The following is a 115,343-nucleotide window of genomic DNA, read 5'->3' on the forward strand; positions in this document are numbered from 1 at the left end:
GTGAACCGCGGCATCCATGCGCCCACCGGCTTCGTCCAACACCAAATCGGTCAGCTCATCGCCGGTCGTCATGGTTCCGGCCTGTCTGGACAACCTCGGCTAGAACGCCAAAACGATCGCCAGACCATCCATCTTCTTGATGCCTTGGGGCATCCCTCATGACACCAGAGTACCGATCAGTTGGCCGTCGAGTATGGCGCTTACGTTTCCCGGTTTCATGAGGTCGAAAACGACGATGGGCAATTTGTTGTCCATGCACAAAGAAACCGCGGTGCTGTCCATGGCCCTCAATCCCTGGGACAGCACGTCCAAGTACTGCACCTCATCGAGTCTCTCAGCATTCGGATCGGTCCGGGGGTCGGCAGTATAAATCCCGTCGGTTCCGCTGTGGGTGCCCTTCAGCAGAACTCCGGCCTCGACCTCCACTGCCCGAAGTGCGGCCGCAGTGTCGGTGGTGAAGAACGGGTTGCCGGTTCCGGCGGCAAAAATAACCACCCGGCCCTTCTCGAGGTGCCGGATCGCCCTTCGCCGGATATACGGCTCAGCCACCTGGGCCATACCGATTGCCGTCTGCACCCGGGTGGGCTGATTGAGCCGTTCCAAGGTGTCTTGGAGCGCGAGAGCGTTGATCACCGTGGCCAGCATCCCCATGTAGTCGGCTTGGGCTCGGTCCATCCCTGCGCCGGCTCCGGTCATCCCCCGCCAGATGTTTCCACCGCCCACCACGACGGCTACATCCACGTCGAACTCGGCCCGGACCTTGACGATCTCGGTGGCAATTTGAGCGGCAATCTCGCCGTCGATGCCGTATCCGGCCTCTCCGGCAAAGGCCTCGCCGGAGAGCTTCAGCACGATCCGGTCCCACCGGCCTGATCGCTTGATGCCGTCGGTGGTCATCGATCAGCTGCCGATGGCCGCCAGCTCGAACCGGACGATCTCACCGTCGCCCAACCGGGACTGCACGGTTTCCTTCTCCCCGAACATGCCTTGTTCCAGCAACACCCGCTCGGCATACCACGCCCTCAGTCGGCCGGTGACGATCTTGTCCCAGGCCTGTTCGGGCTTGCCCTCGGCCTTGGTCATCTCCGTCAGCGCAATGCGCTCCCGCTCTACCTCTTCGGGGTCGACCTCGTCTCGGTGCAGAACCGACGGCTTGGCGAAGGCAATGTGGAGGGCGACCTCATGGGCCATCTCCTGGCTCAGGCCGCGGACCTCAACCACCACTGCGCTTGTCCCCCGGCCATCTTGGGAGTGGAGGTAGGTATCCAGGATGTTGCCATCGCCAGCCTGAATCTTGACGACCTTTCCCAACCGGATGTTCTCCTTCTTGGCCAGGCTGAGATCCTCAATGGCTGCTTTGCGGGACTCCACCGAGTCTTCGCCCTCAGCCAGCACGAGCTGGGCCAGCTCGTCAGCCAAAGCGGTGAAGTCGTCAGCCTTGGCGGAGAAGTCGGTCTCGCAGCGAAGTTCCACGATGGCGGCGGAATGGCTGTCCACCGCCAGGGCCACCGCTCCCTGATCACTGGCCCGATCGGCCCGAGCAGCCGCTTTGGCCATGCCCTTCTCGCGCAGCCACTGGGTGGCCGCCTCCATGTCCCCGTCGTTCTCGGTAAGGGCGCGCTTGCAGTCCATCATTCCGGCGCCAGTGGCGTCGCGCAGAGCCTTGACATCTTGGGCTGAAAATGAACTCACGCTTGCTCCTGGGAATCGATTTGCTCAGTCTCAACAGCTGGCTCCGCGGCATCAGCGACCGATGCACCATCCTCAGACGGCGCCTCCACAACAGCCGGCGCACCATCCTCAGACGGCGCCTCCACAACGGCTTGGGGCTTGTCGGCGGCATTTCCCCGTGACATGTAGCGGCCCTCGAGAACAGCATCGCTGATAATCCGGCACATCAGCTCCCCGGAGCGGATCGCATCGTCATTGCCAGGGATGACGTATTGGATGACATCGGGATCGCAATTGGTGTCCACCACTGCAATGACCGGCAGTTTCAACTTGTTGGCCTCGGCCACTGCGATGTGCTCTTTTTTGGTGTCGAGCACGAACACCGCGTCGGGGGGCCGAGTCAGATCGCGAATGCCGTTGAGGTTGCGCTCCAGCTTCGCCAGCTCCCGGGAGATGAGGAGAGCCTCTTTCTTGGGCATGACGTCTAGCTCGCCCGAGCTGCGCATCCGCTGGAATTCCTTCATTTTGCCCATGCGCTTGGAGATGGTCTCGAAATTGGTGAGGAGACCACCCAGCCATCGCTCGTTCACGTATGGCATGCCCACGCGCTCCGCGTAGCTCTGCACGCTGTCTTGGGCCTGCTTCTTGGTGCCCACGAACAGCACCTGACCGCCTCTGGCCACCAGATCGCGGACGAAGGTGTAGGCCATCTCAATATGGGCAAGCGTCTGGGTCAGATCGATGATGTAAATGCCGTTGCGCTCTCCGAAGATGAAGCGCTGCATCTTCGGATTCCAACGCCGGGTCTGGTGTCCGAAGTGGACTCCGGCATCAAGCAGCTGACGCATCGTGACGACTGGCGCCATGGTGTTTCTCCTCTCCCAGCGGTTCAGCGAAACCCGGGGTCAGCACCAAATGGCGACCGTGGGATGCCCCGGGCGGTGATTGTCTCGGCCGGGAAGTGCTTCCAGGCCGGGTTCAACGATAGCCGGACGAGCGGTCCGAGCCATAGGCAGGAAGCCGACTTCGGCCGTGCGGCTCAAGGTGGGGTACCAGCCGCACATGTCCTGCGGCCAATACCAAGGTGGGGTCGAGGTAGTGGTCTCCGTCGCGGACGCTGAAAAAGAACCGTGCAGAGGTGGTGCCCAGCAACTGGCCGGGCGCGACCCATTCGCCCTCTTCCACAGCGGTCCAGCCCAGGTACCCGTAGGCGGTGCGCAGCCCATCGCGGTGGAGCACGGTCACAAACCGGTTGTGGGCCACCGACCCGGCGAACACCACCTCGCCCGCTGCCGATGCCCGCACCGGCAACCCGGGCTCGGGGTTGTATTCCAGGCCTCTGTTGCCGGGAGCCCCCACATGCGCCGGCGCCCGGAATGAATCGATCACCTCTGCATCCACCGGAGGCTGGTACACCAAGGGGGACTCGGCCGACTCCTCCTTCGGCGCAGTCTGCGGCGAGGTTTCTGGTGGTAGTTGAGCAGGGTGCAGCGCCAGCCAAGCAGACACCGCGGCGGCAGCCAACCCGCCGATGCGCATTCCCAGCACCATGAGATCCCCTCGGCATCTTGAAGTCGGGGGGAAGCCAACTCAGGTTACCGGCTTCTGGCGGCTGTCATGCCCGAGGATGGTTGTCCTCCACCACTTTTTGAAGCCTGTCCCGGCTGACGTGAGTGTAGATCTGCGTGGATCCCAGATCGGAATGGCCCAATAGCTCCTGTACTTGTCTGAGGTCGGCCCCCCCATCGAGGAGATGAGTGGCAAAGGTATGGCGCAGGGCGTGGGGGTTGGTCTGCGTGCTGGCCGCTCGATTGACAAGCCGACGGACTGCTTGAGTGTTCAGCGGTCGGCCGTACAGATTCACAAACAGGGCATCACCGGCTGCGGACGGATCGGCCATCTCCTCCCGACCATCGGCCAGCCACTCTGCCAGGGCCGTGGCCGCGGGCTCGCTCAGTGGCGCGATTCGCTGTTTCGAACCCTTGCCTCTCACGATCATGCGCCGACGCTCCCAATCGATGTCGCCGACTCGGATGGCGCAGACCTCGCTGACCCGAAGGCCGCTGCCGTAGAGCAGCTCCAGTACCGCGACATCGCGTTGGCGTCGAGCGTTGTTGTCGTCGGCTATTGCTGCGCGCGGCTTGTCCAACAGGGTTTCCAGTTCCTCAGAGCGCAGCACACGCGGCAGATGTCGCTCTCGAGTCGGAGTAATCGCGCCTATCGTGGGGTCGGCGGCGACCCGGCCCGTGCGCTCTGCCCAGCGGAAGTAGCGGCGCAAGGAAGTGGCTTTCCGAGCCACCGTCTGGCGGGCGTAACCCTGCGTGCTCAGGTAGGCCAGATATCGCCGGATGACGCGAAGGTCGACGTCTTCAGGGCCGGTATCCCGGGAAACCGTCGAAGAGGGGTCCGCTTGGGACGTCTCCAGCCATTCCGAGAACGCTTTTATCTCGCGGCGGTACATCGCCGCGGTGTTGTCGCTAACCGAAGCGGCTGACGCGGCAAAAGAGTCCAGATCCCAGCCCATCAACCCTCAAGATTACGGGTTCTCCGCCAACTCACCGGGTGATGCCCACCCGCTCGATCCAGCGGCCCGACACGGCCACCCAGCCCGCAGCCCGCAGCTCTTCCACCGCTCCGGCTACCTCGGCCATGGTCAAATCGGTGCGGCCCTTGATCTGCTCGGCATCAGCGGGCTGCCAACCCAGTGCATCCAGAACCTGTTGGCCGACGCGGTCCGGATCCGGGCGGGAGTCCAGAGGGACGGCCTCCGCACCGGACATGCCCAGGGCGAGCAGCACATCATCAACGTCGCGGCAAGGCGCGCAGCCGTCGGCCAGCAGCTCATGACAGCCGTCTGATGCGGAGCTGCGAACCGGTCCGGGAACGGCCATGACTGCCCGGTCCCGGGCCGCGGCCTCGGCCACCGTGTGCATGGACCCTCCAGAGGCATGGGACTCCACCACCACGACCACATCGGCGAGGGCTGCGATGATGCGATTGCGAGCCGGAAACCGCCACTGTTCAGGAGGCGCTCCCAGAGGAGCTTCTCCCAACAGCACTCCCTGATCGGCCACCGCCCGCCACAGGGCTCGGTTGCGCTCGGGATAGGCCCTGTCCATGCCGTTGCCCACTACTCCAATGGGCGGGGCGGTCCGGGCATCCAGGGCTCCGGCATGGACAGCGGCATCGATGCCCAGGGCCAGCCCGGAGACCACCCCCACGCCCGCCGAGGCCAAATCCCGGCCTAGTTCGAATGCCACATCGCTGCCATAGCGTGTGCATCGACGGGTGCCGACGATGGCCACGCGGGGACCGGCAACCACCTGGGGATCTCCCATGTGGAACACGACTGCGGGCGGATCCATGTCATGAGACAGGGCTGATGGGTATCCCGGGGTACCCAGCGCAGCCACTCCCACACCGTGCTCACGGTGCCGAGCCCACAACCGGTCCACATCGAGGCTGACGGCAGTGCGGCGCCACTGCTCATACAGGTCGTGTTTGCCGGCCACCTGCATCAGCTCAGGAGATGGCGGTCCCTGAAGACGGGTCCACACGGCGGCTGGGCTGCCGGTAGCGAGGAGCGCCCGCAACCGGGCCGGCCCCACTGCGGGCAGCGAGGCCAGCGCGACGAGCCACGCCTCCATCGGCAGCTTTCCCATATCTTCGGCCAGGACCTCTGCTACCGGGATGTCATCGGCGGCCATTGGCAAGACTCCAGGGATCGTGGGCCACGGTGACCGGCTCTGTGCGCATGAACAGCGCCTGCGCGACGATGCCCCCGGTCAGCGGGGGCGCATGTCCGCCCAGATCAGCCAGCGTGAGAGCGACCCTTCGAACCCGCTGGAAGCCACGAGCGGTGAGACGTCCCTCCGCGATGGCGTGGCGAAACAGGTTCTTGGCCTCTGGGTCCAGCGGGGCGAACTCCTCCAAGGCATCGTCGGACAACTCGCTGTTGGACCCTGCGCCGCGTTCGAGAGCGGCAGCCCGCGCCCGGTCCACTCGGGCTCTCACCTCGGTGGAGGACTCTCCCGGCGGTGCGTCGAACAAGTCGCTGACTTCCGGTCGGCCGACATGAATTCTCAGATCGAATCGGTCCAGCAGCGGCCCGCTCAACCGTCGGGCATAACGCAGTCGGGCCATGGGGGTGCATCGGCACATGCCCGGCTGCCCCAACTCCCCGCACGGACACGGGTTCATAGCCCCCACTAGTAGAAATCGAGCGGGAAACGATGCTGCCGCCGTGGCGCGGTTGACTCGGATTACCCCTTCTTCGAGGGGCTGGCGCAGCGCGTCCAAGGCTTGGGGCGCGAACTCTCCCATCTCGTCCAGGAACAGCACGCCGCCATGGGCACAGCTGATTGCTCCCGGCCTCAGCGCCCGGCTCCCTCCGCCCACCAGTGCGATCATCGAAGCGGAGTGGTGGGGTGCCTGCCATGGGGCTTGTTTGATCAATCCCGAGGACGGCAAGTCCAAGCCGGCGGCCGAGTGCACCATGGTTGCCTCGATGGCAGTGGACTCGTCCAATGAGGGCAGGAGTCCGGGAAGCCGCCGGGCCAACATGGTTTTGCCCGCGCCCGGCGGTCCGATCATCAAAAGGTGATGTCCGCCCGCCGCGGCCACTTCCAACCCCAACCGAGCCATGTGCTGTCCTCTCACGTCAGCCAGGTCTACGGTCTCGCGCCGCGGGCTCATCGACCCCGGCGACGGCAAGTCAGGCCAGGCCTCCTCTCCTCGAAGCGCAGAGATGAGTTCACCGAGGGTATCCGGTGCCCTGACCACCGGACCGTTCGCCAACGCGGCTTCTGCGGCGCTGCTCGGAGCGACCACCACTTCGGCCGCGTCCAGGCAGCGCACTTGAGGCAGCACTCCAGGCACCGGCCGGAGCCGGCCATCAAGGCCCAGTTCGGCCAAGAAGGCCATATCGTCCAAGACATCGGCAGACAACTGGTCGTCGGCCACCAGGATTCCCATGGCTATGGCCAAGTCAAGGCCGGGGCCTTCCTTGCGGATTCCCGATGGGGCCAGATTGACGGTGACTCTCCCCGGAGGCCATTTCGCGTCGCTGGAGAGAAGAGCGGCTCGAACCCGATCACGGGCCTCTCGGCAAGCGGCGTCGGGCAGGCCTACCACGGTGAAGGTGGGTAGGCCCAAGGAGACATGGACCTCCACCGAGACCGGATGTCCGGTGATTCCGGCGAGAACGGAGGCAGGGATGGTGGCGAGCACGGTTTGTGCTTTCTCGAGGATGGTTCCTCGTGCCGACAGAGTGACCCTTAGCGCTGATCACGAGCGTTCCCAAGACCATACCCGTGGACGGTGACAACTCCTCCAGTGTCGCAGCCCTCAGAGAACCTCGTTGATGTAGCGGAGCACTGCGTCGACCTCACCGGCAGTCAGCAGCCCGCCAAAGGCGGGCATGCGGTTTCTTCCCTCAGACACAACAACTGCCGCGTCGCCCGGTTCGGGGTATACCTCCAACACGCGACCTCGATTCAACCGCGGGCCGTCACCGGTCCCGCTGCCATCGGCGTCGTGGCAGGACGAGCACCGGTCGACGAAAATGGCCCGACCGGCCACCAACACGGGATCGGGGGTGCCGTCGGGCCCCTCCTCCACCTCAGGAGATGAGCCCGCACCGCATCCGGCCGCCAGCACCAAGCAGAGAGAGATGAGTGCCGATCGCACAGCGACCCCGGCTTCCCGAGCAGCCACCGCGGGGACGATAATCGTGCATGGGCTTCGATCCCACACGCAAGCACCGGCGCACTCGGTTTGACTATTGGTTTGTGGCCTTCGGCCTATTGGTCTGCGTCGGGCTGATTCTGTGGGCGGTGCTGGGCTAGAAAGCCGCTTCGATCACTCGCACTTCACGACCCACCACTTCGGCAACGTCGAATCGAATCTGGACCGGTCCTGAACGCGTTTGCTCGGCCAACCACTGGGCAGCCAGCCGGCGTATCCGCCGCTGCTTCTGCCAGCCGACAGCCTCGGCGGGCGAGCCATATGCCAGCGACGACCGGGTCTTGACTTCGCAGACCGCGACGACGGGGCCCCGCCGCACGATTACATCCAACTCCCCGTGCCGACACCGCCAGTTGCGCTCGAGAACCTCGAACCCATGGCGGCGATACCACCGCACCACTCGGTCTTCTCCCCAACGGCCCAACGCCTGCCGGTATGCCATGTCTCCACCCTAAGCACGGGGAGTGACAATTTGGCTGTCGGCTAGAAGCGCTTTTCCTTGACCCGGGCGGCCCGACCGATGCGGTCGCGCAGGTAGTAGAGCTTGGCCCGGCGCACGTCGCCGCGGGCACCGACGTCGATCTTGGCGATGATGGGCGAATGCGCAGGAAAAGTGCGCTCCACTCCTACTCCAAAGCTCACCTTGCGAACGGTGAAAGTCTCTCGGATCCCGCTGCCCTGTCGGCGGATGACCACTCCTTCGAAAACCTGGACCCGCTCTCGGTTGCCTTCCACAACGCGGACGTGCACCTTGATCGTGTCGCCGGGGCCAAATTCAGGAATGTCGGATCGTCTGGTATCGCGATCAACGATGTCGGTGGGATTCATAGCACGCCTCTTGTGGGTACAGAGCGCCCAATTCAGCCTTTGGGGCGCGACAGAACATCATACCCGTCCTCATCAGGCGAGGCCGAACTCTTCCAAGAGCGCCTGCTCCTCATCGGATAAACCACCGCGGGCGTCAATGAGGTCCGGTCGCAGTGCTGCTGTTCGGGCCAGTGATTGGGCCTTCCGCCAGCGATCCACGCGACCGTGATCTCCCGACCGAAGCACATCGGGAACCGGCCAGCCCCGGAATTCGGCAGGCCGGGTGTAGTGGGGATACTCCAACAGCCCATCGCTGAACGATTCATCGGCGGCCGAAAGCTCGTTGCCCAGCACGCCGGGAACAAGCCGGCCCACTGCCTCGATGATCGCCATCGCCCCGACTTCACCGCCGGCCAGCACGAAGTCGCCGAGCGACAGTTCTCCGTCCACCAGATGATCTCGAACTCGCTGATCCACCCCTTCATAGCGACCGCACAGCAGCGAGAATCCGCGGCCCGAGGCCAACTCTCGGGCGATGGCCTGGTCGAACCGGCGTCCAGCGGGTCCCAGAAGCAGCAAGGGCCTCGGCGGATCGGCCTGCTCCACGGAATTGAACAGGGGCTCTGGCATCATGACCATCCCCGCACCGCCGCCGAACGGTGCATCGTCAACTGAGCGATGGGGGTCGCCCGCCCCGGCTCGGAGGTCGTGAACTCGCACCTCGACCCGGCCTTGCTCCACCGCCCTCCCGATCACACCGAAGTCCAAGAACACCTCGAACATCGAGGGAAAGATGGTGAAGACGTCGACTCTCATGCCTCGCTGAACAACCCGTCTGGCCCATCCACGATCAGCCGATCGGCTGATCGCTCGACAAGAAAGGTGAGCGGCACCAGCGTCCCAGACTCAAGCACAAGAAGATCGCTGGCCGGGTTCCCCTGCACGGCTTCGACCCTCCCGCGCTCGGTGCCGTCGGCTTCGCACACCATCATGCCGATCAGCTCGTGGACCCACAGCTCTTCGGGATCAGAGATGGGCTCGGCTCTCAGCGCTTGTCCCCTCACCGATTCAGCCGTGTCTCGGTCGCTGATCTCGGCGAACCGCACGATCCAGCGCTGCTGGAAGGCCCGAGCATCGGCCACGGTGAGGTCGCCAAAATCGGAGGCGAGCACTGCGCCTGCCTCAAGCCGCTCGGTGCGGTTGGTCCACAGCGTGACCACTACCTCTCCCCGGACCCCGTGAGCCCGGTCGATGCGGCCGACCTCGAGCAGAAGAGACGCCCTTGATTGATCAGTCGACGAACTCGACGTCGATGGGGCTGCCATCTTTGCTGGCCGCGGCCCGCACAAGGGTGCGGATGGAGTTGGCCACTCGACCCCGACGACCGATGACTCGGCCCATGTCGCCTTCGGCCACTGTGACCTCGAGCGTGACCGAACCCTGTCGCTCGACTATTTCCACCTCAACGTCGTCGGGATTCTCCACCACCGACTTGACCAGGTATTCCAGAACGTTTCGAGCAGTGGGGACTTCGATGGTGTTGATGTCACCGTCCTCGTCGAAATCGTCGTCTTCAAAGTCGTCGTCCTCGTAATCGTCGTCCACGGTCTCGAAGTCGGTGTCGCTCACGATTCCCCATCCTCGACTTTCTCGGCATCCTCCTCTGGGCCCTCGTCGCCCTCTGTCGATGCCGCTTCGGGTTCCTCGGCGATTTCCGCCGATGCCGCTTCGGGTTCCTCGGCGATTTCCGCCGATGCCGCTTCGGGTTCCTCGGCGATTTCCGCCGATGCCGCTTCGGGTTCCTCGGCGGTCTCTATCGGCTCGCCTTCGGGTGCGGTATCAGCAGCCTCAGCAGATGCGGCTGTCGTGACCATGGCCGGAGGAGCTGCCGCGGGCCCGGCTTCACCGGTGAACTCCGCCCACGCGCCAGAGATGACCAACAGCTTCTGCACCCGCTCGCTGGGCTGGGCGCCATGGCGAAGCCAGTGCAACGCCCGCTCGTTGTCGATCTCGATCAGAGACGGCTCCTGGCGGGGATTGTAGGTACCTACGATTTCGATGAATCGCCCATTGCGGGCTTTACGGGAATCAGCGGCCACTACGCGGTAAGAGGGCTGCTTCTTCTTTCCCATCCGCATCAGCCGAAGTTTTACTGCCACTAGCCGGTCAGCCCTTCTGTCTTCTGAGGCACATTGGGCGTCCTGAACCCGATTAGCCCGTCATCAGTGCCGGTGCAGGCACGAACCGGCGCCGACCGCCGGAATGGCAAAACTCTACCCGCCCAAAATGCCCGTGGGCTACCTCAGGGAAGAGAGATCGAATTCCCCGTCCTCCAAGCCCGGCAAAGCCAACTTGGGCTTGCCCGCCTTCTTCTGGCTACCCGGTGGGGTAACCCGACTGCCTCCCGACTTCTGTTGGCCACCTGGCGGGGTCACCCGACTCCCCTTTCGACCCTTCTTGGACTTCTTGCGGGCCGAACCCGGGCCTTTGTTTCCCATTCGCTTCATCATCCGCTGCACTTCGCTGAACTGCCGCAGGAGCTGTGACACCTCCGAGGGACGGGTTCCCGAACCAGCGGCGATCCTCTGTCGCCGAGAGCCGTCGACCATGCGGGGGGCGGCCCGCTCCTCAGGGGTCATCGAGCAGATAATGGCTTCGGCTTGGGCGATTCGATCATCCTCGATCTCGGCTTTGCGCAATTCAGGGGGCACACCGGGAAGCATCCCAACCATGTTCTGGAGCGAGCCCATCTTCTTGAGCTGGCGCATCTGCTCCAAGAAGTCCTCCAGCGTGAACTCTCCCTCCAGCAATTTGGCCGCAGCCGCCTCGGCTTCGGCTTCCTCGTATACCTGCTCGGCCTTCTCGACCAAGGTGAGCACATCGCCCATACCGAGAATCCGGCCGGCAACCCGGTCGGGGTGGAACAGCTCGAACTCATCGACTTTCTCGCCGGTGGAGGAGAAGGCGATGGGCCGTCCCACCACCTCCTTCACCGACAGGGCAGCGCCGCCTCGGGCATCGCCGTCCACCTTGGTGAGGATGACCCCGTCGAGCTCGAGGACTGCATGAAACGACTCAGCGGTGGTGACCGCGTCCTGGCCGGTCATGGCGTCCACCACCAAGAAGGTGTAGTGGGGTTCGATGGCGTCAGATATCTGCCCGACCTGATCCATCATCTCGTCATCGATGGCCAGCCGTCCGGCGGTGTCGCAGATCACCACGTCCCGGCTGGATGCCACTGCCTCGGCCACGCCCTTTCTGGCCACTGCAATCGGATCGGAGGGCTCGCTGAACACCGGAACTCCGATGGAGGCTCCCAAGGTGCGGAGCTGCTCGACAGCGGCAGGGCGCTGCAAATCAGCGCCCACCAGCATGGGGTTTCGCCCCTGCTGCTTGAACCAAGAGGCCAGTTTGGCCGCGTTGGTTGTCTTGCCCGAGCCTTGAAGGCCAGCCAGCAGCACCACCGTGGGGGTCTTGGCCGGATGGGTGATCTCCAAGGTCTCGCCGCCCAGAGTGGCAATCAGCTCCTCATGGACGAACTTGATCACCTGCTGAACCGGATTCAGCGCCTTGTGAACCTCGGCCCCCACACACCGCTGGCGGACCCTGTCCTGGAAACCGCGGACTACATGGAGGTTGACATCGGCATCCAAGAGGGCCAGGCGGATCTCGCGCAGCACCTCGTCGACATCGCTCTCCCGCAGGGTCCCCAATCCCCTCATGCGCTTGAAGATGCCCTCGAACCGGTTGCTCAGCGTGTCGAACATGGGCTGCCCAGACTAAGCGAACAGGGCGTCGACAAACTCGTCGGCGTCGAATTCAACCAAGTCCTCGATACCTTCCCCCAGACCCACCAACTTCACCGGTATCCCCAATTCGTCTTGGACGGCCATGACGATGCCGCCCTTGGCCGACCCGTCGAGCTTGGTGAGGGCCACGCCAGTCAGCTCGGCCGACTCAGTGAATCGGCGGGCCTGGGCAAGCCCGTTCTGTCCGGTGCTTGCGTCGATCACCAACAGAACTTCGGTGACCGTTCCCGGCCCTTTGCCGGCCACCCGGTGGATCTTGGCCAACTCCTCCATCAAGTTGGCGCGGTTGTGCAGGCGACCGGCGGTATCCGCCATGACCAGTGGCACTCCCGCGGCCGAAGCGTGTTCGATGGCGTCGAAGATAACTGAGCTGGGGTCAGCGCCCTCGGCACCGCGTACCAGCTCGGCCCCCGACCGGTCGGCCCACTGGCCCAGCTGCTCGACGGCCGCCGCACGAAACGTGTCCCCCGCGGCCAGCACCACCCTGCGACCGTTCTGCACCTCCCGGGAAGCCAGCTTGCCGATGGTGGTGGTCTTGCCCACCCCGTTCACCCCCACAAACAACCACACCGCAGGGCTGCCGTCGGTAACCAGCTCCAAGTCATGACCGCCCAGATCTTCGGCCATCTGGGCCTTGAGCAGAGCCACCAGGGCTTCCGCATCGTTGACTCTGCCTGCCTTGGCCTGCTCCTTGAGCCGATCCAGCAGCGCGGTGGTGGTGCTGACACCGGCATCGGCCAGGATCAACGCCTCCTCCAACTCCTCCCAAGTGGCGTCGTCCACTCCTCGGGAGACTACGGAGGCCAAGAAGCCAGTAAACGTCCCTCGGGCAGTGGAGAGCCGATCTCGAAGCGGCACCCTTATCCCTTACTCGTCATCGGGGTCTTCAACGGGTGGCCGAGAGCCGATGACCACTGACAGCGTGATCTGGTCGTCGTCGCGTACCACTTCCAGCTCCACCTCCGTTCCGGGCACCCGGAACTGGACCTTGGCCGCCAATTCGGTGAACGTGGAAACCACCTCGTTGTCCATGAGGACGATCAGATCCCCTTCCATCAACCCGGCCTCGTCGGCGGGAGTGCCCGGCTCCACCTCCACAACCAGGGCGCCCGGATGGCCAATCTCCGGATCGGTCCCCCAGATGCCCAGGTAACCGAGCTCGGTGCTCTCGCCGTTCAAAATGCGCTGGGCGATGTTCAGCGCGATGTCGGAGGGGATGGCGAACCCCAATCCGATGTTCCCCAGCGAGCCGTCGGTCTGGATGAGCGTGTTCATGCCGATGACCTGTCCGAAGCGATTGGCCAGGGCGCCGCCCGAGTTGCCGGGATTGATGGGGGCATCGGTCTGGATCATCTCGACAAACGCGCTGTCGCCCGTTCCCTCTCTGATAGCCCGGCCCACCGCGCTGACAATCCCCGAGGTGACCGACTGCTGCAACCCGAACGGACTGCCCACCGCCACGGCCAATTGCCCCACCTCGACAGTCGAGCGATCAGCAAAAACTGCCGGTGTCAGCGCCATGTCCGTGTCGACCCTTACTAGACCGACATCGATTGCTGGAGCGGTTCCCACTACGACGCCCTCGGCCCTGGTGCCGTCGGCAAACTGCACCGTTACCGCCTCGGCGTCGCCCAGAACGTGGGCGTTAGTCAGTATGAGACCGGACGCGTCATAGATGATCCCCGAACCCTGCCCACCTCCTGGCTCCTGTTCAGGCAGCTCGAATTCCTCGGGGACCTCGTTCTCAGACTCCTGGTCTTCGGGAGGGAACCCGGGCGTTGTCTCCGGATCTTCCAGTTCAGGCCCGTCCACCTGAATGAGCACTACTGAGGGTATGACCGCCCGGGCGACCGCCACCACTGGGTCATCAGGTATCGGTGGGCTCGGCGGTTGGTCTGAGCTGGGGGATTCGCCTGACGGCGATTGACCCGAGGGCGGCACGACCGGCGGAGCCGGGAGAATCTGCGACCCGCTCGCAGGGGCGCTCACCACCTGAGGCCCGGAGACCACGACAACTTCAGGAGGGGGAGTGTCCTGATTGAAGAAGATGCTGCCCACGCCGATTCCGATGCCGACCAGCCCCAAGACGGCCAACAGAACCGACGCTACAAACATGACCATGACGGGATTGCGGGATTGCGGGGGCAGGTCGTCTTGGGAGGCCCAGGCAACCACCTCCACCGCGCGGGGCTTCGGCAAGTTGCTGGGCTGCTCGTCGGGGCCCTCCAGTTCCCACCCCAAGGGATCCCACTCCGACCGGGGATCTTCGGGCTCGTTGCTCATCGTGTGTGGTGAGTTTCCAGCGACTCGTTGCTCATCGTGTGTGGTGAGTCCTCAGCCTTGTTCGAGAAGTACCTTCGGTTCTGAGGCTACCACCACTCTTTCGGAAAGCACCTTGGAGCTTCCCCCCGGTTTCATGGACACGCCATAGAGACAGTCAGCTGCTTCCATCGTGCGCTTCTGGTGGCTCACGATGAGCAGCTGGGCGTCAGCCCGGAACTCGTCGATGAGCTGGAGGAAGCGGTGAAGATTGACGTCGTCAAGGGCCGCCTCCACTTCGTCCATCACGTAGAACGGCGATGGCCGGCTGCGGAACACCGCGAATAGGAACGCCAGCGCGGTGAGCGAGCGCTCGCCTCCCGAGAGCAGGCTCAGACGCCGGATGTTCTTGCCCGAGGGGCGGGCCTCGATCTCCACCCCGGTGTCCAACAACGCGTCAGGCTGGGTGAGCCGCAGCTTGCCCCCGCCGCCGGGGAACAGGGTCTGGAACAGATCGGCAAAATTGCGGGCCACGTCGGCATAGGCCGACGAGAACACGCTGACGATCTCCTCATCGATCTTGCGGATCACCTTGCGAAGCTCCCGGCGGCTTTGGCGAATGTCGTCAATCTGGCCCTGGGTGAACTCGTAGCGCTCCGACAGCGCCTCGAATTCCTCCAGCGCCAACGGATTCACCGGTCCCATGATGCGCAGTTCTTGCTCAAGGACCCTGATCCGATCAGCGGGCACGACACCCGCCTCCAGGGGAGGACATTCAGCGGCCACTGCTTCACCGGGCTCGCAGTCCAGCTCCCGGCGGCACCGGTCGACCGCAGCCTCAAGGCGGATATTCGCCTCAGCCAGTTCGATCTCGGCGCTGCGGTCCCGCTCTCGGCACTGCCCCAATCTGGCCTCCGTCTGAGACCGCTGGCTGCGCACATCCTCCAGCCGCTGGGCGGCTGCACGAGCTGCCTCCGATTCTTGAGCCCTCCGACGGCGGAGATCCTCAAGCTGAACGCCCGCCTCGCGAGCCCTCTGGGCCACAAGATCCATCAGCTGATCAACGATGGACAGTCGCAGGTCAACCGCCTCCCGACGAGAGGCAGCCTCGGAACGGGCCTGGGTCATCTGGCTCAACCGCCGCTCAATCTCGTCTCGCTGGGTGGTCAGCAGTCGGCGCCGTTCCTCAATCCCCGCGGCCCTCACCTGATAATCGGAGCGGAGGCTGCTTGCCGCCTGAGACTTCTCGGACAGCTCTTCTCGGGCTCGACTCATGCCCTCGGCGCGAGCCCGCTGCTCAACTTCTTTGGCCTCGTGCTGGGGCAACTCCTGGTGAAGCTCACCAGCCCGGCGTCGGTCCTCGCTGATCCTGTCATCCAACTCTCGCCGACGAGGTCCGAGTGCGGCGATCCCCACCTCCGCGTCACGAAGCTCTCGCTCCACCGCAGCCGCCCGATCCCGAGCGTTGTTCAGCGCCTCAGACCGGCTCAGGGCTTCCTCACGAGCCCGAGCCTCGCGTTGCTCGGCCTCCTCTCGATGGCGGTCGACCACGGCCAGCCGTTGCTCGGCGGCGCTGACCGCTTCGGCCGCCCGAACCGATGCCTGCTCTGCCTCTTCCAACAATCCCCTAGTGGCCCCAGAGCGCCGAACACCTACCCGCCATCCAGAAGGCGAGAACCGGTCGCCCCGGCGGGTCACCACCACAGAGGTGGGATCGGCGACCGCCGCCGCCACCGCCTGCTCACTGCTGTCCACCACCCCGACCGTGCCGACGAGGGCGTCGAGGAGCTGGTCCATGCCCGTCACCGACGAGCGAACATGGGGGCGCAACGGGGCACCCACACTCGGGTTTGCCGCCACCGCACCCGACCCGCCCAGAGCCAAGACCGCACCGCTCACATTGTCTGCTTCCAACGTGGCGATGGCTCTCATGGCGACCTCGGTGTCGGTGGCCACCACGGCGGCAACCGCCTCACCGGCGGCGGCCTCAAAAGCCGCCTCCCATCCCCGGTCGATGTCGACAATATCGAGCAGGGTGCCGACCACACCTTCGATGCCGACCAAGCGCTGAGCTCCAGATGCATCACGCGCCTCGTCCAAGGCCAGAGACAGCGCATCCCGCCGAGCCTCCCAGGCCTGAACATCTCCGACCGCCTCGGCAAGAGCCGCCCTCTCGCGCTCGCACGCGGCCCGGGCCTCCTCCGCCGAACGCTCGGCTTGTCGGTGCTCCTTCCACTGGGACAGTTGAGCGGTCTCGGATTCCTGGGCCTCGGCCCAGCTTCGGTCCAGCTCCTTGATCAGCGTCTGTCGACGCTCTTCCAACTCCTCCAGATTCCGACCCAGACGATCCAACTCCTCTTGATCTCGGTGAATCGACGCCTCGAGGATCCTCATCTCGCCCTTGATTCGCGGCGCCTCCGATCCGGAAACCGACAAACCCCCATCACCCCACCGCTCGTCGAACGACAGGCGGAGCTGCTCCAGCTCCTGCTCGGCATCGGCGACAGCAGCCGCATCAGGAGCCAGGGCTGCCGCCAAACCCTCCACCGCCCGCAGCTCTTTGCCCAAGCGATCAGATTCGGCCTCCAACGTGGCCACTACATCCTCGTCAACTCCGGCATCGCGGTCGCGCTGCAAGCGCAGCCGGCGCTCCGACAACAGCGCCTCCAGACCCCGCAGGCGCTCGGTTGTCCCCTCGAAGCGCATCAAGGCGTTGCCGATGTCTCGCCCGTCGGCCCCCGAGAGCTGTGCCTCAGCGGCAGCCAAGTCTCGGTCCAAGGCCTCGACTTGCCCGGTGAGTTGCTGCATCTCGCGGCGGTCGGCGGCCTGGTCTTGCGTCAACTGACGAACCCGCCGGCGCAACTGGTCGATCTCCTGCCCGGCCAGGAAGCGGCGAAGACCGCTCAACTCAGCCACCAGGTCGCCATGCCGCCGGGCGGCCTCGGCTTGTCGCTCCAGCGGTCGCAGCTGGCGGCGGATCTCCCGCACGACGTCGGACAACCGGTTGAGATTGGCCTCCGAAGCAGCCAGCCGCCGCTCAGACTTCTCCTTGCGGCGGCGGTACTTCAACACCCCGGCCGCCTCCTCGATAACCGCCCGACGATCCTCGGGGCGGGCGCTCAGGACCCCCTCAATCTGGCGCTGGGAGACGATCACATGCTGCTGGCGGCCAACGCCGGAATCGCTCAGCAACTCCTGAATGTCGAGCAGCCGACAGGGCACCCCGTTGATGGCATACGTGCTGTCACCGCTGCGGAACAGCGTGCGGGTGATGGTGACTTCTTCGAATTCGATGGGCAGGAGACGAGAGGTGTTGTCGATGCTCAGCGACACTTCGGCCCGGCCCAATCCCGCCCGGGAAGCAGTTCCGGCAAAGATGACATCGTCCATCTTGGCCGAGCGCACTGACGTCGGGGCCTGTGCGCCCAGAGCCCAGGCCACCGCGTCGACCACGTTGGATTTGCCGCTGCCATTCGGACCCACGATCACCGTCACACCGGGCTCGAAAACCAGCGTGGTGGAATCAGCGAAGGATTTGAACCCCTTGAGCGTCAACGCCTTCAAGAACACCTATTCGACCCTACCCATCGGAGGGTCGCGATTTGTGGAACTACTTGCCCAAATGCTCGTCGGAGGTCAGATCTGGCACTGCTCGCAGTAGTACGTCCAGCGCCGGCGGAAGCGGTATTTCTGGATGGGACGGTGGCAACGGGGACAGGGTCGCCCCTTCTGCCCCGACTGCTTGAACACGTTGAGATACTCCTCATAGCCGCCTGGCTGACCGTGAACATCAACGTAGAAGCCATCCTCCAGCGTGGCTCCCCGATGCTTGGCTGCATCATGAAGGGTCTCCACCATCGCCCGGTGCAACCGCCTGACCTCCTGGGGTCCCAGCGAGTTCGGCAGCCGATCGAACCGCAAGCCAGCCGCAAACAGAATCTCGTCGGAGTACAACTCCCCCAGCCCGACTACCACGCGGTCATCGGTCAGGACTGCCTTCAGCTTGGCGTCTTGAGCCAGGAGAATCTCGCCGAACATCCGCCAGGGAACCGGCTGATCCAGAGGATCAATGCCCAGTCCATCGAGCTCGGGGACTTCTTCAACCAGCTTCTCGGCATTGACCAAGAACATCTCGGCATCACCGGCGCCATCCACCAGCCGAAGCTGCCCGCTCTTTGTGAACGTGATTGACACCATGGTGTTGGGTTCGACCTCGTCCCGGTTGGCGTGACGGCGCAGCTGGCCGCCAGAGCCCAGGTGGGCCACCACCACGTCCTCGCTGTCCAGCCCCACGATCAAGAACAGCCCCCGACGGCGCACGTTGGTGATCTTCATCTTCTCCAGCCGATTCACGAACTTCTTCACGCCCCCCGACCGCTTGGCATACCCCGTATCCATGACCTCCACTGACTTGATGCGCAGACCGGACAGTTCCCTGTCCAGATCCCGGCGGATGGTCTCGATTTCCGGCAATGCGATCATCTGATGGCTCCTACTCGTGCTTCTGAAATCATGGGGCTGCTCCGACGGTATAGGCCATCGCCTCTGAGTCCAGGGTCTGCCATGCGGAGGCGGCCGCGGCCTGCTCAGCCTGCTTCTTGGACCGACCCTCGCCCCGACCTCGCTCCTCGCCGTCCAAATGCACAATCGCCAGGAATTGCTTGGCGTGATCGGGGCCCCTCTCAGACAGGCGGTACTCTGGCGCTTTGAAACCACTGCGAGCGCAGTACTCCTGCAATCTGGTCTTGAAATCTCGGATACCCGGACCTTGAGAAGCCATGGCAATGCGATCAGCCAGCCATCTCCGGACCAGTTCGATGAGAATCTCCCAGGGAGCATCCAGATAGACCGCCCCGATCACCGCCTCCATGGCATCGGAGAGGATCGATTGCTTTTCCCGTCCCCCCGACGCCTCTTCACCGCGTCCCAGGCGAAGGGCCTTGCCCAGCTGAAGCTCGGCAGCCAGGTCAGCCAGCGTCTCCGCTCGCACCACTTCAGCCCGCAGGGGGGCCAATTGGCCCTCGGCCATCTCCGGATAGGCGGCGTAGATGTGATCGGTCACTACGAGGGCCAAAACGGCATCGCCCAAGAACTCCAGCCGCTCGTTGGAGGAAGCCCCGAGGTGGTCGGCACACCAGGATCGATGGGTAAGCGCCTCGACCAGCAGGCTGGGCTGGGTGAACTGGTAGCCGAGGCGATCGGCTAGAGCAACGAGGTCGGGGTCGGCAGTCAGGAGCTTCGGCTCAGACGGCCGTGTACATAGTCGACGGCATCTCGAACCGTCTTGAGATCCTCCAAGTCTTCGTCGTCGATGCTGAAGCCGACAGTCCGTTCGCTCAATTCCTCTTCCAAGGTCTCCACCAGCTCGATGAGGGCAAGAGAATCAGCGTCGAGATCGTCGGCAAAGGCCTGCCCCTCGGTGATCCGGTCGGGAGAGATCTCCAAGATGTCCGCCAAACACTCAGTGACGAGGGTCAAGACCCCGTCGCGATCCAGCGGACTCTGCTCGACATGAGTTTCGGATGGCACGTCATCTCCGGGGCAGCTCAGCAACACGGCGCCTGGAAAGTATACGCCAGCTTGTTGCCCTTCCTACCCACCGAGGACAAAGGGAATCCCTATTCAGAGGACAGAACCCGGCGCAATGAGCCCACGGTGTCGCGTTCAGCCAGTTCATGAGCCACTTGTATGGCGTTGGCCAGCGCTCTCGGCGACGAAGCCCCATGACTGATGATGCTGACGCCGCCCACCCCGAGCAGGATGGCGCCACCGACCGAATCGGGGTTGAACTCCTCATAAAGGGGCGCCAGCGCCGGGGCCAGCAGGTGGGCGCCCTGTCGGGCCTCCTCCGAGGAATCGAACGCTTCCAACAGCGCGCCGATCAGCTGTTTAGCCACCCCTTCGGCAGTCTTGAGGGCCACATTCCCGGTGAAGCCGTCAGTGACGATCACGTCCACCAGGTCTTCCAGCAGGTCTCGCCCTTCGACATTGCCTGCGAATACCGCACCTGTCCTGGCTTGCCAAGCCCCGTCCCCCAACAGATCGAATGCCTCCTTGACCAGGGGCGATCCCTTGCCTGCCTCCTCCCCGTTGGACAAAAGACCGACTCGGGGCTCTTCGACCCCCCAGCGATCGCGGCAGTACACCGCACCCATCTGGGCGAACTGCACCAACCACTCGGCTTGGCACTCGGTGTTGGCCCCCGAGTCCAGCAGCACATTGGGCCAGGCCCGGCCGGGAACAATGATAGGGGTGGCGATGGCCGGCCGAGAGACTCCTCGGATTCGGCCCATCCTGAGCAAGGATGCCGCCATGGCCGCTCCGGTATTTCCGGCGCTGACCATGGCAGCGGCCCGGCCGTCTCGGACGGCTTCGGCCGCCCGAACAACAGAGGAATCCTTCATCTTCCGAACGCTGGAAGCCGCCTCAGCTCCCATGGCGATCACCTGCGATGCCGGAATCACCTCGAAGTCGCCAGCCTCGGACAACCCCTCGGGCTGCCCCACCAACAACACGGGAATGCCCTGCTCGGCGGCGATTCGGACACCAGCCACCACCGACTGGGGAGCATCGTCACCCCCCATTGCATCGACGGCAACGGGAAGCGATGTCAATTCACGCCCTTCAAATGGCGGTGAGTGGCGGCTCAGGCCACTTCAACCGCTTCACGCCCGGCGTACCAGCCGCACACGCTGCACACTCGGTGCGGACGTTTGAACGATCCGCAGCGGGGGCATGTGCTCAGTGCCGGCGCGGACACTCGCCAGGCCGCGGCGCGGCGGCTGCGGCCCTTGGCTTTGGATGTCTTCTTCTTCGGTACAGCCATCGAACGCTGCCTAACTCTGGAGGGAAAGTCGAGTGCCCGCTGCCAACGAAAACGGCGTTGACGCGGCGGTTAAATCTACTGCCCGGTGCGCAGCGCGTCTAACGCAGCCCATCGGGGATCTTTGGGGCGGTCTTCAGCAGATGGCTCAGGCTGGTTCATGGGATAGGCATCAGGAGCCGGCCCCACGCAGTCCTCCGAGCACAGCGGTGCGATGGGCAGGGCCAATACGAGGCAGTCGCGGACCATGGGAGTCAGGTCTGCTTCGCCGTCTTGAATCGGATAGGTCTCTTCATCGGAGGGGGCCCCGCTGAACATCTCCCGAAGATCCTGCTGTACCGACTGCTCAATGGGCTCCAAACAACGGCGGCACGAACCGCGCCATCCTGCCGACAGCGAGCCGGTTACCTCCAGTCCGCTGACCACCGATTCCAGATGGAGTTGGAGATCGACCGGCCCGTGAACCGCGGCATCAGAAGTGGACAGACCCTCGACATCGACCTGGATCGAAAGCTCGCGTTGCGAGCCGGGGCGACGCAGCAATTCCGCTACCGGCACGAGCAGTTCGCTCGACATGGCGCCTCCTCCTGCGGCTCAGCCCACGGTGTCTTGATCGAAGAAACCGTCGTCGGGCTCAGGCTCAGGCTCGGGACCATACGCCCGGACTAGATCGGCCAGCGGGTCGCCCTGCAACCGGGTCCTAGCCTCTTTGACGGTGTTCAGAATTCGCTCGAGGGCGTTCTCGAAGCTGCCCAGCTTGGTGTCGCAATAGTCCTCGGTCTCCAGGCGCAGCCGGCGAGCGGTGGCTTCGGCCTCCTCCACCATTCGCCGGGCCCGCTGCTCGGCCGCTTTGACCACCTCCGTGCGCTGCACCATAGCCTCGGCCTGGGATCGGGCGGCCACCAAGATCTCGTCGCCCTCCCGATGGACCCTCTTCAGGAAGTCCTCGCGCTCTTTGAGGAGCCAGCGGGCGGCCCGCATCTCTTCGGGAAGGCGGTTCAGGCAGTTCTGAAGAAGCTCGAGGACTTCCTCTTTGTTGATCATGGACGAAGCCGACAGCGGCATGGGCCGGGCTGCGTCGACCATTTCGATGGCTCGGCGCAACAGCAGATCGAACTCCGGGTCCACAAACGTCCCCGCGGCGGTTTGGTGGGTTGCAGTTGTGTTGGGGTCGATGTCAGTCATCTCGATACCTCTTGATGAGTCGTTTGTCAGCCATCTCGATACCTCTCCAAGAGTCGTTTGGCCACCGGTGGTGGGACCATGGAGTCGATCTGTTGGCCGAAGCGGGCGAGCTCGCGAATCAGCTTGGAAGCCAGAAACGAGTGCTTGCTGGCGGAGGGGATGAACAGCGTGTGGACCCCGGAGACGGCCTGGTTCATCTGGGCCATCTGAAGCTCGTTCTCGAAATCGGATACCGCCCTGAGGCCCTTCACGATGAAGTCGACGCCCTCCCCGGTGGCCAGATCCACCACCAGACTGGCGAACATGGTGGTCCGCACATTGGGCAGGTGGGCGAAGCACTCCTCCAACATCGCCTCGCGCTCATCCAGATCGAACAGGGGGGTCTTCTGCGGGTTGGCGACCGCAGCCACGATCACCTCTTCGAATAATCGCGACGCGGTCTCCACAATCTCCATATGCCCGTTGTGGATGGGATCGAATGATCCGGGGAACAGGACACGCGTCACGAAGAAGTCTCCTGGGGTCTCTCGTTGCTATCGCCGGCTGGCGATCACCACAACGGTACCCGCGTAGCGCCGCTGTTTGATGACATCCCAGCCGGGTCCGGGTTCCACGGCCTGATCGGACTCGGCCATCACCACGTTGGCGGGGAGCCGGGAGAGCAGTTCCGGCCAATCGTCGAACCCATAGGGAGGATCGCACAGCGCCACGTCATAGTCACCGTCCAGTCGGGGCAGCTCCTCCATGACATCGCCGGGCACCACCCGACAGCGGTCGTTGAACCCGATGGCGTCGATGTTGGCCCTCAGCGCGGCCAGCGCCGGCAAAGCCGACTCCACGAAGGTGGCCGAGGCCGCTCCGCGCGACACGGCTTCCAGCCCCAGCGCCCCCGAACCGGCGAACAGGTCCAGCACATCGGCGCCTGCCAGACGGCCCTGGCTGTGCAGCGAGTTGAACACCGCTTCTCGAACCCTGCTGGTGGTGGGCCGCACCTCCATGCCCTCCGGGGTGCTCAACCGCCGGCCCCGGGCCTCCCCGGCGATAATCCGAAGCGTCATCGTTGTTGTGGAGGGCGTGGTTCTCGAGCCATGGGAGTGATCAGCACCCCGTCACCCAGCACGAACTCGCCGACCGGCTCAAAGCCATGACGGCGATAGAAGCCCACGTTGGCCGGGTTGCTGGATTCCAGATACGCCAACTGGCCCGTCCGGTCGCAGCGATCCAGCATCGGGGCCAGAACCCTGCCTCCGTGTCCCCGGCTCTGCTGGTCGGGAGACGTGCCCAGCACCGCCAAGTACCAGTGGGGCTCAGGGAGACGGGCCTGGTGCATCTGGCCCAAAGCCTCCATCCGAGACGGAGCCAGATCCCCCAAGAGGTCGGTCATCATGGCGACGAACGCCTTTCGGCCTTCTGATTCCCCTCGATCAACCTCTTCGGACCCCGTCGACGAGTCTTTCTGGTCTTGAGGGGGCTGCCAGTAGGCCACACAACCATCGATCCGGGTGCCATGCAGCTCTGAGCCGGGCGGCTGATGGTCGAGGGAGAACCCCCACCAGCGCGCCAGGGAATTCAAACGGACAGCATCATCGGGAAACACCCACCTCATCAACGGGTCCTGTTCAAAGGCGCCTGCCCAGATCTCTGCGATCCGATCTCGCCGCTCCAATCCCATTCGCACGATTTCCAGCACAGTGCCCCCGAGGATGTCAGCTCTTCATCAGGTAGTCGGCATCGTCGTCCACCAGCAACATCTCCACTTCGGCGCGCAGCTCCGAGTGCAGTTGCAGATCGGGGTCGTCATCAAGCATCTCCCCGGCGGCCTGGCGGGCCCATGCCACCCAATCCTTGTCCCGGCGAAGGGAGGCCAGCTGCAAGTCGTTCCTGCCTTTCTGGCGCTCGCCCAAGATGGTGCCCTCTCCCCGCAGCTCCAAATCGGCCTCGGCCAGCTCAAACCCATCAGTAGTGTCCACCAAGGCCCGAAGCCGCTCTGCGGCGACCCCCACTGCATCGACAGCCAGCAGACAGCAAAAGGATTCCTGGTCGCCCCGCCCCACTCGGCCTCTGAGCTGGTGAAGCTGCGCTATTCCAAACCGATCGGCGTCCACAATCACCATGATGGTGGCGTTGGGCACATCCACCCCCACTTCGATCACGGTGGTGGCGACCAGCACATCTATGACCCCGCTTCGGAACAGGTCCATTACCGACTCCTTCTCCGCTGGGGTGAGCCGGCCGTGGAGCAAACCGACTCGCAGACCGGCCAGCTCATCGGCTTGCAGGCGCTCGTACGTCTCGGTGACGGAGCGGGCCTCGATGCTGTCTGACTCCTCGATCAGCGGGCATACCACATACGCCTGGCGGCCCTTTCCCACCTCGGCTCTGACCTGCTCCCAGACCTCGGCCTCTTCATCCTCGGTCCGAGCCCAACGGGTGGCAATCGGGGTTCGCCCGGGGGGCATCTCGTCGAGTGTGGACACGTCCAGGTCGCCGTACACCGTCATGGCCGCGGTTCGGGGGATGGGCGTGGCCGTCATGACCAGCACGTCGGGAGAGGCTGCTTGCGAGCCCTTGGCCCGCAAGGCGGCCCGCTGCTCCACGCCGAAGCGGTGCTGCTCGTCCACCACAACCACTCCCAGCGAGGAGAATTCCACCCCCTCCTGGATGAGGGCATGGGTGCCGATCACGATGTCGATGGCCCCAGAGGCCAAGGACTCCTGGATGCGGGTTCGCTCGGCGCCCGGCGTTTGATTGGTGAGCAGGGCAACCTTCAGGGGCCGCTCGGCCAAGAGCGTTCCAGATGCGGGCACTGCCAGATCTTCCAGCAGGGAGCGAATTCCCAAGAAGTGCTGGGTGGCCAGCACCTCGGTGGGGGCCATCAGCGCGCCCTGGTGCTGGCCTTGGACCGCAGTGAGCATCGCGGCCACCGCGACCACGGTCTTGCCCGCCCCCACATCGCCCTGCAAGAGACGGTGCATGGGCACCGGACGGGCCATGTCGGCCACCACTTCGGCGATCACCCGGCGCTGGGCACCGGTGAGGGGAAACCCAAGCGAAGTGGTGAACCGGTGCACGAGCTCTCCGCTGGTGTCGTGGCAGATTCCGAATGCGGCCCGCTCCACGGCCCGCTTGCGCATGATGAGCTTGAGTTGAAGGCGGAGCAGTTCGTCGAACACCAGCCGATCGCGGGCGGTGTACTGGGCATCCATGGAGTCGGGGCGATGGATGCCCTCGATGGCCTGATGGCGGCCGATCAATCCGTGACGCTGCCGCAGCGACTCGGGAACCGGATCGCTGATCCCCCGCTGCTCGGATCGCCGCAAGGCCTCGTCCACCCACCGCCTGAGCTCCCGGGTTTGGAGCCCGGCCTTGCCCGACTGGGGGTACACCGGCACGATGCGCCCGGTCTCGTCTCCCACCAGGTCGACGATGGGATTGGTCATCTGGTTCTGGCCCCGATACCGGTCCAGCTTCCCGAACACCACCACCTCTTGGTCCTGGGACAACTGGCGATCCCGCCAAGGCTGGTTGAAGAAGATCAGGCCCAAACGGCCCGTGTCATCGCTGACCGTCACCCTGACCATCGTTCGGCTGCCTCGGAGCCTCTTGGAGAACACGCTGTCCACCCGGGCCATCACCATGGCCTCCACGCCGTCTTCCAGGTCTGAGATGGCTGCCCGGTTCGTCCGGTCGATGTAACGGCGGGGGTAGTAGGTCAGCAGATCCAGTACCGATTCCACCTCGACTGAGGCCAGCGCCTTGGCCTTGGCCGGTCCCACTCCGCTCAGCACTTCCACGTTCATCTTGTGGAAGTCGGCCATGGTGAGCGCAGGCCGGTGGATGTCGGTCATTCCACCCCGAAATAGAACGGATAGAGCGGTTGGTTGCCCTCGTGGACCTCCACCTCGACTTCGGGATGCTGCTCCGCGAGCCAAGCCAGCACTTCGTCGACATCCGCGGCCGTGGCGTCGGCGCCGGAGATAACCGTGATCAGCTCATGGCTGTCGTCGATGATCTCGTCCAGGAGCCCGGTGGCCGCCTGAGCCGCGCTCGGGGCCACCACCCGCAGCCCCTGGCGATCCAGTCCCAGCCACTGGCCGGCAACAATGGATCCCAACTCGCTCTCGGTGTCGCGCACCGCTTGGGTGACCTCGCCGGTTGCGACGTCTTCGGCGGCCTCAGCCATGGCCGAGAGGTTCTGATCAGCACTGGCCGAAGGGTCGTAGGCCATCAGGGCGGCCAGCCCTTCGGCGATCCCCCGGGTGGGCACGACCCGCACAGCGGCATCAGTGCAGCCGTCCACTCGCTCGGCAACCGGCACAATGTTCTTGTTGTTGGGCAACAGCACGATTTCGGTGGCATCGAGCTGCTCGACCGCCTGCACGAAATGCTCAGTGGAGGGATTCATGGTCTGCCCTCCGGCGATGACGGCACGGACCCCGAGCGACTCGAAGATGCGGCGCACTCCGGCCCCCACCGACACGGCCACCACCGCGGTGCGAACCGGCTCACCGGCCACCGTGGTGACCGTCCCGCCGATCTCGGCCTCGACCAGCGACTCCACGTGTTCCACCTGCTCGAACAAGTCGGTCACCCGTATGTCGAACGGGCGGCCGACGCCGATGCCCGCCTCGATGCTGCCGCCGATGTCGTTGCTGTGGATATGGCAGTTCCACAGGCCATCGCCGCCCACCACCACGATGGAGTCGCCCAGGGCCTCCCAAGCGGAGCGGAATTCGCCGATTCGGCTGTCCTCGGCCTCCAAGAAGAACATCACCTCATAGCGCGTGCCGTCGACGTCGTCTACGGCGCCATGGGGGTCATCGGCCCCGGCCACCGCCGCGCCCACCCCCGCGGTTGGGTCCACCGGCGGCGGGTCGGGCAGCGGCCGGCCGTCCATCGCGGTGGCCAGCGCATCCAAGAACAGCAGAAACCCCGCTCCCCCGGCGTCCACCACATTGGCCCGGGCCAACTGGGGCAGCAGCTCAGGCGTGCGATCCAACGAGGCCCGCCCAGCCCGCTGGCATCCCTCCACCATTTGGATGAGGCCGTCGACGCCCACCTCAACCGCCTCAGAGGCGGCGATGGCCACATCCCGCACCACCGTCAGAATGGTGCCCTCCACCGGGGCGGACACCGCCTCGTCGGCCGCGGCCGAAGCCTTTTGCAGCGCCCCGGCCAACACCGGCGGGTCGACATGGCCGGCGGTGGCCACCGTCTCGGCCAGCCCCCGCAAAATCTGTGAAAGGATCACACCGGAGTTGCCCCGCGCCCCCATCAGCGAACCATGGCTGATGGCGCGGCAAACCTCGCTCATCCCCTCCCCAGCCGCAGACACCTCGGTGACCACCGTTTCCAGAGTGAGCGCCATATTGGTACCGGTGTCCCCATCGGGAACCGGGTACACGTTGAGCTGGTTGATGACGTCTCGGTGCATGCCGAGGACGTCTCGGTACCGCTCCATCGCAGCCCGCAACCCCTCAGCCCCCAGTCGGTCTGCCGTCATGACTCGCGATGGTAGTGAGTTCAAGCTTCCCGACTCGCGAACCGTTATGACCAGCCGTTACCCTGCCACTACTCCCGGTCACTGTCAGAAAGAGTCCCCGTGCAGGGTGTGATCAAGGCATACGATCCCGCAACCGGTCTGGGCGTTGTTGTGCGCGACACCGACTTGGCTGAGTTCGACTTGGCCTCCGATGCGCTGGAGGGATCGGTGTTCCGGATGCTGCGCCAAGGGCAGCGGGTGCTGTTCGACCTCGCAGAAGGGCAGGCCACCCGCCTGCGATTGGGCTCAGAGGTGGACATGGGCACCCCATCGTTCCTCACCGCGGCTGGCGACGCGGAGCCCGCGTGAGCGGCTCGGTCGCCGAGCAGCTCCGCGTCCGCTTCGGCTTGGACTCGGTGGATGTTCGGGCCGGGCTAACCCAGGATGAGCTGTTCGCCGCGGCCGTCGCCGGAGACCGGGGCCGCACCCAGATCAATGGGGACGAGCACGCCCAGAAGGCGTTCGCCACTGCGCTAGGGGCCGACGGACCGCTGATCTTCTACTCCGACCCGTCGTGTACCGGACGTCCCGTGCAGGACACCTTTGCGGTGGCCTGGCCCGAAGTGGTGGACGACGTGTGGTGGAAGTCGGACTTCAACAAGTTCGACGCCGACCGCTTCCCGGCCCTGCTCGAGCGGGTTCTTGACCACCTCAACAAGAAGCAGGCCACGCTGTACACCGCCGATGTGTTTTGCGGTTGGGATCCGGAGTTCGCCATCCCCTACCGGCTGGTCAGCGAGTACGCCACCCACGCCTACTTCGCCAACATCATGTTCCCCAAGGAAGTGCGCGACGACGCCGACCGCGAGTCGGTCGGCTGGACCATGATCAACGTGCCCAGCTTCAGGTGCGATCCCGACCGCGACGGCACCCGCACCGATCGGGCCGTCATCATGGATCTGCGCAATCGGCTGGGGCTGGTGCTCGGGCGGGCCGACTACTGCGGCGTGGTCAAAAAGACCATGTTCACGGTGATGAACTTCGTGCTGCCCGACGCCAAGCAGCTCACCATGCACTGCTCGGCCAACGTGGGCCACGACGGCAACAGCGCCATCTTGTTCGGACTTTCCGGCACTGGGAAGACCACTCTGTCGGCCGATCCCGACCGCAGCCTGATCGGCGATGACGAGCATGTGTGGACCGAGTCGGGCATCGCCAACTTCGAAGACGGCTGCTACGCCAAACTCATCGACCTGAACAAGCAAGCCGAACCGGTGATCGCCGCCGCCCTGTCGATGGGGGGCACCCTGATCGAGAACGTGCCTCCCCTGCCCGGCAGGGAACTGGCCGATACCGACCCCCAAGAGCTCGACCTCACCGACAACTCCATCACTGAGAACACCCGATTCGCGTATCCGCTGGACTGCAATCCCGACGTGGCCCCGGGAGCCCAGGGGCCCCACCCCCGCACCATTGTGCTGTTGACCGCCGACGCCTTCGGCGTGCTGCCCCCGGTGTCGATCCTCGACCGCGACGAAGTGATGTACCACTTCGTGATGGGCTTCACCGCCAAGCTGGCCGGCACCGAGGTGGGCGTGGTGGAGCCTCAAGCCACTTTCAGCGCCTGTTTCGGCGCGCCGTTCATGTCGCACAAGCCGTCGGTGTACGCCGAACTGCTGGCCCACCGCATGGATGCCCATTCCGCCCGCTGCATCCTGTTGAACACCGGCTGGTCGGGTGGGCCCTATGGGGTGGGAGATCGCATGTCCATCGCCCATACCCGGACGCTGCTCGACGCCGCCCTCGACGGCGATCTGGACACTGTGGAAACCGTCAGGCTCCCCATTCTGGGGCTGCGAATCCCGATCTCGTGCCCCGGAGTCCCCGACGAGGTGCTGAATCCCCGCAACACATGGAGTGACCCCGAGGCCTACGACGAGGCCGCCGTTAGGCTGCGCGACCTGTTCCGCCAGAACTACGAGGAGCAGGGGTACGCCTCGCTGGGCATACAGGCGATGCTCTAGCCGCTCCGAAAACCCTGCGGATTGGTCGACTGCCAGGCCCAGCCGTCTCGACACATGTCCGCCAGAGTTCTCGTGGCTGACCAGCCCAATTCGCGGCGGGCCTTACCGGGGTCGGCCTGCAACTCGGGAACATCGCCGGGGCGTCGGTCGAGCTCCTCATAGGGCAAGGGGTGGCCGGTGGCTTCCCGCATCGCGGCGATGACCTCAAGAACCGAGGCCGCCCGGCCGGTGCCCAGGTTGTAGGCCTGCACTTGGCCGACAGGGGACCCCAAGCGCTCTAGAGCAGCCAGGTGGCCGGCGGCCAAATCCATGACGTGGATATAGTCGCGCCGCGCCGTGCCGTCGGGGGTGGGATAGTCGGTCCCGTACAGCGGCAGATTGGGGCGCCGGCCTACCGCCACCTGAAGCAGATAGGGCATCAGGTTGCCGGGAACGCCCTCGGGATCCTCCCCGATCAGGCCGCTGGGATGGGCGCCCACTGGGTTGAAGTAGCGCAACAAGGCCGCCGACCAACGGGCGTCAGCTTGAACGATATCGGCGATCATCTGCTCGATGATCAGCTTGGTCCAGCCGTAGGGGTTGGCCGGACGGGTTGTCGCCATCTCCGACAACGGCAACTCGTCCGGCGTGCCATAAACCATGGCCGAAGACGAGAACACGATCCGGCGCACACCGCTCTGGTCCATCACCCTCAGCAGCACGGCGGCTGACTCCAGGTTGTGGCGGTAGTACCGAAGCGGATCGGCCACCGAATCAGGCACCGATTTGAGCCCCGCGAAGTGCAGCACCGCGTCGGGGCGCACCTCGGCCATCACTTTTTCCAGCGCGGACTCGTCTCGGCAGTCAGCGATTTCGAGGCGTGGGTGGCGTCCAGTGATTTCGGCGACCGCGTCGATGGCGGCAGCCGAAGAGTTGGCCAAGTTGTCCAGCACCGCCACCTCGTAGCCAGCCTCTAGCAGGGCGACGCAGGTGTGGCTGCCGATGTAGCCCGCGCCCCCGGTCACCAGCACCGTCGCCATGTTCGGCACGCTAGCGGAGTGTTCTCAGCCCGGACCTCGCAGGACGCGGGTCTTGCCGTACATCGAGCCGAACAACAGCCGGCCGTCGTCGTCCACGGTCACCCCCGCGCCGATGGTGTTGAACTTGGAGCCCCCCAGCAGGTAGTGGAACCGCGACTCCCCGGTGGCCCAGTCGGCAGCCTCGATTGTCCAGCGGCCGTCGCGGACCCCGCAGGTGTAGACCAGCCCGCTCTCCTCGGCCACAAAGGGAACCGAGTTCGGGGACGATATGTCGAGGTTGACCCACGCCTCCTTCAGCTCTCGGGCCACCGGGTCCCATTCGTACTTGTGGAGACCGTGGGGCTGGTATTCCGGCTTGTGACCGAGCATGAAGCACAGCATCCGAGCAGCCTGGGCGGGAAAGCCATCGGGGATCGAGGCCGGCTCGTTGTTCACCGTCATGGCACCGTAGCCCGCCACAGTAATGGACTGTTCGGTCTTGATCTCAGCCAGGTCAGGGTCGCCCATGTTGGCCGGCCCGATGCCGGCGATGCGGCGGTCCGGCGCATTGGGCAGCTGCTCCCAGCTATCGGGAATCTCGTCCCGCCACAACAGCGTGATGTTGACAACGTCGTCGCCGTCGCCGATCACCACGAACTTGTCCTCGTCGGGGCCGAAGCCCATCAGCGAGGGCGTTGTTCCCGAACCGCAGCCGCCACCGTTGCGGTAGGGCACGGTCCAGCAGCCGTAAGCGGGATCATCGGTGAGCTCGGCTCCCGTCCAGCGCAGCTTGTGGTGGTGGTCGTTGGACGACACGTAGATGCCGTTGTCGCTGTCCACACAAATGCTGGTGCGGACCCAGCCGTAACCCGTATTGCCCCGCTCCGCTGCTCGCCGGGCACAGTACTCCGCAGCGACCTCAGCCCCGCCGGAGAGCTGGAGCGCGTGGTAGGCGCTGAAGTCGCGCTCGAGGACGACGACCCATCCATGGTCGGTGGACATCACCAGCTTGCCGTCGAAGGTCATGTTCATCCCCACGAAGAAACCCTCGATGTGGTCGGGCTTGTTCCACCGGTCCCGCTCCACAATGGGCGACGCCGGATCAGACGGATCGGTCTCCACATAGGCCACCGCGTGGTCCTTGCGGCCAAGGAACAGGGTGTGGTCGCAGTCGAGCAGCGCATAGACCCCGTCGATGCCGGTCATGAACTTCATGGACATCTCGATGGCGTGTTCGACGGCTTCCCAGCCGTCCTTCTCGTCAAAACCCCGGAGATATTCCTCCAACTCGACTACGGGGGTGCGCCCCTCTCCGCCGACGATCTCATGGTCGGCCAGCAGCTCAAGCGTCTCGTAGTCGAGCTTGGCGATGTTCTGGCGGCCGTTGCTCCACACCACCCGGCGGCCGTCGGGATAGTGCCCCGAGGTCAGGTGGCCGAAGTGGCCCGGGCCGAGCCAGGCGTACTGGAGGTCGGTGGCCTCGTCGAGAGCCTCGGTGGGGCCCTCTGGCCCTCGCCAGGGCACGTTGTCCTGCTGGTCGCACCGTCCGTGGGCGATGCCGTAGGAGGAACGGGCCAGATACGGGTTGTCCGGGGCGCGGTTCATAGGCCTACATCATTGCGCCGGGTCAAGCCCGCTATCCCACCGGAGCCGATCTTTGGTTACGATGCGGGATAACCAACCGGAGGTGTAGTCACGTGGGTGTCAGCTCTTATGTTCTGATCCAAACCGAAATGGACAAGGCCCGTCAGGTAGCCGAGGCCATCCGCGAGATCGATGGTGTGGTGATCTCTGAGATCATGACCGGCCCGTACGATGTAATCGCCAAGGCCGAGGCTGAATCCATGGATCAGCTGGGTCGCCTGGTGGTGAGCCAGATCCAGATGGTGGACGGCATCACGAGGACCCTCACCTGCCCCGTCGTAAACCTCTAACTCTGCTCATGGTCCCCGGCTAGCTGAGGATCATGGCCCGGATGGCCAGACCGGCCAGAAAGAAGCTGCCACCGGCATAGAGAAGCTCGCGTCGGTGGGCGAGCTGCATTCGGTAGGCGTAGACAATGGCCACCGCGGCGATGGCCGCGAAGCCATATAGGCGGTGCAGGTCTCCGGGATCGGCCCCCGAGCGGTTTTCCAGTACCACGCCCACGATCACCTGGGCAAAGATGGTCCCTTGGGCCGCGGCGATGAACGCCCACAACGGCCAGCCCCGCAACCGCGGCCGAAAGTGGGCGCCCAGAGCCCACCCCCCGGCGGCGGCGTTGGCCAACATCACCACCCAGGAGAACCAGTCGTGGAAGCCAGCCAGCGACGCGGCCAACAGGCCCGAACCTGCGCTCACCTGAACAAGTCGGTGGCGAAGTCGCCGGTGCGCGGAGGACCGGGGGCCACAAACCACTCGGTGCCGAAGGCGTCGGCGAACTGCTCGTCGGTCATGCTGCCGAAAAAGGAGTCAGCGGTGATCTGACTGGTGTGGGCCAACATGGCCGCCCGCTTGCGCTCCAGGTAGGCACCTACGTCCACCGCGTGGGTGATGTCGGCCTCATCGGTGCCGAACTCCTCCTCCCTCATCCGCTCGGCACGTTCGATATCGATGTCCTCCATCGCCTCGGCGAACGACTCCACCTCAGCCATCTGCCGCAGTATCTGGGTTCGGTTCATGGTGGCGTGGAACACCTTCTCGATTCCGGCATGGCGGGCCGCCTCCACCCCCACCCGGTGTACCTGGATGTGGTCGGGATGGCCATAGCCGCCGTGATCGTCGTACACGGTGAGCACGTCGGCGGACTCCTCCTCCAAGATGCGCCTCAGTCGCTCCACGGCCTCGTCGAAGTCGGCCTGCCAGAAGCTGGCGGGATTGTTGTTGGCCTCGTCGCCGGCCATCCCCGAGTCTTCGTAGCCCAGGAACTCCACCCGGTGGGCGCCGATGATCCGGGCCGCCTCCAGAGTCTCGGCCTCCCGACGCTCCCCCAGTGATTCGCCCGGGCTCAGCGTCCCGGGCACCGGTTCGCCCTGCTCACCCTTGGTGGCCACCACCAGCACCACCCGGTGGCCGTCGTCGGCCGCCTTCATCATGGTGCCCGAGGTGGCAATGGCCTCGTCATCGGGATGGGCATGGAAGTTCACCATGGTGGCCATTATCTGACGGCACCCGATTCCCTCAGCGCCGCCACCTCAGCGGGGGCGAATCCCCAGTCGCCCAGCACCTCGGCGGTGTGCTGGCCGGGATTGGGGGCGGGGCGGGCGATCTGGGCGGGGGTGCGGCTGAAGCGGGGCGCCGGACCGGGCTGCACAGCGCCGCCCACCTCTACAAACGTGCCTCGAGCAATGTTGTGGGGATGCTTCGGGGCCTCGGCCAGGCTGAGAACCGGCGCGAAGCAAGCGTCGGAGCCGTCGAGGATCTCGCACCACTCGTCACGGGTCTTGGCTTTGATCGCCGCGGTCAGGCGGGTTCGCATCTCCGGCCATGTTGAGCGGTCGTTCTGGTCGATCCCGTCGCGGTCGATGCCCACCTTGTCCACCATCTCGGCGAAGAACTGCGGCTCCAGCGAGCCCAGCGAGATGTACTCGCCGTCGGCGCACTCGTAGACGTCGTAGAACCAGGCGCCGGTGTCCAGCAGGTTGGTGCCCCTCGGCCCCCATGCCCCCATGGCCTGCATGCCATAGATCATGGTGATCAGCAGGGCAGAACCCTCCACCATGGAGGCGTCAACCACTTGGCCCTGGCCCGAGGTGCGGGCCTCCAGCATTCCGGCCAGCATCCCGAGGGCCAACAGCATCCCTCCCCCGCCGAAGTCGCCGGCCAGATTCACCGGGGGCACCGGCGCCTCACCCTCCCGGCCGATCGCCCCCAGCACGCCCGACAGCGCGATGTAGTTGATGTCGTGGCCGGCCATGGACGCGTACGGGCCGTCTTGGCCCCATCCGGTCATGCGCCCGTACACCAGCTTCGGGTTGCGGGCGAGGCAGGCGTCGGGGCCGATGCCCAGGCGCTCGGCCACCCCGGGACGGAAACCCTCGATCAGCCCGTCGGCGCCCTCCACCAGCTTGAGCACGGCTTCGGCCCCGTCGGGGTTCTTGAGGTCGATGCCCAAGCTGCGCCGGCCCCGGTTCAACAAATCGGGATGGGGGGTTGCGGGAACCTCGTCGCGGACCCGGTCGGCCCGGTCCACCCGAACCACGTCGGCCCCCAAGTCGGCCAGCATCATGGCGGCGAACGGCCCGGGCCCGATCCCGGCGATCTCCACTACGCGAATGCCTTTGAGCGGTCCCATGCTGCCTCCCGATCTCTCCACCGCTGGGACAGTACCCGCGTTTTCCCTGACTACCTTGGTCAAGACCAGCCGAGCTCATCGAGGCGGTCGTCTTCGATACCGAAGTGGTGAGCCACCTCGTGGATAACGGTGATTCCCACCTGCTCCACCACCTCGGCCTCGGTGTCGCACCCCTCGCAGATCGGCAGCCGGTAGATGTAGATGCGGTCGGGCAGCACCATCTCTCCCCCGCCATAGTCGACCCGATCCGTGAGCGGCACCCCGTCATACAGTCCCCATATGTCGGGGTCGTCGCCCTCATCCTCCACCAGCACCGCCACGTTCTCCATCAGCTCGGCCAGATCATCGGGTATCTCATCCAGCGCCTGCGCCACCAAAGCCTCAAACCGCTCCCGCGACACCGCAACCATCCCCGCCATCCTCCCACAAGAATGAAGCCCCTTGACCTGGCCGAATGCAATTGTCACATCCGCCGGTAGTTTGGTGTGGTGACCGTGCTGGAAGGGCTCATGGACGGGCTGAACGAGCGGCAGAGGGCTGCGGTGAGCGCACCAGGCACTCCGCTGTGCATCCGGGCTGGGGCGGGCACGGGCAAGACCAGGGTGCTCACCCGCCGAATTGCCCACCAGGCTGACGTCGGCGCCATCGACCCCAAGCGCACGCTGGCGCTCACATTTACCCGCAAGGCGGCAAACGAACTGCGAGACCGCCTGGCCGGGCTGGGGCTGAGGGATTCGGTGAGCGCGGGCACCTTCCACAGCGCGGCGTTCGCCCAGTTGCGCACCCGCTGGGCCGAGAAGGGGATCCGGCCCCCGGATCTTGTGCAGGACAAGCGAGGCATTGTGGCCCGAGTGGCAAAGCAAGTCGGGATGCGGCTGGCCAAAGCCGAAGTTCAGGATGCGATGACCGAGATCGAGTGGGCCAAGGCCCGGCGCATCACCCCCGACGGCTACCCCGAGGCGGCTGCCAGTCTCCGCCGGTGGCCAGCCTTGGGCCACGCCGCGATTGTCGACCTCTATCAGCGATACGAGGCCGAGAAGACCAAGCGGAGGGTGGTGGACTTCGACGATCTGCTCATATTGGCTCTGCGGGACCTCACCGACGACGCCGACTACGCCGAGGCCCGCCGATGGAGCTACCGGCACCTGTTCATCGACGAATTCCAGGATGTGAACCGGCTCCAGTTCGACTTGCTCCGGGCCTGGCTGGGGGATCCCAATGACCTGTGCGCGGTGGGCGACCCCAACCAGGCGATCTACAGTTGGAACGGAGCGGATTCCGACTACATCGAGCGGTTCGCCCACTGGTTCCCCGGCGCCGAGGTGCTCGATCTGGTGGACAACTACCGCTCCACTCCCCAGATTCTGGCCGCGGGCCGGGCAGTCTTGCCGGCGGGGGCGGCCATATTGACGTCCCACAACCTGAACGGTCCCCGACCGACGGTGAGCACCCATGCCGACGATTTCGACGAGGCAACCACCATCGCCCGAGCACTGCGCGACGCCAAGAGCCCCGAGACGGCGTGGTCGTCGATGGCCGTGCTAGCCCGCACCAACGCCCAAACCGCCAAGCTGGCCAATGCTCTGGGCAGAGCACAGATCCCCTGTCGAGTTCGCATCGACTCCCACCGCACCGAAGGCGGCACCGGATCAGCCCCGGCCAGCGGCGCCGACGCAGTAGACGTGGCCACGTTCCATGCGGCCAAGGGTCTGGAGTGGCCCATCGTCCACCTGGCCGGAATGGAGCAGGGCCTGGTGCCCATCAGCCGAGCCCAGACGCCAGCCGAGATCGCTGAAGAGCGGCGGCTGCTCTACGTAGCCATCACAAGGGCCGAGCGCGAGTTGCACTGCCACTGGGCCTCCGAGCGGGCCTTCGGAGACCGGACATCAGCCCGCTCCCCCTCGCCCTATCTGAACGACATCCTCAGCGCCCTCTGAGCTGAACCCTCCGCGGGCTAGAGGTCGAACGGAATGAGCACCACCACCACGGTGGCGTCGCAATCCCGGAGCACCTGCTCCACCCGATGGCCCAAGAACGGGCGGTCGCCGACACGGCGGAGGTTGGCGCCCATTACCACCAGATCGGCCTCTATATCCCGGGCCAGGCTCAAAATCTCATCGGCCGGCGAGGTGCCGTCCATGACCACCGTCTGGGTTGTCGCCCCCAGTTCAACGGCGAGCGACTCGGCTTGGGCCACCACCTGCACACCGACGACGGAGCCGCTGCGGGCAGTCATCCGGCGGCTGAACAGAGACGGCAGCCCTGCGGGCTCGCTCCGAACGGTGTTGACGTGGGTGAGGTGCAGCTCGGTGCCGAGTTGGGCGCTGAGGTTGAAGGCCACCTCTTGGGCGGCCCGCGACACCGGGCTGCCGGTGACCGGCACCACCGCCCGGCTGTACGCCCCCGGCAAAGGCCGGTCCAGGTTTCTCGCCCGGCGCACCACCACCACCGGAATGGGGCTCTCTGACAAGACCCCGTCTACCAGGGGCGAGATCACCTGCATGGTGTCGGCGTAGTCCTGAGCACCCAGCCCGATAACGCCGAACCCCAGCCGACTCTCGTCGATTATGGCTCGCACCGGATCTTCTCCGCGCACCCGCCGGTGCTCTAGGGCCCGGTCGTGCAGCACGTTGCGCAGTGGCGTGATGTCCACTTCGGCATCACGGTGGGCGACCGTGAGCACGGTGGCCCCGGCTTCAATCGGCCAGGCGAAGTGCAGAACCTGGGCGGCGGCGATGGACTCCGGGCCGCCCCGGCTGGGCAGCAGGAGCCGGGAGGTTCGCACCACCAGATTGCGGCTCAGCGCCTGCTCCCGGCCCAACCGCTCTTGCTCATCGGGAGTGCCCTGCCAGTTGTTCACCACCCCTCGCAACGTGGCCGAGGCGAACAGCGAAGTGAGCACCGGCACCAGCACGATTACCGAGAAGGCAGTGGGGCTGAACACCCCGACGCTCAAACCCACCGTGGCGATGACGATCTCCAGCGTCCCCCGGGCGTTCAGTCCGGCACCCAAGGCCAGTCCCGCCCGGTGAGTGCGGCCAGCGAGGCGGGCACCGCCGTAAGCCCCGGCAAACTTGAAGACGATAGCCACCGCGAGCACGATCAAGGCCCACCAAAGGGCCTCGGCGTTGTTCAACAAGCGGAGATCTACCTGCAAGCCGGCGGTGGCGAAGAAAACCGGCGCGAACAGAGCGTTGGTCAGACCCTCCAGGTGGTGAATAACGTCCTCGTGCTGGAACCGGGACCGGTGCAGCACCACCCCGGCAACAAACGCCCCCAACACCGCTTCCACCTTCAGCCACTCAGTGGCCACTCCGAATCCCAGCATGGTCACTATGGCCACGGCCAGTGCTGCGGCCAGGCTGCCCCCGGTGCGCCGCACCTGCCGCAGCAGCAGATCCACCAGCCGCTGGCCCACAGTCAGTGCCAACACCCCGAAGGCCGCAATCCCCCCCAGCGTGGCCAACACCTGTCCAGCCGACACTCCGCCTGAGGTGGCCAAGCCGGTGAACACGCCCAACAAGATCCAGCCAACCACATCGTTGGCCATACCCGCGGCCACGGTGATCTGGCCGAAGTCCCGGCGCATCAGGCCCAGTTCGCTGAGGATCTTGGCTACAACCGCCAAAGACGACACGGCGAGCGCCAGGGCCACGAACAGCGTGAACGTGAGCCGTTCGGCATCCTCGCCCAAGAAGAGCGAGGGCAGCAACAGGCCGACCACGATGCCCCCGATCAACGGCACCACCAGGCTTCCGGTGGTGACCAGAAGGGCTGGCCGCCCTAATTTGGAAATGAGCCCCAAGTCGGTCTCGAACCCGGTCACCACCAACAGCAGAGCCACCCCTACCCAACTGACCGCGGCCAGCAGGGTCCATTGCGCGCCTTGGCCGATCTCCGGCAAGAACCACTCGAAGCCCGACTTCCACACCACCCCGAACACCGACGGCCCCAACACCAGACCGGCCAGAAGCGCTCCCACCACCGAGGGCATCCCCACCCTTCTCATCACCAGACCGAAGAGATGGGAAACAGCCACCAGCACCAAGATGTTCACCCAAAAGACCAGGAGGTCGAACCCTCCCGTTTCGGCGGCAAAGACCATCGCGGTTTCAGCCGTCCCTGGCGGCTTCGCCCCAGTCGAAGTCCACCACCACCGGGGCGTGGTCCGACGGCTTCTCCCCCTTGCGGGCGTTGCGGTCCATGAGCGCAGTGGTCACCCGATGGGCCAGCGGCTCGCTGGCCATCACCATGTCGATGCGCATGCCCTGGCGCTTGTGAAACCGCCCCGCCTGGTAGTCCCAGAAGGTGTACAGGCCGTCTTGGGGCCACCGCTGGCGGAACACATCGACCAAGCCCCACTCTGCCACCGCGCCGAACGCATCGCGTTCGGGATCGCTCACGTGGGTAAGCCCCTCGAAGGCGGCGATGTCCCATACGTCGTTGTCGGCCGGGGCGACGTTGAAATCCCCGGCCACCACCACCGGTCCCCCGGCATCGGCATTGGCCTCCAGATGGGCTCGAAGCCGGCCCAGCCAATCGATCTTGTAGTGATAGTGGTCGTGGCCCAACTCCCGCCCGTTGGGGATATAGGCGCTGGCCACCCGCACTCCCCCACACGTGGCCCACACGATGCGGGCGTCGGGGTCGTCCTCGCGGCCGTCGGCGAACCCGTTGCCGGGGTCGGCCAGCCCCACCCGGCTCAAAATAGCCACCCCGTTCCACCTTCCCTGGCCGTGATGGGCCCACTCATAACCCATGGCCTCGAAGGCCAGGCCGGGAAAGGCCTCGTCGGCCATCTTGGTCTCCTGCATACACAGCACATCGGGGTCGGCCAGCTCCAGCCATTCCTGTACTCGGGGCATGCGGGCGTTCAGGGAGTTCACATTCCAAGTGGCCAGCCGCACCCGCAGAACCTTAGTGGTCCCGAAGTTCATAGACTCTCCCCATGGCCCCGGACCCAGAGTCGATGGTCGGCCAGAACGCCTGGCTGGTAGACGAGATGCACCGCCAGTACCTGGCCGATCCCAAGTCGGTCAGCGAGAGCTGGCAGGACTTCTTCTCCGACTACCGCCCCGACCGAGTCCTCCCCGAGTCGGCCGCCCCGGTGGCCCGGCTTCAGGCAGTGCCCGATCCAGCTGAGGTCGCCGAGCCCTTGCCGGGCGATCCGCTGCGGGGGGCGGCCGCTCGCATCGCCCGCAATATGGAGGCCAGCCTGGCCGTCCCCACCGCCACCAGCTTCCGGGAGGTGCCGGCCAAGCTGCTCGACGTCAACCGCCGGATCGTCAACGGCTACCTGGGACGCACCGACGGGCGCAAAGTGTCGTACACCCATCTGATCGCCTACGCCGTGGTGCGGGCCATCGCCAACCACATGCCGGTGATGAACTCCACCTTTGTCGACATCGACAGCGGACCCCGAGTCGTCCGCCACGCTCACATCGGACTGGGCATCGCAGTGGACGTGGAAAAGTCCGATGGATCCCGCTCCCTTCTGGTGCCGTGCATTCCCGAAGCCGACACGCTGGACTTCCCCGACTTCGTGGAGTTCTACGACACCATGATCCGCAAGGTGCGGAACAACGATCTGAGCCCCGACGACTTCGCCGGAGTCACCGTCAGCATCACCAATCCCGGCACCATCGGCACGGTGCAGTCAGTGCCCCGGCTCATGCCCGGCCAAGGGGTCATCGTCGGCGTGGGCACGATCGACTACCCCACCGCTTACCAGGCTGCCGACGCCCGCACACTGGCCGATTTGGGGGTGTCGAAGGTGATCACCCTGTCTTCCACCTACGACCATCGCATCATCCAGGGCGCCGAATCGGGCATGTTCTTGGGTGCAGTCCACGAACTGCTGCTGGGCAAGCACGACTTCTACGACGACATCTTCCGGGCGGTGGGCGTGCCCTATGAGGCGGTGCGCTGGCGACCCGACATCCTTCCCCTCGACCGAGAGCAGGCCGTGATCACCAAGCAGGTGCAGGTGAACGCGCTCATCAACATGCACCGGGTGCGGGGCCACCTCATCGCCGATCTCGATCCGCTGTCGGCCAGCGAGCCCGAGATGCACGCTGAACTCGACCCGGCCACCTACGGCCTGACCATCTGGGACCTCGACCGGGAGTTCCTCACCACCGGGCTGGGCGGCATCGACATGGGCCAGCCCGACGGCAAGATGCCGCTGGGCGAGATCCTGCATGTGCTCCGCAACGCCTACTGCCGCACCGTGGGCGTGGAGTACATGCACATCCAGGAACCCGACGAGAAGCAGTGGATCCAGGAGCAGGTGGAGGCGACGGGCGCCCCGGTGGGGCTCGATGAGAAGCTGCATATCCTGGATCGGCTGAACGCGGCCGAGGCTCTGGAGCGATTCTTGGACACCAAGTACGTGGGCCAGAAGCGGTTCGGGATCGAGGGAGCCGAGAGCGCCATCGTGGTGTTGGACGCGGTGCTGGGCAAGGCCGCCGACCTGGGCATGGCCTCGGCGATCATGGGCATGGCCCACCGGGGACGGCTGAACGTGCTGGTCAACATCGTGGGCAAGGACTACGGACAGCTGTTCGGCGAGTTCGAGGGGAACCTGGACGAGTCGTCCACCCAGGGGTCGGGCGACGTGAAGTACCACCTGGGGATGACCTCGGAATTCGAGAGCATGGCCGGCAATCGGATCCCCGTGGAATTGGCCGCCAACCCGTCGCACTTGGAGGCGGTCAACCCGGTGGTGGAGGGCATGGTCCGGGCCCGCTTGGACCACCTCATCCACGACCAGGGCGAGCACAGCCCGGTCAGCGGGCTGGTCCGAGGCCAGGTCGCCGACGAGGACGATCGCTGCCCGGTGCTGCCCGTGCTGGTGCACGGCGATGCCGCCTTCGCCGGTCAGGGGGTGGTGAGCGAGACCCTGAACCTGTCGCTGATCCAGGGCTACCGCACCGGGGGCACGGTGCATTTGGTGGTGAACAACCAGGTGGGGTTCACCACCACGGCGGAGTCAGCCCGCTCCAGCTACTACTGCACCGACGTGGCCAAGATGATCCAAGCCCCCATCTTCCACGTCAACGGCGATGACCCCGAGGCCTGCGCCCGGGTAGCCCACCTGGCGCTGGCCTACCGCAATCACTTCCACAAAGACGTGGTGATCGACATGTGGTGCTACCGGCGCCAAGGGCACAACGAGGCCGACGACCCCAGCTACACCCAGCCGGAGATGTACCGGCGAATCGAGGGCCATCGCTCAGTGCGAAAGCGGTACGTGGAGTCGCTGGTGAAGCGAGGGGACATAACCCTGGAAGAGGCCGAGCGGGCCATGGACGAATTCCGGGCCAAACTCCAAAAGGCATTGGAGGAAACCCGAGATCAGGCGGCAGACGAGAGCCCGGGCGAGACCGTTGGAACCAGGGCAGCAGGCAGGAGAGAGCTCCAGCTGTCGATTTCGGGGGGACTGTCCGGCCCCACTCCCCATGTCGCCCCACCGGTGGATACCGGCGTGCCGGAAAAGCAGATCGAGCGGGTGTTCAGCGCGCTGACATCAATTCCCGGCGGGTTCGTGCTGCATCCCAAGCTGGCCCGCCAGTTCGAGGCCCGCGACACCATGATGGCGGAGGGCATGGTGGACTGGGGACTGGCCGAGGCGCTGGCCTTCGGCACCCTGCTCGACGAGGGGACCTCCATTCGCCTGGCCGGCCAGGACTCCCGCCGGGGAACGTTCTCCCACCGCCACAGCACGCTGGTGTGCAACCAAACGGCCCGAGAGCACTGCCCGTTGGCCGGGCTGGCCCGCCACGGGGCCAAGCTGTGGGTGTACGACTCACTGCTCTCGGAATACGCCGCCCTGGGATTCGAATACGGCTATTCGGTGGGCGATACCGACGCGCTCGTCCTTTGGGAGGCCCAATTCGGAGATTTCGTCAACGGTGCCCAGATCATCATCGATCAGTTCGTCGTGTCGGCCGAGGACAAATGGAACCAGCACTCGGGACTGGTCATGCTGCTGCCCCACGGCTTCGAGGGCCAGGGGCCGGAGCACTCTTCGGGGCGGATCGAGCGGTTCCTCCAGTCGGTGGCCGAGAACAACATCCGGGTGGCCAACCTGTCGACCGCGGCCCAGTACTTCCATTTGCTCCGCGACCAGGCCATGCGCTCGACCCGCAAGCCGCTGGTGCTGTTCACTCCGAAGTCGCTGCTGCGCCACCGCGACGCGAGATCACCGGTGGCCGACCTGACCAGCGGCTGGTTCTCACCGGTTCTGGGCGACAGGAACGGTCCTGAGTCGGGACAGGCCACCGGGGTTGTGCTGGCCAGCGGCAAGATCTGCCATGAGGCCATCGCCCAGCGAGACCGGGACGGCATCCCCGCTGCCGTGCTGCGGGTCGAGCAGCTCTATCCCTGGCCGGCCAGCGCCCTGGCCGAGGCCCTCGACCACTACCCCAAGGTCGACAAGATCGTCTGGCTCCAAGAGGAGCCGCAGAACATGGGCCCGTGGAACTACGTGAAAGGGCACCTTTACGACGCATTCGGCGACCGCTGCGACATCCTCAGAGCGAGTCGCAGCGAGTCGTCCAGCCCGGCCACCGGCAGCGCCGCAGTACACGTCCAGGAGCAATCCGAGCTCATTGCCCGGACCTTCGAATCGCTGAATTCCTAGGCGCCGAGCAGCCTCCTGGCGACTCCTCGGGCCTCGTCCAGGGTTTCGACGATTTGATCCTCGGGAACCCGCTGAAGAGCGTCCAGGGACCACAAGGTGCGGGCGGGCAGCCCGGTGAGGGCCAACACGATGCACTCGGTGTCCTGGTCGATGGCGGAGTCGATGAGCTGCTCGAGCACCAACGCCGCGCTGTCGTCAATGTAGACGGTCTCGGAGAAATCGAAGATCACCACTTCGTGATCCCGAATGTCCACGCTGACGGTATTGATGATCTTGTTGGACGACGCCACTGAGAAGCTTCCCCGGAAGGCAACCATGCCGACTCTTGCGGCATGGAGGTCTGCCTCGCCTTCGGATGACGTCACCTCGCCTTTGAAGAACACCTGGTCCAAGATCGGCACTGAAACCACGTTGTCCATCTCCAGGCGCTCGAACTGCCGAGCGCGGGTCATGCCGGCGATGATCAGCCCGATGGCCACCGCGGTGATCAAGTCGACGAACACGGTCAGGCCGAACGTGGCGAACATGATGAACAGGTGCTCTCGGTGCAGTCGGGTGACCTTGGTCAAGAACCGCCAGTCCATGATGTCCCAGCCCACCTTCATCAAGATGCCGGCCAGCGCGGCATGGGGGATCTCTTCCACGTACGTTCCCAGGCCGAGAACCAAGGCCAGCAATATCAGGGCTCGCAACACGCCGGAGACCCGGCTGTGGCCGCCGGCCCGGATGTTGACCACTGTGCCCATGGTCGCCCCGGCTCCAGGCGTTCCACCGATGAATCCGACCATCATGTTGCCGATGCCCTGGCCGATCAGCTCGCGATTGGGCTGGTGGCTGGTGCGGGTCATCGAATCGGCCACCAGCGAGGTGAGCAGGCTGTCGATCGACCCCAAGAGTGCGATGGTCAGCGCCGGCTGCACGGCCCGGGCCAGCAAGTCGCCCGATAGTTCGGGCAGCTCGAAGTCGGGCAATCCTGTCGGCACATCTCCGATCACGGGAGTGTCGCTGAGCCACAGCAGGCTGAGCAGCGTTCCGATGACCAGCGCCATCAGCATCGAGGGAACGAAGACCCGGAGGCGGGGGGGCCAGAAAATGCAGACGCCCAGCGAGACTGCTGCGATGGCCAGCGAGCTGAAGTTGACATCGCTGAACACGTCGGGCCAAGAGCGAACCGCGTCGATTGGCCCGCCGAGCTTCACGTCTGCTCCCAAGAACGGCAGGGTCTGCACCAAGATGATGATCACCCCGATCCCTGACATGAACCCCGACACCACTGAGTACGGCGTGTACACCACGAAACGGCCGATTCGCAGCAATCCCAGGCAGATCTGCAACAGGCCCGCCATGACGACGATGGTGAATGCCTCTTCGAGGTTCTCGGCATGGCTGGTTACCACCACCGCCATGGCCAGCGCCATCGGGCCCGTGGGCCCCGAGATCTGCGCCCGGGTGCCTCCGAAGACTGCGGCGAACAGGCCCAGAGCGATCGCCCCGTACATACCCGCCATCGGTCCCAGCCCGGATGCCACCCCGAACGCCAATGCCGTGGGGAGCCCGACCACCGCCGCGGTGATACCGCCGAACGAGTCTTCGCGAAAACTGTGCAGGTTGTAGCTCATAGCAACAGGCCGTATCGGCCCCACCGAGCTTAGGCCATTTCAGTCAATGTCAAGATTGAGAAGTCGAGCGGCGTTGCCCCGCACCAGCTTGTGGACCACGTCGGGGGGCAGGTGGCCCATCATGTCCTCCGCCACCTTCTTGGTGTGGGGCCAAGTTGTGTCGGTGTGGGGATAGTCGGTCTCGAACGTCACGTTGTCCACCCCTACCTCGTCCAGCGACTTCAACCCGTGGTTGTCGCGGAAGAAGCAGCCGTAGATCTGCCGGTAGTAGTAGGTGGACGGCGGTTCGGGGACGATGTCCCTCACCCCTCCCCAGGCTCGGTGCTCGCTCCAGACGTCGTCGCAGCGCTCCAAGATGTAGGGGATCCACCCGATCTGGCCTTCGGAGTAGGCCAGCTTCAGTTCGGGAAATCTCACCAGCACCCCGGAGAACAGGAAATCGCTCATCGACGCGATGGCGTTGTTGAAGCTGAGCGAGGCCGCCACCGCGGGCGGTGCGTCGGGAGAGGCCGCCGGCATCACCGAGGAGGAGCCGATGTGCATGCACACCGCAGTGGCGGTGTTTTGGCAGGCGGCGAAGAACGGATCCCAGTAGTCGGTGTGGATGCTGGGCAGGCCCAGGTTGGGGGCGATCTCCGAGAAGCAGACGGCATGGCAGCCCCGAGCGGCGTTGCGCTCCACTTCGGCCTTGGCCAGCTCCACATCCCACAGCGGGATGATGGCCAGGGGGATGAGCGCTCCGTTCGAGTCCCCGCACCACTCCTCGATCATGAAGTCGTTGTAGGCCTGAACACAGGCCAGAGCGAGTTCTTTGTCTTCGGCCTCCAAGAAGGTCTGGCCGCAGAACCGGGGGAACGTCGGGAACGACAGCGACGCCTCCACATGGTTCATCTCCATGTCCTCCACCCGGGCCTTGGGCTCGTAGCACCCGGGCCGCATCTCGTCGAAGGTGATGGGCACGGCCTCCATGTCATCGCGGTCGAAGCCCACTGCGGCCACGTGGCGCTTGTTGGGGTAGACGAGATCCTCATAGAACCAGACGTCGCCCCATGGACCGTCTTCTACGTCCAGCTCGTAGGTGTACATCTTGGGTCCGCCGGTATAGGTGATGGGCCCCACCCGGCGGCGCTCGACTCGCGGGCCTCGCTCCTTGAACCGCTCCGGCAGCCAGCTCTGCCACAGGTGTGCGGGCTCTACGAGGTGGTCGTCCACGCTGATGATCTTGGGAATCTCGGTGCGCACGGGCTGAAGCCTACCGGCATCAGTGAGAAGTGGTCTGATCGGTTGGCGAAAGCCAACCGGCTGCTCGTTAGTCTGCAGCAGCCAGAGCGGCGGCAACCTCAGGAGGAAGAGAGGATTTGAGCGGGGGGAGGTGGTGCTCCGCGGCCCACACCGCGGTGAGTTGGGCACTGCCCGCTTCACGCAGCATTTCCGCACCCACGCGGGGGTGATCCCGGTATTCGGCCCACCGGCCTCGAAGGCCGCGGGGAAAGACCACCCCCACCAGGGTGGCGCCCACGCGGGCCCACGTCCCCAGACCAGCCCGGATTTTTCCCGCGTCGTGAAGAGCAGCCGCCACGCGCTGGAAATCATCGGCCAATGCGGGGCATCGGGCCGAGCGCAGCGCGTGGCAGCGGTCTGCCGCGCTCATCTGCCGGTAGAGCACGGCCTCGGCCTCGGTGAGCAGGCCTAACAGCCAAGCCTCATCAGTGGGATCGGGACGCTTATCGACAATCGACTGGAGGAAGCGCCGAACCAGGTGGATCAACGCTTCAACACCGCCCGAGGATGGGCTGCTCGGTACGCCTCCCACAGCTTCTCCTTGGACACCATCGTGTAGATCTGCGTGTTGTGGATGGAGGCATGGCCTAAGAGCTCTTGTACCGCCCTGATGTCTGCTCCGTGGTCCAGTAGGTGGGTGGCGAAAGAGTGGCGAAACACGTGAGGGGAGACTTTGGCGCCCAGTCCCACTTGCTGAGCCCTCTTTTTCACCACACCCCAGGCCCCCTGCCGCGACAGGCGCCGTCCCCGCTGGTTCAGCCAAACCGCTTCTTGGTCGTGTTGAGACTGCCACCGCTCGGGCTCCATCTCCCCTCGCCCGGCGGGAACCAGCCAGGCAGTGAGCGCTTCGTGGGCGCAGCGGCCCACCGGCAGTAGCCGTTCCTTGTGTCCCTTTCCCAATACCCGAACCGTTGTCGCACCTAGGTCCAAATCGGCCATCGACATTCCGATTAGCTCAGCGATGCGCATACCGGTGCCGTAGAGCACTTCCAATAGGGCGCGATCCCGTCGCGCTACCGGGTCGGTGCCAGCCACCGCGTCCAAAATGGCATCCACTTCGGCCTCGCTCAGCGCCTTGGGCACGGCTTTGGGCACTGTGGGAAGCTCCAAATGGGAACCGGGGTCATCGGATCGCACACCCTCCACAACGAGGAACTGGTGAAAGGTCCGTACTGCGGCCATTGCCCGCTTCACCGATGCCAAAGCCATCCCCCGACTCTGCTGGTGGTGCATGAACGCCAAGACGTCCTCTTCGCTAGCCGTTTCGGGGCTGCTGCCCCGGGAGGTCAAGACCTCGCAATAGCCGTTCAGATCTCGGCGATAGGCCTCACAGGTGGAGCGAGCACGGCCCCGTTCCAGCACCAGCCAATCCAAGAACTCCTCGACCCCGCTCCCTGCACTCACCGCGGCAGGCATCGGGGGATCACCGCAAGTGCTCTCGGGCCAGCATGAGGCCGACGATCGACTTGGCATCGGCCAATTCGCCGGAGGCCACTAGCTCGGTGACCTCGGCCAGCCTGATGCGCTCGATGGCCATGTGCTGCTCCTCGATGCCATGAGGTTGGCGGTCGGTATCGGTCAGATCGGTGGCGAGGTAACAGTGGGTGATCTCGTCGCAGAATCCCGGGGAGTTGTGAAAGACGGCCAAGAGTTCGAGGTGACCGGCCCGCTTGCCGATCTCCTCCTCCAACTCCCGCTGGGCCGTCATTTCCGGAGGCTCGTCTTTGTTGTCCAGTTTGCCCGCGGGAATCTCCAGCAACTCCCGATTCACCGCAGGCCGATATTGGCGGACCATGATGACCTCTTGACCGTCGATGGGCACGATCACTGCGGCTCCGGGGTGGCGAACGATCTCCCGCTCGTAGATCGAGCCGTCGGGTGCCCTGATTTCGGCAACGCTCAGCGACACCACCCGCCCTTGCCATCCCTGCCGTTCTCCAACCGGGGTGAATCCCTCCCCGTTGTTCACCCGCGACTACCCACCATCTCGGCAGCCAAGCCGCTCTCTTGGCGGTCCAACGCGGCCTTCACCAAACCGCAGAACAGCGGGGCGGGCCGATCAGGCCGGCTCTTGAACTCGGGATGGGCCTGGGTCCCCACCCACCAGGGGTGACCGTCGAGTTCGATGAATTCCACCAATAGGCCGTCGGGCGACTCCCCGGCGAGCACGAAATCGGTGCCCTCGAAGCGGCCGCGAAGCTTGGGGTTGAACTCATAGCGGTGGCGGTGGCGCTCCGACACCACCTCGGCGCCGTACACCTCGGCCACCTTGGTGCCCGGTCGAAGCTTGGCCAGACACGCCCCCAGCCGCATGGTGCCGCCCTTGTCGGTGATGCCCCGCTGCGACTCCATTAGGTCGATCACCGGCCACGGCGTGCTGGGGTCGAACTCACTGGAATGGGCGTTGGCCAGGCCCAACACGTTGCGGGCGTAGTCGATGGTCATCACCTGGAGGCCCAGGCACAGGCCCAGGCAGGGCAAGCCGTTCTCCCGAGCGTAGGAAGCGGCGTTGACCTTGCCCTCGATCCCCCGCTCGCCGAACCCGCCGGGGATCACGATGCCGTCCAGCCCGCTCATCACGCTGTCGACCATCAGGCCCTCGACGCTCTCCGCCTGGACCCACTCGATCTCCACCGAGGCGCCGTGATGGATGCCCGCGTGGTTCAGGGCCTCCACTACTGACAGATAGGCGTCGGGGAGCGTGACATACTTGCCGATGAGTCCGATGCGCACGGTGCGCTGGGCCATCTCCAACCGCTGGTTCAGCCACTGCCAGTCGGCCAGATCGGGCTCGGGGACATCCAAGCGCAAGATGTCGCAGACCACGCCGTCGAGGCCCTCATCGTGGAGCACAAGGGGAATCTCGTAGATGCTGTCGGCGTCGGCCGCATTGACCACTGCGGACACGTCCACGTCGCACAGGCTGGAGATCTTGCGCTTGAGCTCGCCGGAAATGGGCGACTCGCTGCGGCACACGATGGCATCGGGCTGCACCCCCCGGCTGCGGAGCTCGGTTACCGAGTGCTGGGTGGGCTTGGTCTTCTGCTCTCCCGTGGGACCAATGAAGGGCACCAGCGTGACGTGGACGTAGCAGACGTTGCCCCGCCCCACATCCAGGCGAACCTGGCGGATGGCCTCCAAGTACGGGAGGATCTCGATGTCGCCGACCGTCCCGCCGATCTCGGTGATGACCACATCCACGTCGTCGGACACCAGGCTGGAGATGCGGTCTTTTATCTCGTTGGTGACGTGGGGGATCACCTGCACGGTCTTGCCCAGATACTCCCCTTGGCGCTCTGCGGCGATGACCGAGGAGTAGATGGAGCCGGTGGTGGCGTTGGAGAGCTTGGTCAGGTTCTCGTCGATGAACCGCTCGTAGTGGCCGAGATCGAGATCAGTCTCGCCGCCGTCGTCGGTGACGAACACCTCTCCGTGCTCGAAGGGGTTCATGGTGCCGGGGTCCACATTGATGTACGGGTCCAGCTTCTGCATGGTCACCCGAAGACCCCGCTGCTTGAGCAAACGCCCCAGAGATGCAGCCGTAAGCCCCTTGCCCAGAGAACTCGCCACACCGCCAGTCACAAAGATGTGCTTGGTCACGCCTGCCAAGCTTAGCGGGGACCGGCGACGACTGGTGGACCCGTAAAACGACTACTCGGTAAAACCGCTGCTCTTGGACATTTGACGGAGCTCTGAAGGCCTCAGCCCTGGGACACCTCGAGGAGTTCGGAGGCATGGCGGCGGGCGCTCTCGCTGTCAGGCGATCCGGAGAGCATGCGGGAAAGCTCGATGACTCGGTCCTCCCCGTCCAGGGGCTCGGCGGTGACGGTGGTGGAAGCACCATCGTCGTGTTTGACGATGCTCACCTGCTGGTCGGCACACGCCGCTACTTGCGGCAAGTGGGTGACGACCAAGATCTGGTGGTCGGCGGTCAGACGGGAAAGCGATCGGCCTACTGTCTGAGCGACCTGGCCGCCGATGCCGGCATCTACTTCGTCGAACACCAGCACCGGAGGGCCCGCGCTGACCACCAGTCGCAGAGCCAGCATGACCCGGGCCAGCTCTCCTCCTGAAGCGGCCGAGGTGAGCGGGAGGCCGGGAGCGCCACTGTTGGCGGCCAGCAAGATGTCCACGTCGTCTCCGGGATCGTCTCCTACCTCCACTTGCACCTCGGCTCGGGCCATGGCCAGCTCCCGCAGATTGGCGGTCACCTCTTCGCCCAGCCCTTGAGCCGCCCGTCGTCGAGCCGCACCCACTTCGGCCCCTGCTTCAGCCACCGCGGCGGTGCGGCGATCGAGTTCCCCATCGAGGTCTTTGGCCAAGCGGTCGAAGTCCTCCAGCTCCGCGAGGCGGGCCGACAGATCGCGGTGGAAATCCATGACCTCGGTCACAGTCTCCCCATATTTTCGGCGAAGGTCCACCAGCAGCTCCCGACGCTGGCGGACCTCGGCCAACCGGACAGGATTCTCATCAATGGATTCGGCCGCACGGCGCAACTCCGTCGATAGATCGCCGACCTCGGCAACCAGGTTGACCAGCCGCTCGTGCTGGCTCTCCAGCGGGGGCCGGCTCTCCAATGCGGCAGTGATCTGGGCCAGCCCTGCACCCACTGCGCCATCGGCACCCAGAGACATCGCAGCCTGTCGGGCCGCGTCCCGACTGGCCGCGGCGTGGGCAGCACCGCCTCCTCGGCCTTGAGACCCTCCTCTTCGTCGGGATCCTCCAAGCCAGCCTCATCCAGCTCGGCTAGCTGGAATCGGCAAAGCTCGATCTCTCGAGCTCGGGATCGCTCGTCGCCGCCCAGCTCGGCACGCCGGCGATTCAGATCGGCCAGCGAGGCCCGCGCCTCCATAAGAGGGGCCAAGTCCACACCCCCGAATCGATCCAGCGCGGCCCGCTGGTGGACACGGCGCAAAAGCGACTGGTGGTCGTGCTGGCCGTGCAGGTCCACCAGCTCTGCACCCAGTTCGGCCAGAGTGGCCGCCGAAGCCAGCCGTCCATCGACGTACGCCCGAGCCCGACCGTCAGCGGGCACCACCCGCCGCAGCACGACTTCCTCCCCCTGTTGGTCGAACCGGCCCTCCACAGTGGCCTCGTCAGCACCGAAACGCACCAAAGACGGATCGGCTCGCCCGCCCAAGAGCAAGTCCACTGCCGTCACCACCAGGGTTTTTCCCGCCCCCGTCTCCCCAGTCAGCGCTGTCATGCCCGACCCCAAGACCAAATTGAGCCGCTCGATCACCCCCAGGTTCTCAACCGCCAGCTCAGTCAGCATTGTTTGGGGCCCCTGTCAGCGGTCGGACAGGCCGAAGGACGACTTGAGTGCCTGGTGGAATCCCCGTTGTCCGAGAGTGACTAGACGTGCGGGCTGGTCTGAAACTGAGACAGTCAGCGAGCCGCCTTCACCCAACTCTCCCAGCGAACGGCCGTCTACTGCCACCGCCGCCGGGCGGTCACCCAGCACTTCGATTACCAATTCGCTAGACGGAAGCAGCACCAAACTGCGATCAAACAGGGTGTGGGGGGCCACCGGGGTCAGGATCACCGCGTGCATGGTCGGGGCCAAGATGGGTCCACCAGCCGATAGGGAATAAGCGGTAGAACCAGTAGGAGTGGCCGCGATCAGCCCATCGGCGGCGTAGCTGGTGAAGAACTCCCCGTCGATGTGGACGGCCAGATTCACAGTGCGTCCGCTGTCCACTTTCTCCACGATCGCCTCATTGAGGGCGCTCACTTCGGTGCCGCCGTCAAGACGACAGCTCAGTCGGATGCGCTCTTCGATCTGATGGTCGCCCGCAAGGAAGCGCTCGACCGCGTCAGAGGCGGCATCCGGCTCGATGCCGGTGAGGTAGCCCAATGACCCGTAGTTGACTCCGAGCACCGGCACCCCATCATCGGCCACCGCGGTCACCGCTCGGAGCATGGAGCCGTCTCCCCCCAAACTCACCGCCAAATCCAGCTTCTCGCCAATATCGTCGTCCTGATGGGCAAGGTCGGTGCGTCCCACCGCCTCAGCCGACTCGAGCGTTAGGCGGATCTGATGACCGTCGCCGTCCAACCGGTCGATCAGCTCAGCCGCCAGCTTCAGGGCTTCCGGCCGGTCAGCGTGAACAAAAAGGGCAATTGCAGCCACGGAGTCAGGCTATTCCTCTTGAGTGACAACATGGGAGACCACATGGGCGGAATCCACGGGTAATGGAATTCCGCCCTTTTGCGAGTGCAAGAAGAACTCCACGTTTCCCTGCGCGCCCTTCAGCGGGGATGGGATGGCGGCTTGGGGGGCGAGACCCACAGCGGTTGCCGCTTCCAGCACTCGGTCGAGCGCGGCTTGCCATAGCTCGGGGTCGCGGATCACACCCCGGCCCCGGCTGGCCTCCTGTCGCCCGACCTCGAATTGGGGTTTGACCAGCACCACTACCGGCGCGCCCTGTGCCGCCAGCTCGGTTAGGCAAGCCATGATCGAAGTCAATGAGACGAAGGACACATCCGCGGTCACCAGGTCGAACGGCGCCCCGATGGCGGTCGGGTCGACGTCGCGGATATCGGTACGTTCGTAGAGGGAAACCCGGTGATCGTTGGCCAGCCGCTCGTGCATTTGGGCCCGGCCCACGTCAATTGCCACCACCGCGGTCGCTCCCTTCTGCAACAGGCAGTTGGTGAATCCCCCGGTGGACGATCCCACGTCACAGCACCGCATGCCCGTCACATCCAAATCGAAAGCGGCCAGCGCGCCCTCCAGCTTCTCGCCGCCTCGACTCACGTACCGAGCTGGCGGCCCGGCCAGTTCCAAGGCGTCGCCGGGTAGCACCAGACGGGCTGCCTTCTGGGCCACTGCTCCGTTTACGGTGACCTGGCCGGCGGCCACTGCCTCCCGAGCCCGGTCTCGACTCGTGACCAGGCCCCGGCGAACCAACTCCGTGTCCAGCCTCCGGCGCGATACCTTCATCCCACCTATTCAAACTCCATCTGGTCGACCAAAGCGGCAAGGTCGGGGGCGCAGTGCTGCGGCTCTGGGGTCACCGGCAGGTCGTCGGGTCCGGTCACCCCGCTCAGCACGAGGGCAAACCCGTAGCCCAGGGCTTCAGCGAATAGGCCATCGGAGTCGGGGCGGTCCCCCACCACCACACCGGATTCGCCGATCCGGCTGCGCACGCAATCGACGATTGGCTGGTTGGGCTTGCCTGCCATCGTGGGCTCCGTCTCGGCGGCGGTCGCCACCGCGGCGAGGAGAGATCCGCCGCCCGGCTCCAGTCCGCGTTCGGTTGGGTAGCTGGGGTCGTGATTGGTGCCGATCAGGCGAGCGCCGCCGCGTACTGCCCGCATTGCCCGGCTGAGGGTGTCGTAGTTGAAGCCGGGGTCCATGCCCACAATCACCGCGTCGGCAGGGCCCGATGAGCAGACCTCAGCACCCGCCAACTCCACCGCCTCGTCGATACCGGGACCCCCCACCACCAGCACCCGCTCGCCGGGGTGTATGAGTTGGCCCGCCGCGGTGGCGGAGGTGATAACCGATCCAGTGGCGTCGATCCCGCAGCTGGCCAGCTTGGCCTCCTGGTCGGCCACCGTCAGCGCAGACATATTTGTGACGAACGCGACAGGGGCATCTAATTGCTGCAAGCGCTCAACGGCCTCGGCGGCACCGGGCACCGGGGTTCCCCCCACCCAGATCACTCCGTCCAGATCGAGCACCCAACCCCGAGAGGCGGGATGCCCGAACGAGGAGCGAAGGTTGCTCAGGAGACTTCCCAGGTGGGCCGGGAATGGAGCAGAGCCTCAAGATCGCCGGGGCCGGACTGGTCTTGGGCCATCGCGAGCTGCTTGCTGGCCTCAGCGGCGTACTCCGAGCGCTCCACCGCTCGGTACACCCCGATGGGGGTGGGCTCGAAGGGGCCGGCTGAGACTCGGGACAAAGCGAAGGCCAGGCTGGGGTCTTGACGGGTCTCGTCGTGCACCAGCAGGGCCGACTCGCCCACGTCGGCCACATCGACCACCTCGGCGCTCCCCTGGGGGTTGATCACCACGCCCTTCTCGTTGTTCTCGCCAAAGCGGATGGGCTGGCCGTGCTCGAGGTGAATGAGCATGGAGGCCCGCTTGTCCTTCTTGGTGATGGCCCCGAATGCCCCGTCGTTGAACACGTTGCAGTTCTGGAAGACCTCCACAAAAGAGGCCCCGGGGAAATCGTGGGCCCGCCGGAACATGTCCATCATGTGCTGGCGGTCCATGTCGTGGGTGCGGGCCACAAAGCTGGCCTCTGCTCCCAGCGCCACCGAGATGGGGTTGAACGGCTCGTCGATGCTGCCGGCCGGCGTCGACTTGGTGACCTTGCCGATCTCGCTGGTGGGCGAGTATTGACCCTTGGTTAGCCCGTAGATCTGGTTGTTGAACAGCAGGATGTTGAGGTTCACATTGCGGCGCAGGGCGTGGAGCAGGTGATTGCCGCCGATGGACAGCATGTCGCCGTCTCCGCCCACTACCCACACGTGCAGCTCGGGACGGGCCATGGCCAAGCCGGTGGCCAAAGCAGGCGCCCGCCCGTGGATGCCGTGCATCCCGTAGGTGTTCATGTAATAGGGGAACCGGGCGGCGCAACCAATCCCCGAGACAAACACGGTGTCCTCTCGGCGCACGCCGAGTTCGGGCATGAGGAGTTGCACCGCGGTCAGAATCGAGTAGTCCCCGCAGCCGGGGCACCAGCGGACCTCTTGGTCGCTGGTCCAGTCGGCCTTGGTGGTTGTGGGCACGTCAGTCATCAAGGGCTCCGTTGATGTGGCGGTGAAGTTCGGCTGCGGTGAAGGGAACCCCCTCCACCTTGGCCACCGATTGGGCGTCTACCAGGAACTCTGACCGGATGATGCGGCAGAACTGGCCCAGGTTCATCTCCGGCACCAGCACTTTGGGATAGCGGCGGACGATGTCGCCCAAGTCCTTGGGCAGCGGGTTTAGGTGAGTGACGTGGGCGTGGGCCACCTTGCGGCCCTCATCCCGGGCCCGCATGACTGCGCTGGTGATGGCGCCCCAGGTGGATCCCCAGCCCAGCACCAGCAGATCGGCGTCTTCGACGTCGCCGTCCAGCATGGTGGGCGGGATGTCGTTGGCGATGTGGGCGACCCGTTCCTCGCGCAGCTTCACCATGTAGCCGTGGTTGTCGGGCTCATAGTTGATGTTGCCGGTGCCGTCCTCTTTCTCGATGCCGCCGATGCGGTGGGTGAGGCCGGGCGTGCCGGGCACCGCCCAGGGACGGGCCATGGTCTCAGGGTCGCGCAGGTAGGGCCAGAACACCTCGGTGCCGTCTTCCTCGGTGTGGTTGGGCCCCGTGGCGAACTCCACCGTGAGGTCGGGCAGAGTCGACACGTCGGGCAGAAGCCAGGGCTCGCTGCCGTTGGCCAGATAGCCGTCGGACAGCAAGATCACCGGTGTGCGGTACTTCAGGGCGATGCGGGCCGCCTCGATAGCGGCAAAGAAGCACTGCGACGGGGAGTAGGCGGCCACGATGGGCACCGGCGACTCCCCGTGGCGCCCGTACATGGCTTGCATGAGGTCGGCGCTCTCGGTCTTGGTGGGCAGCCCGGTGGACGGCCCGCCCCGCTGGATGTTGATCACCAGCAGGGGAAGCTCGAGGCTGACGGCCAAGCCGATGGTCTCGCCCTTGAGGGCGATGCCCGGTCCGCTGGTGGTGGTAATACCCAGATGGCCGCCGAAGGATGCTCCCAGCGCGGCGCACACCGCGGCGATCTCGTCCTCAGCCTGGAGGGTGCGGACCCCGAAGTTCTTGCGCTGGCTCAGCTCATGGAGGATGTCGCTGGCGGGAGTGATGGGATACGAGCCCAAAAACAGGGGGACTTTGGCCTGTTGGCTGGCGGCGACCAGGCCCCAGGACAGCGCAGTGTTTCCGTTCACGTTGGTGTAGGTCCCCGGCTCCAGCACCGCGGGCTTCACCTCGTAGGTGAAATCGAACAGCTCGGCGGTCTCCCCGAAGGCCATGCCCGCCTTGAAGGCAGCCGTGTTGGCGTCGGCGATCAGCTGCTGGCGCTTGAATTTGGCCGAGATCCAATCCAGCGTCGGCTGGGCCGGCCGGTTGTAGAGCCAGGAGAGAAGCCCTAGGGCGAAGAAGTTCTTGGACCGCTCGGCGTCGCGGGGCTTTACCCCCAAGTCCTTGCAGACCTCCTTGGTGATGGTGGTCATCGGAACCTTGAACAGGGTGTAGTTGTCCAGGCTGCCGTCATCCAGCGGGTCGCTGTCGTAACCGGCCTTGGTCAGGTTGCGCTCCACAAAGGCGTCCTGATTCACGATCACGGTCCCGCCCATTTCCAAATGCACCAGCTCTTTGCGCAGAGCGGCCGGGTTCATGGCCACCAATACGTTGGGAGCGTCGCCCGGAGTAGTGATGTCGTGGTCGGAGACCTGCACCTGGAAGGCGGACACCCCGGCCAGCGTTCCTTGCGGGGCCCGGATCTCCGCCGGGAACTCGGGCAGCGTCGCCAGATCATTGCCGAACAATGCGCTGGCGCTGGTGAAACGGTCACCGGTGAGCTGCATTCCATCGCCGGAGTCACCCGCGAAGCGAACCACTAGGCGGTTCAACTCGCGCGTCCCCACGGAACGCGGCACAGTGTCAGTCACGGAATCCTCCTTGATCCCAGATGGCCACTCGTTGAAGCGGTGCCGGAATCTGAGGTTACCCAGTGGTGAGCCTCAAGTGGCACATCCTCGGGTCATTGCGACCCTCTATGGACGCTTCAGGCGACGGTTACCGAGTCGGACAGGTAGACATCCTGGATGGCGTTGAGCAGCTCAACCCCCTCGGCGACAGGGCGCTGGAAGGCCTTGCGGCCGCTGATGAGACCGAGGCCGCCGGCCCGCTTGTTGATCACCGCGGTGCGCACTGCCTCGGCCAGATCGCTGGCGCCGGACGACGCGCCGCCGGAGTTGATCAGCCCGATGCGGCCCATGTAGCAGTTGGCCACCTGCCAACGGGTGAGGTCGATCGGGTGATCGGTGGTGAGCTCGTCGTAGACCAGCCGGTGGGTCTTGCCGAACCCGAGGGCGGTGTAGCCGCCGTTGTTCTCGGGGAGCTTCTGCTTGATGATGTCGGCTTCGATGGTCACCCCGATGTGGTTGGCCTGGCCGGTGAGATCGGCGGCTGCGTGGTAGTCGGTGCCATCCACCTTGAAATCGGAGTTCCGCAGGTAGCACCACAGCACGGTGAACATCCCGAGCTCATGGGCCCGGTGGAAGGCCTCGGCCACCTCCTGGATCTGGCGGGTGGCCTCCTCTGAGCCGAAATAGATGGTGGCCCCCACGCCGGCCGCGCCCAGGTCGAAAGCCTGATCCACCGACCCGAACATCACCTGGTCGAACTTGTTGGGATAGGTGAGCAGCTCGTTGTGGTTGAGCTTGACGATGTAGGGGATGCGGTGGGCAAAGCGGCGGGATGTCGCCCCCAGCACACCGAAGGTGGAGGCCACGGCGTTGCAGCCTCCCTCGATGGCCAGCTCGACGATTCCGGCGGGATCGAAGTACCGGGGATTGGGGGCGAAAGAGGCCGCCCCCGAGTGCTCGATGCCCTGGTCAACCGGCAGAATGGACACGTAGCCGGTACCACCCAGCCGACCGTGATCGAATAGCGATTGGAGGTTGCGAAGCACCTGGGGTGAGCGGTCGGTAGAAGCCATTACCCGGTCCACGAAGTCGGGGCCGGGAAGGCTCAACTCCTCCCGGGGAATGGTCTTGGATTCGTGCGATAAGAGCGATTCAGCCTCGTCGCCCAACAGTCCTTGGATGTCCATGGTCGCCTACTCCTTCGAACCATGTGCGGGTATTTCTCACCTTACCGGCGAGGTGAAACGACAAGGGGCATTCCCAGGGGTTTTTCCCTATCGGAGCGCATCCAAACGCTCCGCCACGTCCACGTAGAGCTCATCTTGGTCGATCAACCAGCCGAACAGCTGCCGAGCCCTGGGTACTTCCCCGGCTCGCTCGCATAGATCAGCAAGGGCATAGGCCTGGCGCAGGTGGTGCTCTTTGGCTCGGCGGGGCAATTGGAAGTTCTTAGACAGCACGCCAACTGCCTCAGCGAGCTTCTCCTGGTCGCCGAGCGCGCCGGCGGCCACAATCCGGCCCTCCGCGAGCACCGCCGAGCTTGCGTCGGAGGCTTGCAGCTCGGCCCAAATCAGATCGACATCGGTCCACCGACGCTGAGCCCGGTAGCAGTCGGCCAACACCGGATGAAGATCCGTTCGCCCGGTGAGCTCTCGGAGAGCTTCCAGCTCTCGAGCGGCCAACTCCCACCGTCCCAACCGGTAGAGGGTCAAACCAGACAGCTCCCTCACCTCGGGCACCTTGGGAGCCTCTTTGGCCATGCCGTCCAATGACCGCCAAGCCCTGCGGTAGTCCTCCTGCTCATAGGCCCCCTCGGCCCGCTCCAACCGCTGTCGGAGCGTCGCCGCCATGCGTTGGCCCACTGCCTCCTCCAACTTCTGGGAATGCGTCGACGACCCGCTCTCCGACAACGGAGTGCGCCGGCGGCCCCGCGATCGCCTTTCCGGCTTCTTGACCGGGGCGTCGCCGAGATTGCCCCGCTCAACCGCCTCTTTGGCTTCTGTCCGAAGCTGCTGGGTGCGTGCTTGGCGAGCGACGCGGCGCTCGGCGCGCAGGCGGGCTTCCTCGGCCTCTTCAGGGGTCAGTTCTTCTTTTGGCGGGGTTTTGTCTTCCACGGGCAAAGGTTCTTCGTGGATCTTGGCTGCCCCCTTGCGGGCCACTGCCCCCATGCCCCGCGGCCCCTTGGGTGGAAGTGGCTCGGTTCTTCCTTTGCTCTGGGGCCCTTTGCGATTGGGTCCGCCTCTTCTCTGAGGCCCCTTGTTCGCTGCGTTCCGGCCTCTCGACTGGCCAGCCCTTCCCTTACTCTGACCGGTCCGTTGTTGAGGGGGCCTCCTGCGATTGGGAGGCTTTCGGGCAGAACCTCCTCCGGAAGACACCGCATGAGTTTACCGGGACCGCCCCGTTCCCAGCGGTTAAACGAAGATGGGGAGCCTTTCGGCTCCCCATCTGTTGCGAAATCCGGCGGCGACCTACTCTCCCAGGGCGTCTCCACCCAAGTACCATCGGCGCTGGTGGGCTTAACTTCCGTGTTCGGAATGGGAACGGGTGTGACCCCACCGCCATCGCCACCGAAACCTTTATGTTCTTGTCAAAGAGGCAGTGCTTCAAGAACTCCACAGCGAGCACGAACATCCAATTCGACATCGAGTTATTGATGTAGAACCAAGCCCTCGGCCGATTAGTACCGGTCAGCTGAACATGTTGCCATGCGTACACTTCCGGCCTATCAACGTGGTGTTCTGCCACGGGCCTTACCCGGTTGTCCCGGTGGGTGATCTCATCTTGGAACAGGCTTCCCACTTAGATGCTTTCAGCGGTTATCCTTTCCGCAGGTCGCTAACCAGCCATGCCCTTGGCAGGACAACTGGCACACGAGAGCTGCGTCCGTCCCGGTCCTCTCGTACTAGGGACAGCTTTCCTCAAATCACCTTCGGCTACAGAGGATAGGGACCGAACTGTCTCACGACGTTCTAAACCCAGCTCGCGTACCGCTTTAATGGGCGAACAGCCCAACCCTTGGGACCTGCTTCAGCCCCAGGATGCGATGAGCCGACATCGAGGTGCCAAACCTTCCCGTCGATATGGACTCTTGGGGAAGATGAGCCTGTTATCCCCGGGGTACCTTTTATCCGTTGAGCGACGGCGCTTCCACACGCAACCGCCGGATCACTATGCCCAACTTTCGTTTCTGCTCGACCCGTCGGTCTCGCAGTCAAGCTCCCTTGTGCCATTACACTCGACGCCTGATTGCCAACCAGGCTGAGGGAACCTTTGGGCGCCTCCGTTACTCTTTGGGAGGCGACCGCCCCAGTCAAACTACCCACCTGACACTGTCCTCAACCCGGATAACGGGCCTAAGTTAGATGCCCAGCATGAGCAGAGTGGTATTTCAAGGTTGACTCCACACAGACTAGCGTCCATGCTTCCCAGTCTCCCACCTATCCTACACAACACATACCAAACACCAATATCAAGCTGTAGTAAAGGTCCACGGGGTCTTTCCGTCCTTCTGTAGCTAACGAGCATCTTTACTCGTACTTCAATTTCGCTGGGTCTATGGTTGAGACAGTGGGAAAGTCGTTACGCCATTCGTGCAGGTCGGAACTTACCCGACAAGGAATTTCGCTACCTTAGGACCGTTATAGTTACGGCCGCCGTTTACTGGGGCTTAGGTTCAGAGCTTCGCCTTACGGCTAACCCCTCCCCGTAACCTTCCAGCACCGGGCAGGCGTCACAGCGTATACAGCGTCTTACGACTTCGCACGCTGCTGTGTTTTTAGTAAACAGTCGCTTTCCCCTGGTTTGTGCCACCCTGTCAAGCTCCAGACGCGAAGTCCTTCACTTTACTGGGGTCATCCTTATCCCAAAGTTACGGATGTAATTTGCCGAGTTCCTTAACCATAGTTCTCCCAATCGCCTTGGTATTCTCTACCTGCCCACCTGTGTTGGTTTGGGGTACGGGCGCTGTGAAAGCTCACTAGCGGCTTTTCTTGGCAGTACAGGATCAGTGACTTCACCTCATGCGGTTCGGTATCACGCCTCAGGCTTTATGGGGACCGGACTTACCTGGGCCCCACCCTACACGCTTACCCCAGGAACTACCGTCGCCTGGGTTCACCTACCTCTCTGCGTCCCCGCTTTGCTGGCCGCTCCGGTGTGGGTCGGTTTCTTCTGTCCCTTTGCGGGACAGACATCCCCTTAGCAACACCGGTTAAGCCTGGACGCGTTCACAGCGGTACCGGAATATCAACCGGTTGTGCATCGACTACGCCTGTCGGCCTCGCCTTAGCTCCCGACTCACCCTGGGAGGATTAGCCTTCCCCAGGAACCCTTGGGCTTTCGGCGGAAAGGTTTCTCACCCCTCTCTCGCTACTCATACCAACATTCTCACTCGGACTCGGTCCACGTCAGCTTGCGCTGCCGCTTCACTCCAAGCCCGACGCTCCGCTACCACTCCTGCCTAATGGCAGAAATCCGCAACTTCGGTTTCTAGCTTTAGCCCCGTTACATTGTCCGCGCAGGATCACTCGACCAGTGAGCTGTTACGCACTCTTTCAAGGATGGCTGCTTCTAAGCCAACCTCTTGGCTGTCTGTGCAATCCCACATCGTTTACCACTTAGCTAGAAATTAGGGACCTTAGTTGGCGGTCTGGGCTGTTTCCCTTTCGACCCCGAAGCTCATCCCCCGGGGTCTCACTGCTGTGCTCTGGAACCATGGCATTCGGAGTTTGGCTGAGGTTGGTAAGCTTGTCGGCCCCCTTGCCCATCCAGTGCTCTACCTCCATGGTTGAACGCACAACGCTGCACCTAAATGCATTTCGCGGAGAACCAGCTATCTCCGGGTTTGTTTGGCCTTTCACCCCTATCCACAGGTCATCCGCCCAGTTTTCAACCTAGGTCGGTTCGCGCCTCCACGGAGTCTTACCCCCGCTTCACACTGCCCATGGATAGATCACCCGGCTTCGGGTCTACGGCATGCGACTGTACGCCCAGTTATGACTCGCTTTCGCTCCGACTTCCCTTCACAGGTTAATCTCGCCACATACCGTAACTCGTTGGCTCATTCTTCAAAAGGCACGCCATCGCGATCTCTGATTGACGATCCGAAGATCATCGGTTGAGACGACGCTCTGACTGCTTGTAAACCAACGGTTTCAGGTACTATTTCACTCCCCTCCCGGGGTACTTTTCACCTTTCCCTCACGGTACTAGTTCACTATCGGTTGCCTACAGATACTTAGCCTTACGAGGTGGTCCTCGCAGATTCACGCCGAATTACACGGCAACGGCGCTACTCGGGGACACTCAGCGAAGTGTGCAGCAGTTTCGCGTACGGGGCTCTTACCCCCTGCGGCTCGCCTTTCCAGAACGATTCCACTACCACGCACGTTTGTAACTTCGTGGAGGATCTGGCGCTCCTCCTCTGAGGCCCCACAACACCGGACCGGCAACGCCACCAGGCTATTCCACCGGCACGGTTTAGGCTCTTCCCTCTTCGCTCGCCGCTACTAAGGGAGTCGCGGTTGCTTTCCTTTCCTACAGGTTACTTAGATGTTTCAGTTCACCTGGTTCCCTCTACCGGTGCTATGTGTTCACACCGGAGTGATACCCCTTTACAAGTATCGGGTTTCCCCATTCGGACATCCCCGGATCGAAGCTCAGTCGGCAGCTCCCCGAGGCTTATCGCAGCCTCTCACGTCCTTCATCGGTCGTAGGCACCAAGGCATCCACCGTTGGCTCTTCGTAGCTTGGAAGATTCATACATCGAAGAACTCTAATTTCGATCAGATGCTCGTGCTCGCTATGCAGTTCTCAAAGAGCGCAGGAGGATGCCGCAAAACAAAAACGTCAGCGCAGAGCCTCGGGCGTGATAATCACGCTCCCTCAAAACGGAAGAGAGGACAAAAGAAACCAGTGCATCAACTGGGAGTGTCCGAACTTGATCCCACTAATTGCGGTATCAAGCGGAAACGGAACTCCTTAGAAAGGAGGTGATCCAGCCGCACCTTCCGGTACGGCTACCTTGTTACGACTTCACCCCAATCGCCAACCCCACCTTCGGCAGCTCCCTCTCAAAAGAGTTAGGCCACTGACTTCGGGTGTTGCCGACTTTCGTGGTGTGACGGGCGGTGTGTACAAGGCCCGGGAACGTATTCACCCCGGCGTTGCTGATCCGGGATTACTAGCGACTCCGACTTCATGGAGTCGAGTTGCAGACTCCAATCCGAACTGAGACCGGTTTTCAGGGATTCGCTTCACCTCGCGGTGTCGCTGCCCGTTGTGCCGGCCATTGTAGCATGTTTGCAGCCCTGGATATAAGGGGCATGATGACTTGACGTCGTCCCCACCTTCCTCCGAGTTGACCCCGGCGGTCTCCTACGAGTCCCCACCATTACGTGCTGGCAACATAGGACGAGGGTTGCGCTCGTTGCGGGACTTAACCCAACATCTCACGACACGAGCTGACGACAGCCATGCACCACCTGTGTACGGCCCCAAAGGACACCATATCTCTATGGCTTTTCCGTACATGTCAAACCCAGGTAAGGTTCTTCGCGTTGCCTCGAATTAAGCAACATGCTCCGCCGCTTGTGCGGGCCCCCGTCAATTCCTTTGAGTTTTAGCCTTGCGGCCGTACTCCCCAGGCGGGGCACTTAATGCGTTAGCTACGGCACGGAACCCGTTGATAAGGCCCCACACCTAGTGCCCAACGTTTACGGCGTGGACTACCAGGGTATCTAATCCTGTTTGCTACCCACGCTTTCGCTCCTGAGCGTCAGTACCGGCCCAGAGTGCTGCCTTCGCCGTCGGTGTTCCTCCTGATATCTGCGCATTTCACCGCTACACCAGGAATTCCACACTCCTCTACCGGACTCTAGTCATAGCAGTATCGGATGCAGTCTTAGGGTTGAGCCCCAACCTTTCACATCTGACTTACTAAACCGCCTACGAGCTCTTTACGCCCAATAATTCCGGACAACGCTCGCCCCCTACGTGTCACCGCGGCTGCTGGCACGTAGTTGGCCGGGGCTTCTTCTGCAGGTACCGTCAATTTCGTCCCTGCTGAAAGGGGTTTACAACCCGAGAGCCTTCATCCCCCACGCGGCGTTGCTGCGTCAGGCTTTCGCCCATTGCGCAAGATTCCCCACTGCTGCCTCCCGCAGGAGTCTGGGCCGTGTCTCAGTCCCAGTGTGGCTGATCGTCCTCTCAGACCAGCTACCCGTCGATGCCTTGGTGAGCCGTTACCTCACCAACAAGCTGATAGGCCGCGAGGCCCTCCCAAAGCGCCTGAGCATTTCCTCTGCCGATCATGCGATCAGCGGAGGGCATCTGGTATTAGCCACAGTTTCCCGTGGTTGTCCCTGTCTTCGGGGCAGGTTCCTCACGTGTTACGCACCCGTTCGCCACTCAGTATTACCCGAAGGCAATCTTCGTTCGACTTGCATGTGTTAGGCACGCCGCCAGCGTTCGTCCTGAGCCAGGATCAAACTCTCCGTCAATATCTCCGGCAGATCCTCCCCGAGGGGGTTCACCGCCTTCGATCAAGTGCTCGTCTTACTAATTTGCCTCGGCAAGACGAAGCGATTTCGGAAAGTCAAAAGAGCCGAAGCCCTTCCTGACTTGGTTTCCTTGGAATTGTGTAGGTCGACGACATCGACGCGAGGTGCGCCGGGCCGTCGCCCGCACTGGCTTTTCCGTCCTCTCTTCCGTTTTCAAGGAGCGTGAGGCGGTGACCCAAACGGGAGAACCGCATCGGCCCGGACAAACCAGACCTTGCTCTGCCCCTGCGGGCAGCCCGAGAGCCACCCGTTTTAGAGGCGAGTTGTAACGCTACCGGCCTTGGCCGGCATCGTCAACTCAATCAGGGGTTTTGTGCCCGCAGCAGGTGGTAGCGGCGCTTGCCCCGGCGAAGCAGCAGATAGCGGCCGAACAACAGGCGATCCGCGGCCACGGTGGACGCCTCGGCGGACACCCGCTCGTTGTTCACGTACACCGACCCCTCGGACAGCCCCCGACGGGCGTCGCCCTTGGAGGAGGCCAGCCCGGTGGAGGCCAGCAGCTCCACCAGATCGAAGCTGTTCGAGGCGGCATCGAACCCATCGTCAGCGGTGAGGGACACGTTTGAAGTGGGCACTTCGGCGGCCACCGCTTCAAATGCCGCTTCGTCCATGTCGTCAACCGGCGATCCGAACAGGATTCCGGCCGCCTCTTCGGCCGCGACCGCCGCCGCCGGGCCGTGTACCAGGGAGGTGACCTCGTTGGCCAGGGTGCGCTGGGCCCCCCGTCGTCCGGGATCGCGCCGATGGGCTTCGACCACCTCGGCGATCTCGGCCACCGGGAGCAGGGTGAACTGAAACAGGCTGCGCTCGACGTCTTCGTCGGGTATCTGGATGAAGTACTGGTGGAAGCGGTAGGGGCTGGTGAGCTCCGGATCCAGCCACACCGCCCCCTCGGCGGTCTTGCCGAATTTGGCCCCATCCGACCGGGTGAGCAGCGGCCAGGTGAGTCCGTGGACCTGGACGCCGGAGCGACGGCGGATGAGGTCGACCCCGGCGGTGATGTTGCCCCACTGATCCGAGCCGCCGATTTGAAGCTCGCAGTCGTGATGGGAATGCAGCCACCAGAAGTCGTAGGCCTGCAACAGCATGTAGGTGAACTCGGTGAAGGAGATGCCGGTCTCGCTCTCCATTCGGCTGCGCACCGAGTGCTTGGCCGCCATCTGGTTCACCGTGGCGTGCTTGCCGGTGTCTCGGAGGAACTCGATGAGGGTGAGGTCGCGGGTCCAGTCGTAGTTGTTGACCAGCTGGGCTTCGCCATCGAGGTCCAGCAGCTTCTCAAGCTGCGACCGGATGCCCGACAAGTTGGCGGCCAGCGTCTCGTCATCCAGCAGGTTGCGCTCATCTGAGCGTCCGCTGGGATCGCCCACCATGCCGGTGGCCCCGCCCACCAGGGCGATGGGCCGGTGACCGGCTTCTTGGAACCGCCTCAGCACCAGAACCCCGATCAGGTTGCCCAAGTGCAGGGAGCTGGCCGTAGGGTCGATGCCGTGGTACACGCTGACCGGCCCACTGCTCAATCTTCGGGCCAGCAGATCCCGATCGGTGGTGTCTTGCACCAGGCCGCGGGATTCGAGTTCTTCAAGCACCATGCGAATGCTACGAGAGTCGACGGCCTAGGGAGAATGAGTACGTGACGGGCAGGCGACTCGGCTTGTCGATTGGCATAGCGGTGGTGGTGCTGTTCGCCGTGTTTTGGATCGGGGCCACCATCTGGTTCTTCGGCGACGAGAACCCTGACTGGCTGCAAGACCGGGAGTGGGTGGCCGATGCCGAGGCCCGATGCGCCCAGGCCCGCGACGAACTGGACCGGCTTCCCCAAGCCCTCGATCTGGAGGATACGGACAACCAGGCCGACCAGATGGACGATCGGGCCGACCAGATCGAAGCCTCAACCGCAGTGCTGGCCGACATGACGGCTGATTTGGCCGCGTCTGCTCCGGACGGCGATGACGGAGAGCTGGTGGGGTTGTGGCTGGGCACTTGGGAGACCTATCTCAACGACCGTCTGGCCCACGCCGAGGCCGTCCGGGCCGGCGAAGACCGCCAGTTCCGAGTGAGCGTGGAGCGGGGAGAAGGGGTTGATGCCCTGTTGGACGCCTTCGCCGACCGCAACCGGATGCCCTCCTGCGGCGATCCGCTGGATATCGGCTAGGCGACCTCGTCGCGGATCCCCAGAAAGGCCCGCCGGACGCTGGGATCGGCCAGCAGGTCTTCGGAGAGGCCCTGATAGGTGGCGATGCCCTGCTCGATGACGTAGCCGCGGCTGCTGGCCTCAAGGCCTTGGCGGGCGTTCTGCTCGATCATCAGCACGGCCAGCGAGATTTCCCGGTTCAGCTGCCGGATTGTCTCGAACACCTCCGCGGTCACGAGGGGTGAGAGTCCGGCGGACGGCTCGTCCATGAGCACCAGCCGCGGCTCCCACATCAGCGAGCGGCCGATCTCGATCATTCGCTGCTCACCGCCCGACAGCGTGCCGGCCGCCTGGCGGGCTCGGGCGGCGAGCTTGGGGAACAAGTCGCACACGAACTCGATGCGCTCGCGAACCCGGGTCTTGTCCCGGCACTGGTACATGCCCAGCTCCAGATTCTCGTACACGGTCATCTGGGCAAAGGTGCTGCGCAGTTGGGGCACGATGGCGATGCCCGCGGTGGAGAGCGCGTCCTGGGGGGCGATGTTGGTGATGTCGGCGCCGTCGCACACCACGGTCCCGTCCCGAACCGGCACCAGGCCGTATACCGCCTTGAACACCGTGGACTTGCCGGCGCCATTCGGGCCGATGACGCAGACAATCTCGCCTCGATGGACTTCGAGGTCGATGCCGCGGATGATGTCGTGCCCGGCGACGTAACCGGCTCGCACCGACCGCAACTCGAGAAGCGGTCCCTGTGGCTGGGCCGGGCTCACGGACTCTCCGCCTCGCCTGCGCTGCCGCCGTCTTCGGGCGGGTCCTTGTGGCCGTGGGCCCCGAAGTAGGCCTCGATCACCGCGGGCTCCTCCATCACCTGGCGAGGGGTCCCCTCGGCCAGCTTGCGGCCGGAGTCGAGCACCACGACTCGCTCGCAGAGATCGGCCACGAACTGGACATTGTGCTCGACCATCAGGAACGACACTTCCTGTTCGGCGTTGATGGACACCAGGCGGTCCTTGATGTCTTCGACGAGAGTCGGATTGATGCCCGACGTGGCCTCGTCCAGCAGAACCAGGGTTGGGTTGCTCATGAGCGCCATGCCGATCTCCAGCAGTCGCCGCTGGCCGCCGGAGAGGGTGCCGGCGGGCTCGTCGCCCATCGGGGCCAGCATCAGGAACTCCATGAGCTGCTCGGCCTTGGCCCGGGTCGCGGTGTCGGTTCGCTGGAACAGTCCGCGTACGCCGATTTCGCCCCACTGCACGCTGAGCTCCATGTTCTCGCGCACCGTGAGGTTGCGATACACCCGGATGACTTGGAATGTGCGGGCCATCCCCATTCGTGCGACCTGATAGGGCGACAGCCGGGTGATGTCGGTGGTGCCGAGGCGAATCGACCCGTTGTTCAAGCTGTGTACTCTGCTGAGACAGTCGAACAGCGTGGTCTTGCCGCTCCCATTGGGGCCGATGAGCCCGACCATCTCACCGGAGAAGACCTCGATGTCGACCCTGTCGACCGCGGTGAGCCCTCCGAAGCGCTTGACGATGCTGTTTGCTTCCACAATCCGAGTGCGCTCGTGGGACGGTACGGCGCGGGCTTGAGCCGGCTCAGCAGGTCGGAGCTGGCGGTCATGCCCGCCCTCCGACTCGACATCCTCCTCGATCTGGGATGCCGACCCGGCCGCCCCCCAGCGCCACAGCTTGCGCAGCGACACCGCCCGGGAGTCGAAGATGCCGACGATCCCCTTGGGCAAGAACAGCACGATCAGGATCAACAGCACGCCCTGGGCGACGAGGTGGTAGTCGAGCAGGTTGGTCCACAGCACCTCCCGCAGCCAGTACAGCCCCACCGAGCCCACGATCGGGCCGATCACCGTGCCGAGCCCGCCCAGGAGCGTGCCCATGATGGCGTCGATGGTGCGGGTCTCGACGAAGGCGATGTCGGGATCGACGAAGGTGTTCTGGTAGGCCCACAGACCGCCGAAGAGCCCGGTGGATGCGCCGGCGAAGCTGAACACGGCCACCTTGAGCCGAGTGGTGGCAATCCCCCGCATCTGAGCGCCCAGCTCGTCCTCCCGGATCGCCACCAGCGCGGCGCCGAAGCGGGTTCGGCGCAGCCACCACGTCAACCCGATCAGCCCCACCACCAGCACCAGTTCCAGGTAGTAGAACAGCTGGCGGTTCAGGTAGGGGGGCAGGGTGAGGCCGACGCCTCCGCCGGTCAGCCCTCCCCATGTCCTCACGATCTCGCGCATCGCCACGAACGTGCCGAGCATGGCGATGGAGAAATACGGGCCTTTGAGGTGCATCGTGAACCGCCCGATCAATGCGGCCAGCGCCCCCGACACCACCATCCCCAGCAAGATGGCCGGGATCGGCGGCCAGCCGATGCCCAGGCCGTTGGATTGCAGCGACATCAAAATCGCGGTTACGTAGGCGCCTATTCCGAACCACACGGCGTGGCCGAAGTCCACATAGCCGGTGAACCCGCCGGTGAGATTCCAGTTGATGGCCACCGCCACACCGGTGAACATCAGCGTGAACGTGAACAGGGTGGAGTCGCTGGTGCCCCCGGCCAGGGGGAGCACGATAAGCCAGGCGAGCGCGCCGGCCGCGGCGACCCGCACCGCCATGCGCCCTCCGGCACCGCCGAGCCGTTGCCGCAGCGGGGTCATGACGCGGTGGCGTCCACCGGACGCAGTCCTTTGAAGATGCCCTGGGGTCGGAGCACCAGCGCGGCCACCAAGATCACGAAGGAGGCCACCACGGCCAGGTTCGTGCCCACCCCTTCCACATACAGCGCCAAGACGGCCTCGACGAGGCCGAGCAGCATGGCCCCGCCCAGCGCTCCCCGAATCGAGCCCAGCCCGGCCATCGCGGTGATGGCGAACGCCTTGAGCGTGAGCGGCGGCCCTTGAAAGGGCTGAACGGCCAGCACCGGGCTCACCATCGCCCCGGCCGCGCCGGTGATGCCGATGCAGATAGCGAACGTGATCAAGTACACCTTGCCCACGTCGATCCCGACGATGCCAGCGGCCTCCCGGTTCTGCGCGGCCGCCCGGATGCCCTTGCCCAGCCGGGTCCGGGTCAAAAGCAGGCTCAGACAGCCCAGAATGCCCAACGCGATCACCAGGATCCAGAACTTGGTGACCGGCACCGTCAGGGTGTCGGTTACCCGCCAACTCCCGTCGAGCGAGGTGCTGGCCCGTCGGAAGTCCGCCGAGAAGATGAGCTTCATGGCGTTCTGCAAGATGATCGCCAAGCCGAACATGACCAGCAGCGACACCAGATGGGGCCGGTTGATGACGTGGTTGACCAGGCCCCTCTGCACCACGTAGCCGAGGGCCATCATCAAGATGAACACCGCCGGGATCGAGACGAAGGGGTCGATTCCCCACAGGTCGTTCCCCAGCCACGCCAGATAGGCGCCGACCATCACAAACTCGCCGTGGGCGATGTTGATGACCCCCATCACCCCCCAGATGATGGAGAAGCCCAGCACCAGTACGGCATACATGCCCCCGAGGGCGATACCGTTGACGATCGCCTGGGGAAGCTGGCCCAGGTCTGATACCTGGCCCACAGGCCTGGCTGATCCCATAGTCCCGTCGCCCAGGGGATACTGAAGACCGGCGGTGGCTGCGGCGTCGGGGGCGACAATGACGATCTGGCCGTCTTGCACCTGCACCGTGCCCATCGGCTTGGCCGTGTTGACGCCCCGCCCGTCGAAGCTGATCGGCCCGTAGAACGTGTCGGCCGACAAGTCCCTCAGAGCGGTGCGGACGTCGTCGGTCTCGGTGGAGTCGGCGGCCTCTATGGCGAGGTGCAGGGCAAGGGCGGCCGCCGTGGCGCTGGCGGCCTGGTACACGGGCGGCTCGCCCCAGAGGGCTTCGTAGTAGTCGGCGTAGTCGGCGGCGGTGCCGAAGTAGATGCCCTCGTAGGCCATGGTGGATTCCCACTGGGTGGGGCCGAGCACGCCGTCGATGTCGGCGCCGAGTTCCTCGATGAGCTTGGGATTGGAAGGACCGACGGTGATGAGCATTCCGTCGGGCTGGAAGCCCAGTTCTTTGGCCGAGTTCACGAACAGGACTGCGTCGTTGTAGTGGCCGCCGCCGACAAAGATGTCGGGGCCGAGGTTGCGGAACTTGGTCATGATGGCCGAGACATCCTGGATGTCTTTGGGGTAGGTCTCGGAGGCCAAGACCTCGATGCCGTTGGCCTCGAGGTGGCGGGCTGCGCCATTGGCCACCGCAGTGGCGAACGAGGTGTCCTCGTGGGCTATGACCGCGGTGGCAGCCCCCCGGTCGGCGAGGGCCTCGATACCGGAGCGGGTGTAGTCGCTGGCGATGGTGGCCACGAGGAACAGGTTTTGAAAGCCCCGTTCGAACATCGTGTCGGAGGTGCCGTTCCCCTCCACCATCAAGACGTTGTTGGCTTCGGCGATTGCGCTGGTCCCGGTGGTGAGGCCACTGGAGTAAGGGCCGAGGAGGAAGTCCACCTTGTCTTCGTCGATGAGGCGTTGCACGAGGTTGCCCGCGGTGTCGGCATCCGACTCGTCGTCGTAGTACACGATCTCGGCCCGGTAGCGCCCGGCACCGATGCGGATGCCGCCGTAGACGTCGTTCACCCAGCGCACCCACGTGTCGTATCCCTGACGCGAGTCCTTGCCCTCCACCGCGTATTTGCCGGTCTCGCTCAGCGCGGCCCCCAGCTTGACGGTGCCCGCGAAATCAGAGTCGGCCGCTCCCGGCGTCCCGTCGCCAGCCGGTGTGCTGCCCCGGACACAACCGGCCAGAAAGGAGAGACCGACAAGCAGAATGACACCGAGCGCCAGTCCATGCCGTCGCATTGCTTGCGACCGTATCTGATGGCTGTGCGCCCCTAGAGGCGCGGCAGCCTTTCGAGGGCTTTGCCCCCCAACTCGGCCAGGCGCACCAGGCCGGGGTCGCAGCCGAGGGGAGCAAGGCCGTCCAGCGGCACCCAGCGCAATCCCCGGGACTCGTGATTGCCCCGGGGTTGGGCATCGGCGGGAGCCTGCACTACAAACCGCACGTCGTAGTGCAGGTGGGCATCCTCGCCGGGGGGATCCACCTCATGGATGTCGAGGTGCAACGGCTGGGGCCAGATGCGCAGATTCTCGATTCCCGTTTCCTCAGTTGCCTCCCGCAGCGCCACCGCGGCCAAGTTGGCATTTCCGTCGGCGTGGCCCCCCGGCTGAAGCCAACGATCGAACTTGGCGTGGAGCATCAGCAGGGTGTTGGCCCCCGTGCTGTCCACCACCAGTGCTGAGCCGGTGAGGTGCCCGGGCCGGCACGTTCTCACACAGGCGTCGGGATGGCCGTCAATCAGCGCTCGATAGCGATCGCCCAGTTCATTGTCGAACTCGGCCAACGCCTCTCGGGCCACCGCCAGGTCATCGGCGAAGGCCAGTGCAGCATCGCCACTGCTCAGCCAGGACATCTTCTCATCGGCCTCTGCAGGTTCTCATCAGCCAGGACATCTTCTCATCAGCCTCTGCGGGATAGATCGGGACAGCCGGGAACGTACCAGCGCCACGGCAGGTCGGCCCCAGCACTGAGGCCGATGCGGACCGAGCAGCCCGGGTCGGACGGGGGCCTGATTCCATCGTCAAACAACTCGATCCCCGCGTCGGCCGTTACCAGGTCGGCGCCATTGACGGACCCGTCGATCCCCAGTGCGGCGGTGAGCTTGGCCGGTCCGCTGCACAGGTCCCGATCCCGTCGGGCCGCCGGGCGCCGCTCCCACATCTGGTCAACACCTGCCAGCGGGGTCAGCGCCCGCAGCAGCACCGCGGCGCACTCCCCCTCTGCCCCGCACACCACATTGGCGCACCAATGCATGCCGTAGGTGAAGTACACGTATAGCCGCCCCGGTGGTCCGAACATGACCTCGGTGCGAGGGGTCATTCCCCGATAGCCGTGGCTGCCGGGATCGTCGGACCCGGCATAGGCCTCCACCTCCACGATCCGCCCGCGACACCCTCTGGCGACCAGCACCTTGTTAAGCAGGTCCGGGGCCACCTCCCGAGGGTCTCGGGCGTAAAACCCTCGCTCCAGCCTCATCGCCGACACGATAAGGCAGCAACCGCCTCAAACAGCAGTATCCCCTCGATTGGCAGGGCTTTCGAGGGACCTGTACCGCCTGCTACAGCCGCAAGAAGGACCGCCGTTTCAACTGCTGACCCTCTGGGTCGACCACGAAACCGGCTGACTCCAGCGCGGTCACTCCAAGCAGAGGCTCGGCAGCGGATTCACCGAAGACCACGCGCCCTCCCAGAATCTCACCCATGAATTCGATCTGAGCCACCCCTAGGTCGCATTCGACCTCGCGGCCATCAGCAAGCTGATACACCCTGCTCCCCTGCGGCTCGATGCCGATGGCCTCCAAATGCGCCCGGGGCACGAAGCAATCGGTGGCCCCGGTGTCCACCAAGAACTCCCCCTCCCAACACCGGTCCAGCGCCCCTGGGTTCCGCACGGTCACCGTCACATACGTCTCACCCATGCTCAGCCTCTCCTCCATCCCGGCATCGCTGGCCAGCCTCGGAGACTGATTATAGGCCGCACACGAAACACTTGTGCCAATCAAACTCCTTGAAATAAATTGAAATTATCTGTATTTCCCAAGCCCTGGCTCCAATGCCAAGCCGTGATAATCGCCGCGGGCTAAACGCGTCCTTCTGATGAGAACAGTCCTTGGACGATTTCAGCCACCCTTTGCCCGGCCCCAGGTGCAGTCTGGACTCCGGTACCCCCCAAGCCCGCGCACCAGATAAACGAGGGATCAGCTTGGTGAGGCCTGATCACCGGGCGGCGATCGGCGGTAAAGACGCGAAGGCCCGCCCAAGCCCGGCGAACACTTCTGATCTGAAGCGTGGTGTGAGCGTTGATTCGGTCGATGGCGTAGGCCACATCAATCTCTTCGGGGCGAGGATCCCCCGGAGCAATCGGAGTCTCATCGGCCGGGGAGCACAGCATGAGGCCGCCAACGTCGGGCTTGAAGTAGAAGGAACTGTCGGCAGCAACCACCATGGCGAGATCCTGATTGTCTACCGACACAGGCGATACAAATGCCGTCCGCTTGAGCGCTCGAAAGCCCACCGGCGCCAGCCCCGATCGCTCGGCCAGCTCGTCGGCCCACGCACCTGCCGCATTGATGACCACCCGTGCTTTGATCTCCACACCCCCCTCCACCAGCCAGTGCCCCTTTTGGCGGCGAAGGCTGACAGCCTCTGAAGCGAGCAGCACCCCAGTCCCGTGGTGGGTGGCACCGCGCACCAGGGCACGCAATAGACCGTCGACATCGATGTCGTATACACCGGTCTGCCAGGCAACAGCGTCAATCGCCTCTGGACGCAAGACCGGACACATCGCTAGGGCTGTCTCGCGGTCGATTGGGACCGCGCCGGGGAGGTCACGGCTCGTCCCCTCGGGTTCGCACGAATAGACCCAGAGCAACTCGCGAGGGGTCAGCAGCGGGTGCTCAGCCAACCCCTCGGCAGTCGATGTGAGAAACAGTCTCCCGTTCTCAGTCAGCTCGTCGTTTTCCTGCCCTCCATATCCAGGCACCAGCGTGGCCGCCGAGCGACTCGTGCTATGAGTGCCCAACTCGGTTTCCCGCTCCACCAGCACTGTGCCGAGCCCTTCTCGAGCTAAGTGATATGCGCACGACGCGCCTGCGATTCCGCCGCCGATGACGGCAACATCAACTGTTCGGTCCTGCTGCTGCAACCTCATTGGGCCTATTGCGGTCGGCGCTGCGTCCAGGAGTCGATGGCCACCGCTCCGAGTATCACGCCTCCTTGGATGACCCGCTGCCAGATCGGATCGACTTGGTGCAGGTTGAAACCGTTCACCATCAAAGCGATAAAGAAAGCCCCCGCAACGGTGCGCCATACTGCGCCCTCACCCCCGGCAATCGATGTACCGCCGACAACCACCGCAGCGATAACCCCGAACACGAAGCTGAAGTCATCGGAGGGCAGAGCGGACAGTGTTCGTGATGACGACACCACTCCGGCCAGCCCTGCCGCGGCTCCGGCGAGCCCAAAGGCAATCGTCTTGACCCGGGCAACGGGAACACCAGCCAAGCGGGCGGCTTCGGCATTCCCCCCGGTGGCATAGACATGGCGGCCGAATCGAGTGCGGCTCAGCAACACCCAGGCCACAGCCACCACCCCGAACGCGATCCAAGTAGCGGTGGTCAGTCCCCAGAAGCGGGTTCGGGCAATCGATGGGTAGGCATCGGTGGAAGCCCGCAGGACGCTTCGATCGCTGATCAAGAACCCGGCTCCAAAGACCATGAACGAAGTCGCCAGGGTGGCAATAAAGGAATTGACCTTCAATATGGTCACGATCAGCCCATTGCCCACGCCGACGGCCAGTCCGACAGCCACCCCAACAAGTACGGCCAGGGCAGCGTTGCCAGTGGCATTCTCTACTTGGAGAGCGAACAGCGGCGCCACGACGAACACCGAGGCCACCGATAGGTCGAATCCACCGGCGATCATCGTGATGGTGGCAAACGAAGCTGCTATGAGCAGCGCTGACTGCTGATCCAAGACATTGCGGAAGTTGGATTGGCTGAGAAAGCTGTCGGTAGTGGCAGCCAGGAATGCAAACAGAGCAACCGTGACAATCGCAATGCCGTAGCGGCGCAGAACATGCACGACCTGAGTCACCGGATCAAACCTGTTGTGAATCCGGTGTGGAGGGGCGATTGCCCAAGTGCTCGGTATCAAACGCTGCATTGAGGATGTTGGCTTCGGTCAACTCCTCCCCCGCGAATTCGGCCACGATCCGGCCGAAACGCATGACCAGCACCCGGTGGCTCATTTCCACGACGTCCTCTAGCTCAGACGACACCAACAAGACGGCACAACCCGATCGGGCAAGCTGGCCGATTACGTCGTAGATGGCTCGCTTCGACCCGACATCCACTCCTCTGGTTGGCTCATCGGCAATGAAGAGCTGAGGCTGGCCCAGCATGGCCCGGGCAAAGAGGACCTTTTGCTGATTGCCGCCGGAAAGAGTGCCCACTGGCACGGACAAGCTCTCAGCTCTGACTCCGGCCTCTTGGATGACCTGGCCGGCCGCAGCCTCCTCTTGTTTGACCCGAATCCCGAGTCGACCAATGAATCTCTGAAGATGGGGCAACGTGGTGTTGTCCCTCACTGGGAGCCCCACCACCAAGCCTTGGTCCCGGCGGGACTCAGGAATGAGCGAGATCCCGTTGGAGAGCCCATCGGACACAGTTCCCAACAGGCGGCTTCCTGATACTTCAACGGTGCCGGCACTGGCGCGAGTCGCGCCGTACACCGCATGGGCCACCTCGCTTCGACCAGCCCCGACAAGTCCAGCCAACCCCAAAATCTCTCCCTTCTTGATGCTGAAGGAAATATCAGAGAACTCGCCTGCCCGACTGAGGCCCTTCGCTCGTAGCACGACCGGTGCGTCATCGCCCGGTTGGGGGGGTTTGGGGGGATACGCGTCCCCGATAGAACGGCCTGTCATTCCCTCGACAAGGGACTCATACGTCTCGTCGGCCGCGGGAGCAGTGCGGACCACACAGCCATCACGCATCACCGTCACCGTGTCAGATACCGACAAGACCTCGTTGAGAAAATGCGACACGTACACCACAGCCACTCCCCTGTTGGCGAGCTCTCGGACTGTGCGGCGCAACTCGTCCGCCTCGTGGCTAGCCAAACGAGCAGTGGGCTCGTCGAAGACGACTAGTCGGGACCGCCGCCCCAGTGCCCGCAGGATTTCGACTTTCTGCTGATCGGCCACCGACAGCGAGCCAACGTTCTCATCCAGGGGAACTTGAAGTCCATGCTGGGCAACCAGCGATTCCACTCTCTTGCGGTTGCCTCGATCGCTCACAAAGGGACCGATGCATTCCTCCGATCCCAGGACGATATTGTCCACCGCTCTCATGGCGGGAAGCAACGAAAGCTCCTGTGCGACACCGACCAATCCATAGGAGGCGGCCTCATCGGGCCCGCTCAGCTTTGTCGGCGAACCGTCGAGAACGAGCTGGCCCCGGTCAGGGGCATGAATCCCGAGGAGAATACGGCCGAGGGTGGACTTGCCCGCGCCGTTCTCTCCAACAAGCCCGTGTACCCGACCGGGATGGAAGGCCACCGACACATCAGATAGTGCCCGGGTGGCGCCAAAGCGCTTGCTGACGTTTCGCACGCTTACTAACGCTTCGTCACCACTCATGGGCTTGCTCTTCTAACTCTGCCCCCGCCGCTTAGAGTTCAGCGCAAGGCTGATTGATCAGCCTGCCCACTGCGGGGTGAACAATGCCACGTTATCGGCGGTCATCAGCCCATTGTCGGGGAGATCGACCAACGGGTCCACCCCGCCGAAATCGGGGCCGCCGGTGAGGGCGGACACCATCGCCTCCATAGCGATCCGACCCTCGTCGCCCGGTGCGCCGAAGACTCCCGCGAACCAGCGTCCGCTGGCGATGCCGTCGATTGCCGGCTCGGAGCCGCCCAGCCCGATGAGCTTGACCTGGTCTAGCTTGCCCTCGTCGCTCAGCGCGATCTCTGCCCCCTGCACCGACTGGTCGGCGCCCACGAGGACGTTGAAGTCGGGCTCAACCTGCAAGATGTCCTGGGTGACGTTGATGCCCTCTTCGGGGCCGAGGTACTTGCCCTCGCCCTCCGCGACGATGGATATAGCCGGATAGTCGGCAATCACCTCGTCCAACCCGGCTCGCAGGGCCTCGTCCAACGGCACCCCCTTGATCCCGTAGAAGTAGACCACCTTGCAAGGGTCTAGGTCTCCGCAAGCCTGCACGGCCAGTTCGCCGAGCCGTTTGCCGTTTTGGAACGGGGCAGCGATGACGCTGGCGCTCACACCGGGTACCTGTGGATCCGAGGTGGTGAAGTCCTCCCCCACCACCTGGTTGAGGATGACCACCTCCATGCCCGCAGCCAACGCAGCCTCGATGTCTGGAGCAGAGGCGATGCCGTTGATCGACACCAGGATGACGCCGTCGTAGATGCCCGCGGCAATGGCATCCTGGAACTGAGTTGTCTGCTTGCTGGGATCGAACTGAGCGTCGAACTCGGTGATTTCGACGTTATTGGCCGCGGCCACAGCCTCCATCTCATTGCGCGAGGACAGGAGCCAGGTATTGGCCGAACTGGCTGACAGATAGGCGACGCGGAATGGCTCATCGTCGACGATCGCCGTTGGGGCCGGAGTGGCCTCCGGCGCGGTCGTGGCCTCCGGCGCGGTGGTCGCCGTTGGGGCCGGGGTGGCCTCCGGCGCGGTCGTGGCCTCCGGCGCAGCCTGGCGGTCATCATCGTTGCCACAAGCTGCCACGCCCGTGGCAAGAACAACCACGAGGGCTAGCCAGATGAACGGGCGTCCAATTCGGGACAATGCTGCCATCGAACATCTCCTTCTGCTGATGCAAGCCCGACTTTCGTCAGGGCAGCAGAACCTTAAGGCCGCCCCCCAAATGGAGAGATAGACAGATTGAATATATTTCTACTTACAGAAGTGCATCATGCACAGTTCGATCAGGCTGGCGGTTGACTCGGAGCATCCGACAAGCCAATTGCAGCGAGAGGCGAGTCTCGGGGTCTTCCAAACTCACCCCTAGAACCTCAACGATGCGACGAATCCGATTGGCCACGGTATTGCGGTGGACTAGCAGCCGATGGGCGGCATCGGTGGTCGAGCAACTGGCATCCAGATAGACCTCAAGTGTTCGCAACAGCTCATGGCCGGAATCCAATTCGAGGACAGGCTCGAGGATCGAGCGGGCATAGCGGGCAAAGTCCTCGGAGCTGAACCAACCCATCAGCACCCGCTGCACCCCCAGTTGGTCAATATGGGCAGCGGCAGAGGACGCATCGGACCGGGCGTTGGCGATAAGCGCCGCCTCATGGGCTTCAGTCAGCGACGAGCGCAGGCCGCGCAGGTCGGGAGAGGGGCGGCCGATGCCCCCATGGGCCTGCAATCCGGAATGCACGCTCACGAACTCTGCCAAGACGTCGCCGAGCCGCTGCACCATTGAGGCATAACCCTCGACCGCGGGCTCGGCAGGCTCAGTCACCCATCCGCTCCACCCGTCGTTGCGCTCTACCAGAGGCCCGTCGAGGCCTGCTTCCCGGAGCCGCTCCTGCATCTCAGCCTGAAGGTCGATGATGCGGGCGGAGTCGGCGCCCTGAAGCTTGATGTACAAGCCGGTATTCCACCCTGCCGAGCTCCATCCCATGGCCAGCATCTGCTTCTGGAGATCGCGCTCGTGAAGATCGCTCGTGGCCAACAGCTCGTTGAGCACGGCGATGCGACGGCGGGCGTCCCCCTCCGCCCGCACTCGTACCGAAGCCAACATGGCAGTGAGGTACCAAGCCCCGATCTGAAGGAGAGATCGCAGCAGCCGCTGGCCGCCATCCGACCCCCCGCTCTCCCCGAGCAGCCAGTAGTCGGTGCCCTCACCGGGTACGAGTACGATCTCGGTGCTGTGCAGGGCCGCCTCGGCCGCGTGGTCCACTAAGTAGACCCCGCCGGATGAGAGTCGTCGGTCACCGACTTCAATGGGGTTGCCAGCCACCAGGCTCCGGTCTTGGCCGATCAGGCAAACTCGGGCGGCGCTGAGATCGGCAACCGCGTCAAGCACGCTCTCCACTGTGTCGAGGCGCCGCTGGCTCAACAGGGCCAGCAGTGAGTCCACCGCCGCCGCCTGCTCGACATCGGCTGCCCAGAGCTGGGACCGCAGCCGGTGCGTGAGGGACATGGCATCGGCGTCGGCCAGCGCGAGCAATGGCACACCGAACCGGTTGGCCAGGCGCTGTACACCCATGCCGAGGTCAAACCCAGGGTTGGTAATGATGAGCGCGACCGCCCCCGCCTCGGCGATGGCCCTTATGGCCATGTCGATCTGGTAGCGATGCTCGCCGATGGCCGACGCGTCGAACACCACCACCTCCCCGGGCCGAGGCGGCGCCTCCTCTCTGAGGCGCATGCACAGCACGGCGTCGACGACCACAGCATCCAACCCGGCTTCCCCGGCCAGCAGCTCGGCATCCCCAAGCGGAGGCGAAGCCACCAGCTCCCTAACCCGTATGGGACGCTCACCACCCATTTCTCTCCCTCACCCGTATGAGGCGCTCACCGCCTATTTCTCGATGCTACCGACCGCTCTCCGTGCCTACTGACTATGAGCGGGCCGACATGGCAGGTTGACCCGGAAGAAGTCCAACATGTTCTCACTAGCGATGTGGGCGGCCTGTTCAAACCCCAACCTCCCGATGAGCGGGCGGACCAAGTTGGGATAGTCAGCCGGTGCTTTGAGGTCGGCAATCACCGGAAGGTCCTCCGGGTCCACGAGCATCTGGCGGCCTAGGACAGGGTCGACCATGCGGAACAGGTCGTATATGAAGTCAGCGCCGACGGCCACGCTGCGCCCCCCGATGACGGCAGCAGCGTGCTCGAGGTGATCTATGAACCCGTCGACAGTCGGATTGGACGAAGAGACAAATGCCCCGAAGGCGTTGACCGCCACGAAACCACCGGAGTCAGCCACCAGGCTCATCTGATCGTCGGTGAGGTTGCGGGGATGGTCGCACAGCGCGCGACAAGAGGAGTGGGTGGCCACGAAGGGCCGAGTGGCTACCTCGGATAGATGGGTAACTCCCGGTGCCGACAGATGGCTGATATCCACCACCATGCCTAGCCGGTTCATCTCTTGAACGGCCTCGACGCCCAGCGACGAGAGCCGCCCGCCGGTGTCGGTCTCTCCGATGCCGTCAGCCATCATGGTGCGCCGGTTCCAAGTGAGCGACGCCATGCGCACCCCAAGGTTCCAGAAGGTCTCGATGATCGACAGCGACGAGCCGATAGGCTCGGCCCCCTCCAAGGCAATCAGCAGGGCGATGCGACCACTGTCAATGATCTGATCAATGTCGGTGGCGCATTCCACGATGGCCACGTCATCGATATGGCGATCAGCGATCTCCCTAGCCAACGAGATGATCTCCAAGGTGCGCCGCAGGGCGGCCTCGCCGATGAACTGCTCCTCGGTGAAGATGGGCAGCACCTGGAATACCACCCCACCCGCCCGCAGTCCGGCCAGCCAGTCTTCTCCGAAGGGATCGGCTACACCCCGCTCGCGCCGGTGCATGCAGCCCAGCAGGAGGTCGTTGTGCGAGTCGGCAATGGGCAGATGCGGCATCACCATCGCAAGGACCCCGGTTGGGCCGCCTTCTCGCTTCTGAGACCGCTCAAGCCAGGGGCCCGACGGCCTTCACCAGAACCCGGCAGCCACCGCCAGGCACATAGGTCATCGGCACCTCGGTGATGGCGGTGATGCGTATCTGGGCGGGGTCGGCACCGGCTCGCACTGCGGCGTTGGCAGCCAGATCACGGGCGTCGTCGAGACAGTGCTCGCGGCTGGACACGTCGTAGCTGTACACCCGGTCAACGGTTCCGGACGCTTCGGCGATCCCCGCTCCATAGGCGTTGGCCACCGCATAGCTCTCAGGACGGAGCACTTCGGACACCCCCGGCACCTGCTCAGCGATCAGGTGGGCCCCGCCGCCAACGGCCAAAAGGGGCAGCTCAGACCGACTCGACTTCATCCGGTCACTCATGATGGACACCTGCTCGTCCACCCACGCCAGCGCATCGCTGAGGAGCTGGGCGTCGATGTCGGCCACATGGTCGGGGTCGCCAAACCCGTGAAGTCGGCCAGCAGCCAGCGAGATATCGGAGAGGGTGAGGGTGCCGCCGCCAACGCAAACCGCCTCGGTGGCCACGGCATAGCCCACTGAATCGGGGCCGATGGCCAGATCAGTACCGTTGCCGGCCCGAGCATCTCGGACCACGGTGCCACCTCCTAGCCCGATGGAGAGCAAGTCGGGCATGCGGAAGTTGGTCCGCACCCCTCCAACCTCCACCGCGGCAGTGGACTCACGTGGAAAGCCATCCACCAGAATCCCCGCATCCGCGGAGGTGCCACCCACATCGATGACGATGGCGTCGTTCACTCCGGCCAGAGCGCATGCCCCCCGCATCGAGTTGGTGGGTCCCGATCCCAAAGTGAGCACCGGAAAACGCCCGGCCTCCACCGCGGTGAGAAGGGTGCCGTCGTTCTGCGTCAGATAAGCATCGACTGCCAGGTTGTGTCCGGCAAGGGCGTCCTCGAACCCGCGAATCACCCGGGAGGCCACGCTCAACAGGGCGGCATTGAGAATGGTGGCGTTCTCCCGCTCCAAAAGGCCCAGCGAGCCCACTTGGTGGCTCAGCGACACGGGATACCCATCACCCAGCTCTTGGTGGATGATTTCAAGGGCTCGCAACTCGTGCTCGCTGGTGGCCGGACTGAACGCGGCGGACACCGCAATGGCCTGACACCCTTGAGAGGATGCCTGGACAGCAAACTTCCGGACGGCATCCTCGTCCAAGGGGGCGATATCTGCGCCGGTGTACTCGTTCCCGCCCTCAACGATGGCCGATGCCCCGATCACCATGTCGCGGATGTCGTCGGGCCAAGCTGCACCAGGCCGCACACCCAGCGAAGACGGCGCAGCCAGCCGCAGCACGCCGACGGTGTCGAGGTCTTGACGTTGGATGATGGCATTGGTGGGATGGGTGGTTCCCAGCATGGCCTTGCCCACTAGGCCCTTGTCCACATCGTGCAGCACCTTGTCCAGCGATTCTCGGATGCCGTCGATGGGCTCTGGAGTGGTGGCCACCTTGACTGCGCTCAGCACCCCGCCGTCCGAGTCGATCACCACAGCGTCGGTATTGGTGCCCCCAACGTCGATGCCGATGCGGAACTCTGGGCCGCTGGTCATGCGGACAACTCCACGAAGTCGATCTCATAGCCAAAGGCACTGGGGCCCACGAGTTCGAGCATCCCGTCTTGATGCCACTCTGGGGCGCACGGCATGCCGACAACTACCACTCGATTGCCGTAGGCCAGCGCCTCAGTGGTGATGGGGTCGTAGGTCTCGCAGTCAAGCAGACAGATGAGGTTGGGTGTGGTGATAACCGGCTGGCCGTCGTGAAAAGCGATCAGGTTCTCGTTCTGCACTTCAATGCGCATTGTGCTGTCCGACCCTTCCAGGTCTTCGAGAATCACCGTGGAACGGGCAAAACCATCGGTGGTCCGCCGGTCCAAGTCCACCACCTTGCCCGTGAAGAACGCCCGGGACCCGGACTCGCCGAGGAACCGCTCCCACGCCCCCTCTTCACCGTCTTTGACCGCCTGGAGCAAAGTCCCCATTTCGGTGCAGTAAGTGAGCGAGTCCTGAATGCCATGCTCCGCCACCTGACCGGCCGTCAGGGGATAGCAGCTAATGGCATTGGCCAACCCGAGCTGGATGACCGAGGTGCGGGCCAGCGTCTCAGCAATGTGGTTGGTAGTGGTCTCAAACACGCACTGGTTGCCCTTCTCGTCGGCCACCGACAGCGGGCCAGCGGGCAGACCGGCCAGAGTGAACACCGTCATCTCAATCTGGGGGAACGCCCGACGCATCGAGTCGGCGTTGACGATGGGCAGGCCCATCTCAGCCGCAGTGGCGATTGGGAACAACGTATTGCAACCGCCGACCTCGATGGGCATGATCGCGGCCGGCGCCTTTCCCAGGTAGGAGGCTAGGGCCTGCACACTGGCAACAAACTCGGTGCCCGCGGGGATTTTCTCCAAGATCACAGTCGGGGCACCGATGACTGCGGTGGTGAGCACCAGGGCATCGGAGGGGAGATCCCTGGCGCTCACCACCTCCACCGCGCCGTACGTCGTCAGCGCTTGGCCGGCTACTAGCTTGGCGATGTAGGGGTCGCCTCCCCCGCCGGTCCCCAGCAGAGTGGCGCCCAGGCAGAGCGCTTCGATGTCGTCAGCGGTCAACACGTCCATGGCGGCTCCGTTACCTCCATTTCCAGCGGTCATGGCCGGGGGTCGAGGTCAAGTACCGGGTCTACGATGGGAATCCATTCGGCTTCCCGAGGCGGAACCGGGTCGTAGCCTCCGGCTCGGCTGGTCCTCCATCCGTGGTCGGCGCCGATGACGGCCAAGAACTCCGCGTATCGCAGGGGGGCGGTGACCGCGTCGATCACCGGCACGCCGACTTGGGCTTGTACCTGGCGGTAGAAGCCGAATTCGATAGTGCAGCCCAACACAATCGCATCTGCCCGGTCTGCGGCGACAGCTTTTTCGGACTCGGCCAAGATGCGTTTCTGGGTGGCCTCGGGATCGGCTTGGAATTCGTCCACGCTCATATCGAGCACTCGGAACGAGGCCAGATGATCGGCATACCCGTACTTGACCACGTTCTCGTGCATCTCCGGAATCCATTTCTTGCGACCCACCAGAATCGAGAACTGATCGCTAACGCTGGCCGCAGTGTGCAAGCAGGCTTCTGCCGGCGCGGTGACTGCCATTGAGCCAGCCAACTCCCGGGCACCGCGCAGAAAGGGATCATAAAAACAGCCGATGATCGCGGCGTCATAGCGCTGTTCCTCAACGGCCCAGCGGATGACCCCCATTGTCGGGCCAGCCACCACCGCCTCCAAGGCGTTCCACTCCAAGTGCTGTGGGCCAACACCGGGTAGAGAGCACACGTCGACCCGGGTATCTGGCGCTGCCTCCCGCCGCAACTCCTCTCCGATGGGCGCGTCATAGGCGTTCGTGCCAACGGGGTTGATCCACAAAATCCGTGTCATGTGCTGCCCTTTGCTACCCGGATACACGAGCCAAGCGGTGGTTCTGGGGAGAATGTAGAGGCGAACCCTGCCACTGCTTATGGGCAGCTTGCATAAGCATTGCTTAGCAAATATGCGTTTCGCTTCATTCGAAGGGATGGTGATCGACTTGGCGCAGGGCTAACCGGGCGGCCGCGAGGTCAGCTAGGGCGAAACCGGCTGACTTGAACACGGTGACCTCCTCGGGGATGCGTCGGCCAGGATGGCGATCGGTCACCAGCGAACGGAGGTCGGCGATGATCGACTCTTCAGAGATTGCCCCGTCAGCCAGCGGTTGAGCTAGGTCGCCTGACTGGACTGCGCCGGGCACGGTGTCCACGAACAGAGCAGCCTGCGTGATAGCGGCATCGTCGACCTCGCGCATGTCTGGGCGGAAGCTGCCAACCAGGTCGAGATGGGTGCCCGGCGCCAACCGCTCACCGAAGACTAAGGGGCTGGTCGCGCTCGTAGCACAAGAAATGATGTCGGCCCGCCCGATGGACTCGTCCAAGTCGGAAGTGGCTGTGGCGGGCAACCCCTCGGCGGCCAACAACTCAGCCACCTCGCGGGCCGCGGCGGGGTTGCGACCCCAAATCTGGATCGCCTCGAAGCGGCGAACCTTGCTGTGGGCCCGAGCCATGTTGGGCGCGAGCTGGCCGGTGCCGACCACTAACAGGCGGGCGGCATCGGGCCGGGCCAAAGTCCTGGCCGCCAGCGCGGAAACCGCTGCGGTGCGGCGGGCTGTGAGCTCATCGCCGTCGAGCACAGCTTTCAGCTTGCCGTTTTGTCCGTCAAAACAGAGATAGATCGCGTGGATGGTGGACGACGAGGTGCCAGCGTTGGAGGGGAAAAAGGTAGCCGCTTTGACCCCCACAATTTCACGGTTGATCCAACCTGGCATCAAGAGGAGAGAGGCTGGCTCTTCACCTGGCCGGCCCATCGAGAGGACTTGGCGGTCGGGAGCAACCACCGCATCGTCAGCAATGATCTCGGCGATGGCGTCGATCAACTCGTCCCAGACGGTGGCAGACCGAATCTGGCCGGAGTCAAGGAATCTCATTGCCACACATTTCCGTAGCGATGGACGGTTCGACTGATCGTCTGCTCGCGTAGGTAGTGCAGCAATTCAATTCGCCCGTCACGGGTGACCGGATCGTCGACAAAGTGGATTCCGGCCTCCTGCGCCGCCGCCCGCAAACTCTCATCTGACGACCCGACCGACCGAATTCTCTGCACCTCCAGCGAGCCGAGTCGAGCGCCAAACGTCCCTCCTGTCTCATCTGCGGCCAAAGAGTCAACGAGTTCTACCCCACACCGTCGGGCAGCGGCCCGAATTCGGGCTACATCGCGCCCGGCAGCATCAGCCTCTATTCTCAGCCCTACCCGGCTCAACGGCCGATACCGCAGGATGTTGGACTCGCAGAACAATCCCGCGGGGTCGTGCTCGACGGAAAATTCGGTGCGCCATGCTGCTTCGTCACTGGCTTGGGCCCGGTCGAGCCACTCTTCGTCGGTCAGTTCTTCGTCTACGGGAGTCCAAGTGCCGAGTTGGCCGACATAGTTCGGCCCCCCTGTTTTGGCTCCTGGTCCGACGCAGGAGTGCTTCCACCCGCCGAACGGCTGCCGCGCCACGATTGCTCCGGTGGTGGAGCGATTCACATAGGCGTTGCCCACCTCCACCGCTTCGACCCACCGGCTTACCTCAGCTGGGTCCAGCGAGTGGATGCCGCCGGTCAATCCGAAAGACGTGCTGTTCTGAATAGCGATGGCCTGGTCGAGAGATTCGGCGTGTATCAGCCCGAGCACTGGCCCGAAACACTCTGTCTGGGCGAACCAGGAGCCCGGGACTACACCGATCCTGACCCCGGGAGTCCATAAGCAGGAGTCGAGTTGCCGGGGCTTCACCAACCACTCTTCGCCGGGGTCGAGCTGCGTGAGTGCCCGCAACAGCTTCCCGTGAGCCTTCCCGATGATCGGCCCCATCGTGGTGCTGATCCGGGTACTGGAACCGACCGACAGAGTGGTGACTGCGTCAATAAGTTGGCGTCGCAGCCGCGGCGACTCGTATGCATCGGCGACGCAGATGGCCAAGCTCGCCGCCGAGCATTTCTGGCCTGAATGACCGAAGGCTGATGCCACAAGGTCGGCCACCGCCAAGTCAATGTCGGCGCTCGGAGTGATGACGAGAGCGTTCTTTCCCGAGGTCTCAGCGAACAGCCGCAGCCGCGGTTTCCAAGCCTGGAACATCTTGGCCGTCTCGAGCGCTCCGGTGAGGATCACCGCGTCAACTCCCGGATGGGCGACTAGGTGCTGGCCGATCTCATTGTCAGGAGTGCGGATGAATTGAACCAAGTCTCGGGGCACTCCGGCTTGCCAGCAGCATTGTGCGATGAGTTCGGCGCAGGCGGGCGTTTCGGGTGCTGGCTTCAGAATCGCCGCGTTCCCTGCAGCCAGCGTGGCTAGGACCCCTCCGGCGGGGATCGCAACGGGAAAGTTCCACGGCGGCACAACCAGCACCACACCGAATGGCTCGAATCGAGCGGCCTGTGAACGGTCGAGGGCCATGGCGCGGTCCCCATACCAGCGGGCAAAATCGATCGCCTCCGACACTTCGGGATCAGCTTGATCAAGGGTCTTGTGACCTTCATTCACCATGGCAGCAACGAAGTCACCCCGCCTCCTGCCCATCTGGTCGGCCACCCGCCAGAGGATCTCGCGCCGATCGGCAAGCGGAAGCTGCATCCAGCGGCGTTGCGCGTCAACCGCCAACGCGATCGCCTTATCTACCTCCTCAACGGAGTCAGCGACTCGGGTCTCCGGTCCGGACCATTTCCGGTTGAGCAGATTCAGGGCCCAAGCCCTATTGCCTTCCAGGGCAGGATCGGTATCGGGCTCGTTGAAGAACTCGCTGCGATGGTCGACAACAGCCGACAACCGTCGGCGATCCTGTTGCCGACGCGGGGCGTCCGAAACTGAGAGACGCTCGGCAACCGCAGTGCGGAATTTGGCCGCTTCCGACTCGAAGTCGGTGCTGCTGCGGTCAAGATCGAACAACTTGTGGATGAAGTTCTCTGGGGAAGCGTTCTCCTGAAGGCGTCGAAACAGATAACTGATGGCGACATCGAAGTCTTGCTCGGCGACAACCGGCAGGTAGAGCAGAACCTCCTTGCCCTCACCGAGCAGCAGCCTTGCCTGGGCAGGGGCCATGCCTTCAAGCATTTCGAATCCTACGCAATGGCTGACCCCACGCTGGCTGGCAAGCAGGTCGGCCCAGGCGAGATCAAACAGGTTGTGGCTGGCGACCCCAATTCGAACCGCGGCAGTGCGCTCAGGCGTCAGCACCCAGTCGAGACAGCGCTTGAAGTTGGCATCAGTTTCTGCTTTCGACAGGAAGGGGGTCTGGGGCCAGCCGCGCATAGCTGCTTCAACTCTTTCCATTCCAAGGTTGGCTCCCTTCACCAGCCGAACTCTGATTGGGCTCTGAGGACGGCGGTCGTTCCGGCCGCGAGCCTGCTCGCTGTGCCAGTCAACGAGGGATTGGAGTGCGGCGAATGAATCCGGTAGGTACGCCTGCAACGCGATGCCTGCGTTCACCGTGTGGAACTCCGGCATCTTGAGCAGCCTTTGAAAGGCAGCAAGAGTCAGCTCCAAGTCGTTGTACTCCTCCATGTCCAAGTTGATGAACTTCGGAGGTGAGGCGGCTGCCGCGGCTCGAAACAGGGGGCGAAGGTCCTCAACTACTCGTGACAACGAGCCTTCGAAATCCCAATGGTTGATCTGCGCCACAACCGAAGACACTTTGACCGAGACGTAATCCACTTCCGGCAGCCTCAGTAAGTTAATGACCTCTTCGCGGCGCCGTTCGGCTTCAGCATTGCCTAGGACGGCCTCCCCGAGCAGGTTCACGTTCAACGAGAACCCCTCTGATTTTCTCCTTCGAAGGTGCGCACTCAACCGACCAAGGTCGGAGTCAACGACGAGGTGGCCAATCAACCCCCTCATCCGGCGCTCGGCCAGTGGCATGACGACCCACGGCAGTAGCGGGCCGATCCGGGCCCCTAGGCGGATAAGCAACCTGTCGAACGGGGACAGGAATGATGGCAGCTCCATCTCATGTGCTAGCGAGGCGAGCTGCACCGCCGCAGTAGAGCGGTCCTCGGGGCGAATCACCCTGTCTACAAACCGCGCCGCGAAAGCAACTCCAGACCCGTCGGCCACCATTTCAGAGAGTCGCCTCGCGGTGCTGCGCTCCTCCTTCGACGTCGGCTGCCCACCTGCGTTCAGCCAGCGGCCGACACGTTCTACCGCTTCATCGACCAGCAGATCTCGTTTGTTGGAGTCGTGTTTCACATCCCCGCAGTGTTCTTCGATCTTCTCAGTGTGCTCAGGGGAGCACCGGGCTATCAGGTGCCACTTGCACAATTACATGGCCGGATAACAGCAAACGGCTAAAGATCAGGACTGCGAGAGATTGAAGCGGGCGGCGTCGGCGTTGAGGCGGGCGCTGAATTTTTCGAGCTGCGCGGCTACGGGCTCGGGGCCGGCGCCGCCGGGGGTGGTGCGGCGGGTGACCGGGACGCCAGGGGCGAGCAGTTCGGCGGCGGCATCGCCTAAGCGGGGGTCGGTCCGTACCAGATCGACCAGGGACGCTTCTCCCTCCAGGCTGCGGCGGACCAGGTCGCCGACCACTGCGTGGGCGTCGCGGAACGGCGTGCCTTGGGCTACTAGGTACTCAGCCAGGTCGGTGGCCGCTGAGGTGGGGGCGTCGGCGGCTGCGGCCATGGCTTCGGCGTTGAAGGCGATGGAAGACATCAGTCCGGTCATGGCCCGCACACCGAGGCGCACTTGGTCGAACGCGTCGAACAGGGGCTCCTTGTCTTCTTGAAGGTCGCGGTTATAGGCCAGCGGCAGCCCCTTGAGAGTGGCCAGCAAGCCGGTGAGGTTGCCGATGAGTCGGCCGGCCTTGGCCCGGGCCAACTCGGCGATGTCGGGGTTCTTCTTCTGGGGCAGCATGGAGCTGCCGGTGGCGTAGGCGTCGTCGAGGGTGGCGAAGCCGGCCTCCTCTGAGGTCCAGAACACGATCTCCTCGCCAAGCCGGGACAGGTGGATGGCCACCATGGTCAGGGCGAACAGGCTCTCGGCCACGAAGTCCCGGTCGGACACCGCGTCGATGGAGTTGTCGAACCGGGCGGCAAAGCCCAACTCGGCCGCGGTCATGTCGGGATCCAGGGGCAGCGAAGAACCGGCCACCGCGCCCGCCCCCAGGGGGCTCACGTCCAAGCGGGCGCGGGCGTTGGCCAATCGGTCCACATCCCGGGCCAACGCCCAGCCGTGGGCCAGCAGATGGTGGGCCAGCAGCACCGGCTGGGCCCGCTGGAGATGGGTGTAGCCCGGCAGGTAGGAATCACCCGCGGCAGTAGCCCGCTCGAGCAGCACCTGCTGGAGGGCGATCACGTCGGCGGCGATGGCGGCCAGCTCCCGTTTGGCTAACAGGCGCAGATCGGTTGCCACCTGGTCGTTGCGGCTGCGACCGGTGTGGAGCTTGGCCCCGGCAGGTCCGGCCAACTCGGTAACCCGGCGCTCGATGGCGGTGTGGATGTCCTCGTCGCCGGGCGCGAACACGAAGTCGCCGGAAGCCAACTCGGCCTCGGCTTGGTCGAGCGCGGCCAGTACCTCGTCAACCTCGTCGTCGGTGAGCAAGCCAACCCGGCCCAGCATCCGGACGTGGGCCCGCGACCCGGCAATGTCGTCGGGGGCCAGCCTCACGTCGAAGCCGATGCTGGCGGTGTAGGCCATCAGCTCGTCGGCGGGATCGCCATCGAACCTGCCGTGCCAAAGCGTGCTCATGACGGACCAGCTCTCTGGGCCAGGGTGCGCAGCCGCAGGGCGTGGAGCTTGATGAATCCCTCGGCGTCGGCCTGCTGGTAGGCGCCCTGGTCTTCTTCGAAGGTGACCACCGCCTCGTCGAACAGGCTGTCTTCGGAGCGCCGCCCGGTAACGGTCACGTTGCCCCGGTACAGCTTGAGCCGCACGGTGCCGTTCACCCGCTGCTGTGAGTGGTCGATGGCGGTCTGGAGCATCTGGCGCTCGGGGCTCCACCAGTAGCCGTTGTAGATGAGTTGGGCGTAGCGGGGCATGAGCTCATCTTTGAGGTGGGCCACCTCGCGGTCGAGGGTGAGGCTCTCCATGGCCCGGTGGGCCTTGAGCATGATGGTGCCGCCGGGGGTCTCGTAGCAGCCCCTCGACTTCATGCCCACGTAGCGGTTCTCCACCAAGTCGAGTCGGCCGATGCCGTTGGCCCCGCCAATGCGGTTCAGCTCGGCCAGCACCGCGGCCGGACTGAGAGGCTGGTCGTCGATAGCGGTGATGTCGCCGCCTTGGAATGTGAGCTCGATCTCGGTCGGGGTGTCGGGGGCATTCTCCGGCGACACCGACCAGCGCCACATCTCTTCGGGAGGCTCGTACCACGGATCCTCCAGCGGACCGCCCTCGTAGGAGATGTGGAGCAGGTTGGCGTCCATGGAGAATGGTGAGCCGCCTTCCCGCTCGGCCTCGATGGGGATGCCGTGCTCGCCGGCGTAGGCCACCAGTTTTTCCCGGGAGCCCAGGTCCCAGATGCGCCACGGGGCCACCACCGAGATGTCGGGGTTCAGGGCGTAGGCCCCCAGCTCGAAGCGGACTTGGTCGTTGCCCTTGCCTGTGGCGCCGTGGGAGACGGCGTCGGCGCCCACCTCGGCGGCGATCTCCACTAGCCGCTTGGCAATGAGCGGGCGGGCGATAGAGGTGCCCAGGAGGTATTCCCCCTCGTAGATGGCGTTGGCCCGGAACATCGGGAACACGAAGTCGGCGACGAACTCCTCCCGCAGATCTTCGATGTAGATCTCCTCCACGCCCATGGCCTCCGCTTTGGCCCGGGCCGGTTCCAACTCCTCGCCTTGGCCCAGATCAGCGGTGAAGGTGACCACCTCGCAGCCGTAGGTGTCCTGCAACCAGCGCAGGATCACCGAGGTGTCCAAACCGCCGGAGTAGGCCAACACGATCTTGTTCAGGTTCTGGTTCACGAACTCTCCTCCATGAGGGCGGGCTCCGCCGGGTCGGTAAGCCCGGACAGCGAGCGGAAGAAGTCGGCCACCGCGCTGCCGCCGGCTTGCTCGGTGGCCACCACCAGCACGGTGTCGTCGCCGGCCACGGTGCCCAACACGCCGTCCACTGCCGAGCGGTCGATGGCCGAGCCGACCACGTGGGCCGACCCCGGCGGAGTGTTAAGCACCACCAAGTTCTGGGAGCGGCCCACGGCCACCACCCACTCCCCCAGCACCCGCCGAAGATGATCGTCGGGGGCGACCTGCTCGGAGGGCAACTCGGGGATGGCGTACACCGACCCGCCGCCGGTGGGGACTTTGACCGCGCCGAGGTCGTCGAGGTCACGCGACACGGTGGCCTGGGTGACCGCCACCCCCTGCGCAGTCAAGAGTTCCACCAGGTGATCCTGGCTAGACACCGACTCCTGCCGGAGGATTTGGGCGATCCGATGCTGGCGCTGGTTCTTCCCCAACCTCATGACGCCCCCAAAAGGAATGCGAGCAGGCCGCGTGCGGCGTGCATCCGGTTCTCGGCCTGCTGCCATATCCGGCTCTGAGGGCCGTAGAGCACTCCCTCGGTTACTTCGAGACCGGGTCGGGCGGGTAGGCAGTGCAGGAAGATGGCGTCGGAGGCGGCCTGACCCATGAGCGCCTCGTCGACGGTGTAGCTGGCGAAGGCGTCCATCTTCTCCGAGGACTGCTTCTCTTCACCCATTGAGACCCACACGTCGGTGTACACCACATGGGCATCGGCCACTGCCTCAGCGGGGTCGTCGATGATCTCCGCGGTGCCGCCGGTAGCGGAAATGCGATCCAGATCAGCGCTGCTGAGCCGGTAGCCCGGCGGGCCGGATATGACGAATTCGGTACCGGCCAGACCGGCTGCGATGGCCAACGACCGGGACACGTTGTTGGCATCGCCCACGAAGGCGATGCGGTGCCCGCTGATCCCCCCGAACGCCTGCTTTACGGTCAGCAGATCGCCCAGAGCCTGCAAGGGGTGGGCCTGGTCGCTCAGCATGTTGACCACCGGTACCGGGCTGACTGCGGCCATGCGCGTCAGCAGGTTGTGATCGAACACCCGGGCGCCGATGGCCGCGTGGTAGCAGGCCAGGGTGCGGGCGACGTCTTCGGCGGACTCCCGGTTGTCGATATCCACCTCGCCCTTGGCAACCGACACTGGGTGGCCGCCCAACTGCACCACGGCCATCTCCATGGAGTGGCGGGTCCGGGCTGAGGGTTTCTCGAACAACAGGGCCATGCCCTTGCCGTCCAGAGCTTGAGGTGGAGACGGATCGTCAGCCAGGTCCAGAACTTCGGCTAGCTCTGCTGGGCTGAGGTCGTCGACCTCGAGGAGGTGGCGGGGGGGCTTCATGACTGCAATACCTTGTCGAGCACGGCCACGCCGTGAGCGATCTCTTCGTCGCTGATGATGAGGGGCGGCGCGATCCGCAGTGAGGTGGCCCCGGCGGTGCCCAGCACTAAGCCTTCGGCCATACCCGCAGTTACCACCTCGGCGGCAGACCGTTCACCGGCCAGCTCCACGCCTAGCAATAGCCCTCGGCCCCGCACGCTGGCCACTCCGTCGAGCGCCTCTACTGCCATGCGCATCGTTTCTCCAGCTTGAGCCGCCATGGCGGGCAGGTCCAGCTCCTCCATCACCCCCAGCGTTGCTTTGGCCGCCGACGCCGCCAATGGCTGGCCGCCGAAGGTGGTGGCGTGGTCACCGGGCTTGAACGCAGCAGCGACTTCTTCCCGGGCCCAGCAGGCCCCGATGGGCATGCCATTGCCCAGCGCCTTGGCCATGGTCACCACGTCTGGCTCGACGCCGTCGTGGTGGTGGGCGAACCAGCGGCCGGTGCGGGCCAAGCCGGTTTGCACCTCGTCGAGCATGAACAACAGGCTCCGGTCGTCGCACAGTGCTCGCACCGCTTGGAGATAGCCGTCAGACGGGACGTTGATGCCCCCTTCTCCCTGAATGGGCTCCAGCAGCACCGCCGCGGTGGTGTCATCGATGGCCTTCTCCAGCTCGGCGATGTCATCCCAGGGCACATGGCGGAATCCCTCGGGCAGGGGCTGGAAGACCTCGTGCTTCTCGGCCTGGCCGGTGGCGTGCAGCGTGGCCAGCGTCCGGCCGTGGAATGACCGGCCAGCGCTGATAACGGTGTAGCGGCCGGGTCCGCCCCATTTGCGGGCCAGCTTGATGGCGCACTCATTGGACTCGGCGCCGCTGTTGGCGAAAAACACCTGGCCCGCAGAACCCCCGATCAGGCGGTCGATGGTGCGAGCGACATGCATCTGGGGCTCGGTGGCGTACAGGTTGGACACATGGCACAGCGTGCGAGCCTGCTCGGCCACCGCATCGGCCACCTTGGGATGGGCGTGGCCGAGGCTGACGACCGCGATGCCGCTGAGGAAGTCCAGGTAGCGGGTGCCGTCACGGTCCCAAAGCCAGCAGCCATCCCCCCGCACGAACATGACCGGAGGCGGACCGTAGGTGGGCATGAGCGGGCAGGGTCCGGAGTCGACTCCTACCGCATCGGTGTGAGTGCTCATGGGGCGGCCTCCTGATCGGCGGAGTCGGGGTAGACCATGGTGCCAACCCCGGAATCGGTGAACAGCTCCAGCAGCAGCACGTGGGGGGTGGTGCCGTTCACCATGTGGGCCGAGGCCACACCGTGGCGAACCGCGTGGATGGCCGCGGTGGCCTTGGGGATCATGCCCCCGGCCAATTCCCCCGCGGCGATCATGGTGTCCAGATCAGAAGCGGTGGTCACGCTGATGAGGGTGGCCGGGTCGCCGGGATCGGCGTACAGGCCCTCCACGTCAGTGAGGAAGACCGCCTTGGCCGCCCCCAGCGCCCCGGCCAGGATTCCAGCCACGGTGTCGGCGTTGATGTTGAGCGCTTGACCGGTGGCGTCGGCACCGATGGTGGACACCACCGGGATCAGGCTCTCGTCCAGCAACCGGTCGATGATGGCGGTGTTGACTGTGTCCACCGTGCCGACATAGCCCAGTTCGGGGTTCTCGGCCCGGGCCTGGATCAGGCCAGCGTCCTCCCCGGACACTCCTACTGCCAGGGGACCGTGGACGTTGATAGCCGAGACGATGTCGCGGTTGACCCGGCCCACCAACACCATGCGGGCGATGTCCAGCGTCTCGGCGTCGGTCACCCGCAGGCCGTCGACGAAGCGGGGCTGCAAGCCGAGCCGCTCCATCATCTCGCCGATCTGCGGGCCGCCGCCGTGTACCACCACGGGGCGGATGCCCACCGATTGCATGAGCACAATGTCGGCCGCGAACCCGGCCAGGTGATTGCTGTCCATGGCGCTTCCGCCGTATTTCACCACCACGGTCGAACCCGAGAACCGCTGGATGTAGGGCAGGGCCTGCGTGAGGATCGCCGCGGTGTCCTCGGCTTTGAAGCTCATGACGTTCCCATGTTCTCGTCGATGTAAGCGTGAGTGAGATCGGTGGTGATGATCCGGGCCGAGCCGTCGCCCATACCGAGGTCCACGTGCAGGTCGAGCCGACGACCGGTCATGTACTCGGCCAGCTCGGGGGGATGGGCGGGCTCGCCGTGGTCGTACACCACATGGGGTCCGTAGGCGATGGTCAGGTTGGTGTGGTCGAAAGCCACTCCGGCGGCACCCATCTCCGAGGCGATGCGACCCCAGTAGGGGTCTTGGCCGTACCAGGAGCACTTCACGAGCTGGCAGTTGGCGGTGTCCCGAGCCGCCTTGGCCGCCTCGGCATCAGAGGCCGCTCCGGTGACCCGGAGGAACACCGTCTTGGTAGAGCCCTCGGCGTCGTCGGCCATCTGGAGGGCCAGGCTCTCGCAGGCGTCAGCGATGGCCTGGGTGAGGGCGCCGGGATCGACCGGGCCGGCCTGCCCGTTGGCCAAGATCAGCACGGTGTCGTTGGTGGACTCGGCGCCGTCCACCGTCAAGGTGTTGAACGTGCCCGCCACTCCAGCTCTGAGCGCCTGCTGGAGAGTTTCGGGGTCGGCCGCCGCATCGGTGACCAGCACGGCCAGCATGGTGGCCATATTGGGCTCCAGCATGGCGGCGCCCTTGGCGATGCCTCCGACGGTGAAGCCGTTGCCGGCAACAACCACCTGTTTGGAGACGGTATCGGTGGTCATGATGGCCTCGGCTGCTTGGGGGCCGCCCTCGGCGGTTTGGGCAGCGGCCGCGGCGGTGATCCCAGCCGACACCGCCTCCATGGGCAGGGCGTAGCCGATAAGCCCCGTGGAGCACACCAGCACTTCTTCAGGGGCTACTCCCAGGGCGGCAGCGGTCTCCTTGCACATCTGACGGGCGTCGGCCATGCCCTGCGCCCCGGTGGCCGCATTGGCATTGCCGCTGTTGAGGACCACCGCAGCGGCCTTGCCGCCCGTGGTGGCCAGATGCTCCCGGCATACCAGCACTGGGGCCGCGGTCATCTTGTTGGAGGTGAACACCCCGGCCGCGCTGACGGCGGCACCGTCGGCGGTGGTCACGATGGCGAGGTCGGGCTTGCCACTGGGCTTGATGCCGCAGGTCACCCCCGCGGCGGTGAACCCTGGGACTTCGGTCACGCTCATGGGTACACCCCCACCGCGGTCAGCCCCGTGGTTTCATCGAGCCCGCAAATCAGGTTGGCGCACTGGATTGCCTGTCCGGCTGCGCCCTTCACCAGGTTGTCGATGGCGCACAACGCCACCACTGTGTTGGTGCGGGCGTCATAGCGGGCGGTGAGATGGGCTGCGTTGGAGCCCAGCGTGGCCTTGGTGGACGGCGAGCGCTCGGACACCACGATGAACGGCTCGCCAGCGTAGAACTCGGCCAGCTCAGCGAGCAGGGCCTCTGTTGAGGTCTCTGCGGTGGGCTTCGCGTAGCAGGTAGCCAAGATGCCCCGGTTCATCGGTGCCAAGTGAGGGGTGAACAGCACCGATGCGCCTGCGGCTTGCTCGATCTCCGGCGTGTGGCGGTGGTCGAGCAGCCCATAGGCAGTGAAGTCCTCATCGACCGCGCAGAACGTGGTGTGAGCCTTGGGGGGCCGGCCCGCGCCGGATACTCCGCTGGCCGCGTCCACAATGACCCCCTCGACCTGGATGAGGCCCAAGCGGACCAGCGGGGCCACTGCCAGCGCCGCAGCGGTGGGATAGCAGCCCGGCACGGCCACCGCGGCAGCACCCGGCAACTCGTCCCTGAACAGTTCGGGCAGGCCGTAGGCGAATTGGCCGAGCAGTTCGGGGGCAAGGTGAGACTCCCCATACCACTGCTGGTATTGCCCGGCGTCTTTGAGCCGGAAGTCGGCAGCCAGGTCGACCGCGACGTTGCCCCGATCCAGAATGTCGGCAGCCATAGCCATGGACTGCCCGTGGGGCAGCGCCAAAAACGCAAGTTCAACGTCACTCAGCAGATCGGAGTCGTACTTCACAAACTCCTGGTCAACGCCGATCGCAGCCAGGTGAGGATAGAGGTCGGCCACCGGCTGCCCCGCCTGGGTGTCGCCGGTCACAAAGCGCACATCGAAGCCCGGATGCTGAGCCAGCAACCGCATCAACTCCGCCCCGGCATACCCCGAAGCCCCAATGATCCCAACCGGGATCTTTTTTCCCATGGACTAAAGTATGCATAAATCTGCATATTCATGCAAACTCGTTCTCGGGGCACTTCCCTATAGGCTCATGAAGATCGATTCAGGGGAGATTCGGATTCGCGACAAGCAGCGTACCGCGGGAGCTGTGGCTGTGGGGTTGGGGGCTGTCTTGGTGGCTGTCTCGGGCTTTGCGGTTTGGGTGGAGGTGTTCGGGTCGGAGCTGACCGGCTTTCGCCTTGCCGAGTTGATCGGCGACTTCGGCGGGGATGTGGAGGGGGTGCCCCCAGCATGGGTGGGGGCTGTCTGGTATTTGCTCCCGCTGTCGGCCGGCGGATGCTGGCTCGCCCTCTTCCGCCACAAGCCGCCAACCGCGTCTTCGGCTCATATATGGGCGGGGACGGCGATCACACTGGCCGTTGGGCTGTACATGGCCTCCCAAGGGCCTCAGCCTGGCCCTGTGCTCGCCTTGGTCGGCGGGCTGCTGATCGGCACTGGAGGCATCGTGGGGCAAAGGAGCAGGGCTGCTTCAGGGCCGACAGACCGCTAGATGGCGATGCCAACCCGCGGGCGTGCGCTGTTACATTTTGCCAGGACTATGCGGAACATCTCGAAAGGACGCCTTGCCGGGATCCTGTTCGGCCTCGCCTTCGTAGGCTTGGTTGTGTACAGCGCGGTATCCAGTATCACAGGAAGCAAACGGGGGACGGATACTCCCGAGGGCGCGGTCGAAATGCTCTTCGACGCAATGAGCCGAGAAGACGTGATTGGGGTTATGAGCGTGATGGCACCGTTCGAGGTCGGGACATCGGCCGACCTCTACCCCAAAGCCGTCGACTTGGCCGTGGCTGCCGACATCATCGAGGACGCGAACTGGCTGGCAGGCATTGACTTCGAAGCCGAAGACCTTGAGATGCGCACCACGGTCTTGCACCCCGATGTGGCGCTGGTGGCCCTGACGCGAGGCGAGTTGGCCATCGCGCTCGATCCCGCGGCCGCCGACCCTCTCTTCGCGGATGCCGACAGCTTCCACGAGTCCATCACCCTTCAAGAAGCACACCAAGAACTCAGTAGCGCCATCTGGGAGGCCAACAGAGAGATCGGCGACCTTCCGTTCACGCTCCAAGCGCCTGACGATCTGTTTGTGATGACCGTGAAGCACGACGGAAAGTGGTTCGTCAGTGCCTCGTACACGGTCGCCGAATACGCCCGACAGATACTCAGCCTTCCTCCCGCCGACTTCTCCGCATCCCGGGACAACCCGGCGAGCGGCGCGGAAACCCCCTCGAGAGTCATTGACGACCTGGTGGAAATGGTCAACAGCCGCAGTGTCGAAGAGCATTGGGATGCGATTCTGTCTGGCGACCCCGACGGTGTATTCGAGCCCGTCGCCGTCTTCTCGCCCCCGGACGAACTCGGCGCTTTCCTCGACTACACCCCGGCCTACAACGCTCTTCTTGAGCGGGTAGAGGAGTGGCTGGCCGATGATGAAATCGGGTTCGACGTTGAAGCCATGACCGAGTCGCTGGAGAACATCGAGGTGGAGGGCGATGTGTCGTTGGCGGTGACGACCCGCGAGGAGCCAGCCGGAGACGGCAAGGCCACCGTCTACCTTGAATCTGGGTCGATCAGCACGCTCCTCCTGCTCTCCGGGCAGACCGCCGACGAGTCTGTCTTCTTCGAGCTCGACGCCTCTTGGAAAGGACTCTGCGCTCAGGGCCACGCGGCCTATTTTGACGGGTCCTCGAGCGAATTCATCGAGTTCGACGAGTGCCTGCCCCAAGAAGCCCTGCCCGAAGGCTTGGACCAAGCCTTCGTGGTCGTCACCGAAGTCAACGGCTCCTGGTACATCAGCTATGTCGAGACGATTCTCGCCTACGCCGAGCTATTCATCGACGACGCACTGCGAGACCCAGAAATCCGCTCCCGTCTTCCCGACATTGGCTTCGCGGCGGCGCCCAGCTGACGGCTCAGCCGCGCAGGGTGGCGTCGTGGGCTTTGGTGACGGCGTCGATGCAGGACTGGCGGGCTTGGGCTACTTCGGCGTCGTTGAGGGTGCGGTCGGGGGCTTCGAAGCGGAGGGTGAAGGCCAGGCTGCGGCGGCCTTCGCCGAGTTGGTCGGAGCGAAACACGTCGAACAGGGCGACGGTGGCCAGCAGCTCGCCTCCGGCCTCGGCGATGGTGGCGGCCACTTCGTCGGCCGACACCTCATCGGGGACGGTGAAGGCCAGATCCACGTCGCTGGACGGGTAGCGGCTGGGGGCTCGATACGGGGTTAGTCCCCGATCGGCGGCCAACAAGGATCCAAGGTCGACTTCCAGCCAGGCCACCCGTTCGTCGATCTCATAGGCATCCAGCACCTGGGGGTCGATCTCGCCCAGCGCGCCGATCGGTTGGCCGTCGGCCAGCACTTGGCCCGACCGTCCTGGGTGAAGGCCATCCACCGGGCCGTTGACCACGCCGGGTCGGGCGACCGTCAAATGGCGGGCCAGGCGGCGCCACAGCGTGGTGGCGGCCGTGGCCTCTTGGCCGGCCAGGACCACGGCGAGGTGCTCGTGTTCGTCGGGGAGGCCCTCTCCCCCGCCGGGATTCACCCGGCCGACCTCGAACAGCGACACTCCGGTGGTGCGCCGGGCGGCGTTGTAGGCCACTGCCTTCAACAAACCGGGGCGCAGCGAGGTCCGCATTATGGATTCCTCAGCCACCAGCGGGTTGGTCACGGTGATGCCGTCGTCGCCGAGGCCTGCCCGGGCCAGATCGCCGGGCGCTAGGAAGGGCAGGGGCATGGCCTCGGAGATCCCCATGCCGGTGAGCAGCCTCTGGACCTGACGACGGTCTTGTTGTTGGGGGGTTAGAGCGCCGGCTTGCTCGGTCACAGGGACAGTGCGAGCGATCTTGGAGAAGCCGTGGAGCCGGCCCACTTCCTCGATCACGTCGATCTCGGTGGACGAATCCAGCCGCCACGACGGGATGGTGACGTTGAAGTCTTGGCTGTCTTCTCCCGAATCGCAGGCGAAGCCGATGGGCTCCAACAGGGCGATCATCTGGTCAGTGCTCAGGTCGGTTCCCAAGATGGAGTTGACCCGCTCCGGGCGGACCCGAACGGGAGCGGACTCGGGCCGGTTGCCGGTGGCGTCGATCATGCCGGGGGCAGTGGTGGATCCGAGGGCGGCGGCTAGCTCGGCGAAGCGGTCCAGCGCCATGGGGATGATTTCGGGGTCGGCCCCCCGCTCGAATCGAGCCGATGCCTCGCTGCGCAGGCCGAGTCGTCGGGCAGTGCGGGCGATGGTCATGGGATCCCACCACGCGGCTTCCAGCAGCACCGAGCGGGTGTCGGCGGAGATCTCGGTGGAGGCCCCGCCCATGACCCCGGCCAGGCCGATGGCCTCGTCGTCGCGGTTGACGATCACCCCGTCGTAGGTAGTGAGAACTCGCGCCGTGCCGTCCAAAGTGATCAACTCTTCGCCCCGATGGGCCATGCGCACCCCCAGCTCCCCGCCGGGTACGAGGTCGAGGTCGTAGGTGTGGTTGGGCTGGCCCAACTCGAACATCACGTAGTTGGACAGGTCGACCACTGCGTTGATGGGCCGCTGGCCCACGGCCAACAGGCGGTTGGCCATCCATCGGGGCGACGGTCCGGAAGGCACATTGTCGAGCACTCGCACCCCAAAGCGCTGGCAAAAGTCGGGGGCGGCAATGCTCACCGACGCCCGCTCGGCCGCGGGCATCCCGGTCTCGACAACTTCGGGGGACGCGATCGAGAAGGGCACTCCCAGGCGAGCGGCCAGGTCGCGGGCCACCCCCATCACCGACATGGCATCGGGCCGGTTGGGGTTCACCTCCAAGTCGAACAACACGTCGGGGTGGATGCCCAGCGCCTCGGCCAAGGGGACTCCCAGCGACAGGCCCTGTTCCAAGATCAAGATGCCCTCGTGGTCGTCGCCCATGCCGATCTCGGCCCCCGAGCACAGCATTCCGTTGCTCCACTCTCCCCGCATCTTGCGGCGGGCAATCTCGATGCCGTTGGGCATGGTGGTGCCCACGGTGGCCAGCGGCACCAGATCGCCCACCGCCATGTTGAAGGCCCCGCAGCACACTTGGAGGGCCTCGCCGTCGCCGGCGTCCACGTCCACCAGGTGAATGCGGTCGGCATCGGGGTGGGGCCGGGTGGCCAATACCTCGGCGATCACGATGCCATCCAGCCCCCGCCCCACGTGGGACAGCTCCTCCACCGCGAGGCCCAAGTCGGCCAGGACTTCAGCCAACTGCTCGGGGTCGCCGTCGATGTCGGGGGCGAAGTCCCGCAGCCAGCTCAACAGCACCTTCATCGCGCTACCGCCTCAAGCATCGGAGTGCGGGCCATCAGAACTGCCCCAGGAAGCGGATGTCGTTGGTCCACAGCTCGCGCAGGTCGTCTATGCCGAACCGGATGAGAGCCAAGCGGTCGATGCCGAAACCGAAGGCGAACCCCTGCCACTGCTCGGGGTCGATGCCGCAGGCCTCGAACACGTTGGGGTGCACCATGCCGCAGCCCCCCAGCTCCAGCCAGGTGCCGTCGGGGCGCTGAATGTCGAACTCGGCCGACGGCTCGGTAAACGGGAAATAGGAGGGCCGCAGCCGAGAGGAGAAGCCCGGGCCGAAGTAGGCGGCAGTGAACGCCTCGATGGTCCCGGCCAGGTCGCCCAGGGTGGTGTGGCGGTCCACCACCAGACCCTCGATCTGGTGGAACACCGGCATGTGGGTGGCATCGGCGGTGTCCTGGCGGAAGCACCGGCCGGGGGCCACCACATAGATGGGGGGCTCCTGGTTCTCCATCACCCGGGCCTGCACCGGGGAGGTGTGGGTGCGCAGCAGGGTGGTGCCCGGCTCGCCGTAGTCCACGTACAAGGTGTCGTACATGTCTCGGGCCGGATGCCCGAGGGGGAAGTTCAGGGCACCGAAGTTGTACCACTCGCTCTCGATCTCGGGACCTTCGGCCACCCGATACCCCATACCGACGAACACATCCTCCAGCTCCTGCCAGGTCTGGGTGATCACGTGGAGATTCCCATTGGCGGGGTGCTCGGTGACCTCGGTGAGGTCGAGCCGCTCAGCAGCCAGCTTCTCGGCCCGGGCGGCGGCCGACAGCTCGGCCTCGCGGGCGCTCAGGATCTCGTCGATGGATGCTTTGGCGGCGTTCAAGGCCTGTCCGGCCTGCTTCCGGGCGTCGGGCGCCATGTCGCCCAAGGCCTTGCGGGCCGCCACCAGCGAAGAGCGCTTGCCGGTCACCGCGGTCCGCACCGCGCTCAGTTCATCGAGGGTGGTCGCGGCCGCCGCCTGCCGTTCGGCCTCGACCACCAATTGTTCTGGCTCAGCCATCGGACTCCACTATGGCAACCTCTGTCATTCAACACCGCATCAAATGGGTTCGGTGCGGTCTGCCAATTCTCCCTCAGAGCCGAGTCGGGTTTGGGTCAATTTTCCTCCTAAGGTTCTGGCATGGATTCAGGAGATTTGCTGGTTCGCGGGGGGACGGTGGTGGATGGCACCGGCGCTCCCTCCTATGAGGCCGACGTACGGGTGCGCTCGGGGAAGATCGCCGAGGTGGGGCCGGGGCTGCGGCCCGACGGCGAGCCTGAGGTCGACGCTGGCGGCGCCTTGGTGACACCGGGGTTCATCGAGCCCCACACCCACTACGACGGATCGCTGTGGTGGGACCCCCACATCGACCCCATGCCATCGCACGGCACCACCAGCGTGGTGCTGGCCAACTGCGGACTGGGCCTGGCCCCGCTGAGGGAAGCCGACCGCAACCAGCTCATCGAGCTGATGTGCTTCATCGAGGATCTCCCCACCGACGCCTTCGAGACGGCTATCCCATGGACGTGGGAAACCTGGCCGGAGTACCAGGCCGCCAACGACGGGCACCCGACGGCGCTCAACGTGGCCGCCTTCTTCCCCCACCAGACCCTGCGGATGTGGGTCATGGGCGCCGAGGCGTGGGAGCGGGCCGCCACCGAAGCCGAGCGGGCCGAAATGGCCCAGATGCTCGACGAGGGGCTGGCCGCCGGGGCGTTCGGCCTGTCGACCTCGCTGATGGACCTGGATCGCCACAACCGGCTGGTGCCCAGCCGCATGGCCGACGACCAGGAGTGGGGAGATCTGCTCGATGTGGTGGCCGCCCATCCCGGCGCCACGTTCCAGTTCGTGCCCCGGGCCTTCGAGTTCGAGCACTTCCCCGGTGACATGGAGCGCATGGCCGCGCTGTGCCGGGATCGGGGCATCAGGGCCAACTGGGGCGGCTTCTTTGCCCAGGAGAACCGGGCCAAGGAGCGCCAGATCTCCTTGGAATTGGTCGATCAGCTCAACGCCGAGGGCGGCCAGATCGCCACGCTGTACTCAGTACGGCCCAGCTATGTGAACTTGCACTTCGAGCGTTCGATCATGTGGAGCGGGGTGGAAGCGTGGCACGAGCTGTGCAACGTGGACGGCGACGAGGCCAAGATGGCCATGCTGCGAGACGAAGGCTGGCGGGAGCGGGCCCGTCACGACTGGGACGCCTGCACTTACACCCTGGCCCCCATCAACCGCCCCCACATGATCCTGCTGGCCTCCGACGAGCCCCGAAACGCCGAGTGGGCCGGTCGCTCCATCGCCGATCTGGCCGACGCCCGGGGCGTGCACCTGTCGGACGCGGTGGCCGACTGGCTGCTGGACAACAACATGGGCACCCATCTCAAGACCCAGCCCCAGCCGGTGGACAACGAGACGCTGGCTGAAATGGCCCGCTTGCCGATGACGGTAAATGGAGCGTCCGACGCCGGTGCCCACATCCAGATGTTCGTCGGTGCGGGCGATGCCACCTTCTTCCTGACCGAGATGGTGCGCGAGCGCGGGCTGCTCACCATCGAGGAGGCGGTGCACTCGGTGACCGGCAAACAGGCGGCGTTCTTCGGAATCTCCGGCCGGGGCGCCGTGGCCGAGGGCATGGCTGCCGATCTGGCCGTGTTCGCCCTAAACGAGATCGATCTGGGCGACGAGGTCCGAGTCGACGACCTCCCCACCGGCAGCTGGCGCTACAGCCGCAAGCCGGCCGGCTACCGGGCCACCGTGGTCAACGGCGTGCCCACCTGGGCCGACGACCGATCCACCGGCGCTCTGCCCGGCGCGTTTCTGCGCAACGGGGCAGTTGGCTAACCGTCTTCCTTCTCGGCCTCGCGGCTGAGTTCGGCCAAGTACAGAGCCCGAGTGGCCAGAACTTCTCGGGCCTCATTGGCCATGTCATCGTAGAAGTGCTCCCGGTAGGCCTTGTCGACAATGGTCGACACTGCGAACTGGAGGGCAGACAGCGTCGCGATGAATCCCGAAACCGCCAGCAGCTCCCAAGTGAGCACCAGCTCATTGCCGAACAAGCCGAAGCGGGCCAGGGGATCCAGTCCGTCCGATGCCACCCACGACACGATGGTGGCCTCCCTCACCGTCAGTAAGCCGAAGCCCACATAGAACGCCCCGATCACCACTCCGACAAGCAGCACCCGCACCGCCTGGGCCACAAACATCAGCAGTCCCAGATTCACCCGGTCCATGCGGTCGAGCGGTGGAATGGCAGATACGGGCAAGTCCGTGGGCGGCATCGCCGGGGACAGCGGCGATTCACATTCGTCGATCAGCTGGCACGCCTGCTCCCAGTTGTCGAAGCGGGCCAACCCCACCAGCTCGGATGGCACCCGAACCGCCACCGAGCCAAAGGCAATAAGACCGAACACCCCCAGCACAATGGCGTAGAAGGGCCAAGTGAAATCGTGGGCCACTTGCCACACTTCGGCGTTCAGGAACAAGAAGGCGCTGAATACTAAAAGCAGCGGCAGAATTCGCCCCACCAATCGACCGATCAGGGCGATCTGATTGATCGAGTAAGCCCCAGCCCAAACCAGCATTGGGAGCAGGCCAAAGCTCACCACCACATAGGCCACCACAAGCAGGGCGACGTTGATCAGCGCCAGACCCGCGGTATCAGACAGCCGGTCTTCAGAGAACAAGGCCGGCAACACCGGGGGCACCAAAACGAACACTGCCAACTCGATGGCGCCCACCCGATCGGGAAGCTGGAACAGCCGGCGACCTCTCAGCCGGTTGACTGCGGCCACTGCCCCCAGTGCGATGCCCGCACCCGCACAGAACACGCCGAATTGCGCCCAGCCGTCGAACCGGTCGCCGAAAGAAGTGAAAATCTCGACCAGGAACACCAGCGCCAGAAAGGGCACGGCCCGGGTGAAGACGTCGGTGCTGGCCCGGTAGTCGTGGATTACGTGGGGAACTCCCCGCCGGATGAACCAGCGCTCGGCGGCCTCGCGGCGAGAGGTCATCGCCTCCGCCGCCCGTCAGTCCCCTTCAGGGATAGTGGGCACCTCGACGCCGGGGCCGTAGTAGATGAACAGGTTGGCGATCAGATCCTCGATGCCGTCCCGAGTGCCGCCTTTGGCCAGATCCACGGTGATGATGTTGCTGTTCACATGGATGGCATCGATGCCACCCCGGTCGAACAAACGGCGAGCCAGTTCGTCCACCGGCCGCTCCCCAGCAACCTCTCGCCCGACGGAGTAATGCTCGTGACCAGTACCGGTGATGCTCCGGTTGATCTCATAGCGGATCACCCCCGGACGGCTAGTCGCCCTCTCCACAACAGTCACCGGCTGCCCCATACGCCCCGAGATCGTACCCGGTCCTCCCAACCCGACTGGCAATCAGAACGGCAGAGCGCAGACAACCCGTCAGCCCGGCAACGTCAATTGCGGGAAAATGGAAGTGATGCGCTGCGGACCCACTCCCCGCCGTTTGCTTCTGACGATTGCCGCCGTCGCGACTGCTGCCCTTTTCTCAAGTTGCGTCTCACTTGACCGAGAAGAGCCAACTGCTGAGGGAACTCCCACGACGTTGCCCACCCCAACCCCCACTTCTCCGAGCCCAACCCCACCGGCCACCAGCCAACCCACACCCGACCCAACCCCACCGGCCACCAGCCAACCCACACCCGACCCAACCCCGACGTTGGCTGTTGCTCCCTCCCCACAGCCTGACCCCACTTGGGAAGCCACGCCAACAGCTGCTCCTACTGTGCCGCAGTCCCAAGGTTGGATTTCTTTGGCCGACCTCTTGTCCCGAGTCACGGTCACCAATGAGCAACAAGAGGGATACGACCGAGGTGATTGGGAGCATTGGATCGATGCCGACGGCGACGGCCTTGACACCAGGCAAGAAGTCCTCGCCGACGAAACTCTGGTTGATCCGCTGGTTGAAGGAGGAAGGATCCGAGAGGGCCAGTGGTACAGCCACTACGACGGAGAGGAAATCACCGTCGCTAGGCAGCTCGATGTCGACCACGTCGTGGCCTTGGCCGAGGCTCATCAGTCCGGAGGTTGGGCTTGGGACGCCCTCACCAGACAGCTTTATGCCAACGACCTGACGCTTTCCGAACATCTCATCGCCGTGTCAGCGGGCTCGAATAGAAGCAAGGGAGCCAGAGACCCAGCTGAATGGCTCCCTCCCGATTCCGAAGCCCTTTGCACCTACTTAGCTTGGTGGACCACCATCAAATACCGATGGCAGCTGACCATGGACCAGGCCGAGTACAACACCATCCTCCATCACGCCACCAACGACTGCGCCGATACCCAAATCGACCTAACCGCCGCCCAATCAGGGATCATTCGAGCCGACACGCCTGGCTAGCGCCGACGGACGTCCCCTCCCTCTCAGACCCCTGGCTACTCACCTCCTGGAGCAACCGTTAATGTGAGGCCCCCTGATTGAGAAGCAGCCACCTCTATCCGCCATTCGTGAGCACCTGCGCAACTGACTAGCTCTGACGGCATAGCCGAGTCCAGGCACAACTCGGCGCCCGGAACCGCCAAGCTTGGGATGACGAGAGACCAGTCTCTTCCAGATTCCATCCGTCCTCCTACTTGGGTCTGCCGCCGATTGAGACCGGTTCCGTGCCATCCTGCCGACTGATCAACCCAGTGAACCAAGGCTCCGAGTTCGCTGCCGACCCCACTTTCGGCCAAGCCCCGCTCCCATTCATCCTCGGGGTCGCGCACTTCGATGGCCCACCATCGTGAGTGGAATCCGCCAGCAGATACCGAGCTGTTCAGAGGCAGCAATGCAAGCAACTGATCGCCCTCAGTGCAGCAAGGTGAAAGTGTGTACGACCTTGCCGATTCTTGGTGGATGTGCACTTGGTTTGGATGAATCCACCCAGCGGCGTATCGGTTCACCGCGATCGTGCCCACTGGCCAATTGTGAGCAAATGACATCACATCGGCAGGGTTGTCGTATTGGGTGCCCGTCTGGCCTGAGTGAGAATGCGGCCAGCACTGCGCATGTCCCAGCTCATGAACGGCGATTCCCTCCCGACTGCCACTTGAGTGGACGGCAATGGCAACCATCCGCCCGGTCTGATCGAACTGCTTGTCGTCCTCTGGAACCTCAAAGCCGCATGTGCCGACCCCGGCGTAGTCCAGACCGGGCCCCAACCCGGGCTCGTCAAGCAAGATCACCGCCCCGGCACGGGATTCGCTCCACCCCGTCCGGCGGGCCGCCGTGAAACAGGCGTCGGGAGAGGCTTGAACGCGGCCAACCCTTATGGTGTCATCACCTGCGGAAAAGTCGATGTCGTACTGGCCTCCGCTGGCCCAGTCGAACCATGCCGCCGCTGCTCCCAGCACGCTGTCGACATATTCAACGCGGTCCACGCGGTCTACATCCTGGGACGTACAGATGAAAACCTGCCAGGTCTCCTCGCCACACGAGTGGAGCCGGTCGGCGGTTTGGTCGAAGTTGACCATTCGATGGGGGTCGCGGTCTGATTGGTAATCACACCCCCACAACTCGTCCTCTTCTTGCGCTGCAACCGGGGTTGAGGTCGGCTCGGGAGCAGGCGTAGCAGGAGGCTCTGCTGGTGCCGTAGGAGGCGGTGTTGGAGGCACGGTAGCCGGGGGCGACGGAGTGGACGGGATCTCCGTTGGAAATACCGGAGTCTGCGTGACGGTGGTGTCGTCTCGGGGATCAGCGTCGACGCCATCGGCGATTTCGCTCTTGTCGGAGGCAATATTGCGCCCGGTTCCTCCACCCAGCGAAGACCAACTCGCTACCACGCCAACTATTGCGGCGATCGCGATCGTCCCGACCAGAAGGGCAGCTTTGATCCGGCGGTCAATGGGAGGCATTCTCCAGCCTTGCCATCTGCTTTGCGGATGCTCGGCAAAAGGATCCTCCCTGGATTTCTCGTCGGGAGCTTCACCGAATGGGTCCCCGGACTCCCGGCCCGGCGTGAGAGAGGGCTCGGCCGGGCCAAACGGATCGCGCCGACTCCGGCGGTCCGGCCTATAGCCGAATGGGTCTTGCGACCGCGCCACTGTCTGTTACCAGCCGCTGATCAAAAGCTGTGGCCGCATTCGCCGATCAGCGGCTCGACCGCCCTGTCCCAGCCGGACACGTCGAAAACGACGCGGCCATCGCCGAACTCGACCTCCAGGAGCTGGCTGGTCTCACCCGAAGTAGCCATCATCTCGGCGAGGAACCGGCGAACGTCCTGGCCGGCGGGCAAGCCAACCGCCTCTGCCTCCAGCTTGCTGGCTTCCCAGACTGCTGAGCGTTGCGGCCCTTCGCTGTATCGGTACGACGACGACACCGTCCCGGTGAAGTCGTGCGGCGGACCGTGGAAATAAAGCGACACGCCCAAGTGTCCCGGGGCGACGTCTGTGCGGTCCCAGCAGAACACGGCCAAGAGGGGCGGGATCGGCCAATTCCAGGAGATGTCGTGGTCGATCGCCTCCAGTTCGGCAATCAGCCGGAGGGTGTCTACCTTGGAATCGATGCTCACGTCCTCCGACACTCTCCAGCTTCCACCGGGCCTGCGGTCGATAGGACACAGCTGGCTGCGGGCCGAGATTCGGCTGGTGTGCTCGTACTGGTAGTAGTACGCATGTTGGCCGTTGCCCCGGTATCCCGCACACGCCGTCTCCTGGTATCTCCCTTGGGGCTCTATAGCCAAACGAGCCGGCTTGCCGTCCCCCGACGAGGTGCGGAGGTCGTCGTTGAACAGCGCACAGCCCGAGGTCATGGCGGCCGCCAACACCACGCCGAGAGCCGCCGCCCGGATGCGGATCACCACACGCCTCCGCACACCTCCACCAAATCTTGCAGAAGGTCGTCCGCCCTTGACGACGAGCCCAGGTCGAAGTCCCATTCCAGCGGCGGCTTGGCATCCTCAGCCGGGAAGTCGGCCCGAACCGTCAAGATCGCGCCGTTGCGCCCCACAGCACGGCGGAACCCGTCCATGACCTCCTCCATCCGGTCCTCGCCGTGTACGTAGGGAATGAAGCCGAAGTCGAGGCCGTCTTGGCCGCCGTCCAGCCCGGTCTTCGGGCCCAGGGGAACAGATATCTCGCCGCCATCGGCGAAGTCCAACACCCATCTATCCCAACCGCGCGGATGCCATGTTCTCAACACCGGCTCGGACAGGCTCAAGCTGATGGCCAGCCGCCCGTAGCCATCCCCGTCGTGGTCAACGCACACCACGTCTAGGCGGGTGGGAGTACCGCGGTCGTCCCGGTACAGCTCTTGTTGGCTCAATGGGGGGCTGGGGCGGGAGACCGCATAGGTCGACACAGCGTATGAGACACCCGCGTCCTGCCCACTGGACAGGTCCAGCGGTGCCGAGCGCTGCTGCCAGGAGTACGGTGCGGGAAACTCGTCGGGCCAGTTCCGGGCGCACCCGATTGATACCGAGATCAACGCGAGGCCGACAAACACCGCGGCGGCTCTCTGCGACCTGCTTCTCATCTTCGAATCCTCCCCATGTCTCACACAACCGGCCTTCGCGGCGCTGTCGTGCCCTCTCTTCCTCCTGCGTCACGCCACCCGGCCTGGTCTTGTGGGCGCACCGGCTCGGACAGGTCCAAACACCACGCCATGACCAGAGACCGGCCTTCTAGCGCCTCCGACACCAGCCAGGGGTGGCCAACAAGCGGCGGCAGCATGTTCGGCGCATCGGCGCCCGGGGCAAGCACGTCGCTCCATGCGAACCAGTGCCGTTTTCGGCCCATGGTGAGAAACCGGGAGGCTTCGCAGCCGATGCCCGCTGGCGAGCCATGGACCGGTTCAATGGGCAGGAGCAGGGACAAGTACCCATCCACTCCGCCGACCTGTTCCGACTCTCTGGTAAAACGGGCGGCAGCAGCGCGACGAACGGCCCATCCGCCCCCCTCGACGCGTCCGCTTCCCTCGGCCCATCCGCCCCCCTCGACGCGTCCGCTTCCCACAACGCTGCGGGCGAAGTCGGTTCTGGCGCCGAACACATCGCTCCCGTCATGGCGGTCTTTGTGCAAGACCGTGCCCGGCTGCGTGGTGTCATGGTCGGGGTCTTCATAGTCACCGACTATGCGCTGCTGGTATCGATCATCCCAGACTGCCATCACTTCGCGGTACACGCCTGTCACCCACCCCTGGTTTATGGCCTCCCCTTGGCGCTGTTGTCGGGTCGCGTCCGCCTTTTGGGGGGCGGCCGCGGCACAGGCCACCAGCATTGATGGCGGGGGCGATTCGCCGAACTCAAACTCGGACGCGGAAGGCGCGAGGTCTTCCTCTTGTTCGGGGTTTCCGAACGGGCGGTGGAGGAATTCGGTGATGATCAGCCGATGGTCGGCGAACTGCTCAGCCGCCGCCTTCAACCGCAGAATCTCGAACGCGTAGTGAGACGCATTCTCCCCAAAACGGTGTCTCAGGAGGTTGCCCTCTTCAAGGCGGTGCAGCTTCTTCATCAGCTGGGAACCCGCAAAGAAAACCACGACAAAGCCCACGACCAGCACCAAGCCCCCCACGACGAACCAACCGATCGGCCATATGAGCGGGTCGTAGGCGCGCTTTGCCTCCGACCGAGTGACGAGCTCCCAGGCATCGCCCAGAAACGGCCATCGCTGGTCCAGCGCGAACATCGCGACAAACGCCAACACAACCCCGAGACCCGCCAGCAGGCGGCGGCTGCGCTTCTGGGCCGTGACAGCTTCGTCGTATTCCGGGGCGACCAATCGCAGCGCGGCGTTGTCTGAGAACCCGCGTTGGGCTGATTTCATCGCCTGGTGGAGATATCCGGCCATCCGCACCATCAGTACGTCGTTCAAGCCTCCGGTCGCCAGCGTCCCGCGCTCTGGCCCAGGTTCTACTGCGCCCGCCTCAGGCCCTGGCCCATCCGGGTCGACACCGCTGGAGTCGACCGCATCGCCGGAGTCGCCTCCGTCATCGTCGTCTGGCTGATCCGACATCTCGCGGCCAGCAGACGGCTCGTCTTCGGCCGAAGCATCGGGGCCAAGAAAGATGTCTGAGGCATCGGCCGGCGCCCACTGCGGCGCAACACCGGCCGGGTCGGTCCACACCAGTCGCACGGCATCGCCCCCCTCACCCTGCTGGGGGTGGGGAATCCCGCCCGGCATCGTGGATCCGTCTACCAGCCCGAACATCGCCCCCCGCAGAGTCTGCCACGCGGCTGGAGTGGGCCGCGATGCGCTGGAAGCACCGCCCGGCAGGGGGAAGTCGCTGCGCTGGAGGTGGGAGACCAGCGACGTCAAGTCGTCGGCGTCATCGAGCTTGAGCGGAATCACTCCCCGGTAATCCTCGGTCTGTGCCAAGCCGCCAGTGCGGTCGGCCAGCCGGTACAGGGCCTTCTCGTGGTCGGACTGCGTCACCGGCAGGGGAACGGCGCGGAAAAGCCCCCGCCACCAGCGAGCAAGCGCCCATTCTCGATCGGGGTCGGGCCGGTAGGGAGGCCGCTGGCACTGGAAGCCGCACGCTGTGGCGAGGGCAATGGCGACGCTCAGCGGCGGCACCGTACGGGGAAGGGCCCGCTCCACACCAGCAGCGGAGGGCAACGGCCACGGCGGTGAAATGGGCAACGACGCCGAGGAAACGAGTTGGAGCTGCGAGGGCGCGTGCAACACTCGGATTTGGCAGTGAACAAAGCGCACCGGCTTGAACGGCCCGTCGGCCCGGTCTGAGGGCAAGTCCAGCCTCTGAACACCGCCGTTCCATCCTCCACACACGCATAACGCCACCATGGCGCACAGCCCCAGCGGAGCATGCTTGTCGGCGGCCTCGACCGGCGCCGACTCGTGGACCACGGCTTTCGGGTCGTGCACCAAGTGGAAGTCCCATACTGGCGAGCAATCGGCGATGCTGCAGTGGCGGTCGCGGGATGCCACAGTCACGGTCATCGAGCAGAACGGGATGGAGTCCCCCAGCAGGCTGCTCACCACCGCATGGGCCTCTTCTTCGGCTTGCCGGGCCTGGGCCGTGTTGCCTTCGCCTCCTGGTCCCGAGGGGTGGCGGAGCGCGGCAAGCCACACTTTCGACAGCGACTGCGACGACATCGCCTCCCGGAGCGTGGTCGGCTTCCACTCTCCGCCGACGCTGGCAAAACAGGATGCTTCATCCCCAGCGCGACTCAACTCAGACGCCGGCACCCACACCACTTCGCCCAACAGTCCGGCCCCGCACCACGCCGCCAGGCTGTCGACGAGCGGGGTGGCCAGCTCCGAGGAGTCGGCCGAGGTCAGCACCACGACCTCGGTCATGGCTGAAACCCCCTGTCCTCCGCAGCAGGTCGGGGCGCGTCCTCGGCGGTGCCGGTCATACCACGCTTCCTCGCTGCGCTCCGCCCTGGAGCTGCTCCCGCAGGTCGCTGTAGCACTCGATGTACAAGTCGGCCAGCTCCATGGTCGGCACGCCTTCGTCAGCGGAGCCATCCATACCCCGGTGAGCCGGCACCCTGCCGCGCTTGCCCTTCTGCTCCTCGAACCAGGCAATGTTGTTAGCCAGGTACTGCTGGGCGCCCACCAGCCGCTCTTCGGCCGTCGCGCCCTCGGCTTTGGGGACCTCGTCGGCAACGGTGGGATGGGGCGGGCAGCCAGTCTCCAATACCCGGACCAAATCGTCGGGCAGACTCCCGTTTCCTGCCAAGTCGCCCAGTTCGTAGAGTCGCTTGTAGGCGTCGTACACCGAGAGGCCGCCGCTGCCGACCATCCCGAAGGTGAGCGAGAAGCCCTCCAGCAGCCCGGCAAGGACGTCGTCGGGCGTGCTCAAGCGGCTCAGCAGAGGCCAGGGGAATTCCGCTTCGTCCGGGCCGGCGGTGATCCGAACCGGGCGGCCGGCGTCGGCGGTCACGTACCCGCACAACCGGGCCGCAGCGAATCCCCTGATGATCGCCTTGACCATGGTCCGGGGCAGGGGCACGAAGGCATCCAGGCACCGTCCCCGCCGCCATAGCCAAAACGACGATGTCCGCTCGCCCTCGCCCTCGTTGTCCTTCAACGCCTCTGCCACCGGGCGGGTGAACGACCGCGCCGCCAAAGGGTTCAGGGGGCTGTAAATGTACTGCGACACCAGTATCGAGGTCGTGTCTTGATTGCCAGTGTCATAGGCATCGGACCCCACGACCTTTTTGGCATCCTCGGCCGCGGGGTGTCCCTCGGCGAACGGGAACTGCGAGCATACGGTGAGCAGTGAAATCTCGTCGCGGTGAATCTGGCCGTACAGGTTCTGGTCGATGCTGAGCAGCGGCTCAGACTGGTGCATGGCCTCTTGCATCTGAAGGCTGAATCTCTTCAATCGGTCGGCATGGTCCACCCGGCGCTCTCCGGTATCGGGGTCGCTCGCCAACAAGTAGGAGGCCAAGCCTTCACCCACCTCCCGCTGGAACTTGCTGCCCGGCGCGCGGGTCCACCGGCGGACCCGCTCTTCGATGTCTTCCCTTCGGGCCTCGCAGACCAGATTGGCGTTCTGGCCCGGATTCCACCGCACTAGCGGCGACCGGTAAACCAAGGGGGCGATGTTCTCCTCGCCGGTCATCAACGGGGTCCCGGCCACCAGCCGACAGCGCAGCGGATCGGTGGCCCGCGGGCCGTAAGGCACACCATCGGTGACCGCTTCGGCACACAGGCCGGTCAGCTTCTGCTCCCAGGTCGCGTGGTCTTCCAGCGGCAACTCCACGCGAGACGGCATGTATCGGGAGGCCACGCCGCTGCCATCGGCCGGCCACGCCTTCACATCGTCGTCGTCCAGCGCTATGTCCACTTGACGGGACGCGGCCCGCAAGGCATCGGCCATAACCCTCAAAACCTCGCGGCCCGCCTTGTCCATGACGTCAGCCGCCTTGCTCAGGCGCAGCGACTGCCACCGGTAGGCGACTCCCCTGGCAATCAGCGACACGGCGTCTGTGAGCGCCTGGTCTTGGCCCCCGACCTGTCCGTGGGCATCCTTGATGGCACTCAGACCTCTCTCCACATGTTCTCCGAACTTCCGTTGGGCACCGGAAGCGTCTTCTCTGACCTGGTTGATCTCTGCTGGGTTGAGCCTGTTGACGGCATTCTCCAGGGCGGACGCCGCCACGGCCAACGACGAAACCGCAACCACTTGGGAGGCGACCTTGCAGGTGGCGTCCACCATCTCCTGGCACCACTGGCCGTCTTGGGCCGCCTGGACCTCTTGTTCGATCCTCTCCACCTGCTGCCTGCCCCGATGGCGGAGCTGTGCGTGCCACTGTTCGCCGGATGCCCTTTGGTCTTCGGGAGATTCCAACTCCCGCTCAACCTGGCGCGCGATCTCCCGCACTCGATCCTCGGGGGCAAAATGCTCGGGAGCGCCGGAACAGCCAGGTGCCACGCTTCCCGCCGCGCCCACCAGATCTACGCCCTTGAACACCGTCTCGGAGTAGCGGTCGGCGAGCTTCTCCACCAGGTCTTCCTCGGTCTCGTTGCGGTCGGCGCTGTCGCGCCCCAGCCGAAGATGACCGGTCAGCAGACCTTCCAGGACTTCCCGGCCCAGTTTGTCCTCGGCCCACTGGGAGAAGCGGTCGCGGCCCACGGTGACCTTGGCAGCCCCGAAGGAGGAGACAGCTCCGAACTGGTGCTCTTTGCCAAAGGGGTAGCCGCCGTGGTTCTTTTTGGCCCTGTCACGCCAGTTGACGTTGATGAAGTTGTGTATTCCCTCCTGCACGGTACTGGACGTCACCC

Annotated in this window: 99 protein-coding genes and 3 rRNA genes (2 of these 102 cut by a window edge); 10 read left to right on the forward strand and 92 right to left on the reverse strand. The window is 64.6% G+C overall.

Annotated features, from left to right (window positions below; genetic code table 11):
* The 31 genes from frr to ACOGI7_RS08865 all read right to left on the reverse strand — a co-directional run.
* Positions 1 to 54, reverse strand: the beginning of a protein-coding gene (frr, locus tag ACOGI7_RS08715) for a ribosome recycling factor (protein WP_419851488.1). The gene continues 504 nt to the left of window position 1, outside the view; the window shows 54 of its 558 coding nt (coding positions 1-54); its start codon is at positions 52 to 54; its stop codon lies beyond the left edge, outside the window.
* Positions 55 to 156: 102 nt separating this feature from the next.
* Complete coding sequence (gene pyrH / locus ACOGI7_RS08720) at positions 157 to 897, reverse strand: UMP kinase (protein ID WP_419848370.1); 741 nt, start codon at positions 895 to 897, stop codon at positions 157 to 159.
* A gap of 3 nt (positions 898 to 900) precedes the next feature.
* A complete protein-coding gene (gene tsf / locus ACOGI7_RS08725) occupies positions 901 to 1,692 on the reverse strand; it encodes a translation elongation factor Ts (RefSeq protein ID WP_419848371.1) in 792 nt (263 codons plus the stop codon).
* Entirely contained in the window at positions 1,689 to 2,537 is an 849-nt protein-coding gene (gene rpsB, locus ACOGI7_RS08730) for a 30S ribosomal protein S2 (RefSeq protein WP_419848372.1), read from the reverse strand. Before rpsB ends, tsf begins: the two co-directional genes overlap by 4 nt.
* 112 nt (positions 2,538 to 2,649) lie before the next feature.
* Positions 2,650 to 3,222 (reverse strand): peptidoglycan DD-metalloendopeptidase family protein, encoded by a 573-nt coding sequence (locus tag ACOGI7_RS08735; RefSeq protein WP_419848373.1) that lies wholly within the window; start codon positions 3,220 to 3,222, stop codon positions 2,650 to 2,652.
* A gap of 64 nt (positions 3,223 to 3,286) precedes the next feature.
* A complete protein-coding gene (locus ACOGI7_RS08740; protein ID WP_419848374.1) occupies positions 3,287 to 4,195 on the reverse strand; it encodes a tyrosine-type recombinase/integrase in 909 nt (302 codons plus the stop codon).
* Between the two features lie 31 nt (positions 4,196 to 4,226).
* Positions 4,227 to 5,378 carry a DNA-processing protein DprA gene (locus ACOGI7_RS08745; RefSeq protein WP_419848375.1) on the reverse strand — a complete coding sequence of 384 codons (1,152 nt, stop codon included), beginning with the start codon at positions 5,376 to 5,378 and terminating at the stop codon, positions 4,227 to 4,229.
* Entirely contained in the window at positions 5,365 to 6,900 is a 1,536-nt protein-coding gene (locus tag ACOGI7_RS08750) for a YifB family Mg chelatase-like AAA ATPase (protein ID WP_419848376.1), read from the reverse strand. The genes ACOGI7_RS08745 and ACOGI7_RS08750 overlap by 14 nt, the downstream gene beginning before the upstream one ends.
* A gap of 117 nt (positions 6,901 to 7,017) precedes the next feature.
* Positions 7,018 to 7,386, reverse strand: a complete 369-nt coding sequence (locus ACOGI7_RS08755) for a c-type cytochrome (protein ID WP_419848377.1) — start codon at positions 7,384 to 7,386, stop codon at positions 7,018 to 7,020.
* A 127-nt stretch (positions 7,387 to 7,513) separates the two neighbouring features.
* The gene (locus ACOGI7_RS08760) at positions 7,514 to 7,858 is read right to left on the reverse strand and encodes a YraN family protein (protein WP_419848378.1); all 345 of its coding nucleotides are present in this window, start codon (positions 7,856 to 7,858) and stop codon (positions 7,514 to 7,516) included.
* Between the two features lie 41 nt (positions 7,859 to 7,899).
* Entirely contained in the window at positions 7,900 to 8,244 is a 345-nt protein-coding gene (gene rplS, locus ACOGI7_RS08765; protein WP_419848379.1) for a 50S ribosomal protein L19, read from the reverse strand.
* A 72-nt stretch (positions 8,245 to 8,316) separates the two neighbouring features.
* On the reverse strand, positions 8,317 to 9,039 hold the full coding sequence (trmD, locus tag ACOGI7_RS08770; RefSeq protein ID WP_419848380.1) for a tRNA (guanosine(37)-N1)-methyltransferase TrmD: 723 nt from the start codon (positions 9,037 to 9,039) through the stop codon (positions 8,317 to 8,319).
* Positions 9,036 to 9,548 (reverse strand): ribosome maturation factor RimM, encoded by a 513-nt coding sequence (rimM, locus tag ACOGI7_RS08775; protein WP_419848381.1) that lies wholly within the window; start codon positions 9,546 to 9,548, stop codon positions 9,036 to 9,038. The genes trmD and rimM overlap by 4 nt, the downstream gene beginning before the upstream one ends.
* Positions 9,514 to 9,852 carry a KH domain-containing protein gene (locus ACOGI7_RS08780; RefSeq protein ID WP_419848382.1) on the reverse strand — a complete coding sequence of 113 codons (339 nt, stop codon included), beginning with the start codon at positions 9,850 to 9,852 and terminating at the stop codon, positions 9,514 to 9,516. The genes rimM and ACOGI7_RS08780 overlap by 35 nt, the downstream gene beginning before the upstream one ends.
* The gene (rpsP, locus tag ACOGI7_RS08785) at positions 9,849 to 10,382 is read right to left on the reverse strand and encodes a 30S ribosomal protein S16 (protein ID WP_419848383.1); all 534 of its coding nucleotides are present in this window, start codon (positions 10,380 to 10,382) and stop codon (positions 9,849 to 9,851) included. Before rpsP ends, ACOGI7_RS08780 begins: the two co-directional genes overlap by 4 nt.
* A gap of 138 nt (positions 10,383 to 10,520) precedes the next feature.
* Entirely contained in the window at positions 10,521 to 11,990 is a 1,470-nt protein-coding gene (gene ffh / locus ACOGI7_RS08790) for a signal recognition particle protein (RefSeq protein ID WP_419848384.1), read from the reverse strand.
* A 12-nt stretch (positions 11,991 to 12,002) separates the two neighbouring features.
* The gene (ftsY, locus tag ACOGI7_RS08795; protein WP_419848385.1) at positions 12,003 to 12,890 is read right to left on the reverse strand and encodes a signal recognition particle-docking protein FtsY; all 888 of its coding nucleotides are present in this window, start codon (positions 12,888 to 12,890) and stop codon (positions 12,003 to 12,005) included.
* A 9-nt stretch (positions 12,891 to 12,899) separates the two neighbouring features.
* A complete protein-coding gene (locus ACOGI7_RS08800; protein ID WP_419848386.1) occupies positions 12,900 to 14,315 on the reverse strand; it encodes a S1C family serine protease in 1,416 nt (471 codons plus the stop codon).
* Between the two features lie 51 nt (positions 14,316 to 14,366).
* Complete coding sequence (smc, locus tag ACOGI7_RS08805) at positions 14,367 to 17,861, reverse strand: chromosome segregation protein SMC (protein WP_419848387.1); 3,495 nt, start codon at positions 17,859 to 17,861, stop codon at positions 14,367 to 14,369.
* Between the two features lie 66 nt (positions 17,862 to 17,927).
* Positions 17,928 to 18,773 carry an Fpg/Nei family DNA glycosylase gene (locus ACOGI7_RS08810; RefSeq protein WP_419848388.1) on the reverse strand — a complete coding sequence of 282 codons (846 nt, stop codon included), beginning with the start codon at positions 18,771 to 18,773 and terminating at the stop codon, positions 17,928 to 17,930.
* A 28-nt stretch (positions 18,774 to 18,801) separates the two neighbouring features.
* Entirely contained in the window at positions 18,802 to 19,632 is an 831-nt protein-coding gene (rnc, locus tag ACOGI7_RS08815; RefSeq protein WP_419851489.1) for a ribonuclease III, read from the reverse strand.
* On the reverse strand, positions 19,521 to 19,820 hold the full coding sequence (locus ACOGI7_RS08820) for a phosphopantetheine-binding protein (RefSeq protein ID WP_419848389.1): 300 nt from the start codon (positions 19,818 to 19,820) through the stop codon (positions 19,521 to 19,523). The genes rnc and ACOGI7_RS08820 overlap by 112 nt, the downstream gene beginning before the upstream one ends.
* Positions 19,821 to 19,909: 89 nt before the next feature.
* Positions 19,910 to 20,905, reverse strand: coding sequence for a phosphate acyltransferase PlsX (gene plsX, locus ACOGI7_RS08825; RefSeq protein ID WP_419848390.1), 996 nt, complete (start codon positions 20,903 to 20,905; stop codon positions 19,910 to 19,912).
* A 32-nt stretch (positions 20,906 to 20,937) separates the two neighbouring features.
* A complete protein-coding gene (rpmF, locus tag ACOGI7_RS08830) occupies positions 20,938 to 21,117 on the reverse strand; it encodes a 50S ribosomal protein L32 (RefSeq protein WP_419848391.1) in 180 nt (59 codons plus the stop codon).
* 75 nt (positions 21,118 to 21,192) lie between these two features.
* Complete coding sequence (locus ACOGI7_RS08835; protein WP_419848392.1) at positions 21,193 to 21,690, reverse strand: YceD family protein; 498 nt, start codon at positions 21,688 to 21,690, stop codon at positions 21,193 to 21,195.
* 18 nt (positions 21,691 to 21,708) lie between these two features.
* Positions 21,709 to 22,299 (reverse strand): hypothetical protein, encoded by a 591-nt coding sequence (locus ACOGI7_RS08840; protein ID WP_419848393.1) that lies wholly within the window; start codon positions 22,297 to 22,299, stop codon positions 21,709 to 21,711.
* 26 nt (positions 22,300 to 22,325) lie between these two features.
* On the reverse strand, positions 22,326 to 22,805 hold the full coding sequence (coaD, locus tag ACOGI7_RS08845; protein ID WP_419848394.1) for a pantetheine-phosphate adenylyltransferase: 480 nt from the start codon (positions 22,803 to 22,805) through the stop codon (positions 22,326 to 22,328).
* A gap of 27 nt (positions 22,806 to 22,832) precedes the next feature.
* Positions 22,833 to 23,357, reverse strand: a complete 525-nt coding sequence (gene rsmD, locus ACOGI7_RS08850; RefSeq protein WP_419848395.1) for a 16S rRNA (guanine(966)-N(2))-methyltransferase RsmD — start codon at positions 23,355 to 23,357, stop codon at positions 22,833 to 22,835.
* Complete coding sequence (locus tag ACOGI7_RS08855; RefSeq protein WP_419848396.1) at positions 23,354 to 23,989, reverse strand: GNAT family N-acetyltransferase; 636 nt, start codon at positions 23,987 to 23,989, stop codon at positions 23,354 to 23,356. The genes rsmD and ACOGI7_RS08855 overlap by 4 nt, the downstream gene beginning before the upstream one ends.
* Positions 23,990 to 24,005: 16 nt before the next feature.
* Positions 24,006 to 26,147, reverse strand: a complete 2,142-nt coding sequence (gene recG, locus ACOGI7_RS08860; protein WP_419848397.1) for an ATP-dependent DNA helicase RecG — start codon at positions 26,145 to 26,147, stop codon at positions 24,006 to 24,008.
* Entirely contained in the window at positions 26,144 to 27,802 is a 1,659-nt protein-coding gene (locus ACOGI7_RS08865) for a DAK2 domain-containing protein (protein ID WP_419848398.1), read from the reverse strand. The genes recG and ACOGI7_RS08865 overlap by 4 nt, the downstream gene beginning before the upstream one ends.
* 108 nt (positions 27,803 to 27,910) lie before the next feature.
* Here ACOGI7_RS08865 and ACOGI7_RS08870 point away from each other — a divergent pair, with 108 nt between their 5' ends.
* Together ACOGI7_RS08870 and ACOGI7_RS08875 are read left to right on the forward strand one after the other, a co-directional pair.
* Positions 27,911 to 28,150 carry a hypothetical protein gene (locus ACOGI7_RS08870; protein ID WP_419848399.1) on the forward strand — a complete coding sequence of 80 codons (240 nt, stop codon included), beginning with the start codon at positions 27,911 to 27,913 and terminating at the stop codon, positions 28,148 to 28,150.
* On the forward strand, positions 28,147 to 29,805 hold the full coding sequence (locus ACOGI7_RS08875; protein WP_419848400.1) for a phosphoenolpyruvate carboxykinase (ATP): 1,659 nt from the start codon (positions 28,147 to 28,149) through the stop codon (positions 29,803 to 29,805). The genes ACOGI7_RS08870 and ACOGI7_RS08875 overlap by 4 nt, the downstream gene beginning before the upstream one ends.
* Here the strand turns inward: ACOGI7_RS08875 and galE are convergent.
* Positions 29,802 to 30,824, reverse strand: a complete 1,023-nt coding sequence (gene galE / locus ACOGI7_RS08880) for a UDP-glucose 4-epimerase GalE (protein WP_419848401.1) — start codon at positions 30,822 to 30,824, stop codon at positions 29,802 to 29,804. The genes ACOGI7_RS08875 and galE overlap by 4 nt on opposite strands.
* A gap of 24 nt (positions 30,825 to 30,848) precedes the next feature.
* Positions 30,849 to 32,408, reverse strand: a complete 1,560-nt coding sequence (locus ACOGI7_RS08885; RefSeq protein ID WP_419848402.1) for a hypothetical protein — start codon at positions 32,406 to 32,408, stop codon at positions 30,849 to 30,851.
* Between the two features lie 92 nt (positions 32,409 to 32,500).
* On the opposite strand from ACOGI7_RS08885, the gene ACOGI7_RS08890 reads away from it, so the two are divergent.
* Positions 32,501 to 32,737 carry an Lrp/AsnC family transcriptional regulator gene (locus ACOGI7_RS08890; RefSeq protein WP_419847051.1) on the forward strand — a complete coding sequence of 79 codons (237 nt, stop codon included), beginning with the start codon at positions 32,501 to 32,503 and terminating at the stop codon, positions 32,735 to 32,737.
* A gap of 19 nt (positions 32,738 to 32,756) precedes the next feature.
* Here the strand turns inward: ACOGI7_RS08890 and ACOGI7_RS08895 are convergent, their stop codons facing one another.
* The 4 genes from ACOGI7_RS08895 to ACOGI7_RS08910 are packed head-to-tail and all read right to left on the reverse strand — an operon-like array spanning position 32,757 to position 35,486.
* Positions 32,757 to 33,143, reverse strand: coding sequence for a hypothetical protein (locus ACOGI7_RS08895; protein ID WP_419848403.1), 387 nt, complete (start codon positions 33,141 to 33,143; stop codon positions 32,757 to 32,759).
* On the reverse strand, positions 33,140 to 33,940 hold the full coding sequence (locus ACOGI7_RS08900) for a PIG-L family deacetylase (RefSeq protein ID WP_419848404.1): 801 nt from the start codon (positions 33,938 to 33,940) through the stop codon (positions 33,140 to 33,142). Before ACOGI7_RS08900 ends, ACOGI7_RS08895 begins: the two co-directional genes overlap by 4 nt.
* The gene (locus ACOGI7_RS08905; RefSeq protein ID WP_419851490.1) at positions 33,940 to 35,076 is read right to left on the reverse strand and encodes a CaiB/BaiF CoA transferase family protein; all 1,137 of its coding nucleotides are present in this window, start codon (positions 35,074 to 35,076) and stop codon (positions 33,940 to 33,942) included. The genes ACOGI7_RS08900 and ACOGI7_RS08905 overlap by 1 nt, the downstream gene beginning before the upstream one ends.
* Before the next feature lie 59 nt (positions 35,077 to 35,135).
* A complete protein-coding gene (locus tag ACOGI7_RS08910; protein WP_419848405.1) occupies positions 35,136 to 35,486 on the reverse strand; it encodes a metallopeptidase family protein in 351 nt (116 codons plus the stop codon).
* 78 nt (positions 35,487 to 35,564) lie between these two features.
* Here ACOGI7_RS08910 and ACOGI7_RS08915 point away from each other — a divergent pair, with 78 nt between their 5' ends.
* Positions 35,565 to 37,013: an ATP-dependent helicase gene (locus tag ACOGI7_RS08915; protein ID WP_419848406.1), complete on the forward strand. Its 1,449-nt coding sequence runs from the start codon at positions 35,565 to 35,567 to the stop codon at positions 37,011 to 37,013.
* 17 nt (positions 37,014 to 37,030) lie between these two features.
* Here the strand turns inward: ACOGI7_RS08915 and ACOGI7_RS08920 are convergent, their stop codons facing one another.
* Together ACOGI7_RS08920 and ACOGI7_RS08925 are read right to left on the reverse strand one after the other, a co-directional pair.
* Positions 37,031 to 39,181 carry a cation:proton antiporter gene (locus tag ACOGI7_RS08920; protein ID WP_419848407.1) on the reverse strand — a complete coding sequence of 717 codons (2,151 nt, stop codon included), beginning with the start codon at positions 39,179 to 39,181 and terminating at the stop codon, positions 37,031 to 37,033.
* A gap of 7 nt (positions 39,182 to 39,188) precedes the next feature.
* Positions 39,189 to 40,013 carry an exodeoxyribonuclease III gene (locus ACOGI7_RS08925; RefSeq protein WP_419848408.1) on the reverse strand — a complete coding sequence of 275 codons (825 nt, stop codon included), beginning with the start codon at positions 40,011 to 40,013 and terminating at the stop codon, positions 39,189 to 39,191.
* Positions 40,014 to 40,024: 11 nt separating this feature from the next.
* On the opposite strand from ACOGI7_RS08925, the gene ACOGI7_RS08930 reads away from it, so the two are divergent.
* On the forward strand, positions 40,025 to 43,720 hold the full coding sequence (locus ACOGI7_RS08930; protein WP_419848409.1) for a multifunctional oxoglutarate decarboxylase/oxoglutarate dehydrogenase thiamine pyrophosphate-binding subunit/dihydrolipoyllysine-residue succinyltransferase subunit: 3,696 nt from the start codon (positions 40,025 to 40,027) through the stop codon (positions 43,718 to 43,720).
* Here the strand turns inward: ACOGI7_RS08930 and ACOGI7_RS08935 are convergent.
* From ACOGI7_RS08935 to tyrS, 19 genes are all read right to left on the reverse strand, one after another.
* The gene (locus ACOGI7_RS08935) at positions 43,717 to 45,339 is read right to left on the reverse strand and encodes a SulP family inorganic anion transporter (protein WP_419848410.1); all 1,623 of its coding nucleotides are present in this window, start codon (positions 45,337 to 45,339) and stop codon (positions 43,717 to 43,719) included. The genes ACOGI7_RS08930 and ACOGI7_RS08935 overlap by 4 nt on opposite strands.
* 39 nt (positions 45,340 to 45,378) lie before the next feature.
* Positions 45,379 to 46,581, reverse strand: coding sequence for an amidohydrolase family protein (locus tag ACOGI7_RS08940; protein WP_419848411.1), 1,203 nt, complete (start codon positions 46,579 to 46,581; stop codon positions 45,379 to 45,381).
* Between the two features lie 67 nt (positions 46,582 to 46,648).
* Positions 46,649 to 47,107: an HD domain-containing protein gene (locus tag ACOGI7_RS08945; protein ID WP_419848412.1), complete on the reverse strand. Its 459-nt coding sequence runs from the start codon at positions 47,105 to 47,107 to the stop codon at positions 46,649 to 46,651.
* Positions 47,104 to 48,036: a site-specific tyrosine recombinase gene (locus ACOGI7_RS08950; RefSeq protein ID WP_419848413.1), complete on the reverse strand. Its 933-nt coding sequence runs from the start codon at positions 48,034 to 48,036 to the stop codon at positions 47,104 to 47,106. The genes ACOGI7_RS08945 and ACOGI7_RS08950 overlap by 4 nt, the downstream gene beginning before the upstream one ends.
* Positions 48,037 to 48,043: 7 nt before the next feature.
* Entirely contained in the window at positions 48,044 to 48,589 is a 546-nt protein-coding gene (locus ACOGI7_RS08955) for an NUDIX hydrolase (protein WP_419848414.1), read from the reverse strand.
* The gene (locus ACOGI7_RS08960) at positions 48,586 to 50,229 is read right to left on the reverse strand and encodes a CTP synthase (protein WP_419848415.1); all 1,644 of its coding nucleotides are present in this window, start codon (positions 50,227 to 50,229) and stop codon (positions 48,586 to 48,588) included. The genes ACOGI7_RS08955 and ACOGI7_RS08960 overlap by 4 nt, the downstream gene beginning before the upstream one ends.
* Before the next feature lie 92 nt (positions 50,230 to 50,321).
* Positions 50,322 to 51,011, reverse strand: coding sequence for a hypothetical protein (locus ACOGI7_RS08965; RefSeq protein ID WP_419848416.1), 690 nt, complete (start codon positions 51,009 to 51,011; stop codon positions 50,322 to 50,324).
* A complete protein-coding gene (locus tag ACOGI7_RS08970; protein ID WP_419848417.1) occupies positions 51,008 to 51,895 on the reverse strand; it encodes an AAA family ATPase in 888 nt (295 codons plus the stop codon). The genes ACOGI7_RS08965 and ACOGI7_RS08970 overlap by 4 nt, the downstream gene beginning before the upstream one ends.
* Before the next feature lie 15 nt (positions 51,896 to 51,910).
* On the reverse strand, positions 51,911 to 52,753 hold the full coding sequence (locus tag ACOGI7_RS08975; RefSeq protein WP_419848418.1) for an NAD(+)/NADH kinase: 843 nt from the start codon (positions 52,751 to 52,753) through the stop codon (positions 51,911 to 51,913).
* Between the two features lie 9 nt (positions 52,754 to 52,762).
* Positions 52,763 to 53,566: a TlyA family RNA methyltransferase gene (locus ACOGI7_RS08980; RefSeq protein ID WP_419848419.1), complete on the reverse strand. Its 804-nt coding sequence runs from the start codon at positions 53,564 to 53,566 to the stop codon at positions 52,763 to 52,765.
* Between the two features lie 5 nt (positions 53,567 to 53,571).
* Positions 53,572 to 54,309, reverse strand: a complete 738-nt coding sequence (locus tag ACOGI7_RS08985; RefSeq protein WP_419848420.1) for an HAD-IIA family hydrolase — start codon at positions 54,307 to 54,309, stop codon at positions 53,572 to 53,574.
* A gap of 44 nt (positions 54,310 to 54,353) precedes the next feature.
* Positions 54,354 to 55,370, reverse strand: coding sequence for a 2-oxoacid:ferredoxin oxidoreductase subunit beta (locus ACOGI7_RS08990; RefSeq protein ID WP_419848421.1), 1,017 nt, complete (start codon positions 55,368 to 55,370; stop codon positions 54,354 to 54,356).
* Complete coding sequence (locus tag ACOGI7_RS08995) at positions 55,363 to 57,255, reverse strand: 2-oxoacid:acceptor oxidoreductase subunit alpha (protein ID WP_419851491.1); 1,893 nt, start codon at positions 57,253 to 57,255, stop codon at positions 55,363 to 55,365. The genes ACOGI7_RS08990 and ACOGI7_RS08995 overlap by 8 nt, the downstream gene beginning before the upstream one ends.
* A gap of 101 nt (positions 57,256 to 57,356) precedes the next feature.
* Positions 57,357 to 58,406: a class I fructose-bisphosphate aldolase gene (locus ACOGI7_RS09000; RefSeq protein WP_419848422.1), complete on the reverse strand. Its 1,050-nt coding sequence runs from the start codon at positions 58,404 to 58,406 to the stop codon at positions 57,357 to 57,359.
* An 87-nt stretch (positions 58,407 to 58,493) separates the two neighbouring features.
* Positions 58,494 to 59,387 (reverse strand): hypothetical protein, encoded by an 894-nt coding sequence (locus ACOGI7_RS09005; RefSeq protein ID WP_419848423.1) that lies wholly within the window; start codon positions 59,385 to 59,387, stop codon positions 58,494 to 58,496.
* Between the two features lie 287 nt (positions 59,388 to 59,674).
* Positions 59,675 to 59,791: ribosomal RNA gene (gene rrf, locus ACOGI7_RS09010) — 5S ribosomal RNA — on the reverse strand.
* Positions 59,792 to 59,876: 85 nt separating this feature from the next.
* Positions 59,877 to 62,972 (reverse strand): 23S ribosomal RNA (locus tag ACOGI7_RS09015).
* 230 nt (positions 62,973 to 63,202) lie between these two features.
* Positions 63,203 to 64,718: ribosomal RNA gene (locus ACOGI7_RS09020) — 16S ribosomal RNA — on the reverse strand.
* The 16S, 23S and 5S rRNA genes sit together here, the layout of an rRNA operon.
* Positions 64,719 to 65,080: 362 nt before the next feature.
* On the reverse strand, positions 65,081 to 66,367 hold the full coding sequence (gene tyrS / locus ACOGI7_RS09025) for a tyrosine--tRNA ligase (RefSeq protein WP_419848424.1): 1,287 nt from the start codon (positions 66,365 to 66,367) through the stop codon (positions 65,081 to 65,083).
* 41 nt (positions 66,368 to 66,408) lie between these two features.
* Between tyrS and ACOGI7_RS09030 the strand changes: the two genes are divergently transcribed.
* Entirely contained in the window at positions 66,409 to 66,930 is a 522-nt protein-coding gene (locus ACOGI7_RS09030) for a hypothetical protein (protein ID WP_419848425.1), read from the forward strand.
* Here ACOGI7_RS09030 and ACOGI7_RS09035 read toward each other — a convergent pair.
* The 25 genes from ACOGI7_RS09035 to argC form a co-directional block, all read right to left on the reverse strand.
* Positions 66,927 to 67,682 carry an ABC transporter ATP-binding protein gene (locus tag ACOGI7_RS09035; RefSeq protein ID WP_419848426.1) on the reverse strand — a complete coding sequence of 252 codons (756 nt, stop codon included), beginning with the start codon at positions 67,680 to 67,682 and terminating at the stop codon, positions 66,927 to 66,929. The genes ACOGI7_RS09030 and ACOGI7_RS09035 overlap by 4 nt on opposite strands.
* Complete coding sequence (locus ACOGI7_RS09040; protein ID WP_419848427.1) at positions 67,679 to 69,577, reverse strand: branched-chain amino acid ABC transporter ATP-binding protein/permease; 1,899 nt, start codon at positions 69,575 to 69,577, stop codon at positions 67,679 to 67,681. The genes ACOGI7_RS09035 and ACOGI7_RS09040 overlap by 4 nt, the downstream gene beginning before the upstream one ends.
* Positions 69,574 to 71,751: an ABC transporter substrate-binding protein gene (locus ACOGI7_RS09045; RefSeq protein WP_419848428.1), complete on the reverse strand. Its 2,178-nt coding sequence runs from the start codon at positions 71,749 to 71,751 to the stop codon at positions 69,574 to 69,576. Before ACOGI7_RS09045 ends, ACOGI7_RS09040 begins: the two co-directional genes overlap by 4 nt.
* Positions 71,752 to 71,783: 32 nt before the next feature.
* On the reverse strand, positions 71,784 to 72,362 hold the full coding sequence (locus ACOGI7_RS09050; protein ID WP_419848429.1) for an NUDIX hydrolase: 579 nt from the start codon (positions 72,360 to 72,362) through the stop codon (positions 71,784 to 71,786).
* A 47-nt stretch (positions 72,363 to 72,409) separates the two neighbouring features.
* Positions 72,410 to 72,985 (reverse strand): DNA-3-methyladenine glycosylase, encoded by a 576-nt coding sequence (locus ACOGI7_RS09055; RefSeq protein WP_419848430.1) that lies wholly within the window; start codon positions 72,983 to 72,985, stop codon positions 72,410 to 72,412.
* 82 nt (positions 72,986 to 73,067) lie between these two features.
* Positions 73,068 to 73,427: a clan AA aspartic protease gene (locus ACOGI7_RS09060; protein ID WP_419848431.1), complete on the reverse strand. Its 360-nt coding sequence runs from the start codon at positions 73,425 to 73,427 to the stop codon at positions 73,068 to 73,070.
* Positions 73,428 to 73,588: 161 nt separating this feature from the next.
* Positions 73,589 to 74,659 (reverse strand): NAD(P)/FAD-dependent oxidoreductase, encoded by a 1,071-nt coding sequence (locus tag ACOGI7_RS09065; RefSeq protein ID WP_419848432.1) that lies wholly within the window; start codon positions 74,657 to 74,659, stop codon positions 73,589 to 73,591.
* Positions 74,660 to 74,664: 5 nt separating this feature from the next.
* On the reverse strand, positions 74,665 to 75,603 hold the full coding sequence (locus ACOGI7_RS09070) for an ABC transporter permease (RefSeq protein WP_419848433.1): 939 nt from the start codon (positions 75,601 to 75,603) through the stop codon (positions 74,665 to 74,667).
* A 4-nt stretch (positions 75,604 to 75,607) separates the two neighbouring features.
* A complete protein-coding gene (locus ACOGI7_RS09075; RefSeq protein ID WP_419848434.1) occupies positions 75,608 to 77,149 on the reverse strand; it encodes a sugar ABC transporter ATP-binding protein in 1,542 nt (513 codons plus the stop codon).
* Positions 77,150 to 77,206: 57 nt separating this feature from the next.
* On the reverse strand, positions 77,207 to 78,334 hold the full coding sequence (locus ACOGI7_RS09080; protein ID WP_419848435.1) for a sugar ABC transporter substrate-binding protein: 1,128 nt from the start codon (positions 78,332 to 78,334) through the stop codon (positions 77,207 to 77,209).
* 103 nt (positions 78,335 to 78,437) lie between these two features.
* Entirely contained in the window at positions 78,438 to 80,000 is a 1,563-nt protein-coding gene (locus ACOGI7_RS09085; RefSeq protein WP_419848436.1) for a helix-turn-helix domain-containing protein, read from the reverse strand.
* A gap of 102 nt (positions 80,001 to 80,102) precedes the next feature.
* Complete coding sequence (locus ACOGI7_RS09090) at positions 80,103 to 81,131, reverse strand: dipeptidase (protein ID WP_419848437.1); 1,029 nt, start codon at positions 81,129 to 81,131, stop codon at positions 80,103 to 80,105.
* A 43-nt stretch (positions 81,132 to 81,174) separates the two neighbouring features.
* Positions 81,175 to 82,749: a hydantoinase/oxoprolinase N-terminal domain-containing protein gene (locus ACOGI7_RS09095; RefSeq protein ID WP_419848438.1), complete on the reverse strand. Its 1,575-nt coding sequence runs from the start codon at positions 82,747 to 82,749 to the stop codon at positions 81,175 to 81,177.
* The gene (locus ACOGI7_RS09100; RefSeq protein ID WP_419848439.1) at positions 82,746 to 83,846 is read right to left on the reverse strand and encodes a DUF917 domain-containing protein; all 1,101 of its coding nucleotides are present in this window, start codon (positions 83,844 to 83,846) and stop codon (positions 82,746 to 82,748) included. The genes ACOGI7_RS09095 and ACOGI7_RS09100 overlap by 4 nt, the downstream gene beginning before the upstream one ends.
* Positions 83,843 to 84,619, reverse strand: coding sequence for an aspartate/glutamate racemase family protein (locus ACOGI7_RS09105; protein ID WP_419848440.1), 777 nt, complete (start codon positions 84,617 to 84,619; stop codon positions 83,843 to 83,845). Before ACOGI7_RS09105 ends, ACOGI7_RS09100 begins: the two co-directional genes overlap by 4 nt.
* A 124-nt stretch (positions 84,620 to 84,743) precedes the next feature.
* Positions 84,744 to 85,697 (reverse strand): ornithine cyclodeaminase family protein, encoded by a 954-nt coding sequence (locus ACOGI7_RS09110; protein WP_419848441.1) that lies wholly within the window; start codon positions 85,695 to 85,697, stop codon positions 84,744 to 84,746.
* Complete coding sequence (locus ACOGI7_RS09115) at positions 85,694 to 88,987, reverse strand: proline dehydrogenase family protein (protein WP_419848442.1); 3,294 nt, start codon at positions 88,985 to 88,987, stop codon at positions 85,694 to 85,696. Before ACOGI7_RS09115 ends, ACOGI7_RS09110 begins: the two co-directional genes overlap by 4 nt.
* Positions 88,988 to 89,092: 105 nt before the next feature.
* The gene (argH, locus tag ACOGI7_RS09120) at positions 89,093 to 90,484 is read right to left on the reverse strand and encodes an argininosuccinate lyase (RefSeq protein WP_419848443.1); all 1,392 of its coding nucleotides are present in this window, start codon (positions 90,482 to 90,484) and stop codon (positions 89,093 to 89,095) included.
* Positions 90,481 to 91,698, reverse strand: a complete 1,218-nt coding sequence (locus ACOGI7_RS09125) for an argininosuccinate synthase (RefSeq protein WP_419848444.1) — start codon at positions 91,696 to 91,698, stop codon at positions 90,481 to 90,483. The genes argH and ACOGI7_RS09125 overlap by 4 nt, the downstream gene beginning before the upstream one ends.
* On the reverse strand, positions 91,695 to 92,198 hold the full coding sequence (gene argR, locus ACOGI7_RS09130; protein ID WP_419848445.1) for an arginine repressor: 504 nt from the start codon (positions 92,196 to 92,198) through the stop codon (positions 91,695 to 91,697). Before argR ends, ACOGI7_RS09125 begins: the two co-directional genes overlap by 4 nt.
* A complete protein-coding gene (gene argF / locus ACOGI7_RS09135; RefSeq protein WP_419848446.1) occupies positions 92,195 to 93,094 on the reverse strand; it encodes an ornithine carbamoyltransferase in 900 nt (299 codons plus the stop codon). The genes argR and argF overlap by 4 nt, the downstream gene beginning before the upstream one ends.
* Complete coding sequence (locus ACOGI7_RS09140) at positions 93,091 to 94,275, reverse strand: acetylornithine transaminase (protein WP_419848447.1); 1,185 nt, start codon at positions 94,273 to 94,275, stop codon at positions 93,091 to 93,093. Before ACOGI7_RS09140 ends, argF begins: the two co-directional genes overlap by 4 nt.
* Entirely contained in the window at positions 94,272 to 95,150 is an 879-nt protein-coding gene (argB, locus tag ACOGI7_RS09145) for an acetylglutamate kinase (RefSeq protein WP_419848448.1), read from the reverse strand. Before argB ends, ACOGI7_RS09140 begins: the two co-directional genes overlap by 4 nt.
* The gene (argJ, locus tag ACOGI7_RS09150; protein WP_419848449.1) at positions 95,147 to 96,304 is read right to left on the reverse strand and encodes a bifunctional glutamate N-acetyltransferase/amino-acid acetyltransferase ArgJ; all 1,158 of its coding nucleotides are present in this window, start codon (positions 96,302 to 96,304) and stop codon (positions 95,147 to 95,149) included. The genes argB and argJ overlap by 4 nt, the downstream gene beginning before the upstream one ends.
* On the reverse strand, positions 96,301 to 97,326 hold the full coding sequence (argC, locus tag ACOGI7_RS09155; RefSeq protein WP_419848450.1) for an N-acetyl-gamma-glutamyl-phosphate reductase: 1,026 nt from the start codon (positions 97,324 to 97,326) through the stop codon (positions 96,301 to 96,303). Before argC ends, argJ begins: the two co-directional genes overlap by 4 nt.
* A 67-nt stretch (positions 97,327 to 97,393) precedes the next feature.
* On the opposite strand from argC, the gene ACOGI7_RS09160 reads away from it, so the two are divergent.
* Both ACOGI7_RS09160 and ACOGI7_RS09165 read left to right on the forward strand, forming a co-directional pair.
* Positions 97,394 to 97,852, forward strand: a complete 459-nt coding sequence (locus ACOGI7_RS09160) for a hypothetical protein (protein ID WP_419848451.1) — start codon at positions 97,394 to 97,396, stop codon at positions 97,850 to 97,852.
* 183 nt (positions 97,853 to 98,035) lie between these two features.
* Positions 98,036 to 99,268 carry a hypothetical protein gene (locus ACOGI7_RS09165; protein WP_419848452.1) on the forward strand — a complete coding sequence of 411 codons (1,233 nt, stop codon included), beginning with the start codon at positions 98,036 to 98,038 and terminating at the stop codon, positions 99,266 to 99,268.
* A 4-nt stretch (positions 99,269 to 99,272) separates the two neighbouring features.
* On the opposite strand, the gene pheT is transcribed toward ACOGI7_RS09165, so the two are convergent.
* On the reverse strand, positions 99,273 to 101,630 hold the full coding sequence (gene pheT, locus ACOGI7_RS09170) for a phenylalanine--tRNA ligase subunit beta (RefSeq protein WP_419848453.1): 2,358 nt from the start codon (positions 101,628 to 101,630) through the stop codon (positions 99,273 to 99,275).
* Positions 101,631 to 101,664: 34 nt separating this feature from the next.
* A complete protein-coding gene (gene pheS / locus ACOGI7_RS09175; RefSeq protein ID WP_419848454.1) occupies positions 101,665 to 102,660 on the reverse strand; it encodes a phenylalanine--tRNA ligase subunit alpha in 996 nt (331 codons plus the stop codon).
* A 120-nt stretch (positions 102,661 to 102,780) separates the two neighbouring features.
* On the opposite strand from pheS, the gene ACOGI7_RS09180 reads away from it, so the two are divergent.
* Complete coding sequence (locus ACOGI7_RS09180; protein ID WP_419848455.1) at positions 102,781 to 104,478, forward strand: N-acyl-D-amino-acid deacylase family protein; 1,698 nt, start codon at positions 102,781 to 102,783, stop codon at positions 104,476 to 104,478.
* On the opposite strand, the gene ACOGI7_RS09185 is transcribed toward ACOGI7_RS09180, so the two are convergent.
* Positions 104,475 to 105,647 (reverse strand): hypothetical protein, encoded by a 1,173-nt coding sequence (locus ACOGI7_RS09185; protein ID WP_419848456.1) that lies wholly within the window; start codon positions 105,645 to 105,647, stop codon positions 104,475 to 104,477. The genes ACOGI7_RS09180 and ACOGI7_RS09185 overlap by 4 nt on opposite strands.
* Positions 105,648 to 105,662: 15 nt before the next feature.
* Positions 105,663 to 105,971: a hypothetical protein gene (locus ACOGI7_RS09190; RefSeq protein ID WP_419848457.1), complete on the reverse strand. Its 309-nt coding sequence runs from the start codon at positions 105,969 to 105,971 to the stop codon at positions 105,663 to 105,665.
* 451 nt (positions 105,972 to 106,422) lie between these two features.
* Between ACOGI7_RS09190 and ACOGI7_RS09195 the strand changes: the two genes are divergently transcribed.
* Entirely contained in the window at positions 106,423 to 107,010 is a 588-nt protein-coding gene (locus tag ACOGI7_RS09195) for an HNH endonuclease (RefSeq protein ID WP_419848458.1), read from the forward strand.
* 35 nt (positions 107,011 to 107,045) lie between these two features.
* On the opposite strand, the gene ACOGI7_RS09200 is transcribed toward ACOGI7_RS09195, so the two are convergent.
* From ACOGI7_RS09200 to ACOGI7_RS09220, 5 genes are all read right to left on the reverse strand, one after another.
* Positions 107,046 to 108,506: a hypothetical protein gene (locus tag ACOGI7_RS09200; RefSeq protein ID WP_419848459.1), complete on the reverse strand. Its 1,461-nt coding sequence runs from the start codon at positions 108,504 to 108,506 to the stop codon at positions 107,046 to 107,048.
* Between the two features lie 209 nt (positions 108,507 to 108,715).
* Complete coding sequence (locus ACOGI7_RS09205; RefSeq protein WP_419848460.1) at positions 108,716 to 109,465, reverse strand: hypothetical protein; 750 nt, start codon at positions 109,463 to 109,465, stop codon at positions 108,716 to 108,718.
* A complete protein-coding gene (locus tag ACOGI7_RS09210) occupies positions 109,447 to 110,124 on the reverse strand; it encodes a hypothetical protein (protein WP_419848461.1) in 678 nt (225 codons plus the stop codon). Before ACOGI7_RS09210 ends, ACOGI7_RS09205 begins: the two co-directional genes overlap by 19 nt.
* 20 nt (positions 110,125 to 110,144) lie before the next feature.
* Positions 110,145 to 112,907, reverse strand: coding sequence for a hypothetical protein (locus tag ACOGI7_RS09215; protein ID WP_419848462.1), 2,763 nt, complete (start codon positions 112,905 to 112,907; stop codon positions 110,145 to 110,147).
* A 55-nt stretch (positions 112,908 to 112,962) separates the two neighbouring features.
* On the reverse strand, positions 112,963 to 115,343 hold the 3' portion of the coding sequence (locus ACOGI7_RS09220) for a tubulin-like doman-containing protein (RefSeq protein ID WP_419848463.1). It continues 874 nt past the right edge of the window; the window shows 2,381 of its 3,255 coding nt (coding positions 875-3,255); its start codon lies off the right edge, out of view — the gene reads right to left on this strand; its stop codon occupies positions 112,963 to 112,965.

Source organism: Candidatus Poriferisocius sp., assembly GCF_965204145.1.
Classification (GTDB): Bacteria; Actinomycetota; Acidimicrobiia; order Acidimicrobiales; family Bin134; genus Poriferisocius.

Excerpts from the sequence above, each read along its gene's own strand:
- pyrH (WP_419848370.1), bottom strand. The coding sequence starts at position 897 with ATGACCACCGACGGCATCAAGCGATCAGGCCGGTGGGACCGGATCGTG.
- rpsB (WP_419848372.1), bottom strand. The coding sequence starts at position 2,537 with ATGGCGCCAGTCGTCACGATGCGTCAGCTGCTTGATGCCGGAGTCCAC.
- ACOGI7_RS08735 (WP_419848373.1), bottom strand. The coding sequence starts at position 3,222 with ATGGTGCTGGGAATGCGCATCGGCGGGTTGGCTGCCGCCGCGGTGTCT.
- ACOGI7_RS08740 (WP_419848374.1), bottom strand. The coding sequence starts at position 4,195 with ATGGGCTGGGATCTGGACTCTTTTGCCGCGTCAGCCGCTTCGGTTAGC.
- ACOGI7_RS08745 (WP_419848375.1), bottom strand. The coding sequence starts at position 5,378 with ATGGCCGCCGATGACATCCCGGTAGCAGAGGTCCTGGCCGAAGATATG.
- ACOGI7_RS08760 (WP_419848378.1), bottom strand. The coding sequence starts at position 7,858 with ATGGCATACCGGCAGGCGTTGGGCCGTTGGGGAGAAGACCGAGTGGTG.
- rplS (WP_419848379.1), bottom strand. The coding sequence starts at position 8,244 with ATGAATCCCACCGACATCGTTGATCGCGATACCAGACGATCCGACATT.
- trmD (WP_419848380.1), bottom strand. The coding sequence starts at position 9,039 with ATGAGAGTCGACGTCTTCACCATCTTTCCCTCGATGTTCGAGGTGTTC.
- rimM (WP_419848381.1), bottom strand. The coding sequence starts at position 9,548 with ATGGCAGCCCCATCGACGTCGAGTTCGTCGACTGATCAATCAAGGGCG.
- ffh (WP_419848384.1), bottom strand. The coding sequence starts at position 11,990 with ATGTTCGACACGCTGAGCAACCGGTTCGAGGGCATCTTCAAGCGCATG.
- ACOGI7_RS08800 (WP_419848386.1), bottom strand. The coding sequence starts at position 14,315 with ATGAGCAACGAGCCCGAAGATCCCCGGTCGGAGTGGGATCCCTTGGGG.
- ACOGI7_RS08810 (WP_419848388.1), bottom strand. The coding sequence starts at position 18,773 with ATGATCGCATTGCCGGAAATCGAGACCATCCGCCGGGATCTGGACAGG.
- rpmF (WP_419848391.1), bottom strand. The coding sequence starts at position 21,117 with ATGGCTGTACCGAAGAAGAAGACATCCAAAGCCAAGGGCCGCAGCCGC.
- ACOGI7_RS08835 (WP_419848392.1), bottom strand. The coding sequence starts at position 21,690 with ATGTCGAGCGAACTGCTCGTGCCGGTAGCGGAATTGCTGCGTCGCCCC.
- ACOGI7_RS08840 (WP_419848393.1), bottom strand. The coding sequence starts at position 22,299 with ATGACTGACATCGACCCCAACACAACTGCAACCCACCAAACCGCCGCG.
- rsmD (WP_419848395.1), bottom strand. The coding sequence starts at position 23,357 with ATGACGCTTCGGATTATCGCCGGGGAGGCCCGGGGCCGGCGGTTGAGC.
- recG (WP_419848397.1), bottom strand. The coding sequence starts at position 26,147 with ATGACCGACATCCACCGGCCTGCGCTCACCATGGCCGACTTCCACAAG.
- ACOGI7_RS08865 (WP_419848398.1), bottom strand. The coding sequence starts at position 27,802 with ATGACGGCAGACCGACTGGGGGCTGAGGGGTTGCGGGCTGCGATGGAG.
- galE (WP_419848401.1), bottom strand. The coding sequence starts at position 30,824 with ATGGCGACGGTGCTGGTGACCGGGGGCGCGGGCTACATCGGCAGCCAC.
- ACOGI7_RS08885 (WP_419848402.1), bottom strand. The coding sequence starts at position 32,408 with ATGAACCGCGCCCCGGACAACCCGTATCTGGCCCGTTCCTCCTACGGC.
- ACOGI7_RS08900 (WP_419848404.1), bottom strand. The coding sequence starts at position 33,940 with ATGGCCACCATGGTGAACTTCCATGCCCATCCCGATGACGAGGCCATT.
- ACOGI7_RS08905 (WP_419851490.1), bottom strand. The coding sequence starts at position 35,076 with ATGGGACCGCTCAAAGGCATTCGCGTAGTGGAGATCGCCGGGATCGGG.
- ACOGI7_RS08910 (WP_419848405.1), bottom strand. The coding sequence starts at position 35,486 with ATGGTTGCGGTGTCGCGGGAGCGGTTTGAGGCTTTGGTGGCGCAGGCG.
- ACOGI7_RS08920 (WP_419848407.1), bottom strand. The coding sequence starts at position 39,181 with ATGGTCTTTGCCGCCGAAACGGGAGGGTTCGACCTCCTGGTCTTTTGG.
- ACOGI7_RS08925 (WP_419848408.1), bottom strand. The coding sequence starts at position 40,013 with ATGAACTTCGGGACCACTAAGGTTCTGCGGGTGCGGCTGGCCACTTGG.
- ACOGI7_RS08930 (WP_419848409.1), top strand. The coding sequence starts at position 40,025 with ATGGCCCCGGACCCAGAGTCGATGGTCGGCCAGAACGCCTGGCTGGTA.
- ACOGI7_RS08935 (WP_419848410.1), bottom strand. The coding sequence starts at position 45,339 with ATGAGCTACAACCTGCACAGTTTTCGCGAAGACTCGTTCGGCGGTATC.
- ACOGI7_RS08950 (WP_419848413.1), bottom strand. The coding sequence starts at position 48,036 with ATGCCTGCCGCGGTGAGTGCAGGGAGCGGGGTCGAGGAGTTCTTGGAT.
- ACOGI7_RS08970 (WP_419848417.1), bottom strand. The coding sequence starts at position 51,895 with ATGCTGACTGAGCTGGCGGTTGAGAACCTGGGGGTGATCGAGCGGCTC.
- ACOGI7_RS08980 (WP_419848419.1), bottom strand. The coding sequence starts at position 53,566 with ATGAAGGTATCGCGCCGGAGGCTGGACACGGAGTTGGTTCGCCGGGGC.
- ACOGI7_RS08990 (WP_419848421.1), bottom strand. The coding sequence starts at position 55,370 with ATGACTGACGTGCCCACAACCACCAAGGCCGACTGGACCAGCGACCAA.
- ACOGI7_RS09000 (WP_419848422.1), bottom strand. The coding sequence starts at position 58,406 with ATGGACATCCAAGGACTGTTGGGCGACGAGGCTGAATCGCTCTTATCG.
- ACOGI7_RS09005 (WP_419848423.1), bottom strand. The coding sequence starts at position 59,387 with ATGGGGGCAGTGGCCCGCAAGGGGGCAGCCAAGATCCACGAAGAACCT.
- tyrS (WP_419848424.1), bottom strand. The coding sequence starts at position 66,367 with ATGGTGCTTGAAGAACTCGAATCCCGCGGCCTGGTGCAAGACACCACC.
- ACOGI7_RS09040 (WP_419848427.1), bottom strand. The coding sequence starts at position 69,577 with ATGACCCCGCTGCGGCAACGGCTCGGCGGTGCCGGAGGGCGCATGGCG.
- ACOGI7_RS09045 (WP_419848428.1), bottom strand. The coding sequence starts at position 71,751 with ATGCGACGGCATGGACTGGCGCTCGGTGTCATTCTGCTTGTCGGTCTC.
- ACOGI7_RS09050 (WP_419848429.1), bottom strand. The coding sequence starts at position 72,362 with ATGTCCTGGCTGAGCAGTGGCGATGCTGCACTGGCCTTCGCCGATGAC.
- ACOGI7_RS09055 (WP_419848430.1), bottom strand. The coding sequence starts at position 72,985 with ATGAGGCTGGAGCGAGGGTTTTACGCCCGAGACCCTCGGGAGGTGGCC.
- ACOGI7_RS09060 (WP_419848431.1), bottom strand. The coding sequence starts at position 73,427 with ATGGGTGAGACGTATGTGACGGTGACCGTGCGGAACCCAGGGGCGCTG.
- ACOGI7_RS09065 (WP_419848432.1), bottom strand. The coding sequence starts at position 74,659 with ATGAGGTTGCAGCAGCAGGACCGAACAGTTGATGTTGCCGTCATCGGC.
- ACOGI7_RS09075 (WP_419848434.1), bottom strand. The coding sequence starts at position 77,149 with ATGAGTGGTGACGAAGCGTTAGTAAGCGTGCGAAACGTCAGCAAGCGC.
- ACOGI7_RS09080 (WP_419848435.1), bottom strand. The coding sequence starts at position 78,334 with ATGGCAGCATTGTCCCGAATTGGACGCCCGTTCATCTGGCTAGCCCTC.
- ACOGI7_RS09090 (WP_419848437.1), bottom strand. The coding sequence starts at position 81,131 with ATGGTGATGCCGCATCTGCCCATTGCCGACTCGCACAACGACCTCCTG.
- ACOGI7_RS09095 (WP_419848438.1), bottom strand. The coding sequence starts at position 82,749 with ATGACCAGCGGCCCAGAGTTCCGCATCGGCATCGACGTTGGGGGCACC.
- ACOGI7_RS09100 (WP_419848439.1), bottom strand. The coding sequence starts at position 83,846 with ATGACCGCTGGAAATGGAGGTAACGGAGCCGCCATGGACGTGTTGACC.
- ACOGI7_RS09105 (WP_419848440.1), bottom strand. The coding sequence starts at position 84,619 with ATGACACGGATTTTGTGGATCAACCCCGTTGGCACGAACGCCTATGAC.
- ACOGI7_RS09110 (WP_419848441.1), bottom strand. The coding sequence starts at position 85,697 with ATGAGATTCCTTGACTCCGGCCAGATTCGGTCTGCCACCGTCTGGGAC.
- argH (WP_419848443.1), bottom strand. The coding sequence starts at position 90,484 with ATGAGCACGCTTTGGCACGGCAGGTTCGATGGCGATCCCGCCGACGAG.
- argR (WP_419848445.1), bottom strand. The coding sequence starts at position 92,198 with ATGAGGTTGGGGAAGAACCAGCGCCAGCATCGGATCGCCCAAATCCTC.
- argF (WP_419848446.1), bottom strand. The coding sequence starts at position 93,094 with ATGAAGCCCCCCCGCCACCTCCTCGAGGTCGACGACCTCAGCCCAGCA.
- ACOGI7_RS09140 (WP_419848447.1), bottom strand. The coding sequence starts at position 94,275 with ATGAGCACTCACACCGATGCGGTAGGAGTCGACTCCGGACCCTGCCCG.
- argB (WP_419848448.1), bottom strand. The coding sequence starts at position 95,150 with ATGAGCTTCAAAGCCGAGGACACCGCGGCGATCCTCACGCAGGCCCTG.
- argJ (WP_419848449.1), bottom strand. The coding sequence starts at position 96,304 with ATGAGCGTGACCGAAGTCCCAGGGTTCACCGCCGCGGGGGTGACCTGC.
- argC (WP_419848450.1), bottom strand. The coding sequence starts at position 97,326 with ATGGGAAAAAAGATCCCGGTTGGGATCATTGGGGCTTCGGGGTATGCC.
- ACOGI7_RS09160 (WP_419848451.1), top strand. The coding sequence starts at position 97,394 with ATGAAGATCGATTCAGGGGAGATTCGGATTCGCGACAAGCAGCGTACC.
- ACOGI7_RS09165 (WP_419848452.1), top strand. The coding sequence starts at position 98,036 with ATGCTCTTCGACGCAATGAGCCGAGAAGACGTGATTGGGGTTATGAGC.
- pheT (WP_419848453.1), bottom strand. The coding sequence starts at position 101,630 with ATGAAGGTGCTGTTGAGCTGGCTGCGGGACTTCGCCCCCGACATCGAC.
- pheS (WP_419848454.1), bottom strand. The coding sequence starts at position 102,660 with ATGGCTGAGCCAGAACAATTGGTGGTCGAGGCCGAACGGCAGGCGGCG.
- ACOGI7_RS09180 (WP_419848455.1), top strand. The coding sequence starts at position 102,781 with ATGGATTCAGGAGATTTGCTGGTTCGCGGGGGGACGGTGGTGGATGGC.
- ACOGI7_RS09185 (WP_419848456.1), bottom strand. The coding sequence starts at position 105,647 with ATGACCTCTCGCCGCGAGGCCGCCGAGCGCTGGTTCATCCGGCGGGGA.
- ACOGI7_RS09200 (WP_419848459.1), bottom strand. The coding sequence starts at position 108,506 with ATGCCTCCCATTGACCGCCGGATCAAAGCTGCCCTTCTGGTCGGGACG.
- ACOGI7_RS09210 (WP_419848461.1), bottom strand. The coding sequence starts at position 110,124 with ATGAGAAGCAGGTCGCAGAGAGCCGCCGCGGTGTTTGTCGGCCTCGCG.
- ACOGI7_RS09215 (WP_419848462.1), bottom strand. The coding sequence starts at position 112,907 with ATGACCGAGGTCGTGGTGCTGACCTCGGCCGACTCCTCGGAGCTGGCC.